Below are 113244 nucleotides of genomic sequence, written 5' to 3'. Positions count from 1 at the left end.
CTCCCAGAACGGCGCGAAGTCCTTGAACGCCGCACGTGAGGGGTCGTAGTGCTGCGCCGACGTGTAGTGCACGTCGGCGGTCAGCCACACCGTTCCGGTGACCTTGCGGTGCTTGATGTGCCGGAGGAGTTCGGCGATCTGCAGCTCACGGCCCAGCGGCGCGCCGGGGTCGCCCTGCGCGACCGCCTCGAAGTTCGCCGAACCGTCGGGCACGACAAGGCCCAGCGGCATGTCGGACGCGATGACCTTCCAGGTGGCGCGCGAACGCGACAGCTCACGCTTCAGCCACCGCAGTTGGCGGGCGCCCAGAATGCCGGTGGCGTCGTCGGGCTGCCGGCCCGGCGAGTTGGCGTTGCGGTAGGAGCGCATGTCGAGGACGAACACGTCCAGGAGCGGCCCGTGCCGCAGCACGCGGTACACCCGCCCGTCCTCGTCGCCCGGCGGCAGCGTCGACACGGGGTAGTACTCGCTGAAGGCCCGCAGGGAGCGTCCGGCGAGGACGTCCACGTTCTTCTCCGTGTAGCGGGGGTCGGTCAGGATCTGCCCCGGGTACCAGTTGTTGCGCACCTCGTGGTCGTCCCACTGCACGATGGAGGGCACCTGGGCGTTGAAGCGGCGCAGGTTCTCGTCGAGCAGGTTGTAGCGGAAGGCCCCACGGAACTCCGCGAGCGACTCGGCGACCTTCGACTTCTCCTCCGTGGTCACGTTCCGCCACACCGTGCCATCGGGCAGGGTGACGCTCGGCAGGATGGGCCCGTCGGCGTAGATGTTGTCGCCGCTGCACAGGAAGAAGTCAGGGTTCCTGCGGCGCATCTCGTCGAAGACGCGCCAGCCGCCCCGGTCCAGGTTGATGCCCCACCCCTGGCCCGCGATGTCCCCCGACCACAGGAAGCGCACCCCTTCCTTGCGCCCCTTCGGCGTCGTGCGGAACGTGCCGCTGACCGGCTCTCCCGTGCGTCTGGGGTCGTCGGGGTCGGCCAGGATCACGCGGTAGTGGATCTGCTCGCCCGCGGGCAGTCCGCGCAGCCGCGTCGTCCCGGTGAAATCGGTGTCGGGGCCGAGGAGCGGGCCCTTCCAGCGGGTGGGGTTGCGGAAGGACTCGGTTGCGGACGTCTCCACGATCATGCGGGCCGGACGGTCGGAACGTACCCACACCAGACCCGCGTGCGATGTCACGTCACCGGCCTGCACACCCCACTCGGCCCGCGGGCGCCCCGACCGGGCGAACGCCGGGGCCATCCCGGCGACGGACGGCACGGCCAGCGCCGCCGGCACGGCGAGCGAGCCGCGCAGCACACTGCGGCGGCGAGGGGACGGGCTCGGTTGAGGGTGTGACATGGATGCGCCTCCAGTGACAGGTCCGACCAGTGTGCAGGGCAACAACTAGTGGTGCGCGGCGGCGCACACACAAACCACAAGTGAACAACTGCCCATGGGTGCAAGGGAACCAGTGTGCGAAAAGCCATGCCGGTCGCAGTTCCCGGGGTCCAGGTCCCGGGTCGCTTTCCCGGGCCACAGGCCCCGGGTCGCAGGTCTCCGGTCGCAGGGCTCGGTCGTACGCCCGAGGCCGGACGGCCGATGCGGGAAGATCGTCCGCTGTCTACGCTCGGCGGCAGAGGCGCGCGGCCGAGCGCGCCGCACCGAGGGGGACCCATGCCTGTCAACGGTCAGAGCCACATACGCATCGCCCGCCCGTCCCGCGACCTCGCGGCGGCGGAGCGCTTCTGGGCCGAGGGCCTCGGCCTCGACGTCGTATGGCGTTCGCAGGGCGGCGGCGCTCCCGGTGAGCACGACCTGCTCATGGTGGGGTGGCCGGACGCCTCCTGGCATCTCGAACTCGTCCACGGGGCCGACGAGCCGGTCCTGCCCCGCCCCACGGAGGAGGACCTGCTCGTCGTCTACCTCGACGAGCAGGTCCCCGACAGCTTGGTGGCCCGCCTTGAGGCGCACGGCGGCACGCGCGTCCAGTCACCCAACCCGTACTGGAACGAGTGGGGCGTCACCGTCGAGGACCCCGACGGCTACCGCCTGGTGCTCTGCACGCGCGCGTGGGCCAACTCCTGACACGCCTGTCTCTACGCCGACATCACCTCGCGCTTCCGGCGTCCATGGCCCGGCCGTCCAACGACCCGCCGGCCTCCTGCGTCTCCTCGCCGGGGCGGGCCACCTCTCCGGCGTCGGCGAGCCTGACGAGTTCGGTGAGCCAGCCCGGGGCCTGACCGCCGTCCACGACGGGTCCGGCGTCGGCGGCGCCCGTGGCGTTCCGCGTCACGGAAAGCCGCTGCTCCGTGGCGGCGGCCGGAGCCGCGCCCGCGTCCTCCGCGATCGTGATGTGTACCTGCATGGCCGTCCCCCTCGCCTAGTTGAGAACCGCGTACCGGCCTTCGAAGTTCATCTGGGTGCTGCCGATGTTCTTCACCGTCAGCCAGTACGTGACCGTCGTGGCCGTGGCGCGCTCCACCTCGGTCTCCCATTCGATCTGCGGGCTGCCGGTCTGCGGTGTCGTCGGCATGAAGTACCAGATGACATGCCAGCCCTGCGGCCAGTTGAAGGTGAACCAGCGCCCGGTCTGCCCGGGGTTGAGTGTGCCGGTGAACTGTGTGCCTACGCGCATCGTCGTTTTCCTCTCAGCGTCCGAGAACGCGAATCACCATCCGAGAACCGCGAACCGGGCCTCGAAGTCGACCGGGTCGGCCACGAGGTTGGTCACGTCGATCCAGTACGTCGCGTACGTGTCGTTGGCCCGCTCGACCCGGACCTTCCAGCCGATCTGCGGGGCGCCGGTGCGCGGACTTGTCGGCACGACCGTCCACACCACGTGCCAGTGAGCGGGCCAGTTGAAGGTGAACCAGCGTCCGGTGCGGTGCCCGGCGAGGGTGCCCCGGAACTGGACGCCGACCCAGCTGCTCGTCTGGAGGGCCGCCGGAATGAGCTGCCGCAGGTCCGGCCGCCTGCCGATGCGCTGCGTCGCCGGGCGGCCGGGCGCGTCCTGCTGGGGCGAACCGGTGGCGCGCAGCAGTTCCCGGGCCCGCGCGGGCGACAGCGGGATCCGGCCCGCCGCACGCAGGACGCCCTGCGTGCACGCGACCGCCCCCACCACGATCGGCGAGGCGCTGGACGTACCGCTGAACCGGTCCGTGTACCAGAAGTCCCGATCGTCGCCCGCCTGAAGGTCGCCGTAACCGGTGGTGGTCACCTCGCGCCCCCAGCCCTGGGCGTCCACACAGGCGCCGTGGTTGGAGAAGTCGAGCCGGGACCGGTCAGGACCGTGGTCGCGGCCGTGGGTGCCGGGTGGCGGCGCCCCGGCACCGACGATCACGGCGCCCGCGTCCAGCGCGGTGCGCCGGAAGGGGTTGCGCCACCAGGAGGGGAAGCCCGCCCGCGGGGTGTCGTAGTCGGCGTGGTCCAGGTTCTCCGCGCCGTTGCCCGCGGCCTCGACGACGGTGATGCCCTTGTTGACGGCGTAACGGATGGCCAGATAGTCGTCCGGCCACCATTCGACGGCGATGTACCCCTGCTGGCCGACGCCGGTCGCGTGCGGCCCCGCTCGGTGGATCTCCAGGAGGATGATGTCGCCGGGGCCGAGGCGGTCGGCGGCGTTGCGGATCGCCGTGGCCGTGGGGATGGAGAACGCGGACGCGCTGGTGACGGCGTCGGGCGCGATCCCGGTGACCCCGAACGCGTTGACGTCGCCGCCGATCTCGCCGAGCACCGCGGTGCCGTGATCGGTGTCCGTACTCCCGGTGCCGGAGACGATGCCGCCCTGGTTCAGGCGCAGGTCCTCGTGGGTGAAGCGCCAGCCCCACTCGCAGTCGATCACCCGGACGCGGGCGCCCCGCCCGCCGGGCAACGTCCATGCGTAGCGGGCGTCGACGCCCCCAGGAGCCGCGTCGAGATAGCCCTGCCGGGCGGTGAAGTCCGGGGTCACGGGCGGCGCGTCGGTGCCCGTCGGCCCCATGTCGTTGAGCGGCGGGAGCTCGATCTCCTCGCCCTTCTTCTTCTGCACGGCCGCACGGACGGCGAGCGCGGCGGCGGGCTTGACGTAGGCGCCCTCCACGGCGTCCGAGGCCCGCAGCCGCTCGGCCAGCGCGTCCAACTGGTCCTCAGGCGCGTCGACATGGAAGAAGAGCGCCATCCGGTCGAGGATCTCCGGCATGGCGTCGTCGGACCCCGCGGCCTCCGGAAGAGGCCCCGCCTGAGCGCGCAGCCTCTCCTGGTCCGCGCCGAACAACGGCCTGATGGTGACGTCCTCCTGGGCCGCCACGGCATCGAGACCGCTGACGGAGATGTCCGCCGTGGCACTCGCGCCGGTCGGAGTGATGCGTACCCCGGCGTCGGCGCGCGTGACGCACACCAGCTCAGGACGTCCGAAGAGGGATCCGTTCTCTGGAGCCGGGGTGCTGTTCCCCCGGCTGTTGCCCGCACCTGATCGCTGTGGCACAGCTGACTCCTTCACCACGTCACGGAAGGTCCGCCGGTGGTTTCACATAGGCGGCCTCGACTGCCGGGTGGCCGCGCAGGGCCTTGGCGACGGCCTCGGCGTCCACACCGGCCGGGACGGCGACCCGTTGCCATCCGACGAGGGCCGGGTCGTCGGCGCCGGGGTGCAACGGCTCGGCCGTCACGCCGAACCACCGCTCCAGAAGGCTGCTGACGTCCAGCACACCCGTGGTGCCCGCCGGCGCGGGACGCTGCGGGGTGCGGAGCTGGACGATGACTTCGGCCTTGGCCACAGATCTGCCCCCCGGACTGCGCCGGCACCGCATCCGAACGGCTCGCTCGGGTCACCGGGCCCGTCGACCCTAATGACGTGCTGTCACCGGACCGTCCCCGGCGGCGTCACCATGCCGGTGATCCGCCTCGGCGAGCAGCCGCACCCCCTCGGCGATCCGGGCAGGAGTGAGGTGGGCATAACCGAGCACGAGGCGCACCCCAAGGCCGTCGGCCGTGCCGTAGTCGCTCAGCGAGCGGACCGCGACCCCGGCCGCCGCTGCCCGTCGCAGGAAGTCGGCCCGCGAGCCCCGTTGGCCGGGCAGCCGGGCGATGACGTGCAGTCCGGCGGCGATGCCGGACACCTCCGTACCGGGGAAGTGCTCGTCGAGGGCGGCGACGAGAGCGTCCCTGCGTTCCCGGTAGGCACGCTGGCAGCGGCGCAACTGCCGGTCGTAGTCGCCGCGTTCGACGAAGCGCGCGAGCAGGGCCTGGTCGAGCACCGGATTGCCCAGGTCCATCATGCGTTTGCGGGCGACGACCTCATCGGTCATCGACTCCGGTACGAGCAGCCAGCCGAGTCGAAGTCCTGGGGCGAGCGACTTGCTGACCGAGCCGGTGTAGGCGACGTGGCCGGGGTCGAGTCCTTGCAGCGCGCCCACCGGGGCGCGGTCGTAGCGGAAGTCCCCGTCGTAGTCGTCCTCGATGACCAGGCCGTCCACGGCCCTTGCCCAGTCCAGGAGTTCGGCGCGCCGCGCGGCCGAATAGCCGATGCCCAGCGGGAACTGATGCGCGGGCGTGGTGACGACCGCCCGCAGGCCACGCTCCCTCAGTACGCCGGTCACGACACCCTCGTCGTCGAGGGGCACCGGCACCGTGGCGACGTCCGCCGAGGCGAACAGCTCGCCGTGCTGCGGGCTCCCGGGGTCCTCGACGCCGACGGCACGCACCCCGCGCGCGTGCAGTACGAAGCCCACCAGGGCCATGGCCTGCGCCACGCCGGAACAGACCACGATCGCCTCGGGGTCCGCGACCACGCCCCGGCGGCGTACGAGCAGCTCCGCGAGGGCGGTACGCAGCCGGGGCAGGCCCCGTGGGTCCGGGTATCCGAGCACGTGGTGGGGGAGTTCGGCCAGGACGCCGCGGTGCGCGGCCGCCCACGCGGCGCGCGGGAACAGGGACAGATCGGGGGTGCCCGCGATGAAGTCCACGCGCGCGTGGACCTCACGTGGTGCCAGATCGCGCGCGCCCGGTGCGGCCTTCCGCGCCGCGCCGCCCACCCAGGTGCCCGAGCCGCGGTCGCTGCGCAGATAGCCCTCGGCCGTCAACTGCTCGTACGCCTCCGTGACAAGCCCCCTTGAGACGCCCAGGTCGGCGGCGAGCTCACGGCTTGAGGGCAGCCGCGTCCCCGACGCGAGGCGACCGGACCGCACCGCCTCGCGCAGCGCCGACTGCAGGCTGCGGCCACGGCTGCGGGCGGGTGCGGCCGCGGCGGGAAGCAGCAGCTCCCAGGCGGCGGTCCCGGGCGCCCGGCCCGAACTCGATGGCACCGGGATGCGCCTCCTTGGTGTGACGGCTGATGGCCGGGCCGCGCGAGGTGGTTCTTGAGTGCCCTGAAGTGGTCCCCGAAGTGGTCCCCGAAACGGCCCCGGAAGTGGACCTTAAACCGGTCCGCGCCCGTTCCTAACGTCGGGGACATGAACGCGAACCTGACACGCGGGTCCCTCCTTGCGGCCCTCGCCTGCCTCCTCGTGGGCGGCTCCTTCACCGCCAACAGCCTCCTGGGCGACTATCCGTACGCGGGCGGCCAGTTCCTGCGCTACGGCCTGGCCTGCCTGCTGCTCCTGCCGCTGCTCGGGCGGGGCGGCACCGCGCCGCTCCGCCGCCTCACACGCCGCCAGTGGGGGCGGCTCGCGGTGCTCGCCGCCGTCGGCATGGTCGGCTTCAACCTGGCGATCCTCGCCGCCGAACGCACGGCGGAACCTGCCGTACCGGGTGTCTTCGTAGGCTGCGCCCCGGTCGTCGTGGCGGTCATCGTGCCGCTCCTCGCGGGCCGGCAGCCACAACGCCTAGTCATGTACGGGGCGTTGATCGTGGCTGTCGGAGCCTTCACCGTGCAGGGGTGGGGCCGTACGGACGGGCTCGGCATCCTCTTCTCCGTGTGCGCGCTGGCGGGCGAGGTCGGCTTCGCGGTCCTGGCCGTACCCGTGCTGCGCCCGCTCGGCCCGAAGCTGCTCTCCGCGACGGTCTGCGGGATCGCCGCCGCCGAGTCCGCCGTCATCGGTCTCGTGCTGGACGGCGGGAACTGGCTGCGGATGCCCGGCACCACCGAGGCGGCGGCCCTGCTGTGGCAGGCGGCGGTCGTCACCGTCATCGGATTCGTCTGCTGGTACTCGGGCATCCAGCGCATCGGCGCCGAACGGGCCACCCTCTTCTCCGGTCTCATTCCGGTGGCGGCGGCCTTCACCGCGCCCTTGGTCGGCACCGGCACCTACGGAGTCCCGCAGGCCGTGGGCAGCGCGCTCGTCGGCGCCGGGGTGGCCCTGGGCTCCGGCGTGCTAAGCGGCCGGCGTACGGCGGCAGGTGTCGAGGACGACGCGCGAGACGAGAGCCGGGTCGTCGTTCATCGGGACGTGGCCGCAGCCGGGCAGCCGCACCAGACGCGCATCGGGGACGGCGTGCTTCGCGCGGACGCCCTGGCGGCGCAGCAGGATCCGGTCCCGCGAGCCCCACGCGACGGTGACCGCGATGCCGGGCACGTCGTCGCCGAACAGCACGTCACGCCCGGCGGCCAGGGTCTGCTCGAACCCCTTGGCGTCGCGCAGCGCGAGCGTCTCGGCGACGACGGCCTCGGGTGAACGGCGCCCGGGGTGGGCGTAGATGGTGCTGGTCAGCGCCGTGCGTCCGGCCACGCTCCGCGAGAGCCGTTCGATCAGCGGCAACGGAAGCAGCCGCGCGCCGTGCCGCATGGCGAGCAGGGTGTTGAACGCATACCGCCGCTCACCGGGCGTCCAGAAACCCGCCGGGGACAGCGCGGTGACCGAGCGCACGAGCTTCTCCCGGCCGAGTTCCAGGGCGAGCAGGCCGCCCAGCGAGTTGCCCGCCACGTGCGGACGCTCGATCCCCAGTGCCTCGCACAGCGCGCCGAGCACGGACACCACCGTGGTGATGTCGTAAGGCAGCCCGTCGGGCAGGGCGGGGGACTCCCCGAAGCCCGGCAGGTCCACGGCTATCACGTCGTACTCCGCGGCCAGAATGCCGAAGACCGGGCCCCACGCCTGGCGGTGGTGCCCGATGCCGTGCAGCAGGAGCAGCGGCTCGCCCTCGCCCGCGCGTTCGTAGGCCACGGACAGCGTCCGTGGACCGCCCGGCGTTTCGACGCTGAAGGACACCTCTGCGGCCATTGCTGCTCCAGTCCCCGTCGCCCGGCGACGGTCCTCAGACACCTTAGACACCTTGTCAGCAACAATTACCGCTCAGTAGCCTCCAGTTCAAGGGGGTGGGGGCAACGGCCGCGGGGCCGGTGTGGGGCGCGACGCACCGAATTCGCCTGGACACCGGGTGGCTCGTCGGCTGGGATGGAGACGTGGCGACCGACACCGAGACCGACGTCTTCGAAGAGCATCGGCCCGTCCTGATGGGCGTGGCCTACCGCATGCTCGGCCGGGTGGCCGACGCGGAGGACGTCGTACAGGACTCCTGGCTGCGCTGGGCGGCGGCCGACCGCTCGCAAGTGCGCGAGCCCCGTGGCTACTTGGTGCGGATCACCACCCGGCTCGCCATCGACCGCCTGCGCCACGTGCAGTCACGACGCGAGTCCTACGTGGGGCAATGGCTGCCCGAGCCCTTCGTCACGGACTTCGGGCCGACCGTGCCCGACACCGCCGAGCAGGCCGTGCTCGCCGATTCCGTGTCCATCGCCGTCCTGGTCGTCCTGGAGTCCCTCTCGCCCCTGGAGCGCGCGGTGTTCGTGCTGCGGGAGGCCTTCGGGTTCCCCTTCTCGGAGATCGCCCGCACGCTGGACCGCGGCGAGCCCGCCGTGCGCCAGCTCGCGGCGCGGGCCCGCAAGCACGTCGACGAGGGCCGGCCGCGCTATGCCGTGGATCCAGACGAGCGCAGGGACCTGACCGAGCGGTTCCTCGCCGCGGCGACCGGCGGCGATCTGGACGGTCTGATGTCCCTGCTGGCTCCCGGCGTACGTCTCGTCGGCGACAGCGGCGGCAAGGCCAAGGCCCCGCTGCGCGTCATCGAGACGGCCGACAAGGTGGGCCGTTTCCTCGACGGCGCGGCCCGCAAGGGCGTGCCGGCGGATGCGGAGCTGGAGGCCCGTTTCCTGGAGGTCAACGGCGCGGGCTCCGTCCTCTTCCTGGTCGACGGCAAGCCGCACTCCCTCTTCCAACTGGACGTCGTCGACGGACGGATCACCTGCGTCTACATCATCCGCAACCCGGACAAGCTGCTCGGGCTCGTCCCCTAGGCATCTTCGGGACCACCCCTGGGATACATCCGACGAACCCCCGCCTCTACAGGGCGGGGGTTTTTGTCTTGTTAGCCACGGGTGCATGACCCGACGCCAACAACACATGAATGCTCTGTGGCATCGTCCCTGTGCGCGCTGTAACGGATCGATGATTGGTCTTGACCAAGGGTGGGTGCCGCTCTATCGTCGCAGAGATAGTGCAGGAACCTTTAATAAACAAGGGCGCTAAAAAGCCGCCGGCACACGGCGATTGCGGAGGACAGGGTGGGGACCACGCAGCTGGAAACGGCACCGGAGCCGAAGTACTGGCACCTCAAGACCGTGCTCAGCGAGGCACTCGACTCCGAGTTCGCCGTCGGCGAGATCCTGCCCAACGAACGTGATCTCGCGGCCCGGTTCGGTGTCGCCCGCGCCACGCTCCGCCAGGCACTCGAACAGCTGGAGCTCGAAGGCAGGCTGCAGCGCCGTCGCGGGGTCGGCACGACCGTCGCCCCGCCGCGGGTGGGTGTGGCCGTCGGATCCGCACAAGGCACGTGGCCGGGCGAGGTCGGCGACGCCTGGCAGCCCGCCGACTGCGCACCGGCGGTCCCGCCCGCGGAGGTGGCCCGCATGCTCGCGGCCGACGCCGACGAGCAGGTTCACGTGGTGCGTCGTACGCGCGTCTCGCACGGCCAGCCCGTGGCCGCCGAGCTGCTCTACGTGCCGCTGTCATCCGTCGCGGAGCTCTCCGCCATCGACGCGCCGTCGGGCCCGGCACGCGCGCGTGGCGTGCTGCGCGAGCTGCACCGGCTCGGCCTCGAAGGGCAGGACCGCGCCGTCGAGCTCGGCTCGGCCCGCGCGGACGACGCCAAGGCGCTCGACCGACTCCCGGGAGCGCCGGTCCTCGTCGTGACGACCCGCTTCTTCGCCGAGGGACGCACCGCCGCGGTATCCGTGGCGACGTACCGCGCGGACACCTGCCGCCTCACCTTCGGCGACGCGGGCGGCGTCGAAATCCACCACGGCCCGGAGCGCCAGGCTTCCTGAGGCCCGCTTCGCCGCAGCGTCCTGACGCCTGCTCCGCCTCGGCGCCCCGGCCCTGCTTGGCCCCGGCGTCTCGGCGCGACGCATCCGTCGCTACGGCCGTCTCGCCGCGCGAGGTGGCGCCGGGAGTAACCAGAGTCCGAAGCGCAGGGCTTCATGAGGCTCGCTTCGACGCGGCGTCCTGGCCCCGCTTGGCCCCGGCGTCTCGGCGCGACGCATCCGTCGCTACGGCCGCCTTGTCGTGCGGCGAGGTAGCGCCGGGGTTCACGAGGGTCCGGATCGTCGGGCTTCCTGCGCCCGCTTGGCCCCGGCGTCCTGGCGCAACGCCTTCGTCGCTACGGCCGCCTTGCCGCGCGATGCGGCGGTGCGGCGGTGCCGGGATTCACCGCGGCCCGGAGCGCCGGGCTTCCTGAGCGCCGACTCGATGTGGTGCCGCGCGATTGGTGCGGTGTTTCAGCGGCGTGCTGTGACCGTTCCCTCGACCGCGAAGAGCTGCTCTTCGACGTGGTCGAGGGCGAGCCGCAGCGCGCCCGTCGCGACGGCCGCTTCGCCGAGCATCGACAGGGCGACCCGGGGCGGCCGCAGGCAGTAGCGTGCCAACTCGCGGCGCAGCGGCTCCAGTACGCCGTCCAGGCCGGCGGCCCAGCCGCCCACGACGACCAGCTCGGGATCCAGGGCGAGCACCAGCGCCGCCACGTCGTGCACCAGGCGCTGGATGAACCGTTCGACGGCCTGTTGCGCCCGTTCGTCGCCCTCGCGCGCGTGGGCGAAGACTTCTGCCACCGCCTGCTCGTCGAGCGGGTGCAGGGGCTCGTCCGTGGTCGAAAGGAGCGTCTCCGGGGTCACGTCACGCCCGAGAAGATGCAGCGCGCCGATCTCCCCGGCGGCGCCGCCGTAGCCGCGGTGCAGCCGTCCGCCGATCAGCGCACCGGCGCCCGGACTGAGCCCCGCCAGGACGAACACCACGTCGTCGGACTCGGTCGCCGCCCCCTTCCAGTGCTCGGCCACGGCCGCCGTGTTCGCGTCGTTCTCCACCAGGACCGGGCACTTGAAGGACCGGCGAAGGCGCTCTCCCAGCTGCAGCCCCGTCCATTCGGGCAGCGCGGTGCCCAGCCGGACCGTGCCGTCCGCCTCCACGATGCCAGGGCTGCCGACGCCCACCGCGCGCAGGGAGCTGCGGGCGATCCCGCCGCGGCGCAGCAGATCGGCGACCGCCATGCGCAGCCGCTCCAGGCGCTCGTCGGCCGGGGCCGTCTCGTCCACGGCCTTGGCGGCCGAGCCCATCACGCGGCCGTCCAGATCCGAGAGGACCGCGGCGACCCGGTGCGGGCCGATCTCCAGGCCGAGCAGATGCCCCGCCTCGGCCCGGAAGCGGAACCTCCGCGCGGGCCTTCCCTGGCGTCTGGCCGCGCCTTCCTCGGCAGCGGTCTCCACCACGAGCCCGGCCTCGATGAGCCCCTCGACGACGCCCTCGACGGTCGGCCTGGAAAGCCCCGTCACCCGGGTGATCTCGGTGAGTGTCGCGAAGTCCGCCGCACGCAGCGCGTGCAGCACCACCGCGGAGTTGATCCGCCGCAGCAGAGAGGGATCCCCGCCGGTCAGCCGCCCCAACGTCCGTCCTCCCAGCTCGTGCGCATGATGGGCGGATCGTACTCGCCGGGGCCGACCGCTGCGAGCGCCGGGCCCACCTGTGACACAGAGTGCCGGTCAGGCGCGGCTCATCTCGGGGCGTCTCCCGTGCCGCGTTGCCGGTCGTCCCGGGGGGGGCCATAGTGTCCGCCCCCCCCGCTCGCCCGGTGCAAGGAGCGTCGCGAAAACGGCACGCAGTTTGCCCGCGGTCTCCCGGGAGGACATGCCGACGAGCGCGCCCAGCTCGGGACCCCGTACATCGCACCCATCACCCGCCCGAGGTGAGCCGACCCCTCACCCGGGCGCCACGAATCCGGATTCGTACGCGGCGATGACCGCCTGCGTCCGGTCCCGGGCGCCCAGCTTCGCCAGCACGGAGCTCACATGTGACTTGACCGTCTCGGTGCCGACGATCAGCTCCGTGGCGATCTCCGCGTTCGACAGGCCGCGTGCCATGAGGCGCAGCACGGCCGATTCGCGCTCGGTGAGCGCGGCCCGGTCCAGGGCGTCCCTGGCCGCCGCGTTCCCGGGCCGCCGCCCGTACTCGCCGGCCAGCTGCCGTACCGCCGCGGGGAACAACAGTGACTCGCCCTCCGCGACCAGTCGGACGGCGTTCACGATCTCCGCGGGGCGGGCGCGCTTCAGGAGGAAGCCGTCGGCACCCGCGCGCAGCGCCTCGTACACGTACTCGTCGTTCTCGAAGGTCGTCACGACGAGGATCTTCGGGGGATCCTGCACGGTGCGCAGGACCGCGCGCGTGGCCTCGATGCCGTCCAGGAGCGGCATGCGGACGTCCATCGCGACCACGTCCGGACGCAGTTGGAGCACGAGCGGAATCACCGCGGCGCCGTCGGCCGCCTCACCGACCACCTCGATGTCGGGCTGCGCCTCCAGGACGGCGCGCAGTCCGGCCCGTACGAGGGGCTCGTCGTCGACGAGGAGGACGGTGACCGGCATCCGGTCAGCCTAGATCACCCGAGCGGCAACTCGACGTGCACCTGCCACTCGCCCTCGCGGGGGCCCGTGGTGGCCCGGCCGCCGAGCAGCGTGGCCCGTTCCCGGATGCCGCGCAGCCCGCTGCCGCCACGTCCGGTGGCCTCTCCTCCGGTGGGCAGCGGGTTGCATACGTAGATCTCCAGGGCCGCCGCGTCGACCGCGAGCCGCACCCGTACCGGAACAGGACCGCAGTGCCGCAGCACGTTCGTGAGGCCCTCCTGGAGCATGCGATATGCCTCGCGGGACACCGGGCCCGGCACCCGTTCCAGGGGACCCGTCACCTCGATGTCGACCTTCGCCCCCGAAGCGCGCGCGGAGTCCAGGAGTTGGCCGGCGTCGGCGAGCGTGGGACGGCGGCTCGCGGGCTGTCCGTCCTCCCGCAACACGCGCAGGACACGCTCCAGGTCCTCCAGGGCGGCACGGCCCGTCTCCTCGATCGCGCCCAGCGCGCGGTCGGTGAACTCCGGGTCCGCCGCGGCCCGCGCGGCCCCCGCCTGGACGACCGCGACGGTCAGCGCGTGCCCGATGGAATCGTGCAGCTCGCGGGCGATGCGGTTGCGTTCGAGCAGCTGCTCGGTGCGCTCCTCCAGGGCGGCAAGGCGCTCCTTGGGGGAGGGGCCGAGCAGCCGTCGCGCGGCCGCCGCCATCAGCCGGCCCGCCACCACGGCGAGCGCGAGGAGGATCAGCAGCGGAAGCGGGGCGAGCAACGCGTTCGTCCAACTCGGGGCGGGGAGGGGGAGAAGCACACCGGGGTCCTCGCCGGGGTCCGTCACCGACCCGAGCAGGGCCAGCATGGTCCCGAGCAACTGCACCGTGCAGAATGCGGCCGCGGCCCCGGCCTCGAGGCGCAGCACGAGCCACACGGCCGTCCTGCCCCGGTCCCGCCAGGACGCGGAGGGAGCGACGGACACGCCGGGATCCTCGTCGCCACCCGGCACGCGCGCGTGCTGACCCGGAAACAGCATCAGTCGGGCCTGCAGTCCCTCCGCCCGGCGTATGGACGGCAGGACGCCGAAGGCCGCCACCAGCGGGACGGGCTGGAGAGCGATCAGGATCCAGTCGGAGAACGAGGGGTCGCTGAGCCCGGGGTAGATGAACGAGATCATCAACGGGATGGCCGCGCCGATGAGCAGGTGCAGCCAGCGCGTGTAGGTCACCGCGCGGGTGAGCGGCCGGAGGAAGCGGGACATCGCGCCATCGTGCCAGCCACCTGCCACCGCCCGGCTCCCCCATGAGGGGGAGACGCGATCCCCTGGCGGGGGAAGCCCCACCGCGCTCCCGGCCGCCAGTCTGGGCCCATGACCAGCATCGATGTCCAAGACCTCAGCAAGGAGTACGGCACCACCCGTGCGGTGGACGGTCTGACCTTCACCGTCCGCCCGGGGAAGGTCACCGGATTCCTCGGCCCCAACGGCGCGGGCAAGTCCACCACCATGCGGCTCGTCCTCGGCCTTGACCGGCCCACTTCGGGTACGGCGACGGTGGGCGGCCGCTCCTACGCGGCCATCGACGAACCCCTGCGCCACGTGGGGGCCCTGCTCGACGCCCAGGCCGCGCACGGATCGCGTACCGCACGCAACCACCTCCTCGCCCTCGCCGCCGCCAACCGCATCCCCGCGCGGCGCGTGGACGAGGTCCTCGAAGAGGCCGGGCTCGCCACCGTCGCGGGGCGCCGGATCAAGACGTTCTCCCTGGGCATGCGCCAGCGCCTGGGGATCGCGGCCGCGCTGCTCGGCGACCCGCGCGTCATCATGCTGGACGAGCCGTCCAACGGCCTGGACCCCGAAGGCATCATCTGGATCCGCGAACTCCTCCGCCGCCTCGCCCGCGAGGGCCGGACGGTCCTCGTGTCGAGCCACCTCATGAACGAGACGGCCACGTTCGCCGACCACCTGGTGGTCCTCGGCCGCGGAAAGCTGCTCGCGGACACCTCGATGGCGGACTTCATCGCGGCACACAGCAGCCCCCGAGTGCGGCTGCGCACCCCGGAGAGCGACCGGCTGCGGGGCCTGCTGCGGGACAAGGGATACGCGATGACGCCGGGGGAGGGCGACCGCTGGACCGTGGACGGCGCGAAGGCCGACGAGATCGGGTCCATCGCGGCCGGACACGGTATCCCCCTCCTCGAACTCTCCGATCAGCATGCCTCCTTGGAGCAGGCCTACCTGGCCCTCACGGCCGACGACACCGAGTTCGCCGCCGCCCCTTCGACGCCCCGCCAGGAGGCCTGACCATGCAATCGACCGCCGTGCTCCGCTCGGAGTGGATCAAGATCAAGTCGGTTCGGGCGAGCCTCGGTTCGCTCATCGCCGTCTTCGCGGCCACCGTCGCCGTCACCGTGCTCGCGTTCGCCGCGGTCGGCACGGCGGAGGCGGACAACGCCGACTACGAACCGCTCTTCGGCGCCTTCTACGCACTCAACTTCGGCCAGATCGCCGCCATCAGCTTCGGCACGACGGCGATGTCCTCGGAGTACCTGAACGGCGCGCTGCGCATCTCGCTCTGCGCGGTGCCGCGCCGGGGGCTCCTCTACGGGGCGAAGGTCGCGGTGGTGGGCGCCCTGGCCCTCGGTGTCGGGGTACTCACCAGCTTCGTCGGCTTCCTGACCGGCCAGGCCTTCCTGGGGGAGTACGCCATCGGCCTCGGCCACGAGGGTGCCGTCCGGGCGTGCGTCGGCGGCGGCGTCTACCTCGCGCTCATGGCGCTGCTCGCCGCCGGTCTGACCGTGCTGCTGCGCAGCGGGGTCGCCGTACTGAGCGTCCTCATCCCGTTCACGCTCATCGTGTCCTTCGTGGTCGGGGACGTGGCGACCGGCGTCGCGGAGTTCCTGCCGGACCGGGCGGGACAGCAGGTGCTGCACGAGAACCCGGCGGGAACTCTCGGCCCCTGGGCGGGACTTGCCGTCACCGCGGCATGGGCGGCCGCCGCGCTGCTCGCGGGCTGGTGGGCGCTGCGGCGGCGCGACGCGTGAGGCGGGTGTCCGGATGGTGACTTCGGGGGCCTGACGGCGGGCCAGTTGTCAGTGGCGGCCGCTTTACTGGATGCCATGAGTACCGCAGAGCATCTCGCCGCGATCGACCTGCTGCGCTCACGGGAGTTTCCCGCGGAGCGCGGCAGGTCGCCGTCCGGCGTCGGCGGTCCGGGGTATCACATCGCCGAGTTACTGACGAGTGGCGACTTCTGGGATGACGACGGCACGGAGTGGGAGGCGACCTCGGATCAGTACGACGCCGAGCGCGACGCCCTGACGGTCCTGCTCGCCGAGCGCTGGGGAGCGCCGCAGATATTCAGCCTGGCGAGCGTCTTTGAGCGGGCGCAGGGCGATGCGTACGGGGGCGAGGACGACTGGGACGACTGGGGTGAAGACGGCGGGGGCGGGACGGGTGACAGCGGGACGGGTGATGGCGAAGCCGAAGGGGAGGGCGAGGGCGAGGACATACCGGAGCCGTGGGGCTCGCTGAGCTCCTCGGTGCCCGACCTCCACCTGTGGCGGGTCGACGGGCGGTGGATAGCCCTCGGCGTCTCGCAATGGGACAAGGAGCTGCCGTTCCAGCTCCTCGCCGTGGTCACGGAGATCGATCCGCCGTAGCGGGTGCGTGCGGGCATTGCGTGGATGCGGCGCTTCGACACCGCCATGAACGACCGCGTCCGCTCCTCTCGGTGGCCATGGGGGCGACGTCCGCCTCGTGTCGGCGCCGCGGCACGAGGCGGGGTGTCTGGATCAGGGGCGCCGCGGGCCCGAGTCGGTGGCGAGGCCGAGTTCGTCGCCGACGCGCGGCGCGAAGTGGCGGGCCACCTCCGCGTCGCTGACCTGCGTCAGCTCGGCGGGGGACCAGTGCGGGTCACGGTCCTTGTCGATGACCTGGGCGCGGATGCCCTCGACCATGTCCGGCGCGGTGATCGCGGTGGCCGACACGCGGTACTCCTGGTCGAGCACCTGCTCCAGGGAGGCGAGGGCGCGGGCTCGGCGCAGGGCGGCGAGAGTGACCTTCAGGGAGGTCGGCGACTTGGAGAGGATGGTCTCGGCCGTCTCCTTGGCCACGCGGTCACCGGAGTTGTGGAGCCGGTCGACGATCTCCTCGACGGAGTCGGCGGAGTAGCAGGCGTCGATCCACGCGCGGTGGTGCGCGAGTTCGCCGTCGGGCGCGGCGGTGGCGTACTCCGCGACCACCTCGCGCACGTCGGCGTCGCCCAGCGCGGCCGTGAACTCCGCCAGCCGATCCGACGGCACGTAGTGGTCGGCCAGACCACAAGCGATCGCGTCGCCCGCGCCCACCGCCGACCCGGTCAGCGCGAGATGGGTGCCGAGTTCGCCGGGCGCCCGCGACAGCAGGTACGTACCGCCGACGTCCGGCACGAAGCCGATCCCCGTCTCCGGCATGGCGACCCGGGAGCGTTCGCTGACGATCCGCACGCTGCCGTGCGCCGATACCCCGACCCCGCCGCCCATCACGATGCCGTCCATGACGGCCACGTACGGCTTCTGGAAGCGGGCGATACGGGCGTTGAGCCGGTACTCGTCACGCCAGAAGGCCACGGAAGCGGCACCGCCGCCCGCACGGATGTCGTCGTGGATCGACCGGATGTCACCCCCGGCACACAGCCCCCGCTCCCCGGCCCCGGTGAGGACGACGACGCCGACGGTGTCATCCCGCTCCCACCCGGCGAGGGCGTCGTCCATCAGCCGGACCATGGCGTGATTGAGGGCGTTGATGGCACGGGGACGGTTGAGAACGATGTGCCCCGCGCGGCCGTGGGTGCGCAGGAGGACGGGTGCTTCGTCGGAGTCAGCGGTGGACATGGGGCAGGTGGCTCCTTCGACGACGATTGCTTCGGCCGGCCGGCACATGACGGACTGCGCCCGCACAGATCGAATCTACGTCCTGCCTCCGCCGGTCAGCGGAGGGGGCCACGGCCGGGAGGGTGGGGGCCGTATCCTTCGGTCGGCGGCGGCACGCCGTCCATCGGCCCCGGCGCTCCGTACCTCGGGGCCGCCCCGACCGTAGCCCCCTCCGCAATCTGCCTGGCCCGCAAGCGTTCCGCCCAACCCGGAGAGCGTCGAGCGGGACGCCATGCCAGGCCCGCACCCGGGGTGTGGGCCGGGGCAGGATCAGACAACTCAGACATCCGGCAGGACAAGCCAGACCGCTTCAGGGCGAGTGGAAGGTGACCTCCGGGTTGGCCGCTGAGGGGCCGTTCAGCAGGGGGCGGTGCTGGTTCTTGAGGTGCTTGTCGAAGAACGCCGTCGCGTAGCCGGAGGTGATCTCGCCCGACCGCTTGCCGGAGATCGGGGCCGACGGGTCGGTCCTGTTGAGCTGGCTGCCAAGAATCGGCAGGTCGGTGAAGGTGAGGTGCCCGGAATCCGCGACCGTGAGCCAGCGCTTCCAGCCGTGCAGGCGGTTCCACTGGCGCGGCCAAGTGGCGTCCTCGGCCCGGGGGTTGTGGCCCGCGAGGGTGCCGAGCATGAGGACGGGGCGGCCGGTACCCGCGGACGGGACGGGGGCGAAGAACGTGCCGTCCAGGTTGGCGGCGGCGCGAACGCGGCGGTCCGTTCCGGCGGCCACGGCCGCGGCGTTGCCGCCCAGCGAGTGACCGGCCGCCCCGATCCGCCGGGTGTCGACGAGCGCCGCGTAGTCGGGGTGCCGGCGGTCGCCGGGCCGGGGGCGTTCGGTCAGCTCGTCGATGACGAAGGAGATGTCGGCCGCCCGGTTCCGCGCGGCTTTGCCAAGCATCTTCTTCTCTCCGGCGTCGCCGCCCGGCGCCTCCTCGACCTTCTCGCACGCGACACAGGTACGGATGCGCGACGAGCCGTCGCGGCCAGGGAACGCCGTCCCGAAGGATTCGTACGCGTGGTCGACGAGAGCGACGACGTAGCCGTGGGACGCCAGTGTCTCCGCGAGCGCGGTGAGGGTGGCGCGATGCAGCGTGAAGCCCGGCGAGAGGATGATCAGGGGGTGCTTGCCCCCGGCGGGGGTGGCGGCGGCGCGGGCGTTCGTGCGGACGGACGTCAGCTGACCGGCGTTGTACAGCTTGTCCAGCTTCTGCCCCTTCAGGAGCAGTTCGGCCTCTTCGGTCGCCAGGTACGGAGCGCGGTCACCCTCACCCGTGTCCTTCCGGGCCGGGTAGAAGGCGGACACCATCAGCTCCCGTGAGCCCGCCGAGGGCACCCACGGGTCGCGGCGCTCGGCGTCCACGAGGTGGAGGGTGTCCCTGCCGATCTCGTGGGGGCCGGAGGGGCGCGGCAGAGCGAGCTCGGATGCGGTGGGCGAAGGGGAAGCCTCACCTGCCGGTGACGAGCCGCCCTCCTCGGCGCAGGCCGCCACGGACGGGGTGGCAAGGGCGAGGGCCAGAAGAACGGTGACGGCGCTGCGCCGCGTGCGGATTCTGTTCATGCCCCGGAGAATATGGACCGCGCAGACCCCTCCGGCAGCGACGAAGGTGTGGAGTAACCCCCTACTTTCGTAAGGGGTTTCGGGCAGGGCCTCAGGCCGACTGGCCTCCGCCTCCCTGGAACGCCTCCAGAATCCGCTCGGCCGCCGTCGTGGCCGTCAACGTGCCCTCGCGCACCCGCTGTTCGAGGTCAGGGGCGAGGTCCCGAACCCGGGCATGCCCCCGCAGCCGGTCCAGGAGTTCGTCCCGCACCATCGTCCACGTCCAGTCCACCTGCTGATCGCGTCGCTTGGCGGCGAGGCGGCCCGTCGAGTCGAGGAGCGTACGGTGCTGCTCCAGGCGGTCCCAGACCTCGTCGAGGCCGCTCGACTCCCGGGCGCTGCAGCTGAGCACCGGGGGAGTCCAGGCCGCGTCGGCGGGGTGCATCAAGCGCAGAGCGCCCGCGAGTTCACGCGCCGCCGATCGCGCGTCGCGCTCGTGCGGGCCGTCCGCCTTGTTGATGGCGAGGACGTCCGCCAGTTCCAGGACACCCTTCTTGATGCCTTGGAGCTGGTCGCCGGTACGGGCCAGGCTGAGCAGCAGGAACGAGTCGACCATGTTCGCGACCGCCGTCTCCGACTGGCCCACGCCCACCGTCTCCACGAGCACCACGTCGTAGCCCGCCGCCTCCATCACCACGATCGACTCGCGCGTCGCCTTCGCGACCCCGCCGAGCGTCCCGGCCGTGGGGGAAGGGCGTACGAACGCCGCCGGGTCGACCGAGAGGCGTTCCATCCTCGTCTTGTCGCCGAGGATCGAGCCGCCCGTACGGGTCGATGACGGGTCCACGGCGAGCACCGCGACCCGGTGCCCGAGCCCGGTCAGCATCGTGCCGAGCGCGTCGATGAACGTCGACTTGCCCACACCGGGCACCCCGCTGATGCCGATCCGCCGCGCCCGCCCGCTGTGCGGGAGCAGCTGGGTCAGCAACTCCTGTGCCAGAGCCCGGTGCTGCGGCCGGGTCGACTCGACGAGGGTGATGGCGCGCGCGATCTGCGCGCGCTTCCCGTCGAGCACACCCTTGACGTACGCGTCGATGTCGATCCGCGGCGCCGCCATGCTCACAGCTCGTGGCCGAGGTCGGCCGCCAGCCGCTTCACCAGGTCGTACGCGGCGTCCGGGATCACCGTGCCGGGCGGGAAGACGGCCGCGGCGCCCATCTCCAGGAGTGTCGGCACGTCCTGCGGCGGGATCACGCCACCCACGACGATCATGATGTCCTCGCGGCCCTCGGCGGCCAGCTCCGCACGCAGCGCCGGTACGAGGGTCAGGTGCCCGGCGGCGAGCGACGAGACGCCGACGATGTGCACGTCCGCCTCGACCGCCTGGCGTGCGACCTCCGCCGGGGTCTGGAAGAGCGGGCCGACGTCCACGTCGAAGCCCAGGTCGGCGAAGGCGGTGGCGATGACCTTCTGGCCGCGGTCGTGGCCGTCCTGGCCCATCTTGGCGACCAGGATGCGCGGCCGGCGCCCCTCGGCCTCCTCGAAGGACCCGACGAGCGTGCGGGTGCGCTCCACGGACGGGGAGGAGCCTGCTTCGGTGCGGTACACACCGGAGATCGTACGGATCTGCCCCGCGTGCCGCCCGTACGAGGTCTCCAGGGCGTCGGAGATCTCGCCGACCGTGGCCTTCGCGCGGGCCGCGTCCACGGCGAGCGCGAGGAGGTTGCCTTCGAGGCCCGGACCCGGGTCACGCTCGGCCGCCGCCGTCAGCGCACGCAGCGCGTCCTGGCAGGCCGCCTCGTCGCGCTCCTCGCGCAGCCGCTTCAGCTTGGCGATCTGCTGGTTGCGTACCGAGGAGTTGTCGACCGCGCGGACGTCGATCTGCTCGTCGGTCTCCACGCGGTACTTGTTGACGCCGATGACCGGCTGGCGCCCCGAGTCGATGCGGGCCTGCGTACGCGCCGCGGCCTCCTCGACGCGCAGCTTGGGGATGCCCGCGTCGATGGCCTGCGCCATGCCGCCCGCCGCCTCGACCTCCTCGATGTGCTGCCAGGCGCGCCGCGCCAGGTCGTGCGTCAGCTTCTCGACGTACGCGCTGCCGCCCCACGGGTCGATCGTCCGCGTCGTGCCCGACTCCTGCTGGATGAGCAGCTGGGTGTTGCGGGCGATGCGGGCGGAGAAGTCGGTGGGCAGGGCGAGCGCCTCGTCGAGGGCGTTCGTGTGCAGCGACTGGGTGTGGCCCTGCGTCGCCGCCATCGCCTCGACGCACGTACGCGTGACGTTGTTGAACACGTCCTGCGCGGTGAGCGACCAGCCCGAGGTCTGCGAATGGGTGCGCAGGGAGAGGGACTTGGCGTTCTTCGGGTCGAACTGCTTGACCAGCTTCGCCCAGAGGAGGCGTGCCGCGCGGAGCTTGGCGACCTCCATGAAGAAGTTCATGCCGATCGCCCAGAAGAAGGAGAGCCGCGGCGCGAACGCGTCGACGTCCAGGCCCGCTTCCTGACCGGCCCGCAGATACTCCACGCCGTCGGCGAGGGTGTACGCCAGCTCCAAGTCGGCTGTCGCGCCCGCCTCTTGGATGTGATAGCCGGAGATGGAGATGGAGTTGTAGCGCGGCATCTTCTGCGAGGTGTACGCGAAGATGTCGGAGATGATCCGCATCGAGGGCTTGGGCGGATAGATGTAGGTGTTGCGGACCATGAACTCTTTGAGAATGTCGTTCTGGATGGTCCCGGCCAGCTTCTCGGGCGGTACGCCCTGTTCCTCGGCGGCCACGATGTACAGCGCGAGCACGGGGAGCACGGCACCGTTCATCGTCATCGACACCGTCATCTTGTCCAGCGGGATGCCGTCGAAGAGCTGACGCATGTCGTAGATCGAGTCGATCGCCACGCCCGCCATGCCGACGTCACCCGTCACCCGCGGGTGGTCGCTGTCGTAACCGCGGTGGGTCGGCAGGTCGAAGGCGACCGAGAGGCCCTTCTGCCCTGCCGCGAGGTTGCGGCGGTAGAAGGCGTTGGACTCCTCGGCGGTGGAGAATCCCGCGTACTGGCGGATGGTCCAGGGCTGGTTGACGTACATCGTCGGGTAGGGGCCGCGCAGGTACGGCGCGACACCGGGGTACGTCTCCAGGAAGTCGACGCCCTCAAGGTCGGCGCCCGTGTAGAGCGGCTTGACCGCGATGCCTTCGGGCGTCTCCCACAGGAGGTCGTCGTCGGCCTTGCCGGTGGTCTCCTTGACGGCGGTGCGCCACTGGTCCTTGGAGACCTCGGATTCCGGGGCCGCGGATGAGGCGTCCGGCATCAGGCCGATGCCGGAGAAGTCGGGGATCGCCATTACGCCACTCCCATGTGGTCGAGGGTGGAGGAGAGCACGGACACGGCGTCGCAGCCCGCGAAGACGTACGCGTCGACACCGGGGCGCTCGGCGGGCCGTCCCGCGAGGAACACCCGCCGCGCGCCCGCCGACTTGAGCGCGGCGGCGACCTCGTCGGCCTGCTCCTCGTACAGCGCGTCGCTGGAGCAGAGGCACGCGACCGTGGCGCCGCTGGCCCTGAACGCCTCGGCGGCCGTCGTCGCGTCCACCGTGACCGGGTCGTGCACGGCTTCGATGCCGCCCGCCTGGAAGAGGTTCGACGCGAAGGAGGCCCGCGCGGTGTGCGCGGCGGCCGGGCCGAGCCCGGCGATGAACACCCGGGGGCGGGCCCCCGTCGCGGCGAGGTGCGCGTCCGAGCGGGAGCGCAGGACCTCGTACGCCTCGTCGCGGCGCACCCGCGGCAGACCGCCGGACGCCTCGGCGGGCGGGGCATCGCGCTCGACCGGACGCTCCGACAGGTTCGGGAACTCGCTGACACCGGTGATCGGTTCACGCCGCTTGGCCAGCTTCTCGCTGCGCTTGGCCCAGGTGGCGGCGAGACGCTCACCGATCAGACCGGAGCGCAGCGCCGCGGCCTGGCCGCCCGCGCGCTCGATCTCCTGGAAGAACTCCCAGCCCGCGTGGGCCAGTTCATCCGTGAGCCGTTCCACGTACCAGGAGCCGCCCGCCGGGTCGATCACCTTGGCGAGGTGCGACTCCTCCAGGAGGATCGTCGAGGTGTTGCGGGCGATACGGCGCGCGAACGCGTCCGGCAGACCGAGCGAGTGGTCGAAGGGCAGGACGGTGACGGAGTCGGCGCCGCCGACGCCCGCGCCGAGGCAGGCCACGGTCGTCCGCAGCATGTTCACCCATGGGTCGCGGCGCGACATCATCACCGGCGAGGTCACCGCGTGCTGGCGCTGCGCCCCCGCGTCCGGCGCGCCGCAGACCTCGGCCACGCGGGCCCAGAGCCGCCGGGCCGCCCGCAGCTTCGCGATGGTCAGGAACTGATCGGCGGTGGCCGCGTACCGGAACTCCAGCTGGGCGCAGGCCGCCTCGACCGTCAGTCCTGCCTCGGTCAACACGCGCAGGTAGGCGACCGCCGTGGCGAGCGATGCGCCGAGCTCCTGCCCGGCCGAGCCGCCCGCCTCGTGGTAGGGCAGGGCGTCGACGGTCAGCGCTCGCAGGTTCGGGTACTCCTGGCCGCACAGCCGGGCCAGCTCGGTCGCGGCGGCCGGGTCCAGCCGCTCGCCGGTGCGGGCCTCATGGCCGAGGGGGTCCGCGCCGAGGGTGCCGCGCGCGGAGTCCTTGGGGATGCCCCGCTCCTCGTACAGGCGGAACAACTCGTGGGCCGCGGGCTCGAATTCGGCGCCCGCGTCCATCGCGACCGGCGCCAGGTCGAGGAAGACGCCCTCCAGGGCGCGCTCGATGCCGGAGACCGGGAGCGCGCCGGGGCCGACGCCGAGCCACAGTGAGGTGACGCCGTTCTCCAGGTCCGCGAGCACGGTCTCGTTCGAGGCCGCGGGGTCCGTGGCCGCGTGCCGCTGCCGTACGTCCCAGCCGGCCACGGCACTGCCCGCGGCGGTGCCGCCCCTGACAAAGGGGGCGAAACCCGGGTAACCGGCGTCAGGCGCGGCTTCTCGGGCGGTGTACAGGGGGCGGGTGCTGAGCCCGTCCTCGAGTGCGGTGGACAGCGCTTCTTCGGCGGCCGGCCCCGATACGTCCTTACCCGATTTGCGCAGTACGCCTTCCACCAGGCGCTGCCACTGCTCATGGGTCGCATCAGGGAACTCGGCGGCCAGGGAAAGCCCGTCGTCAGGCAGGACCGTCATGGGCATGATGCTAGGGCGGAAACCCTGGCACTCGGTGCCGTCCAGGGCTGTGACCTTGGCCTCTCCCGCAGTCTCTTGATCTCAAACGAGCGGGCGGCTACGGCGGGGCGCGACCCGGGCCCTTCCGTGTCCGCTCCGGAGTCGTTCCAGGCCAGAGGCCCTGCGGACTCCCCGGGCCGGCTCGTGGCCGATGCGCTGCGAGAGCCGCGGCAACGCGGTCGCCCGGCAGCGGAGCAAGCCGTCTGCGACAGATGTGCGGGCAATGCGGGCACCGGCGCCGCGGCGGGCGTCAAGCCCCCGTCAACGCGGGTCCCCCTTTCGTCAACGTCCCGTCATGAAGGCTCGGTCGGCACCTGGTGCCGGGCATAGCGTCACCACATGCCCCCGGGGCCTCGTCCGGCCCCGGCATCCTCAAGGAGGAACCCCATGACAGAGCCCCAGTGCGGCGAGGACCCCGAGCCCTCCGAACCCGGCCCGGCCGGACCGCTCTTCGTCCCCGTCCGGCCGGGACCCGCGGGCTGCGTCGCCCGCCTGTTCCGCACCCCCGTGGGCGGCCGCACCGCCGTCGCCTTCACCACGCCCCAGCGGCTCAGCGCCGCCCTCGGCGACCGCCAGGCCTGGATCAGGCTCTCGGAGCCCGCGCTGCGCACCCTCGCCGAGCCGCTCGGCGTCCGCGAGGTCACCGTCGACCCGCGGCTCGCCGCGCACCCCGTCGGGGCGCCCCGGCGGCGCACCCCCGACCGGCGCGAGTGGGACCCGCGGGCGGTCGGCGCGCTGCGCGTCACGGGAGCCGCCGCGCTGGTCGGCGCACTGACCGCCTGGATCGGCTGAGGACCGAGAAGGCGGGACGAGGACGAGGCGAAGAGAGAGACGGCCCATGACCACCCTGTACGACCCCCTGACCCCCGACGCCACCGCTGACGACGACCTGTCCGTCTGGCCCGCGTCCACCACACGGCTGCCCCGCGGCGACCTCGCCGTCGGCGGAGTACCGCTCACCGAGCTCGCCGGGCGTTTCGGCACCCCGGCGTACCTCATCGACGAAAACGACGTACGAACGCGTTGCCGTACGTACCTGCACGCCTTCCCCGATGCCGAAGTGCACTACGCGGCCAAGGCGTTCCTGTGCCGCGCGATGGCCCACTGGGTGGCGGAGGAAGGGCTCGGGCTCGACGTCTGTTCCGCCGGGGAACTGGAGCTCGCCGTCACCACGGGCTTCCCCGCCGAGCGCATCGTGCTGCACGGCAACGCCAAGAGCCCGCACGACCTGGAGGCCGCGCTGCGGCTCGGCGTCGGGCGCATCGTCATCGACAGCGCCTCCGAGATCGCGCGGCTCGCCGCCGCCGTACCGCCGGGCAGTCGCCAGAAAGTGCTGGTGCGGGTGGTGCCGGGCATCGCGGCGGGCGGCCACGCCAAGATCCGCACCGGGACCGACGACCAGAAGTTCGGCCTGTCGATCACGGATGGTTCCGCGCAGCACGCCATCGCCCGCATCCTCGGCCAGCACGGCCTTGAACTGACCGGCCTGCACTGCCACTTGGGCTCGCAGATCACCACCGAGAAGCCGTTCCTTGCCGCCGTACGCCGTCTGGTCGGCCTGATGGCCCGCGTCAAGGAGCAGCACGGCGTCACCCTCCCCGAACTGGACCTCGGCGGCGGCCACGGCATCGCCTACCGCCCCGGTGAGGCGGCACTCGACATCACCGCCCTCGCCCGCAAGGTGCGCGCCGAACTGACCGTGAGCTGCGCCGCTGCCGGGCTCACCGTGCCCAAGCTGCTCATCGAACCCGGGCGCGCCATCGCGGGCCCCGCCGGAGTGGCCCTCTACCGCGTGCTCGCCGTCAAGCGCACCGGCGGGCGCACCTTCGTCGCCGTGGACGGCGGGATGAGCGACAACCCGCGACCCGCGCTGTACGGCGTGCGGTACGCGCCGCGCCTGATCGGCCGGCACTCCACCGTGGCCTCCGCGCCGGTGACCGTCGTCGGGCGGCACTGCGAGGCGGGTGACGTACTCGCCTCCGACACCGAGCTGCCGGGCGACGTCAGGCCCGGAGACATCCTGGGGGTGCCGGTGGCCGGGGCCTACCACCTGTCCATGGCGTCCGGCTACAACCTCGTCGGGCGCCCGCCCGTGGTGGCCGTCGCCGACGGGCACGCGCGGCTCCTGGTACGGCGCGAGTCCCTGGAGGACTTCCGCAGCAGGGACGTCGGCCTGTAGCCCGATGCCCCCGTGACCGAGCCGCTCAGGACCCGAGATAACGCAGGACGGCCAGCACACGGCGGCTGTAACCGGTCGTCCCGGTCAGCTCCAGCTTGTCGAAGATCGCGTTGATGTACTTCTCGACGGCGCTCTGCGAGACATGGAGCTGGCCGGCGATCGCCGCGTTCGTGTGCCCCTGCGCCATCTTGCCGAGCACCTCGCGCTCGCGCGGGGTCAGACGCTGGAGCGGGTCGGTGTGACTGCTGAGGGTCAGCAACTGCCGTACGACCTCGGGGTCGAAGGCCGTCTGGCCCGACGCCACCCGCTCCAGGGCGTCCAGGAACTCGTCGACCTGGACGACCCGGTCCTTGAGCAGGTAGCCCACACCTTCGGTCGCGGTGGTCAACAGCTCGGTGGCGTAACGGCGTTCGACGTACTGCGACAGGACGAGGGTGCTCGTCCGCGGCCACTTCGCCCGGATCTCGAGTGCGGCCCGCAGCCCCTCGTCGGTGTGCGTGGGCGGCATCCGTACGTCGATCACGGCGGCGTCCGGCGGATCCTCGGCCACGGCGGCGAGCAGCGCCCGCGCGTCACCGACCGAGGCCGTGACCGTGTGACCCTCGTCCACGAGCAGCCGGGCCAGGCCCTCCCGCAGCAGCGTCGAGTCGTCGGCGAGCATTACGCGCATGGGAGCTCCGCGGTGATGAGGGTGGGCCCACCGGCGGGGCTCTCCACCGTGAGGGTTCCGTCCAGGGCGGCCACGCGCCGGGCGAGGCCGAGCAGACCGCTGCCGGACGGGTCGGCGCCGCCCCGCCCGTTGTCCTCGACGCGCAAATGCAGCACGGCATTTCGCCGTTCGCCGTGGACGGTGACGAGGGTGGCGCCCGAGTGCTTGACGGCGTTGGTGACGGCTTCGGCGGCCACGAAGTACGCCACGGCCTGCGCGGTCGGCGGCGGGGTCTCGTGCAGATCGCAGTGCAGGCGTACGGGGATCGCGGCCCGCTCGGCGACCGTCCCCAGGGCGGCGGCGAGCCCACCCTCGTCGAGCGTCGCGGGGTAGACGCGCCAGGCGACCTCGCGCAGTTCGACCAGGGCCTGCTGGGTCTCCTCGTGCGCCTGGGCGAGGAGCCGCGCGGACTTCTCCGGCTCGGAGGCACGGCGGGCCCTGCCGAGCAGCATGCCGAGGGCGACGATGCGCTGCTGGACCCCGTCGTGCAGATCACGTTCGATGCGGCGCCGCTCGTCGTGCACGGCCTCCACCACACCGGCGCGGCTCGCGACCAGTTCGCCGATCCTGCGTTCCATGAGCTGCCCGTCGTTCGGGCCGAGGTACCGCCGGGCGTGCCGCTCGTCCGCAAGCGCGACGCCGTACGTGCCCTGCACACACAGGTAGAACAGGAAGAGGCCGCCGATCGAGGAGAGGACCAGGGTGACGGGGGAGTCGATGTCGGCGACGAACCAGCCCCACACCGCCAGCGAGGCGTAACCCGCACCGAGGAGCGCGCAGCCGAGCACGACACCGCCGAGCAGTCCGACCGCCCAGCGCGACGCGATGTAGTTCACGGCGGGCAGGCCGGTCGGCGGCGTGGCGAGCTCCGTGCGGAAGAAGGCGGTCATGCGGCGCCGCTCCAGCTCGGCGAGCCGCCGGGCTCCGTCCACGATCCGGGCCTCGGCGCCGCGCCCGGTGCGCCGCCCGAGAGTGGCCAGCAGCCACAAGCCGGCCACCAGGGCGAAGGCCAGCTCGACGAGGCCGGTGAGGGCGCCGACGAGGACGCCGACGGTCACTCTGAGCCAGCGCTTGAGATGCGTACGCATGATCGGTGACGCTAGCCCAACGGCCGGGCCGCGGGGACTGCGGAAAACCACAAAGCTGCCCTGCGGTCCACCGCACACGACCTGTGTGGCCGCCCTCATACCGTCGCGCGCCACGGTTTACGTAGCGTCGAGTGCATGATCCTCACTGCCGCGTACGCATCCTCGGCTGCCGCGAACGAAGCCCCCGTCGGCGGTGTCGCGGGCTGGGCCGCCGATCTCATGGACTCGTTCGGCGCCGTCGGCGCCGGAGCGGCCATCGCCCTGGAGAACCTGTTCCCGCCACTGCCCAGCGAGGTGATCCTGCCCCTCGCCGGATTCGCCGCGAGCCAGGGCAAGTTCGGCTTGATCACGGTCCTGCTCTGGACCACGGCGGGCTCCGTGATCGGCGCACTCGCGCTCTACGCGATCGGCGCGCTGCTCGGCCGGGACCGCACCGTGGCCATCGCGGCCCGTCTTCCGCTCGTGAAGGCGTCCGACATCGAGCGCACGGAGAAGTGGTTCGCCCGGCACGGCACCAAGGCGGTCTTCTTCGGCCGGATGATCCCGATCTTCCGCAGCATGATCTCGGTCCCGGCGGGCGTGGAGCGGATGCGCCTGCCCGTCTTCCTCGCCCTGACGACCGCGGGCAGCTTGATCTGGAACGCGGTCTTCATCCTGATCGGCCACGCACTCGGCTCGCGCTGGCACCAGGTCAGCGAGCTGGTCGGCCTGTACTCCAAGGGCGTGCTCGCCGTGGTCGCGCTCGCGGTGCTCGCCTTTGTCGCGCTGCGGATCCGCAGGGCGGGCAAGGGCGAGCACCGCGCGACGCGCTAGGCGTGGCCCGGCCCGGCGCTCAGAGAATGGCGCCCGGAGCGTAGGCCGCGGCCTCGGGGTGCTCCTTGAGCAGGGCCTCGATCTGCGCGACGACGACGGCGACCTGGTCGCTCGCCGCGCCCGTGAACGACAGCTTGTCGGCCATGAGGGCGTCCAGCTCCGCGCGGTCCAGCGGGATGCGGGAGTCCGCGGCGAGCTTGTCGAGGAGTTCGTTGCGCTCGGCGCCCTGCTCGCGCATGGCGAGCGCGGAGGCGACGGCGTTCTCCTTGATGGCCTCGTGGGCCTCCTCGCGGCCGACGCCCGCCCGCACCGAGGCCATCAGGACCTTGGTCGTGGCGAGGAAGGGGAGGTAGCGGTCCAGCTCGCGGGCGACGACGGCCGGGAACGCGCCGAACTCGTCGAGGACGGTCAGGAAGGTCTCCAGGAGCCCGTCGAGCGCGAAGAACGCGTCCGGCAGGGCGACACGGCGTACGACCGAGCAGGAGACGTCGCCCTCGTTCCACTGGTCGCCCGCCAGCTCGCCGGTCATCGACGCATAGCCGCGCAGGATGACCGTGAGGCCGTTGACGCGCTCGCAGGAGCGGGTGTTCATCTTGTGCGGCATGGCGGACGAGCCGACCTGACCCGGCTTGAAGCCCTCGGTGACGAGCTCGTGCCCGGCCATCAGACGGATGGTCTTGGCCAGCGACGAGGGGCCGGAGGCGAGCTGCACCAGGGCGGTGACGACCTCGTAGTCCAGAGAGCGTGGGTAGACCTGGCCGACCGAGGTGAAGGCGCGGTCGAAGCCGAGGTGCCCGGCGATGCGCTGCTCGAGCTCGGTCAGCTTGTCGGCGTCGCCGCCGAGCAGGTCGAGCATGTCCTGGGCCGTGCCGACGGGGCCCTTGATGCCGCGCAGGGGGTAGCGGCGCAGCAGGTCGTCGATGCGGCGGAACGCGACGAGCAGCTCGTCGGCGGTCGTCGCGAAGCGCTTGCCCAAGGTCGTCGCCTGGGCGGCGACGTTGTGCGAGCGGCCGGCCATGACCAGCTCCGCGTACTCGCCCGACAGTTTCCCGAGGCGCGCGAGGACCGCGACGGTGCGGTCGCGCACCAGCTCCAGGGAGAGGCGGACCTGCAGCTGCTCCACGTTCTCGGTCAGGTCACGGGAGGTCATGCCCTTGTGGACCTGCTCGTGCCCCGCGAGCGCGTTGAACTCCTCGATGCGGGCCTTCACGTCGTGGCGCGTGACCTTCTCGCGCTCGGCGATCGAGGCGAGGTCGACGTCGTCGAGCACCCGCTCGTAGTCGGCGAGGGCGGCGTCCGGCACCTCGATCCCCAGGTCCTTCTGCGCCCGCAGGACGGCGAGCCAGAGCTGACGCTCCAGCTTGACCTTCTGCTCGGGCGACCAGAGGGTGGCGAGCTCGGCGGAGGCGTAACGCCCGGCGAGGACGTTCGGGATACGGGGCTTTGCAGGCGCGACAGTCACGTGTACGGAGTTTACCTGCCGTCCGACCTGCTCTTTGACCGTCCGTACAGTCCGGAAAGCGCAGGTCATTGGAGCATCATCCAGGTGTGGAGGGGCGGGGCGCGGGGCGAGGGGCACGGGGGGTGCCGACCCGCTGCCGCGACGGCGCCTACTCGGCGGACGGCCGCAGCACGCGCCGCAACGTCTCGACTCCCTTGCGCCACGGCTCCCCGTCGGACTCCTCCCACAGGTCGAGCTGCTCCGAGCCCTCGGCCAGTACACGCTCCAGGGCCTGGTGTGCGGGACCGCGCAGCGACAGGAGGTCGGGTATCGGCTGCTCCGGCCCGTACACGGGGTCGACGGGCTCGCCGCCCGGGCACTGTGCGGCCACCAGGGCCGCGGCGGCCACGGCCGTCTCCGCGACGTCGGCGTCCAGCTCCCCGTCGTCGGCGGCGTCGTCCAGAGCGGCCCGGACAAGACCGAGCCGGTCCTCGGCAGGGGCGTCGTCGAGGTCTCCGCAGAAATCGGCGGCGGTGTCGTTGTCGAAGGGCCCGACGTCCCAAGTTCCCATGGTCACTCCCGCTTTCGTCCGGTGCCGGGCGTCGTTCTGTTTCTGTCCGGCTCCGAGCATCGTGCCATCGAGCACTGACAACGGCCGGTGCCCGGCTGTGCCGCAACTCCCGTTGATCCACCTACGTCTAGGCTTCACCACATGGAGCAGCGCGAGATCATCCAAAGAGTCGTCGGCATCCTGACCGAGGCGATCGAGATGCGCCGACAGGTACGGGAGAACCCTGACGGCGAGGTCGAACCCAGCGGCGCGGTGGGCGCGATGCTGGAGGAGATGCTGCCGCGCATCGAGATCCCCGCCGATGCCACCGCCATAGAGGTCGCCGAGGTGGTGGGCCGGGAACTGAGCCCGGTCATCGAGCAGATCACATCGGCCTTCGCCTTCTCCTTCGCGCAGCTGGCGGAGGCACACGACGAAGGACGCACCGATGTGACGTCGGCGGACGTACTGCAGTCCATCGCCCTGCACTTCGAGGACGAGGTGGAGGAGTAGAAAGCGGAACCTGACGGCGCGGGTGAGTCATCCCTGGGGTGGTTTGCCCGCGCCGCTCTATGTCGTGACGCCTGATTCACGGGGGTGTGACGGGCCGGTACGGGGACTGGGCATGGATCAAGGACTGGAAGAAGGTCGGCCAGCGTCCCGAGTCGCGGATCGGCGCCCGCGGTCCCACCGCGGGTTATTCCTGGGGCTTCTCGAAAGGCAGTAGGTCCGGGCGTTTGGCCGGGAGGCCGTCGCCGGAGGAGCGGCCTGTGAGGCGGCGGGCTATCCAGGGGGCCAGGTGTTGTCTGGCGAAGCGGATGTCCGCCACGCGGCGCGCTGCCCAGGTCGGTGCGGCCGTGGCCGGGAGGAGGGTCTGCCAGTCGTCCTCGGGGGCGTAGCCGAGGGACTGCCACACCGCTTCGGCGACCCTGCGGTGGCCCTCGGCCGTCAGGTGCAGCCGGTCCACGTCCCACATGCGCTGATCGCCGAGCGCGACCGACCCGTACAGGTCCACGACCGTGGCGCCGTGCCGTGTCGCCAACTCGTCGATGTGGACGAAGAGTTCCTCCATGCGCGGGCGGAAACGCTGGAACACGGGGCCGTTCCTGCCCGGGCTGCGCATCAGGACCAGCTGCTTGCAGGCGGGGGCGAGGCGTTCGACCGCCTCTTCCAGGAGGTCGCGGACGCGGACCATGTCGCACTTGGGGCGCAGGGTGTCGTTGAGGCCGCCCACCAGGGTGATCACGTCGGGCTGCATGGCGGCCGCGACGTCCACCTGCTCGGCCACGATCTGCCCGATGAGCTTCCCTCGTACCGCGAGGTTGGCGTACCGGAATCCGGGGGAGGCGGCAGCCATCCGGGCGGCGAGCAGATCTGCCCAGCCGCGGTAGCTGCCGTCGGGCAGCAGGTCCGACATGCCCTCGGTGAAGGAGTCGCCGACCGCGACGAGACTGGTGTAGTTGGCATTCATCTGCATGGCGGGAGCGATCGTACATGGAGCTTCGACCCTTTGCCGTGGCGGACGCGGCCACGGTGGCGCGCTGGCCGGCCTCCGCCGCCGAGGTCGCCCTGTGGTGCGGGCTCCGCGACTTCCCCCTGGCGGCACGCGTGGTCGCCGGGTGGCAGCTGGACGGGGATGTGCGGGGGTGCGTGCTGGTCGAGGGGGAGGCGCTCCTCGGCTATGGGGAGGTGTGGTGCGACGAGGAGGAGGGCGAGGCGGAACTCGCCCGGGTCATCCTTGCCCCGGGCGCCCGCGGGCGGGGCTTCGGGCGGAGGCTGGTGCGGGGCCTGGCCGAGCAGGCACTGCGTATCGGCTACACGGAGATCTTCATGCGCGTCCACCCTGCGAACACCGCCGCCCTGCGTTGCTACCGCGGGGCCGGGTTCCTGCCGGTCGACCTCGCTCTGGCCGCGGAGTGGAACATTCCGCAACCCGTCAGTTACGTGTGGCTCCGGCATGCGGGCGTGGGTGTGGGTAAGGGGCCTGGGTGAGGGGCCGGGGTCGGAGGGCGGGGACGGTGACGGGGCGTGAGGGGTGGCAGCGCGGGCTGCGCGGCGTCGGTGGCAGGGCTCGGGGGCTCAGGGGGCCGGGGCTCACGGGTTCGAGGGCGTTGCGGCCGGGTCGGTGATCGCCGTGCGGCCGACCAGCCGTTCGTAGCGCTGCCTGGCCGCCTGCGGGGTGCCGAGGCCGAGGCCGAAGGCGATCTCCGGCCAGGTCATGCCGCGACCGCGCGCCATCTGCAGGAGCCCGGCCTCCACCTCGTCCATCTCGACGCGCGCCATCGGCATGAGCGTCAACGCCGCGGTGATGTCTGCCTGGTCCACCTCCGGCTCACCCTCTTCGCGATCCGCGATTCCGGTCAACAGGAACGTCACGAGCCGAGCCGCCTCGTACGGACCGACGATCGTGGCGTGCACCTGCCGGCGCCGCTGCTCGTCGGTGGCCGCGTGGCGCTCGGCGATGCGGAACAGGGCGGCGGGGGCGCGGCCCGCACGCACCTGGTCCGGGTGCGTCGGGCTGAAGGGGTCGGTCTCGGCGGGCTGCTGCTCGGGGGAGGAGGTCATGCCGTCCAGCATGGGTGGCACACGTCATGCTGTCAATGAAGCGTTGTGAACGATTTGTTTGCATGCGTGGCCGTGGCTCGTCCCAGTCGCCGGGCAGGGCCGCGTGTGGAACGGTGGAAAACACCTGAAATGCCACCCGCGGCATACCCGGCGAGAGGGGAAGCGCATGTCATCCAAGCGACGTCGCAAGAAGAAGGCACGCCGTAAGCACGCGGCCAACCACGGCAGCCGTCCCCAGTCCTGACCGTAGTCCTGGCCGTCGCCGACCAGCGCCCGTGCAAACGGTTTCTGTGTGATCTCGTCAACAGCCTTGCCACCTCGGTCAACGGGTGAACAATGGTGCAATGTTGGAGTTGTTGCGAGAAGTCGGCGTAGAACTGCCGGGCGGTTCCGGGCTGTTGAAGTTCGGGATGGCACCCGGCGAGGTCCTCGAACTGCTGCCGCCCGACAAGGTCACGCGGCACCGGCAGTGCATGGGGCTGACCCTGGATCAGTACGCGGAGCTCCGGCACGCGCACGACGCCTGGCTCGGCGGCCTCCTCTTCGAGCCCGAGTGGAACTTCGACGCCGAGTTCGACGGCGTCGTCCTGGCCTTCGGCGGCGGCGGGCCCGGCCTCACTGACCGGCTCGCCCGCGTGGAGATCCAGGCGCATCCGGACCGCCCGGAGGTGACTCCGGTGGCCTGGGAGGACATCGACCTCTTCGGTTATCCCGCCGCGGAGATCGTGGCCGTACTGCCCGGGGCCCCCACATCGCCCGGCGGACCGCCGCCCGCCGACGTGGCCGTGGGCAAGCTCGGCCTGCGCCTCTCGCGTGCCAGGCCGACGGCGGAACACTGGGAACGGGTGACCCTCTTCGGTCCCGAGTCCGGCAGCTGGGGCGCCTGCTGCGCGGGCGGCCTCGTCTGCGCCGAGCAGGGAGACGGCCTCGTCGGGATCATGTACTGACGGGGTCTGGGGCCGGGTATGTGGCGAGGTCTGTGGTCGGGCTTAGGGTCTGTGGCCGGACTTGTGACGGGGTCCTGTGGTCGGGTTTGTGACGGGGTCTGTGTCCGGGTTTGGGATTGGGCCTGTGGTCGGGCTTGCGGCCGGGCCTATGAGCGGGCCCGTGGCTGGGGCTCATGGCCGGGCCCCGTGACTGGTCCTGTGACCGGCCCTGTAGCTGGTCCTGTGGCGGCCCCGTGACCGTTCCCGTGACCCAGGCCCGTGACCGTTCCCGTGACCAGGCTCGTGACCAAGCCCGTGACCAAGCCCGTGACCGGGCCTGCGGCCACGGCCGTGACCAGGCTTCGGCCCTTGATCACGCCCGTCGCCGTGGCCCGCCCGCTGGTCAGCTCCCGTGGCCCGCCCCACTCATCACGCCCCTAACCCGCTCCCTGGTCAGCGCTCGTGGCCCGCTCCCTGGTCAGCGCCCGTGGCCCGCTCCCTGGTCAGCGCCCGTGGCCCGCCCCACTGAACACGCCCCTAACCCGCCCGCTGGTCAGCGCTCGTGGCCCGCCCCGCTGGTCAGCTCCCGTGGCCCGCCCCACTCATCACGCCCCTAACCCCCGGCCCCTGATCACGCCCGTGGCCCGCCCCCACTCATCGCGCCCCAACCCACCCCCTGATCAGGGCCGCAGCCCGCCCCCCTGATCACCCCGTAGCCCGCCCGCCCCCTCCAGCGCGGCAAGGATCCAGGTCCGCGACTCCGCCGGGTCGATGACCGCGTCGATCTCCAGCGCGGCCGCCGCGTTCACCGCCTTGCCGTGCTCGTACAGCTCGGCGACGTGGGCGTCGAACACCCGCTGCCGCTCCACGGGGTCGGCGATGGCGGCCAGCTCCTTGCGGTAGCCCAGGCGGACGGCGCCTTCGAGCCCCATCCCGCCGAACTCGCCGCTCGGCCACGCCGCCGTGGCCACGGGCGCGCGCGTGGAGCCGCCCATCATGGCCATCGCGCCGAGGCCGTACGCCTTGCGCAGCACCAGGCTGACCAGCGGGACGCGGAGCTGGGCGCCGGTCACGAAGAGCCGGGAGAAGTGTCGTACGGTCGCGGTCCGTTCGGCGTCCGGGCCGACCATGAAGCCCGGCGTGTCACACAGGGAGACGACGGGCAGCCCGAACGCGTCGCACAGCCGCAGGAAGCGCTCTGCCTTGTCGGCCGCGTCGCGGTCGATCGCCCCGCCCAGATGCCCGGGGTTGTTGGCGAGCAGCCCCATCGGCCGGCCCTCGACGCGTACGAGAGCCGTGAGGATGCCCACGCCGAAACCGCGCCGCAGTTCCAGGACCGAGTCCGTGTCGGTGATGCCCTCGATCGCGCCCCGCACGTCATAGGTGCGGCGTCGGTTCTCCGGCACCGCTTGCCGCAGGAGCCGCGGGTCCGGTGCCTTCCAACTACCCTCCCCAGGGGCGTGGTTCGCTGAGTCGGTGAAGTAGGACAGGTACTTCCGCGCTACCCGCACCGCCTCCGCCTCGTCGGCCACCGCGATGTCCACCACCCCGTTGGGCACCTGGACGGAGAGGGGCCCGACCTCTTCGGGGCGGTACACGCCGAGGCCGCCGCCCTCGATCATCGCCGGGCCTCCCATCCCGATGCTGGCCTCCGGCGTCGCGATCACCACGTCGCAGGTGCCGAGCAGAGCCGCGTTCCCCGCGAAGCACCGTCCCGACGCGACGCCCACCAGGGGGACTTGGCCGCTCAGCCGCCCCATCTGATGGAACGTCGTCACGTCGAGCCCGGCTACCGACGTCGAGTCGGTGTCGCCGGGGCGTCCGCCGCCGCCCTCCGCGAACAGCACGACGGGCAAGCGCCGTTCCCCGGCCAGTTGGAGCATCCGGTCCGTCTTGCGGTGGTTCTGCAGACCCTGGGTGCCGGCGAGGACGGTGTAGTCGTACGACATCGCCACGCACCGCACGCCGTCGATCCGCCCCGTGCCGGTGACCATGCCGTCGGCGGGCGTCGAGGCGATCAGGTCGTCGAGTGAGCGGCGTCGGCGCTGCGCGGCGATGGCGAGGGCGCCGTACTCAGTGAACGTGCCGTCGTCGCACAGGTCCCGGAGGTTCTCCCGGGCCGTGCGGCGGCCGATGCGGTGGCGCTTGGCGACGGCCTCGGGGCGCTGGGCGTCCAGGCCGATGGCGTGCCTGGCCAGGGTCTCGGCCAGATCGGGGCGGATCGCGTCCGGGTCCGTGACCTCCTCGGCGAGTGCCGCGGTCATCTCGCCCGCCGCCGACGCCTCGACCGTGACCAAAGGGTGCCCCTCCGCCACCGTGCCGCCTGCGTGCGCGTGCAGGGCGGTCACCGTTCCGGAGGTGGTCGCGCGCAGCACGTGCTCCATCTTCATCGCCTCGAGCACGAGCAACTGCTGCCCTGCGAGGACCTGTTCGCCCACCCTCACGTCGACGGTGACGACCGCTCCCGTCATGGGGGCGGTGATGGCCCCATCGTCGCCCGCGAGCACGTGCGATGCGCCGGACGGTGCCAGGTCCGGAACCGATGCCTCGACCCGTGCCTCGACCCGTGCCTCGACCCGTGCGTCATCGGGCAGCAGTTCCGCCATGTGCTCGGCCACGAAGCCGGTGTGCGCGCCACCCGCGGTGAAGCCCGGGTGGGCGAGCAGCGCGCGGAGGAGGGGTATCCCGGTGCGTACGCCTTCGACGGCGAAGTCCGCCAGGGCGCGGGACGCGCGTTCGCAGACCGCGGCGAAGTCCCCGTGGGGCGTGTGCGTGATGACCTTCGCGAGCAGCGAGTCGTAACGCGCCCCGATCTCCGCTCCGTTGCGCGCCGCCGTGTCCACGCGCACCCCCGGGCCCGTCGGCACGTCGAAGCGGGTGAGCGTGCCGGTGGAGGGGAGCGCGGTGCCGTCCGGGGCTGGGGACTCGGCGTTCACGCGCGCCTGGAGCGCGTACCCGCGGGGTTCGGGCGGCGGTCCCGCGAGGCCGAGCGCCGCGAGTGACTCGCCTGCGGCCAGGCGCAGTTGGGTCACCACCAGATCGACGCCCGTCACCTCCTCGGTGACCGTGTGCTCGACCTGGAGGCGGGGGTTGGCCTCGATGAAGTGGAACTCCTCGCCGATGAGCAGGAACTCGAAGGTGCCGAGGCCGGTGTACCCGCACTCGCGGGCCATCCGCAGGGCGGCGGACACGAGGTTTTCCCTGATCGCCGGGGTGAGTCCGGGCGCCGGAGCGACCTCGACGAGCTTTTGGTGGCGGCGCTGTGCGCTGCAGTCGCGCTCCCAGAGGTGGGTGACCTCACCGGTCACGTCGCCCAGGATCTGGACCTCGATGTGGCGGGCGCCGGTCAGCAGCTCCTCGACGTACAACTCCGCGCGCCCGAAGCCCTGCAAGGCCTCGGAGCGGCAGCGTTCCCAGGCGTCCGCCAGCTCGTCCGGGTGCCGGACGGCCCGCATGCCGCGCCCGCCGCCGCCACCGATGGCCTTCACCATCACCGCTCCCGAAGGGCCGAGTCCGGCGAGGAACGCGGTGGCATCGGCCAAGGTCGTCGGCCCCTGCGTGCCCGCCAGTACGGGAACGCCCAGCCGCACCGCCAGCGCACGCGCGCGTGCCTTGTCGCCGAACAGCCCGAGCACCTCGGGGGCCGGTCCCACGAACCGCAGCCCGGCTGCCGCGCAGCGCCCCGCGAACTCCGCGTCCTCGCTGAGGAATCCGTAGCCGGGGTGCAGCAGCTCGCAGCCGGAACGGTGGGCCGCGGCCAGCACCGCGTCCGCGTCCAGATACGCGGCCGGGCCCGTGCCTCCCAACGGCTGTGCCTCGTCCGCCAGTTGTACATGCCGAGCAGCGGCGTCGTCCTCCGCGTACACGGCGACCGTACGCAGTCCGGCCCCCGCGGCGGCCTGCAGGACGCGGACGGCGATCTCCCCGCGATTGGCGACGAGCACGGCGGCAGAACCCATGAAGCCCTCCTGAGGTATCCGGCGCCGCCATGCTCATTGACACTGGCGTCAACGTCAATATGCTCGCCGCGTGGCACGACACCAACAGCCCTGGGCGACCCGCACCGCCCGCGACCGCAGCGACGCACCGGCCCGAGGGCGGCTCCTGGACGCCGCCGAGTCCGTGTTCGCGCGGCGCGGGTACGGCGCGACGACCATTGCCGACATCACCACGGAGGCGGAGGTCTCGCGGGCGGGCTTCTATGTGTACTTCGCGTCCAAGGAGGAGATCTTCCGGGTCCTCGCGGTGCGCGTACGGGACGCGTTCCTGGCCGCGCAGGACGTGCCGGGCGTCGATCGGGACGATGCCCGCGAGGTCGTCGAGGCGTCGACCGCCGCCTTCATCGCCGCGTACGCCCAACACCTGCCGCTGCTGCGCCTGTTGGAGCAACAGGCGCAGGTCGACGAGGACGTACGCGGCCTGTGGGTGGAGACCCAGGAGCGCCCGGTCCACCGCTCCGCCCGCTACATCCGGCGGCTCGCGGCCGAGGGCACGGCCCGGCCGGTCGCCGATCCGCTGGCCGTGGCGCGCGCGGTCGGCGGCATGAGCATCCAGTTCGCGCGGCTCACGGCGTCCGCCCCGGAGACGTACGACGGGGCCGTCCGCGACGTGACCGCCATGTTCCTGCACCTGCTCGGAATCGATCACTCGGACCGGGCCTCGGACCGCACCCCAGGCCGGGCCCCACGCTGAGGAGCCGCCCCCTGCCCGGACACGGCGAAGCACCGCACGGCCGGGCACGCGGACCGTGCCCGGCCATGTGGGCGCACCGGGCACGGATCGGTCCGGGACGGCCTGCGCTCGTCTTGGACGACCGGGCCATCCCGAGGGCGGCGGCTACGCCCGGGTCAGCCCGGCAAGGTGGTCCCAGGCCGCCTGCGCCGTGAACTCGGCCTGCCCGCCCCGCAGCAGCAGCTCCGCCGACGCGAACGCCGGTTGGCCGGCGTGGGCGGCGACGTAGGGGATCGCGATGCAGCGCATGCCCGCCGCGTGCGCCGCTGCCGCGCCCGGAGCGGCGTCCTCCAGGACCACGCAGTCGGCCGGGTCCGCGCCTAGGAGCGCGGCGGCGGCCAGGAACACGTCGGGGGCGGGCTTGCCGTGCGCGACCTCGTCCGCCGAGACGACGGTGGTCAGGAGCGCGTCGAGGCCGGTGCCCGCGAGGATCGCCTCGATGGCGGGTCGGGACGACCCGGAGGCCACGGCCATCGGCACCCCGGCACCGTGCAGCCGCTCCACGAACTTCCGCATCTCGGGGAAAACGTGCGTCTCGGCGCGGGCGAGGGCGAGATAGCGCCGGTCGAGCTCCGAGAGCAGTTCGGCCACCGGTACGCCGATGCCGTACCGGTCCTTCCATGTGGCGAGGGTCTCCTGGGTGCCGATCCCCACGTAGCGCTCGTTGTCGGCCCAGGTGTAGGCGACGCCGTGCTCGGCCAGCAGTTCGCGCGACGCCTCGTAGTAGTTCGGCTCGCTGTCCACGAGAGTGCCGTCGAGATCGAAGATGACCGAGGTGTCGCCGAAGATGCTCATGTACTCCAGCATGCCAAAGCCGCAGTTCAACGCTGCTCGGCGGAGGTCCGGCCGATCGACTCCACGAGCGGCAGCAGGCGGTGCGGGACGCGTTCGCGCAGCGCCATCTCCGTACGGGTGCGGACGACGCCCGGCATCTGGATCAGCTGCTGGACCACGTCCTCCAGGTGGCCGTTGTCCCGGGCCACCACGCGGGTCAGGAGGTCACCGCCGCCGGTGATCGAGAACGCCTCGATGATCTCGGGCACGGCGGCGAGCGCGTCACCCACCTCGTCCAGGTGCCCCTGCGTGACCTCGATGTGCACGAAGGCGAGCACGGGATGCCCGAGCGCGGCAGGCGAGAGCGAAGGCCCCGTCCCGGTGATCACCCCGTCCCGCTCCAGCCGGTCGAGCCGCGCCTGCAGGGTGCCACGGGCCACCCCGAGCACACGCGCGTACTCACGGACACTGGTACGGGGCTGCTCCAGGAGGAGCCGCAGAATGCGGGTGTCGAGCTCGTCGACGGCCATGGCGCGGATCTCCCGGGTACGAGGGGCGAACCTCGCGACTGTACCAACGGAACCCGCCGTCCAGCCTCCGGGAGACCGGCCTGACCTGCGGATACCGGCCCGGCCAAACGCCTCAGCCGGCCGCGTCCCCGCGGTGGATCGCCCGTACCGCCTCCATCAGCGCAGCGACCCCCCGCTCGGCCTTCTCCCGTGGGCAGCCCACGTTCAGGCGTAGGTGGCCGGGGGCGCCGTAGGACGTGCCGGGCATGATTGCCACCTTCTGGGTGTCGATCAGTTCGCGTTGGAGTGCCTCGTCGTCCACCCCCAGCGGGCTTACGTCGATCCAGGCCAGGTATCCCGCCTGGGGTGGGGTCCACTTCAGGGGCGGGAACGCTGCGTTGAGGCGGTCGGCGACCAGGTGGAGGTTGCCGCGGAGGTACATGCCCAGGGCGTCCAGCCAGGGGGCGCCCTGGCGGTACGCCGCGATGTGGCCCACCAGGGAGAGCACCGCCGGGGAGGACAGGCCGTCGGCCTCCTTGAGGTTGCGAAGGTACGCGTCGCGTGTGGCCGGGTCGGCGATGATGCCGTAACTGCCCGTCAGGGCCGGGATGTTGAAGGATTTCGATGCCGATGTCACCACCGCCCAGCGCCCCTCGCGAGCGCCGTGCAGGGGCCACGGGCGGTGGACGTACGGCGGGTGCGCGAGGTCCGAGTGGATCTCGTCGCTGATCACCGCGACGCCGTACCGCGCGCAGAGAGCGGCGGTGCGGTCCAGCTCGGCCTCCGTCCACACGTGGCCGGTGGGGTTGTGAGGGGAGCAGAGGAGCAGAACGGCCGTGTCCGGCAGGGCAAGGAGCCGTTCCAGTTCGGCCCAGTCTCCGAGCGGGCAGCCGAGCAGCCGCCGCTCGTGCGCGGCGACGGTCTTGGGGAACGCGTCGTACGTCGGCGTGTGGACGACGACGCCGTCGCCGGGGCGGGACCACAGGCGCAGGAGCTGGGAGATCTGGTAGATCACGGAGGGGCCGTAGACGATCGACCCCGGGTCCAGCTCGGTGGCGTGGCGTTCGCCGTACCAGTCGACGATCGCGGAGAGGAAGTCCGTCTGGCGCCAGCGGGAGTAGCCGAGCACGCCGTGGTCGAGCCTGCCGCGCAGGGCCGACAGGACCGCGGGCGCCGTCTCGAAGTCCATGTCCGAGATGGTGAACGGCAGCAGGTCGGGGACGCCGAAGCGGTCCTCCACGTAATCCCACTGCGTACACCACGTGCCGTGCCGGTCGACGGGTCCGTCGAAGTCGAAGGAAGGGGCCACCGGTCAGCCCACCCGCACCATCGACGCGATCGCGTCCTTCACCGACTGCACCTGCGGACCGATGATCACCTGCACATTGTGCGCGTCGAGCTTGATGACCCCCACCGCGCCCAGCTTCTTCAGACGGGCCTCGTCGACCTGTCCGGCGTCCGCGACCGTCATGCGCAGGCGGGTGATGCAGTTGTCGAGGGTCTGGATGTTCTCGGCGCCGCCGATCGCCTCCAGGATCGCCACGGCGTCGTACTTCCCCGCGATCAGCTCACGCGGAGCCGCGGCCGCGGCCTCGTCCTCGGCGGACGTCCCCTCCTCGTCGGCCTCCGCCACCGGCTCCTCCCGACCCGGCGTCTTGAGGTCGAAGCGGGTGATGGCCCAGCGGAAGAGGAAGTAGTAGCCGGCGAACCACACCGCGGCGATGACGGGTATCAGGTACCACTTCGTGGTCGTGCCCTGCAGGACGCCGAAGACGAGCCAGTCGATGACGTTGCCGTCGGTGTTGCCGATGAACACCCCGAGGACGGCGGCGGTCAGGAAGCCGAGGCCGACCAGCACGGCGTGGATCAAGTACAGCCACGGCGCGATGAACAGGAACAGGAACTCCAGCGGTTCGGTGATGCCGCCGACGACGCACGCGACGACACCGGAGACAAGGAGCGCCTTGATCTCCGGGCGCATCTTCTTGTTCGCACAGTGGTACATCGCCAGGGCCGCGCCCGGCAGCCCGCCGAGGTAGACGGCCATCTTGCCCTGGGAGAGGAAGTGCGTGGCGTCGGTGACCGCGTCACCGGGCGGGGTCGCGCAGTTGAGCTGGGCGTAGAAGAGGTTCAGCGCGCCGGAGACCTGGTCGCCGCAGACCGCGCCGGAGCCGCCGACATCCGTGAAGCGGAACATGGCGACGAGGATGTGGTGCAGGCCGATCGGCCGCAGCAGCACCTCCCCCATGCCGAAGAAGAACGGGCCGAAGACGCCCGCGTGACCGATCGCGCGCCCGAGGTCAGTGATCCAGCCGTTGAACGTCGGCCACACCAGCGGGATCAGCAGACCGAGCAGGCTGAGGACCAGCGTCGAGATGATCGGCACGAAGCGCAGACCGCCGAAGAAGGCGAGCGCGTCGGGCATCCGCTGGGCACGAAAGCGCTGGTGGAGCACGCTGACAACGATGCCAACAGCTACGGCGCCGAGCAGTCCCGTATCGATGGACTGGATGCCGATGACGTCGGCGATGCCGTAGTGGGCGATTGCCTTCTCGTCCTCCAGGTCCACGCCCTTGGCGGTGAGGTAGAAGTTCACCGCCAGGTTCATCGCGGCGTAGCCGACGAAGCCCGAGAAGGCCGCGACGCCCTTGTCCTCGCGGGCCAGGCCCAGCGGGATGGCTATCGCGAACATCACGGGGAGGAACTTGAAGGCGACGAGACCGGTGCTCGCCATCCACGTGAAGACGAGGTGGAAGCCCTCGCCCTGGAGGAAGGTGAGGTTCTCGGTGACGGCCTCGCTGGAGAGCGACGAGCCGATGCCCAGCATGATGCCGCAGAACGCGAGCAGGGCCACCGGGAGCATGAACGTCTTGCCGAGGCCCTGGAGGAATTCCCAGAGCGCGGACTTGGTCTTCTGCATGTGTGGGGGTCTTTCGGGCCTGAGCGGAGGCGAACGCGATCGATCCGCCCGGACGGATGAGATCACAGCGGTTCGGGGGCTGTCCATGGCCGTTGCACATGGTGAATCCGGTGCCTCGAAGGGGGCCTGATCCCAGGCCCGAAGGGCCGGTCCGCCGTAGAATGGAAAGGCGGCAATGTGCACGACGGCGTGACTCGATCATGAACGCTCGCATCGAGGACTACGCCCTCATCAGTGACCTGGAAACCGCTGCCATGCTCGGCAGGGACGGGTCGATCGACTGGCTCTGCCTGCCGCGCTTCGACTCCCCGGCCTGTTTCGCCGCGCTGCTCGGCACGGCGGACAACGGCTTCTGGCGGGTTTCCCCCGTCGGCGCGGGGCCGTGCACACGGCGGGGCTACCGCCAGGACACCCTGGTCATGGACTCCCACTGGGAGTGCCCGAGCGGTGCCGTGCGCGTCACGGACTTCATGCCCCCGCGCGCGGAACTGCCCTGCATCGTGCGCGTCGTCGAGGGCCTGTCCGGAAGCGTGGCCATGCGCAGCGAACTGCGGCCGCGCTTCAACCAGGGCCGCGTCGTGCCGTGGGTGCGTCGACAGGAGCACTGCACGGTCGCCGTCGCCGGACCCGACTCCCTCTGGCTGAGCGCCGACGGCCCGATGGAGATACGCACCGGTCTGCACGACTCCAGGGCCCACGACCCCGGCGTCCGTGACTCCAGTGCCCTGGACTTCACCGTCTCGGCGGGCCAGCGCCTCACGCTGCAACTCGTGTGGGCGCCCTCGCACCTGCCGGAACCGCCCGAGCCGCTGAGAGTCCCCGCGGAGACGGCGCTGAAGGCGACCGGCGACTTCTGGCGGCGCTGGACGGCCAAGTGCCGCTACCAGGGCCCCTGGCGGGAAGCGGTCACCCGCTCGCTGATCACGCTGAAGGCCCTCACCTACGCGCCCACGGGCGGCATCGTCGCCGCACCGACCACCTCGCTCCCGGAGTGCGCGGGCGGCGAACGCAACTGGGACCACCGCTTCTGCTGGCTGCGCGACTCCACGCTCACCCTCTCCGCCCTGCTGCGCAGCGGCTACCGCGACGAGGCCACGGCCTGGCTCGACTGGCTGGTGCGTGCCGTGGCGGGTGATCCCGCCGATCTCCAGGCGGTGTACGGGGTGGAGGGGCAACGGCGGCTGCCGGAGGCCGAAGCACCCTGGCTGTCGGGGTACGAGGGCTCGCGGCCCGTACGGTTCGGGAACGCCGCGGCCCATCAGCTCCAGCTGGACGTCTACGGCGAGGTGCTCGACACGCTCTATCTGTCGCTGCGGGCGGGCATCCCGATGCAGCCCCACCTGTGGAGCCTGGTGGAATCCCTGATGAGCCATCTGCGGGACCACTGGCGCGAGCCGGACCAGGGATTGTGGGAAGTCCGATCCGCGGGGCGGCAGTTCGTCCACTCCAAGGTCATGTCCTGGGTCGCGGCCGACCGTGCCCTGCGCATGGGCGAGATGCTCGGCAGGAACGAGTCCGCGGGGGAGTGGCGCACCATGCGGGACGCGGTGCACCGGGAGGTGTGCCGCGAGGGATGGGACGACGAACGACGGACGTTCGTGCAGTCCTACGGATCGCCCGCCCTCGACGCGTCGGCCCTGCTGATCCCCAAGGTCGGCTTCCTGCCCGCCGACGACGCGCGGGTGCACGACACCGTACGGGCGATGGGTGCCCTGGACCACCACGGATTCGTGCGCAGGTACGGTCACGACGGCCCTGGGGCGACCGGTGTGGACGGCATGCGTGGCTCCGAGGGCACGTTCGTGGCGTGCTCCCTCTGGTACGCCGACGCGCTGGCGGCCACCGGCCGGCTCACGCAGGCGCGCGAGACCTTCGAGCACGTCCTGGACGTACGCAACGACGTGGGCCTGCTGGCGGAGCAGTGGGACCCGGACAGTCACCGCCAACTGGGGAACGCACCGCAGGCGTTCAGCCACATCGCGCTGGTGGAGACGGCGTTCGCGCTGCAGGAGGCGGGCGCCTGAGGGTGCCGGTCAGGACTGCCTCGTCGCCGTGAGCAGCACCATCCCGGAGTCCCCGTAGTCGGGCAGCGTCGGGTCGGCGTCGATCCGGGTGACCGCGAGGTGCTCGGTGAGCGGGGCGAACACCTCGGTGACGACGACCGGGTTCACCGGACAGCCGGGCCACCGCGACGCGGGCCCGATGCGGTACGTCGGCATGTTCTCCATGAACGCCGCGACGAGATGGCCCCCCGGGGCGACCGAGCGCACGAAGCACCGGCAGAAGTCCGTGAACTCCGCGAAGTCCTCGGTGACGCCCTCGGCGACGAAGTTCATCGACGCGATGGTGTACGTGCCGGACGGCAGCGCACGGATGTCGCCGTGCACGACGCGCACGCCCGCGAGCGCCTCCTGAAGCGTGGGCGGCAGCTCGGGGTTGAGGCGGCGGCACAGCGCGTGGAAGGGCAACCAGCTGTCGTCGGGGCCCTGTTCGAGCTGCCGGGTCAGATAGGCGACACCCGCGGCGCTCGCCTCGACGGCGTCGATGCGGCGGCTCGCGGCGGCGGCCATGATCAGCGGATACAGGTTGGGTCCCGCCCCGAACTCCAGGGAGCACGCGGCGCTTGCCCGGCCGAACCGCCGGTAGAAGGCGGAGTGGTGGGCGATGACCGCCGCGTCGGACGGATGCAGCTCCCGGTAGTTCTCGCCGAGGTAGTCCTGGACGGGCCAACTGTCCCAGTCGACGTCGTCGTTGCGGGTGGGGGCCATGGCGGGGGTCAGCTCCCCGGCCGCAGCGGGAAGCGTTCGGACAGGCGCGTCAGGGTGGTGTTGAGCCGGTCGATGTCGTCGTCGGAGTTCAGGGCCGTGAGCTGCACACGGAACCCGACACGGTCGCGCGGCACGAGCGGATAGGCCGCCAGGGTCACGTAGATGCCCTGCTCCCACAGGAATCCGGCGACCGCGTCCAGGTCCGACGCGTCGGCCAGCGGTATCTCCACGATCGGCAGCTGGTCGCGGTTGAGCGTCCCCACGCCGAGCCCGGCCACGTGGTCGAGCACCCGGACGGTCTTGCGGTGCAGATCGGCGCGGATGGCGTCGCCGCGCCGGTCGTTGACCTCCAGACCGGCGAGCGCGGTCGCCAGCGAGGCCGTGGGCGACGGCCCGGAGTACAGATAGGGGGCGGCGGCCACCTTCAGGTGGTCCTTGAGCCAGGGCGGCAGCGCGAGGAAGGCGAGGAGCGAGGAGTAGGCCTTGGAGAAGCCGCCGACCAGGACGATGTTGTCGTACGTCTCGCCGGTGTGCCGCACGACGCTGTTGCCGCGGGACCCGTAGGGGCACGGCTCGTCGGCGTGGCGCTCCCCGATGACGCCGAATCCGTGGGTGTCGTCGATGTAGAGCGTGGCGCCCGAGTCCCGGCAGATCCCGGCCAGTTCGGGCACGTCGGCGATGTTCCCGCTCATGCTGTTGACGCCGTCGAGGCAGACCAGGCGGGCCGAGCCGCTCGGCACCGCCCGCAACAGGGCGGCCAGTTCGTCGGGCCGGTCGGCGTGGAAGCGCCGCAGCGTGGCGCCCTGCCCACGGGCAAAGACGCAGCCGTCGTAGACCGTGCGGTGCGCCGCGGCCTCGACGAAGACATGCCCCTCGCCGGCCAGGGCGGGGATGACCGAGGCGTGGATCAGCGTGGCCGTCGGCAGCAGCAGGGTGTCCGGCGCCCCGAGCAGCGCGGTGAGCCGCTCCTCGATCTCGGTGTAGAGCCGGGGACTGCCCAGGAGCCGGGACCAGCTGGGGTGGGTTCCCCAGCGGCGTACGGCGGGTTCGATGGCGTCGATGATCTCGGGATCACAGTCGAGCCCCAGGTAGTTGCAGGAGGCGAAGTCGATGAGCCAGTGGTCCCCGCTGCGGATGTGCCGGCCGCGGACCTCGTCGAGGACGCAGTCGCTCATCGGGCTGGTGCGCCGCAGGTGGTCGAGTTCGCCCCAGCGCGGATCGCGCCGCACCCCCAGGAGTCCGGTGTCCGTTTCGCTCATGGTGCTCTCCCTCTCCGAGGGGGTCGGGGCAGGCTTCGCGGGCGGGTCGCTCCCAGCGGCAGGGGTGGCGCGGGCGATCCGGCGGCCACGCCCGGCGCCAGGGCCCGGGCTGACGCCGTCGAGCCCCCGGCGCCGGCGCAGGAGCCGTTCCCCCTGCTCGGCCGTCAGCGGCCGTGCGAAGAGATAGCCCTGCCCGAACCCGCAGCCCATCGCGGTCAGCAGATCGCGTTGCGCGGCCTGCTCGATGCCCTCGGCGATGACCTGGAGACCCATCGTGTCGGCGAGGTGCACGATGCCCTCCACGAGGGCGAGCTGCCGGGTGTCATCGGCGATGTCGTCGATGAACGACTTGTCGATCTTGAGTACGTCGACGGGGAACTCGCGGAGATAGCGCAGCGAGGAGAATCCCGTGCCGAAGTCGTCGACCGCGATCCGCACGCCGAGATCCTTCAACGCCCGCATGACCGCCTGTATCTGGCCGTCACGCCGCATCAGCACGGACTCGGTCAGCTCCAACTGCACGGAGCCCGGGGCGAGTCCGGGGGTGTCGAGGGCGTTGCGCACCTCGCCGAGGAAGCCCGGGTCGCGGAACTGCCGCGCGGACACGTTGACGCTGATGTACGGGCGCCGGTCGCAGCCGGCGCCCGCGCTCTGCAGACCCGCGATGTCCGCGGCGGCGCTGCCCAGGACCCAGGCGCCGAGCGGCGTGATGTGGCCGGTCTCCTCGGCGAGCGGGATGAACTGCTGCGGCGGCACCAGACCGCGCCGGGGGTGCGGCCAGCGGGCCAGCGCCTCGAAACCGACGATCTCGGCGGTGTGCTGGGCGCCGTCCGCCGGGGCGCCGTTCGCGCTGATGTCGACGACGGGCTGATAGCGCAGCGCGAACTCCTCGTCGGCGATCGCCCGGTCCAGACTCGCCTGCAGGTCGTGCCGCTCCCGCATGCGTACGTGCAGCCCCTGCTGGAAGCGGCGCCACTGACGCTTGCCCGCGGCCTTGGCCGCGTACAGCGCGAGGTCGGCGTGGGTGAGGAGTTCCTCGGCGCCCGCGCTGTCCACGGCCGTGGCCACGCCCACGCTCGCCGAGACGCTCACGCTGTCGCCGGACAGCTGGAACGGCCTGCTGAGCGCCTGCACCACCTGCGCGGCCAGGATCTCCGCGTCGACGGGCTCCTTGGCGTCCTCCATCAGGATGGCGAACTCGTCGCCGCCGAGGCGGGCCGCGGTGTCACTGCGCCGCAGCGAGCGCGAGACACGGGACCCGACGGCGGCAAGCAGCCGGTCCCCGACCGAGTGCCCCAAGGTGTCGTTGACGACCTTGAAGTCGTCCAGGTCGATGAAGAGCACGCACGTAAGCGTCGTCTCCCGGCGACCACGCAGCAGTGCCCGCTCGATGCGCTCCAGGAGCAGCGTCCGGTTGGGCAGGCCGGTCAGCGCGTCGTGGAAGGCCCGCTGGGTCAGCTCGTGCTCCAGCTGACGCTGCTCGGTCACGTCCCGCAGGGTGACGACGAGCCCCCGCACGGTGGGGTCCTGCCGCAGGTCGCTGCAGCGCACCTCCACCTCGATGCGTCCGCCGCCCCGCGGCATCCACCAGTAGTCATGGGGCTCCTGCTGCCCGCCGCCGCGCATGGCCGCGAGCACGCGCGCGGCGCGGTCCCTGTCCCGCGGGTCCACCAGTTCCGGCAGCCCCGCCCCGACCAGCCGGACGTCACCGAAGACGGCCTGCGCGGAGGGGCTCGCGTACCGGACGGTGTCGTCGTCGTCCACGATGAGAATGACGTCGGAGGCGTTGCGCACCAGCGTCCGGAAGTACGCCTCGCTCTCGCGCCGGATGATCTCCTGCCGGAGTGCGATGCGCTCCTTGGCCAGGCCCGCGTGCGAGGCGAGGATCTCCAGGGAGCCCCAGACCTCGGTGAGCTGCTTCTCGGAGCCGGAGGCGATCAGCACGCCCGGCGGATCGTCCCCGGCGGGACGGTCGCGCTGGATCATCGGGCAGACCAGGGCACTCTGCGAGGCGTCGAGGCGGGCGGCGATCTCCGGGCCCAGAGCGGCGGGCCGGACCAGCCGTGTGCGGCGCAGGTCCAGGGCGGCGTAGCGGAACGGCGGCGAGTCGCCCGCCTCCAGGAGCAGGGTCCCGGGCCGGGCCCCCGGCCCGGACAGCGCGGCGACCGTCGTCTCGCAGGTCTCGATGATCTGCTCCGTGGAGATCGCGGCGACCAGCGACGCGGCCGCACCGCGCAGCGCGAGTTCGCGGTCCACGGCCTTGCGGTGCGCCACGACCATGCCCGCGAGCCGCAGGATCACCAGGAGGAACAGGGTGCCGGAGAAGGCGGCGATGACGGCCGCGTCGTGGGCGCTGTCGAGAAGAGCCTCCACGAGCAGGATCGCCGGGGCGATGAGCGTGGCCGCGGCGAGCAGCACGAGTCTGCGCGGCGGCGGGAGCAGGGTCTGGCGCTGATGCGTGTACGCGGTCAGCTCCACCATCGAGGGGTGCAGCGCGGCGAGGCCCCACGCCGTGTAGAAGACGATCCAGCCCATGTCCAGGAGCGTGCCGGTCTGCCACAGCCCGTTGAGCTGCAGGATCCCGTACGCGATGTCGAAGGTGAGCAGGGTGAACGTGCCGAGCACGAGCAGGCGTACGGCGGGATTGTGGCCGGTCACGAAGCCCGGGGTGAGCAGCCGCGCGAGGAGGGCGAGGACCAGCACGTCGCCCAGCGGGTAGGCGATGCTGATGGCGCGCTGCGGCCAGGTCAGGCCCTCGACCTCGGTCAGCGGCTGGACGAGGTAGACCCACACCGGCAGCGCGAGCCCACCGGTGATGATGAGCGCGTCCAGCAGACTCGGCAGGTCAGGGCTCGCCCATCGGTAGCGCACGAGCCCGAAGAGGCCCGCGGCGAGCAGCGGATACACCGCGAGGTAGCAGGCGTCGGCCGGGGAGGGGAACGGATTCGACGCCTGGAAGTACTGCTCGACCACGTTGTAGTACGTGTCGCCCGCCGCGAACGCGAGCAGTCCCGTCGCGAGCACCCACCACGGCCAGCGGTGCGCGGGGCGGTGGACGCGCACACCGATGACGACGGCTGCGACGCCGCCGAGACCGATGAGCGCCCAGAGCGCGGCACGCAGGCCCGGGAGCGTCATGTACACGATGGTGAGAGCGGCGACCAGGGCGACGTAGGCGGCCATGAGCCGATGCGCCCGTGGTGGATCCAGGGGGTATGAGCGAAGCAATGGCAAAGCGCCTCCCTGCGTGGCAGGGACACCCGGCCGCGAGTCACGCGTCAACCTGGGGTCTCGCTGTATCGATCGTAGGCACGGGCCGTGTGCGCCTGCATCTTCGGCCCGCTCCGCCTCTTAGTCCGGCGCGGGCAGCGCGGCCCCGACCGGCGGGGGCGTGCCGACCGCCCGGCCGAAGTAGTCGACGGCACCGGGGTCGATGCCGAACAGCCCGCGCAGGTCGAGCCCCTTGTCCGCGAGGGCGTCGCAGTCGGGGAGGAACAGCCGCGCGTCGCCGGGGGACGTGGCGGTCGGCAGTTCCCCGCCGGCGAGACAGGGGTCGACGGTCAGGCCGGAGGGCCGTCCGTCGACGCGTTCCTGGCCGGTGGCCGCGCGCCAGGCAGCGAGGCCGGTGTAGGCGTGGTCACCCCACTGCACGGTCCATTGTCCTTGCGGGGCGCGGTAGTTGTTGCCCTGCACCCGGGCGTTCTTGGCGGTGAGGCCGCGGTCCACCAGGGCGAGCGGGGAACCGTCGGTGACGAAGGTGTTGTTGCGGACGGTCACCCCCGTCTCGCCGTCCATCAGCCGCAGGGCGGGGCCGCTCCCGCCGTTCTCCAGGGCCGTCATCACCACGGTGTTCTGGTAGATCCGCAGGTTGCGCACGTCGTGGCCGTAGACGGCGAGCCCGCCGAAGCGCGGCAGCTTGCGGCCGTCGTCGGAGGTGATGTTGTAGCGGATCGTGTTGTCCTTGTGCGCGCCGTTCGCCTTGCGGGTGTACGCGTAGAAGCCCGGTCCGTCGTTGTGGAACGCCAGGTTGTACTGCATCGTCGAGTCCGAGACGTTCTCGTCGAACCCGAACCCGGCGCCGTCGACCTTGGAGCCGGTGTGGTTGCGGTAGGCGGTGTTGTGCTCCAGGAGCACATCCCTGGCGTCGTACGCCCAGATGCCCACCGGGCCGGAAGGCGCGTCGCCGGACGACCTGGATCCGTTGTCGTGCGCGCTGGAGTAACGCACCGTGGCGTCCCGCACGGCGCCGAGGATGATGCCGTCGCCGGTGTGGCGGTCGTCCGCGTCGGAATCACCCGTGTTCCGGTACGCGTCGACGTCCGAGATGTCGAAGTCCTGGTGGGCGTATGCGGGTCGGGCGGGTTCGTACGCGGGACCGTACGTCAGCAGACCGGCGTCCTTGTTGCCGTGCAGCTTCGCCTGACGGATCGTCACGTCCTTGAAGCCGTTGCCCTTCTCCACACCGCCGACCGCGATGCCGACCTGGAAACCGGAGACGGTGACGTCGGAGACGAGGACGCCGGTGAGCTTGGTGCCGCCCGGGCGGTCGGCGTAGAGGTTGATGCCGCCGTCGCGGGCGTAGGCGGCGCGGTCCCCGGTGACGGTGAGGTCGCGGATCTGCACGCCCGCCGTGTTGTGCACGGAGACGCCGGGGGAGCCCTCGGCGTCGACCGTCGCCCGGCCGTCGCCGTACGACCCGACCACCACGGGCCGGTCCGCGCGGCCCGCCTCGGCGCTGCCCAGGGTGACGGTGCCGGTGAACCGCGCGCCGCCCTCGAGCAGCAGCCGGTCGCCCGGTTCGAGCGTCACACGCTCGGCGCGGGCGAGGGAACGCCAGGCCTGCTCCGGCGAGGAACCGTCGTTCTGGTCGTCGCCCCGCGGGCTGACGTAGTACGTATGGGCCGTTGGCGCGTAGTGCGGGGTGGCGGCGCAGCCGCTCGCGCCGAGCAGCACGATCGCTGCGGTAAGGACGCCAGGGGCGGTGCGGAGCCCGGCGGCGGACGGTGCGGCTTTCCCGGTCATCGCGGCTTTCCCGGTCATGGGGATCATGCCTCCACAGGCACCCGCGAGCGCCGCGGTACGGACCGCGCGGTGAACCACGCCACCGTGTGCCGAAGGCCCTCGTCGAGCGGGACGCGGGGCATCCAGCCGAGTTGCTCCACGGCCCGGTTGATCACCGGGCGGCGGCGCGTCGGATCGTCGACGGGCAGCGGGCGGCAGACGATCCGCGAGGTCGATCCGGCGACGCGCAGGACGAGTTCGGCCAGTTCGCGGACGGTGCGCTCGCTGGGGTTGCCCAGGTTCACCGGACCGCCGCGGTCACTGTCGAGCATCGCGACCAGGCCCCGGACGAGGTCGTCGACGTAGCAGAAACTGCGGGTCTGGCTGCCGTCGCCATAGAGCGTCAGCGGCCTGCCGGCCAGGGCCTGGCGGACGAAGGTGGAGACCACGCGTCCGTCGTGCGGCCGCATCCGCGGCCCGTACGTGTTGAAGATCCGTACGATGCCCACGTCCACGCCGTGGCTGCGCCGGTACGCCATGGCCAGCGCCTCCGCGAACCGCTTGGCCTCGTCGTAGACGCTGCGCGGGCCGACCGGATTGACGTGGCCCCAGTACTCCTCGGGCTGCGGGTGGACCTCCGGATCGCCGTAGACCTCGCTGGTGGAGGTGAGCAGGAAGCGGGCGCCGTGCCGCTGCGCCAGGCGCAGGGCGTTCTCGGTGCCCCGGCTGCCGACGGCCAGGGTCTCCAGGGCGAGCCGGTGGTAGTCCGGCGGCGAGGCGGGGCTCGCGAGATGGGCCACGGCGTCCACGGGGCCCGGCACGTCCAACGGCGTCGTCACGTCGGCCCGGATCAGCCGGAAGCCGGGGGCGTCGCGCAGGTGGGCGACGTTGAGCGGTTCACCGGTGCAGAAGTTGTCCAGGCAGTAGACCGTGTCGCCCCTGCGCAGCAGGGCTTCGCACAGGTGGGAGCCGACGAATCCGCCGCCGCCCGTCACCACGACCCTCATGACGCGCCTCCGGTGAACGCGGCAGCCTCGGACTGCGGGGAAGCATCCGTGGAGAGCCGTGGGCGGCCGGGAGCGTGCACGGCCCAGCCGGCCGCCGACCAGGACCGGGGGTCAAGGCTGTTGCGGGCGTCCAGGAGGACGGGGGAGTGCACGAGGCCGGCGAGCGCCGCGGGGTCGATGTCGCGGTACTCGGGCCAGTCGGTGAGATGCAGGACCAGGTCGGCGTCCTCGCACGCCTTGTCGACCTCCAGGGCGTAGGTCAGATCGGGGTGGGTCACGCGCGCGTTGTCGATGCCTTGCGGGTCGTGCACACGGACCGTGGCGCCCTGCTGTCGCAGGGCCGCCGCCACGGCCAGCGCCGGCGAGTCGCGGACGTCGTCGCTGCCCGGCTTGAACGCCGCGCCGAGCACCCCGATCCTGCGGCCGGTGACCGATCCGTCGAGCAGACGGCGTGCCCGGTCGACGGTGCGGGAGCGCTGCCGGGTGTTGATCCGGTCGACCTCGTGCAGGAACACCACCGCCTCGCCCGCGCCGATCTCCTCGGCGCGGGCGGCGAAGGCCCGGATGTCCTTGGGGAAGCAGCTGCCGCCGAAGCCGAGCCCCGGTGCGAGGAAGCGGGGGCCGATCCGCGAGTCCGCGCCGATGGCCTCGGCCAGGACCGACGCGTCGGCGCCCGCGGCGTCGCACACCTCGGCCATGGCGTTGATGAAGGAGATCTTGGTGGCGAGGAAGGAGTTCGCCGCCACCTTGACCAGCTCCGCGGTCGCCGGGTCGGTGCTGAAGAAGGGGACTCCGGCGCGGAGCATGGGCGTATAGATCGCCCGTAGCACCCCCTCGGCGTGCCGCGAGGTCACGCCGACGACGAGCCGCTCGGGCCGCATCGTGTCCTGGACCGCGGATCCCTCGCGCAGGAACTCGGGGTTCCAGGCGACCTCCGTACCCGGGGCCACCGGGGCGAGACGATCGGCGAGGCGGGCGGCGGTGCCCACCGGCACGGTCGACTTGCCCACGATCAGGCTGCCGTGCCGCAGATGCGGGGCCAGTCCGTCCACGACGGCGTCCACGTAACGGAGGTCGGCGGCGTGGCCGTCGGGGCGTTGCGGGGTGCCCACACACACGAAGTGTGTGCGGGCGAACGCGGCGCCCTCGGCGAGCGAGGTGGAGAAGCGCAGCCTGCCCGACGCGACGGTCCGTGCGATCAGTTCGTCCAGGCCGCTCTCGTGGATGGGCGCCCGGCCCGCCGAGAGGGATGCGATCCGCTCGGCGTCGATGTCGATGCCGAGGACCTGATGACCGATGTCGGCCATGCACGCGGCGTGCACCGTTCCCACGTATCCGGTGCCGATCACTGTCATCCGCATGACGTCGCTCCTAACGGGTCGTGCCTGTTTCACGGGGCGTGCTGTTTGCCGTTCGGGCGCCGGCCGGAACCGGCGTAGCCATGGGGGTTGAGCTGCTGGAAGCGCCATGCGTCCCGGCACATCTCGGGCAGCCCCCTGCTGGGGCGCCAGCCCCAGGCGCGCGCCACCGCGCGCGCGTCGGCGACGAGTTCGGTCACGTCGCCGGGGCGGCGCGGCATGATCTGGTACGGGATGGCCCTGCCGCAGGCCGCGCCGAACGCGGCGATGACGTCGAGGACCGAACGGCCGCTGCCGACACCGAGGTTGAACACCCGCAGGCCCGGTCCGTCGGCGAGGTGGTCCAGGGCGATGCGGTGGGCCTCGGCGGTGTCCATGACGTGGAGGTAGTCGCGGATCGCGGTGCCGTCGGGCGTGGCGTAGTCGTCGCCGAACACGGGGAGCCGCTCACGCCGCCCGACGGCGACCTGCGCCACGTACGGCATCAGATTGTCGGGGACGCCACCGGGGTCCTCGCCGAGCAGCCCGCTGGGGTGGGCGCCGACCGGGTTGAAGTAGCGCAGGGCGAGCACCGTGAACTGGGGGCAGCGGGCACACACATCGGCGAGCACCTGCTCGCAGATCCACTTGGACGCCGCGTACGGATTGGTGGGGCGGGCGGACGTGGACTCGTCCAGCGGGCCGCGCCCGGCGTCGCCGTAGACCGAGCAGGAGGAGGAGAACACCATCTGGTGCACGCCGTGTTCGAGCATGACCCGCAGCAGGGCGGTCGTGCCGCCGACGTTGTTGTCGTAGTACTGGACGGGCATCCGTGTCGACTCGCCCACGGCCTTGTGCGCGGCAAAGTGCACGACGGCGTCCACGGAGTGGCGGTCGAAGACGGCCGACAGGGCGCGCCGATCACGGATGTCCAGTTCATAGACGGCGCCGACGAAGCGGTCGGCGACCCGTTCCACCCGCGTGAAGACCTGCGGGGTGCTGTGGGAGTAGTCGTCGATCACGATCAACTCGTAGCCGTGGTCGAGGAGTTCGACGCAGGTGTGGCTCCCGATGAAGCCGGCGCCGCCGGTGACGAGAATGGTGGAGGGTGCGCTCATGGCCGTTCACCAGCCCAGGACGGCGGCGGCGTACGCCGGGTAGAAGACGGTGGCGGTGGCGACCGGCAGGGACACCAGGACGCCGAGGGCGAACGGGAGCCGTGCGGTCGACAGGGCGCGGGCGAAGGAGACGTCCGCGGCCCGCGCGGCCTCCCGCACATGGAGCAGCGGGACGAAGAGGGCGACGGCCGCGTAGGCCGTGGCGGCGAGGAGGCAGAGGAAGACATAGCCGGCCGAAGGGCTCGTCAGCTCGCCCACCAGGGCGACGCCGGACAAGGAGGCCGCCAGCACGACGAACGGCAGGGTGAGCCTGGCGGGCAGCGGCCGTGGTCCACCGGCCTCCTTGGGCGTGACCTTGAAGGTCACCGGCCGCGGTCGCAGCTTCTGCGCGACGGCGCCGAACAGACCCAGGATGACGAAGGGCCAGCGCGCGAGCGCGAACAGCCATGTCTCCCAGCTGATCACCGGCGCGGTGCGCGGGCGCAGCATCCCGCGGCGGCGCATCAGGTACAGGGTCAGGAGCAGCCACACGGGCATGGTCCAGAAGTGGGCCAGGAAGTCCAGGTAGTTGATGTTCATCCACGGCAGCCCGGTGAGGACGGCGATTGGCGGGAGCGTGAGGCCCGCGGTGATCATCAGGCCGAGCAGCGGGTAGTAGGCGAGGGCGTACGAGAAGCGCAGCCGCAGCACGAAAGGCAGCCGTCGCAGATGGCGCGGCAGCAGGCCGAGGAGCATCGTGGTCAGGCTCCGCGACCACTGGTACTCCTGCGTGATCATGTCGGCGAAGGTGAGCGGCCCGTCCCCGTGTGCCTCGGCGTCGATGGCGAACGCCCCGTGCCAGCCGGCGGAGTTGAGCAGATAGGTGGTGGAGAAGTCCTCGGCGAGCTCCGGACCGAGACCCCCGATGTCCCTCAGCGCGCGGGTGCGCACGGCGTAGTGGGAGCCGATGCACATCGGGGCGAGCCCGTCGCTGTGCCCCAGCTGCACCGCGCCGTGCCAGACGGCCTCGCGGTGCAGGCGCCCCCGCGCCGCCCATGACAGGGCGCCGTTGGCGTCACACATGCTGGGGGCGGCGACGTACCCGATGGCGGGGTCGTCGAAGGGGCGGACCATCTCGGCGAGGTAGGTCGCGGCGGGCACGTGGTCGCAGTCGAGCTGCGCGACCACGTCGTAGCGGCCGTAGCCCCAGTTGTCGTAGAAGTAGGCGAGATTGCCCTCCTTGCAGCGGGTGCGGCGCGGCCAGTCGCTGCGGTGGTACAGGAGCACACCGCGTCGGCAGGACATCCGCACCCGGTGCGCGCGGCACCAGGCGATGATCTCGTCGGTCGGCTCCTCGTCGCACAGCCACACGTCGTACGGGTGCGGGAAGTCCTGCGCCAGCATCGCCTCCAGCGTCTGCCGGGCGGTGGGCCACGGCTCCGATGGGGCGCGGGTCACGGCGAAGGCGACCGGGAGCGCGGGGACGGGCAGCTCCGGGTCGACGCGGCGCAGGCGGAGCGCGGTGACGAAGAAGTAGCAGGGCAGGGCGGTGAGGTACAGCAGCAGGGCACTGTTGACGATCAGGCCCGCCCAGCCGACGCGGTGCTCCGGCTGCAGCCACCAGGACCAGAACCACAGGAAGCTCAGCGCCCAGCACACGGCGATCACCATGAGGGCGGCCCGGTCGCGCCGGGGGAGCGCGGGCACGAAAGTCGTCGGCCGGACGCCGCGCACCGGGAACGGAAGCCCGAAGACGGGGCCGCCGGCGGTGACGCGGACGACGTTGCCGCCCGACATCCGCGCGAGGTCGCGCTCCACCTGGACCAGATCCGCGGACATCGGCTCGCTGTGCGTCATGGCGCGACGCTCCTGAGAGGTCGGACGCTGTACGCTGACCACGTACGTTTACGTCGTATATGTAAGACTTTGCACCCGATGCTCCCTGTGGTCAAGGGGGCCGAAGAGGCGGAGGTGGCGGACATGCCGCACGGCAAAGACGTGAACCCGGCCGAGGGGCGTCGCGCCAGTGACCGCGGCCGCTACGGACGGCTCAGCAGGGACCGCGTCCTGGCCGCGGCCCTGGAGATCGTCGACCGCGACGGACTCTCCGGCCTGAGCATGCGCAAGCTCGGCGCGGAACTGGGTGTGGAGGCGATGGCCCTCTACCGGTACGCGGCCGGCAAGGGCGCCCTCCTGGACGGCCTGGTCGAGGCGTTCTACCAAGAGCTGGAGACCGGCCTTGCCGGGCAGCCCCAAGTCGAGGACTGGAGAGGGGAGTTGCACCGCATCGCACTCACCGCCCACGGGGTCGCGCTGCGGCACCCGAACATGGTCCCGCTCCTCGCCACCCGCCTGCTGTCCACCCCACTGGCCCGCCGCCCGGCGGCCGTACTGCGCGGCGACGAGCGCGTCCTGGCCCTGCTCCACGGCGCGGGGCTCGGCGAGCGCCGTACGGTTCAGGTGCACCGAGCGTTCACGGCGTGGCTGCTCGGCTATCTCCTCGTGGAACTGCGGGCCATGGACGACGCGCCCGGCGAACCCGACCCCGCCTTCCGGCTCGGCCTGCACCGCATGCCCGCGCAGGAGTTCCCGCGCCTGCGGGCCACCGCCATCGCCCTCGACGGGCGGGGCGGCCCGGAGCAACTGACCGCGGGACTGGACGCGTTGCTCGGTCCGGCGGGCCCGCGGTCATGAGACCGCGGGCCCGCCGGGAGACCGGCCCGTCAGCCCAGCGGCACGTCGAGCCGGGCCTTGCGGTGGCTGAACGTGGCGATGGAGTGCGGCCCGTGGTAGTTGCCGACGCCGCTCTCGCCGACTCCGCCGAACGGCAGCTCGGGGACGCGCAGATGGGCCATCGGAAGACCGAAACCGAGACCGCCCGACGACGTCTCCGCGGCGAGACGCCGCCGGGTGGTCTCGCTCTGGGTGAAGCCGTAGAGGGCCAGCGGCTTGTCGCGGTCGTTGATGAACGCGATGGCCTCGTCGAGCCCGTCGACGTTCACGATCGGCAGTACGGGGCCGAAGATCTCCTCCCGCATCACCGGCTCGTCGGGCCGTACGTCGGTGAGCACGGTCGGCGCGATGTAGACGTCGTCGCGGTCGCTCTGCCCGCCGAACGCCGTCGTCCCGGAGCCGAGGAGCGCCGAGACCCGGTCGAAGTGCCGCTCGTTGACGATGCGTCCGTACGTGTCCGACGCCTTGGGGTCCGGGCCGAACACCCGCTCCACGGCCGTGCGCAGCTCCTCGGCCAGCGCGGGCGCGGTGTCCGGGTCGGTCAGGACGTAGTCGGGGGCCACGCAGGTCTGGCCCGCGTTGCGGAACTTGGACTCGGCCAGACGGGTGGCGACGGCGGCGAGATCGACGCCCCGGTCCACGAACACGGGTGACTTGCCGCCGAGTTCGAGGGTGACCGGGGTGAGGTGCTCGGCGGCCGCGCGCATCACGATGCGGCCGACGGCGCCGTTGCCGGTGTAGAAGATGTGGTCGTAGCGCTGGGCGAGCAGCGCGGTGGTCTCGGGCACGCCGCCCTCGACGACGGCGACCGCCTCCGGGTCCAGGTACCGCGGGATGAGACGGGCGATCAACCGCGAGGTGGCCGGGGTGACTTCGCTCGGCTTGAGGACGGCCGTGTTGCCCGCGGCCAGCGCGCCAACGAGGGGGACGAGCAGCAGCTGCACGGGGTAGTTCCACGGCGCGATGATCAGGACGGTGCCGAGCGGCTCGTACTGCGTACCGGCGGTGGAGCCCTCGGGCAGTCCCGCGAGGGCGCCGGGCGTGAGCGGCTGCGGGCTCAGCCACTCCTTCAGATGGGCCAGCGTGTGGTCGATCTCCCGTACGGGAAAGTCGACTTCGGCGGTGTACGCCTCGGTGCGGGGCTTGTGCAGGTCGGCGTGCAGGGCGTCCGCGATGTCCTCGCGGTGCTCCGTGAACAGGGAGCGCAGCTGGGTGAGCTGCTCCTCGCGCCAGGCCAGGGGCCGGGTGCGGCCGGTGGCGAAGGTGGCACGGAGCCCTGCGACGAGGGCTTCGGGGGCGAGTGCTTCGGGGCGGTGCATGAGGGGTCTCCTCGGGATGTCTCAGGTGCGGCTTCGCATGGGGGGGAGGGGCAGGGGGCAGATCAGCCGGGCGGCGGGGCGACCGGCGATCCGAGCAGCCCGGTCAGGAGCGCGTCCGTGGCGGGGCCGAAGAGGTCGCGGCCGTCGGGCACGGACTCCAGGCCCATGACCAGGGCGACGCAGATGTCGGCGGCTTCGGCGGGCTCCACCGCGGCCGTGGTCCCCGCCTCGGTGAACAGGTCGACGAGCAGGCGCCGCAGCGAGCCGGTGAACCCCTCGCAGATGTCGCCGAAGAGGCGGGCCTTCGCGTCGAGCAGTTCGGCGGAGTGCGGCGAGTCCCCGGCCAGACGCAGGACCAGGTCGAGCTTGGCGGCGAGTACCCCCCGGACGCGCGCGGCGGCGGAGGTTTCCTCCGCCGCCGCCTGCCGGGCCCGCCCGAGCGCCTCGGCGTGCAGACGCTCGGCGAGCTTGCGGAAGGCGTCGTCCTTGTTGCGTACGTACTGATAGACCGCTGACCGGGACACGCCCATCGTGGAGGCGATGTCGTCCATCGTGGTGCGCCGTACGCCGTACCGGGTGAGGGAGTCGTAGGTGGCGTCGAGGACCTCTTCGAGCCGGTCGTTGCCCATGAGGTCAGGCCAGCTTCTTGAGCAGCTCGTCCGCGAGGGGAGCCGAGGACGCCGGGTTCTGGCCGGTGACCAGGTTGCGGTCGACGACCACCTTGGGGGCCCACGCCTCGCCCTCCTGGAAGTCGGCGCCCGCCGCGACGAGCCGGTCCTGCAGGAGCCACTTGGCCTTGTCGGCGAAGCCGGACTGCGTCTCCTCGGCATTGGTGAAGCCGGTCAGCGCGTATCCCGCGAACGCGTTGGAGCCGTCCTCCTTGGTGGCCGCGAGCAGAGCGGCGGGCCCGTGGCAGACGACTCCGACGGGCATGCCGATCTCCAGCGCGGAGCTGAGCAGCCTGCCGGACTCGGCGTTGACGGCGAGGTCCTCCATGGGGCCGTGGCCACCGGGGTAGAAGACCGCGGCGTACTCGGCGAGGTCGACCTCCTCCAGCTTGACGGGCGCCAGGAACTCGGCGATCTCCGCGAGCGTGGCGGCGACCTTCTCGGCGCCTTCCTCGCCGCCGTTGAACTCGGGCGCGAGGCTCGCCTGGTCGACGGTCGGCACGACGCCGCCCGGTGTGGCGACGACGATCTCGTGCCCCGCGGCCTTGAACGCCTCGTACGGTGCGACGGCCTCCTCGGCCCAGAAGCCGGTCGGGTGCTGGGTGCCGTCAGCCAGCGTCCAGTGGTCGGCGCCGGTCACGACGAACAGAATCTTGGACATGGTGTCTCTCCGAGGCTGGAATCTCTGACGTTCTGTGCTCAGAGCGTCAGGCGGTGCTGTCCTCGAAGGTAGGCGCGTGCAGCCAACGAAATCCAATAGGCTGACCCATATGGGAGATAGGAATTCCGATGGTTCGGCGGGAATAGCCACGGGGAGCGCGGGGGCCGGTCCGCTGGACCTGAACCTGCTGCGGACCTTCCTCGCCGTGTACCGCTCGGGTTCCTTCACCGCCGCGGCCCGCGTGCTCGGCCTCTCGCAGCCCACCGTCACCACACAGATCAGGGCCTTGGAGCGGCAGGTCGGCCGGGAGCTCTTCGAGCGGCTGCCGCGGGGCGTGGCCCCCGCGCCGTACGCAGACGCGCTCGCCGCCCGGATCGTCGACCCCCTCGACGCGCTCGCCGCCGTCACCGGACACGGCGGCCCCTTCGACGGCGCCCCCGCCGAACCCGTCCATCTGGCGGGCCCGGCCGAGATGCTCTGCCACTGCGCGCTCCCCGCGTTGGCGCCGCTGGTCGAGCAGGGGGTCAGGCTGCGCGTGACGACGGGCCTGACCGACCGGCTCCTGGACGAGCTGCGGGCGGGACGGCACGACCTGGTGATCGCCACGGCCCGGCCCCGCGGTCGCTCCCTCAGCTCGGTGCCGCTTGCGGACGAGGAGTTCGTCCTGGTCGCGGCCCCCGCGTGGGCCGAGCGCATCGGCGGCGGCGCGCGGATCGCCGCGGACGGCCCCGGGGTACTGCTCGGCGTGCCGCTGGTGAGCTACGCCGATGATCTGCCGATCGCCCGCCGCTACTGGCGGCACGTCTTCGGCAAGCGGCTGAGTTGCGAGGCCTCCGTCACGGTCCCCGACCTGCGCGGCGTCCTCTCGGCGGTCACCGCGGGCGCGGGATTCGCCGTGCTGCCCCGCTACCTCTGCCGTGACGCCCTGGCCGCCGGCGCCCTGACCCTCCTCCACGACCCGGAGGACGCCCCGATCAACACGGGCTTCCTGGTGCGCCGACCGGGCTCCGCGGACAATCCGCACGTCGCCCTCGTGCACGACCACCTGATCAGGTCGGCACGCGCCTGGTAGGCGCGCGCCGCCCGTCTAGGCGCCGGCCGCCTCCTGGGTGATCCGGTCCCACTGGGCGCCCATGGCTTCCGCGAGTGCCTGTGCGGCCGACAGGGGGCGGACCATCACCATGAACTCGTCGATCAGGCCCTCCTCGTTCACGTGCAGGAAGTCGCAGCCGGTGATCTGCCGGTCGCCGACCCGCGCCTCGAAGACGAGCGCGGAGTCACGGCCCCCGGCGTCGTTGATCTCGCGTACGTACCGGAAATCCTCGAAGACCCGTGTCACGCCGCGCAGGATCGCGGCGGTCGTCGCCTTGCCCGGGTAGGGACGGAACACGACCGGACTGGAGAAGACCACGTCCTCGGCCAGGAGCGCCTCGACGGCCGCGTGATCGTTGGCCTCGACGGCCTTGCGGAAAGCCTGCATGCCCACACCTCGCAGGTAAGCGTTGATAGTCAACTTGTTGAGTAGGTGCAAAGGAGAGTATTCGCATCGGTGTACGGTGTCCAGATGTCTCTGAGGTACGCGGTGCTCGCGGCGCTCCTGGAGGGCGAGTCGTCCGGCTACGACCTGGCCAAGATCTTCGACGTCTCCGTGTCCAACTTCTGGTCCGCGACTCCCCAGCAGCTCTACCGCGAGCTGGAGCGACTGGCCGCCGACGGCCTGATCGACGCACGTGTGGTGCAGCAGGAACGCAGGCCGAACAAACGGATGTTCACGCTCACCGACACCGGCCTGCGGGATCTGCACGCCTTCGCCGCCGAGCCGCCCCGCCCCATCGCCATCCGGGACGAGCTCATGGTCAAGGTGCAGGCCATGGACGGCGGCGACCCGGCCACCACCCGCGCGCTGATCGAGGAGCGCATGGAGTGGTCGCGGGGCAAGCTGGCCCGGTACGAACGACTGCGCCTGCACCTCCTCGGCGACCGCGAGGAGGAGACGTACCTGCGAGAGGCCGAGCGTGTCGGCCCCTACCTCACGCTCATGGCCGGCAGATCCCTGGAGGAGGCGAACCTGCGCTGGGGCGAGCGGGTCCTTGAGATTCTCGACCGACGATTCGACTACGCCGCAAAGGGCGGGACTTGAGGAGGCAACAGTGGACGAGGTGCTCGAGGCGAGGGCGGAAGGCCCGCCGCGTGCGGTGCTCACCGACTTCGGCGGGGTGCTGACCACCAGCGTGCTCGACTCGTTCCGTGCCTGGTCCACGCGGGTGAGCGACGATCCGCTCCTGATCGAGCGGCTCTTCCGCGAGGACACGGAGTCCTCGGCGCTCCTGGTGGAGCACGAGTGCGGGCGCATGAGCGAGGCCGACTTCGAGCGGGGCATCGCGGGGCGGCTGCGCGAGAAGGGCGTGGACGTCGAACCCGCGGGCCTCGTCACCGCGATCGGGGCGGGGATGCGCCCGGACGAGACGATGCTCGCGGCGCTGAGCGGGCTGCGCGCCCAGGGCGTCCCGGTGGCGATCGTGTCGAACGCCCTCGGCGACGACTGCTATCAGGGCTACGACCTGGACGCGCTCGCGGACGTCGTGGTGATCTCCAGCCGGATCGGCTCCCGCAAGCCGGGCCGCCGCATCTACCGCACGGCCTGCGATCTCCTCGGCGTCGATCCGTCCGCCTGCGTCATGATCGACGACCTGGAGCACAACCTGACCGGCGCGGCCCGCCTGGGCATCAGAGGCCTGCACCACATACACAGCGACGAAACGGCCCACGCGTTGCGGGAGTTGTTCCCCGCGGGCCCGGCGTGAGCCGCCCGTCCCCGCGTCGCGTTCCTTACCCCGCCGCGTACACGTCCTCCACGTAACGTCCCTGCGCGGTCAGCCCGTCGAGCCAGCGGGCGGAGTCCTCGGGCGTGGCCCCTGGGGTGCGGTTTCGGTGGAGTGCGCGCAGGGCGTCCCGCACGCCCGGAGCCATGCGGGAGCCGTCGCCGCACACGTACACCCGGGCTCCGGCGGTCAACAGGGCCCACACCTCCTCGCCCTCCGCCGCGATGCGGTGCTGGACGAAGGCCACCCCGTCGACGGGGGCGGCGCTGAAGGCCGGCCGCAGCGAGACCGCTCCGGCGGCCTCCGCGGCGCGCAGTTCCGCCGCGTGCAGGAAGTCGGCGTCCGGGTGGTCGCAGCCGAAGTAGCAGAGGGCGGACGGCAGTTGGGCGCCGGACGCGATCAGGGCCGTACGGTCCGCGATGGTCCCGCGGAACGGCGCGAGGCCGGTGCCCGCGGCGACCATGATGACGGGCGCGGCGTCCGCGTGGTCGATGCGGAAGGCCTCGCGGCAGGGCTGGACCCTGGCCAGGACGGTGTCGCCCGGCCGCACCCGGTTGAGGTGACCAGATCCCGTCCCGCGGTACAGCCGCCCGCTGCCCGAGCGGGCCGGTGCCTCCAGGAGCGAGATCATCAGGTCGGCGTGGCCGGGCTGCGCGCCCGGCGACGAGGACACCGAGTAGTGGCGGGGCCGCAGCGGCGTGAGCACGTCGAGCAGCCGCCGCCACTCCAGAGCCCCGCGCAGGGCAGGGCAGGCCTCCACCAGTTCGAGCAGTGTGCGGCCGTCACCCGCGCGGGCCCCGTCGTCGGAGGCGAGGGCCGCGAGCTCGGCCCGCTCCGGCGGGCAGGGGTTGGCGGCGGCGAGTACGGCGAGCTGCTCCGCGGTGGGCCGGTCCTGCAACTCGACGTGGTGTGCCAGCAGTTGACGTACCGTCAAGGGCCGGTCCACGGCGAGGCCGTCGCGGCGCGGGCGGCTCGCGCGGATGTCGAGGACGGCGTCCAGGTCCACTCCGAGGGCGGCGGCGGCCCGCTCCACGAGCGCCGGGTCGTTGACGGGCAGCACGGTGAGGTGGTCACCGGTGCGATAGGTCGTGCCCTCGGGCAGGGCGAGCCGTACGAAACGCTTCGTGCGGGGGTGTCCGGGCGCGGTGAGGTCGTGGGCCTCGCTGACCGTCATCGGGACGAGACCGTGCCGCGCGGCGAGCGCGTCCAGCGGGCCGCCGGTCAGCTCGCGGACCTCGTACGCGTCCGACGAGACCGTGGAGTCCGGTGCCGCCGGCGCGTCCAGATCGCCGTACCGCTCAAGCAGGGCCCCGCGCAGCCGCGCGGTGAACTCGCGTACGGCGCCGCCCAGATCGCCCGAAGCGTCGGCCGCCGTACGCTCCAGGAGCCGGGTGCCGCCCAGCTCCGCGAGCCGCTCGTCGAAGCGCGTCGGGACGTGCTGGTACGTGGCGGCCCAATTGCGGTCGCCCACGCCGAGGACCGCGTAGGCGACGTCGTCGGCGGTGGTGTCGGCGGCGCCGTCCAGCCAGGAGGCGAACGCGGTGGCGTCGTCGGTGGGGCGGCCGTTGTAGGAGGCGGCGGTGATGATGACGGGGCGGTCGCGGGGAAGGGCTCCGGCGTACTCGTCCAGCGGCGCGACTTCCGTCTCGCAGCCCATCGACGCCGCCTCGTCCGCGAGTTGGGCCGCGAAGTCGCGGCAGGTCCCGTAGTTGCTGCCGTGCAGGAAGAGTGCGCGGGTGCCGGGCCTGACGCGCGCGGGCAGGGCGGCGGCGTCGGGATCCGCCACGGAGTGGGCGGCCGTCACGCCCGGCAGCGCGCCGTGCACGCGGTCGGCGGCGGTGCGCGGCGTCAGCGTGAGCGTGAAGCCGTCGGGCTTGAGGGTGAGCGTCTCCTTGACGGTGAGCCGGTAGCCGGCGTGGTCGTGCAGCCGGTAGCGATGCACCAGCATCCCGAGCAGCATCGTCGCCTCGTGTAGCGCGAACTGCCGCCCGATACAAGCCCGTTCACCGGTGCCGAACGGCTTGAACGCGTGCGGGGAGCGCGCGGCCTCCGCCTCGGCGGTGAAGCGCGCCGGGTCGAAGAGCTCCGGGTTGTCGCCCCACACGGGCTGCCGGTGCAGCATCGGCGCCAGGACGGTGACGCCCTGCCCTTTGCGCAGCGGGATGAGGCCGCCGAGGAGCGTGTCCTCGCGGGCGTGGCGGCCGAACGCGGCGGCCGTCGGCCACAGCCGCAGCGCCTCGTTGAGGACCTGACGGGTGTAGCTGAGCCGCCCGACGTCGTCGAAGGTCGGCTCCGGATCGGGGTTGTCGCCCCACAGGGCATCGACCTCGCGCCGCACGAGGTCGAGCACGGCGGGGTGCTTGGCCAGGTAGTACAGCGCGAACGACATCGCGCCGGACGTCGTCTCGTGCCCCGCGATCAGGAAGGTGATGACCTGGTTGCGGATGTTGGCGGTGTCCAGCGTCGTGCCGTCGCCCGGGTGCGCGGCGCTGAGCATGAGGCCGAGCAGGTCATCGGCGGGTCCCGCGCCGGGTGTGCCGCCCTGCCGCGCGGAGATCACCTCGTCCACCACCTGCGCCAGATATCCGGCGTCCGCCCGGAAGGCCGCGTCCGCCGCCGTGTGGTCGCTGCCCGGCGTACGGCTCAGCCGCCTCATGCTCCACTCCAGGCAGCGCACCATCGCGTCGACGAAGGGATGCGGCTCGGCCCGCTCGAACGAACCGAAGTCGTAGCCGAACCCGGCGAGCCCGATCGTGTCCAGGGTCATCCGGGTCATGTCGCCCGGCACGTCCACGGGACGCCCGTCACGCGCACCCCGGTCCCACGACTCGACGAGCCGACGGGCGACGCGCAGCATCACCGGGTGATACGTACGCATCGAACCCAGGGCGAACGCGGGCATCAGGATGTCGTGCGCACGGGCCCAGTTGGGCTCGTCGTTGTACGCGGTGAACAGTCCGTCGGCGGTGAACTCGCGCACGTTCTCCAGGGCGGGTCCGACGTGCTTGGCGAACCGGGTCTCGTCGGCGAGCTCGGTCACGAGATCGAGATCGCTCACGAACAGCGCGTCGCGGCCGTGCAGCCGCCGTCGCACCACGGGTCCGTGCCGGCGGACCAGCTCCATGACCTGCTGCAGCGGGGCGGGCCCCGGCCCGGTGGCGGAGATGTCGATCAGCGGCACGCCGTCGAGGCCGGAGCCGGCGTCCTGGGGGAGCGGTGCGGTGGTGGTGGGGGGCATGGCGTGACAACTGCCTTTCGCCGTACGGAAGTCACTTCTCACCAGCTTGATCGCCGGTCCCCGCGGGTCCGCGCCGTGCCACTACATGATTGTGTAGTGGGCAACGACGCCCAGCTCTTGACTGCCCGCCCGCGACTGTCCCGCCGGTGACTGCCCTGCCCGTGACTGCCGCGCCCTCGATCGCCCCTGCCGGAAGGAGACGCCCGGTGGACTCCACGGACTCCGTGCTGTGGCGCAACCGCGCCATGACCCTCTTTGACCGCATCCCGATGCCGATCGCGGTGTGCGACGCGAACGGGGGGATCATCCTCGCCAATCCGGCGATGACGGCGGAATGGGGCGAGACCTCCGGCTCCCTGCGCGGCCGCAACGTACTGGAGCTGTTCCGCCCGGAGGAGAAGACGCAGGTCCTGCGGATCGCGGAGGCCGTGCGCCTGGGGCGCCGCTCGCGCTACCCCGTCGCGGTGCGCTGGGACGCGGCCGACGGGGTGCGCCGCCACGGCGAGCTGACGGCGGAGCCGGTGAGCGACACAGCCGACGCGGTCCCCGGGCTCCTGGTGCTGCTGCGCGTCCTCGGCGAGCAACACGCCCCCGCTCCCGCACCACCCGCCGAGTCCGTCACCGCGGCCGAGGCCCGCATCCTGGCCCTGCTGGCCGGTGGCGCCACCACGGCTCAGGCGGCCCGCGGAACGGGCCTCACCACGGACGGCGTCACCTACCATCTGCGCCGCCTGACCGAGCGCTGGGGCGCGGCGAACCGTACGGAACTGGTGGCGCGGGCGTACGCCCTGGGGGTTCTCGCCCCGGGGGAGTGGCCGCCGGTCGCGTGAACCGGGCCTGCCGGGGGAGCGACCCCTGCCGGGAGGGGCGGGGCTCAGTTCGGGCTTTCGCCCGACTCCGCCGAGGCGCGGCGGTACTTGGCGTTGATGCGCTGTGCCTCCTCCAGCTGGTCCTCGAGGATGACGATGCGGCAGGCCGCCTCGACCGGGGTCCCCTGGTCCACCAGCTCGCGGGCGCGAGCGGCGATCCGCAGTTGGTAGCGGGAGTACCGCCGGTGCCCGCCTTCCGAGCGGAGCGGCGTGATCAGGCGGGCCTCACCGATGGCCCGCAGAAAGCCGGGAGTGGTGCCGAGCATCTCGGCGGCCCGCCCCATGGTGTAGGCGGGGTAGTCGTCGTCGTCCAGACGACCACTGAGCGGGGTATCTGCTGTCATGTCACCTCGTTATGCCAACGCGTCGAGGGGCCCTGGTGCCGTACGGCACCAGGGCCCCGAAGGAAATTCAACACCATCCGTCGGCCCTATTGCTGCGCCGACCTCCTGTTTCCGCTGTCCGGCCCTGCGAAAGGGCGGAAATGCGGGGATCGCAGATGCGTGACCGAGGACCACCTTCCGTTCCGGGGTCTTGCGGTACCCGGGCCGAAACGATCTCGGGCCGGGCGATCCTGATGGCGTCTGCTCCCTCCGTTCTCCCTCTGGGTTTCCAGGTACGAGAGAAACCTTAATCATGCGACAGCTCAATGTCTACCATGACGAGCATAGATTTTATGGTCTGCCCCACTGACGCATGCGAGCGGACAACGCGAAGAGGGCCCCGCCGGTACACCGGCGGGGCCCTCTTCGTGGATCTGGTGTTCGTGTCGTGCTTCGCCCGCTACACGGCAGCAGGGGCGCCGAGCAGCGCCGATGCCGTCTGGAGCGGGGTGAGGTCGCGCGGGGCGGCGTCCTCGGAAGGCGTGCGGCAGGTGAAGCCGAGCAGCCGCATGGCGCGGGTGACCTCCCCGGCGCTGAAGTCACGCCGGTCCTGCCGGGTGATCACCGCACCCACCTGCTTGATGGGGTAGTGGCGGCGGCCGATGATGACGGAGTCACCCGTGACGGGCTCGGGCTTGACCCCCTTCATCGTGTCGAGCACCCCGGCCTTGGTGAGGTCGAAGGGGAAACGGGCGATGACACAGCGCATGGTGCCTCACAGGTACGGAGATGGGGCGGCTGACAGGGGTGGGACGCTCAACGCGTGAGGGCGAGAACGTCCCGTAGGCGGACCTGGTCCGTGTAGGCGGGGCCTTCACGGACCTCGACGAGCCGGGCACGCGTGATCAGGCGTGTGCGCTGGTCGTCCTCGTCGCACAGGAACAGATGGACGGCATCCGCGCCGTCCATCACCGACAGGGCGAGCTCGACGGTCATGTCGTCACGGACCTGCGGTCCGCATGACGGTGCCTGAACCGGTGTCAAAGGTGCCTCCTGCAAAGGTGGGTGAGCCTGCTGGTCGTGAGAGCTCTAGGCCGCCGAGCTCGACGGACCCTGCGCCGGGCGGCGCGGGGCGCGGTCGGTGCGGCGGTCCTGGGCGCTGCGGCTGCGGCGGCCACGGAAGGACGCGGAACTGCCGCGCCGGGGGCGCTCCGTGACCGGCCTCGCGATGGTGACCGGGATGCCGGAAGGAGCCTGTGCGCCGGTGATGCGGGTCAACTCCTCCTCGCCGGAGCGCACTTGGGTCGTCTGCGGGGTGATGCCCGCGGCGGCCATCAGGCGGCTCATGTCGCGACGCTGGCCCGGTGTCACGAGGGTCACCACGCTGCCGGACTCACCGGCACGCGCCGTACGCCCACCACGGTGGAGGTAGTCCTTGTGGTCGGTGGGCGGGTCGACGTTCACGACCAGGTCGAGGTTATCGACGTGGATCCCGCGTGCGGCGACGTTGGTCGCCACGAGCACGGTCACGTGACCGGTCTTGAACTGGGTCAGGGTCCGCGTGCGCTGCGGCTGGGACTTCCCGCCGTGCAGGGCCGCGGCGCGCACACCGCTGTTCAGCAGGTGCTCGGTCAGCCGGTCGACGCCGTGCTTGGTGTCCAGGAACATGATCACCCGGCCGTCGCGGGCCGCGATCTCGGTGGTGGCCTGGTTCTTGTCCGCGCCGTGCACGTGCAGCACGTGGTGCTCCATCGTGGTGACCGCGCCCTGCGAGGGGTCGACGGAGTGGACCACCGGGTCGTTGAGGTAGCGGCGGACCAGCAGGTCGACGTTGCGGTCGAGCGTGGCCGAGAACAGCATCCGCTGGCCCTCGGGACGCACCTGGTCGAGCAGCGCGGTGACCTGGGGCATGAAGCCCATGTCGGCCATCTGGTCGGCCTCGTCCAGGACGGTGATGCCGACCTGGTTCAGCCGGCAGTCGCCGCGGTCGATGAGGTCCTTCAGACGGCCGGGCGTGGCGACGACGACCTCGGCGCCGCCGCGAAGGGCACCGGCCTGCCTGCCGATCGACATGCCGCCGACCACCGTGGCGAGCTTCAGACGCAGGGCGCGGGCGTACGGCGTGAGCGCGTCGGTGACCTGCTGGGCCAGTTCGCGGGTGGGCACGAGGACCAGGGCGAGCGGCTGGCGCGGCTCGGCGCGCATGCCTTCCGTACGGGCGAGCAGCGCGAGTCCGAAGGCGAGGGTCTTGCCCGAACCGGTGCGGCCACGGCCGAGTACGTCACGGCCGGCGAGGGAGTTGGGCAGCGTCGCCCCCTGGATCGGGAACGGCACGCTCATGCCTTCGCGGCCGAGCGCGGCGAGCAGCGGCGCCGGCATCGCGAGATCCGCGAACGCCTCGACGGCCGGGAGGGCGGGGGTGACGGTGACCGGCAGGGCGAACTCGCCCTGGGGTGCCGACGGGCGGCGGCCGTAGCCACCGGAACGGCGAGGTGCGCCGGAGCCGGAGCGCGATCCGGAGCCGGAGCCAGAGCCGGAGCGGGCACGGTAAGGGCGGTCGTTCGAGCGTGTGCGGTTCATGCGGAACCTTCCTCGATGCGGCACGTACCAAGGAATTTCCGCAGCGAGAACGCAGCGCGGATAATCGCGAGAACGGGCCGGATGGAATGCGTGAGGCGAATCCGGCCGGCTGCAATGTTCTGCGGGCGGATGCGCGGGAACGTCGGACGTTCCGGGCAGGGCACGTCATGCGCGATATCAGCGAAAAGATATGCGCGCAGGAATCAGTGACCCTGGATGATGCTAAAAATGCACGAGCTGGGGCCCGCACCCCAAGGTGCGGGCCCCAGCTGCAAAGTACGCGTGAGCGTCAGGCGGGAACGATGTTCTCGGCCGTCGGGCCCTTCTGGCCCTGGGCGATGTCGAAGCTCACCTTCTGGCCTTCCTGGAGCTCACGGAAACCCTGGGCGGCGATGTTCGAGTAGTGGGCGAAGACGTCGGGGCCGCCGCCGTCCTGCTCGATGAAGCCGAAGCCCTTTTCCGAGTTGAACCACTTCACGGTGCCGTTAGCCATAATAATCTCCTTCGGGGCAGTGCCCGGAGCCGCACTGTGCGGACTCCGTGTCGCCGCGATGATTGCCCCGCCGGAAATGACCGGAAATACAAAAGTGCTCCCACCGGCCGAAAAGGCGGTGAGGGCACTTGAAGTTTTTTGGGAACCACAACTGCAACTGAGATCGACAGTAGCACGGTGCGGCCGTCGCCGCGTGGTCAATAATTGCTGTCCGGGCGTCGCCCAAGAAATACTCAGAGCGCCTGCCGCTGATTTCTCTCACGGCCGGCACACATATTGCTTCGCTCGAAACGCAGCGTTTCTGCGGCTGGGGGCCGGGCCCGTGGATCACCCCGTCTTCTGGGGGGCGATGTGGCCGCGGATCTGGAACCTGCCCACCGCGTCACCACCGGCCGACCGCAGGCTGACGGCCACGGGCCCGGCGAACGTGTAGCCCTGCTCGGCGGCGTGCCGGTGCACCTGAGCGGCGAGGTAGCGGTTCAGCTCCGTGCCGGCGGTGGTCAGCTGTCGGTGGCTCTCCGGCGGCAGGTCGATGACGAACGAATTGGGCACGAGCACGCGTTCCCGCCCGAGGATCAACGCGCTGTCGTCGCACTGCCGACGCAGTATGGCGACCACTTCCCCGCGCTTCTGTTTCGGTGGAAGCAGCAGGGTCCACAGGGTGGTTGTCCAACGCTCCATGGCGTGTTCGATCAGGCTGATGACTCGCATGGCGTTTCGCCTGCCCGACGGCCGGGGGCGCAGTCTCACCCGATGGGGTGGCCGGCCCGGCGCGGGGTGGATCAGCCCGCGGGCACGGTCGGAATGCCCGCGCCGAGGACCACCGCAAAGGAGCCCAGGCCCACCAGGCGAGTGCCGGGAACCTGTTCGCGCCCGATGTAGAGATCGCCGATGCCGCCGGTGTCCGGGTCGAACGTGACTTCGGTGAGCGTGCCGATGTCCTCGCCGTACTCGGTGAGAACCCGCTTGCCCAGCAATTTCTTGTGCGCGCGCGAGTGTGAAGCGCCGCCTACCGCCTCGGTCGCGGCGGCGGTGGTGTCGATGATCACGGCGTCCGGGCCCATCCCGCGCACCTGCGCCCAGGGAATACTGTCGCCGCCGTTCCTGGCGCCCCGCAGATACAGCTCCGTGATCCGGCGGGTCCGTGGATCGATGCGGAGTCCGGCCACCTCACCGGCGGGCCGTGCGTCATCGGCGCCGATGACCGGATGTCCCAGGACCTGGCTGAGCAGCATCATCACGCTTCCCCCTTCCGGAGCCCCGTCCCGCCCGCGGCCCGGGACCGCTCCCATGCCGCGGCCAGCGCGTCGAGGTCGTCCACCGCCTGCTCCGCGAGCCCGGCCGGGATCACCAGGGTGTCCCCGGTCATGGCCAGTTGCCCGTGCGCCGGCAGGAACGCCTTGCGTTCGTGGCGGCCCATCGCCTCGGTGGTCGCGATCTCGAAGCCGGCCACCCGGCCGCTGGTGCCGCTCTCCACCACGGCGTCCAGTACGGTGCCCAACTCCAGCCCCCCATCGCTCAGTACGCGGGCGCCACGCACCTGACCGGTGTCGGCCTCACCCCTGTCCACCACCGCGTCCCTGGCCTGCAGGACATCGGCGGAAGGGATCATCACCGCGTCCGCTCCGAGGGCGTGGACGCCGGACCAGGGCAGGCTCTGCTTGAGCGGGCCGGACAACAGCCCGCGGCCCGCCAGCGTGAAGCCGGTGATCTGCCCGCCCGAAGCGTCGAAGACGGTGTCCTTGACCTGGGCCACCGCCTCCCCGCCGAGCGTGACCACAGGCCGCTTGGTGAGCTCCGCGACGAGCATCAGGGTGATCATCGAATCCCCCCGCGTCCCGCGCGGCGCCCCCGCCGGACCACGATCGCGCCACCGCCACGGCGTTTCGCTTGAACCCCGAGGACCGCACCGGCCAGCAGGAGCAGCGCGACAAGCACCGCGGCCAGCCACATCCACCAGATCACAGCCGTCCACCTCCCGTGTCATCCCACGGTTGAGCCGAGTTCCCCGGAAGACGCTTCCTATACGGAGAGTCAAGTCACGGGAATGTAACGGGAGATGGCGGGTAGGAGCCCGTGCACAGCGCGCTCTCGTACGGAGGGCGCCATCTGGACCGGGAGTGACGACGGTGGCCCCGACGACCAGCAGCACAGCCTCCACGATGTCGTACGCCGAACGACATACCGCCGGCCCCGACTTCACCGCCGCCGAGCCGACGGACACCGAGCACCCCCCGCCGTACACCGGGCCGAACAGCGGCAGCCGGCGCACCGCCGACATCCGGGCCCTCTCCAAGGCGCTGTTCGCCCGCATGGACGAGGTGGAGGAAGGGACACCCGAGCACGCGTACGTACGCAACTCCCTGGTGGAGCTGAACCTCAACCTCGTGCAGTACGCGGCGCATCGGATGCGCTCGCGCGATGAGTCGTTCGAGGACGTGGTGCAGGTCGGCACGATCGGTCTGATCAAGGCGATCAACCGCTTCGACCTCGAGCGTGGCGTGGAGTTCACCACCTTCGCGCTGCCGACGATCATGGGCGAGATCAAGCGTTTCTTCCGCGACACCACGTGGGCGGTCCGCGTCCCGCGGCGGCTGCAGGAACTGCGCCTCGACCTGGTCAAGGCCACCACCGACCTCGAACAGGCCAACGGCCACGCCCCGACCACGGCCGAACTCGCCGAGCACCTGGACCTGGACGAGGCCGAGATCAGCGAAGGTCTCACCGCGGCCAATGGCTACACCACGGCCTCCCTGGACTTCCCGGCCGACGGCGTCGACTCGGACGACACGCTGGCCGATCACGTCGGCTACAGCGACCCGGCACTGGACAAGGTCGAGGACCTGCACTCCCTGAAGCCGCTCATCGCCGCGCTGTCGGCCCGCGAACGCAAGATCCTCGCGATGCGCTTCGCCGCCGACATGACGCAGAGTGAGATCGGTGCGGAGCTGGGAATCTCCCAGATGCACGTCTCGCGCATCCTCAGCCGGATCCTCGGACGGCTGCGGGCCAAGCTCGTCGACAAGAGGTAGACGGCGCGGGCCAGAGCGGGCCGGGACGGGCCAGGAGACGGGGAACAGCGGGGCACGCGCCGCACGGAGCTGTTTCGGGAGAGGCCACTGGGCTGATCTCGGTACGATGGCTCATGGGGGTGTGATGTCCACTGAGACCCATCGCCTGACCATCACCGAGCTCGCGAGTTGCTCCGACTCCGCGGTGCTGCGGGTCAGCGGCGAGCTCGACCAGTCATGCGAGGAGTACTTTCTGCGTACCCTCGGCGCTTCCGTCGAGGCCGGGCACCGGCATCTGGTCCTTGACGTGACGGCGCTGATGTTCTGCGACTCGCGCGGACTGAACTGCCTGCTCGCCGTGCGCTGGCTGCTCGCCCGCCGCGAGGGCAGACTGCTGCTCGCGGGTGCGGGCCGACGGCTGTCGGAGATGCTGACGCTGACCGGCAGCACGGAACTGCTCCCCGGCCACCGCACGGTCGGCCACGCCCTGCAGGCACTCCCGGCCGACCAACGCCCCCAGTGGCCGCCGGCCGGGCCCTGAAACCCTCACTCGGTACGCAGCGCGGTGGCCGTACGGGTCCGTGCCGCCCAGGTCGCGGGGAGCAGTGCGCCCAGGAGTGCGATGACGACCCCCGCGAAGCACAGGAGGACCAGCCGCGGGGTCGCGTAGACGTCCAGGACCGAGGGCGGCAGACCGGTGCCCGCCGCGCGCCCCATCGCGGGCAGCACGAAGTCGTGCAGCGCGAACCCGGCGGGCACACCCACGAGACCGCCGGCCAGGCCGATCCCCGCGACCGAGGCCAGGACGAGCCCCACGGCCTGCCGCGGTGACATGCCGATCGCCTTGCAGACGCCGAGGTCGTGGACGCGTTCGCGGGTGTCGAGGACGACGGAAGGGCTGCTCGCGCCCACCATCACCCGCCGCCTCATCGAACGCTTCGCCACCCGTGAGGAGAACGAACCGGCGGCCCTGCACCGCGACCTGTCCGGCCTGACGCCCCGCGAACCGGAGGTGCTCCGGCTGCTCGCGACGGGCCTGAGCAACGCCGAACTCGCCGACCGCCTGTTCCTCAGCACGACCACCGTCAAGACGCACATCGGCCGCATCCTGTCGAAGCTGGACCTGCGCGACCGTGTCCAGGCCGTCGTGCTCGCCTACGAGACCGGACTGATCTCACCGGGAGGCCGTGATGCGGGCACCTGAGCGGATCGTCGCCGCGGGGTCGCCGCGGTGACGGAACGCGGCGTACGACGGCGGGACACTGCTGCTCGCGGTCGAGGGCTCGGCTCAGTGACGCCCTCGGAACTTGCCGAGCATCCGCCTGGCCTGGGCCCGCTTCCTGGGATCGGATGACGCCCGACGGGCCTGTTGGATCGTGCGCTGCCCTTGGGGGCTCCGGACGAACTGCTTGATGCGGTTGATGACTCCAGGCATGCCGACTCCTCGAACTCGAGACCTGTCAGTTTAGGACGGGGCTCTCGGCGAGTACCCCGGTCGGCGGGAGGTACGCCGTGGGCCGCCGTGCCCGCCCCCGAATGATCCGTTGGCCCTCCCGTGGTACGGCGTGCAGGCGGAGGAGTGGGCCAATGGTCCAGTGCAATCGCTGCCGGTTGAGCCAGTCGGGCTCCGGATGGTGAAATGTTTCTGTCGATGGCGCTGCGGATCCCCGCGGCGCCTTTTTCATGCGGGCAGGTCGAGCCGGACGCGGAAGGGGCGGGGTAGCCGTGCTGAAGAGGGTGTTCGTGGCGCCGGATCCGGGGCGGGCGCGGTTGCGGTTCGCGGTGCGGGCCGTCATCGGCATCGCCCTCGCGGTGACCGTGTGCGGTCTGGCCGGGCACTCGCTGGCCGCGGCGATCACCGGTGGGCTCGCGGCGCTGCTCGCCCTGTTCACCGTGAGCGACCCGACGGTGAAGGGGCAGGCCGTCACCACTCTGCTCCTGCCGGTGGCCGGGTTCCCCGTGCTGGCGCTCGCGGCCGGGCTGCACGACGTGCCCGTGGCGCGCGACGTCGCCTTCCTGGCCGTGATGGGCGCGGGCGTGTACGCGCGGCGGTGGGGGCCGCGCGGACACTCGCTCGGCGTGTTCGCGTTCATGATGTTCTTCGCCACGCAGTTCCTGCACACGGGGCCGGGGCAGCTGCCCGAGCTGTTCGCGGCCATCGTGCTGTCGCTGTGCGCCTCCTCGGCCGTGCGCTTCGGGGCATGGTGCTACGAGCGCCGCCTGCCGCCCGCTGTCGTCCCCGCGCCGCCGGGCGGCACGGGACTGGCGAGGACGACCACCCGCCAGGCTGTCCAGGCGACGCTCGGCGGCGCCTTCGCGCTCGCGGCCGGTCAGGTGCTGTCCCACGAGCGGTGGTACTGGGCCGTGGGCGCCACCTGGTGGGTCTTCGTGAACACCGCGTCGAGCGGGGAGACGCTGGTGCGCGGCTTCCGGCGGGTCCTCGGCACGGTCATCGGCATCGGCGCGGGCTTCGTCCTCGCGGTTCCGCTGCACGGCGCTCCGGTGCCCTCGGCGATCATCGTCGCCATCAGCGTCTTCGGGATCTTCTACACCGCGGCGGTCTCCTACACCTGGATGATGCTCGCGGTCACCGTGATGGCCGGGGTGCTCTACGGGCTGCTGGGAGTGCTGAACCCGGGGCTGCTCGCCCTGCGGGTCGCGGAGACCGGTGTGGGGGCGCTCGGCGCCGTCCTCGCCGTGCTCCTGGTCCTGCCCGTCACCACGCACGCCACGACCAACGCCTGGATCGAGCGCGCCCTGCGGTGCGTGCACGCCTGCACGGCGGAGGCCGCGGCCCGGCTCGCCGGCTCCGAAAGCGCCGACCCCGCGCCGCTCGTCGCCGAGCTGGAGCAGCTCCTGGGGAAGGTGCGGTTCTCGCTGGCTCCGCTGGTGCACCCGTTCAGCCCGCTGCGGGCCCGCAAGGAACGCGCCCGGCAGGTGCTCGCGCTGCTGGACGCCTGCGCCCGCGAGGTGCGCGGTCTTGCCTCGATCGCCGCCGACCCCGAGGCCTCGCACGACGACCGGCTCGCCGCCGCCTGCTGGCGCGTGGAGGCCGCGGTGGAGGCGCTCACCGCTCCGGAGTCCGCGCGAGGCCCGGCCGCCGACGCCTCCGCCCTGCCGCACCCCGCCACCGTGGAGCCCGTACTGGCCCATCTGCATGGCCTGGAGAAGGCGCTCGTCGAATTGGCCGTGCCGCTGCGCAGTTCGACCCGTACGCCCCTGATGGGGGCCTGAGCAGGCAGCTTTCCCTCAGTCGCGGAGGCCGGAGCGACCATGCCGGTCGACGGCTTCGACCGTCGACTCCGGCCGGCGAGACATGAGTCGGCCCATCGCGTGGTAGACGAACTTCCGCTCCTTCGGGCGCCGGGCCCAGCCGTGCGCCTCCGTCCCGGGGGTGCTGCCGGACCTTGAGGCGCGCGACTGAGAGGGATGCTGACCATGCCGGAGGAATCACCGTCGATCGTGCATGACGTGTCGGTCGCGGCAGCCGTCGGGCGACGCGCGCTGCCCAACCGGCTCTGTACCGCCTTCACGCAGTCGCTGGGCGCGCAACGCGCGGCCCTCTCCTGGCTGCCCCGGCTCGAACACTGGCAGCTCCTGCACGCCACCGACGAACCGGCCCTGCAGGCCGAGGCCGCACAGTTCACCCGCGCCGACGGCCCCTCGGTCAGTGCCGCGCTGGGGATGCAGCCCGTGTTCGTGCCGGACCTTCGCGACTACCCGTGCCGCACCGGACCGCCCCTTGCCGAGGAACTGCCGGGCACCCGGCGGGTGCTCGCGCTCCCGCTGCACGCCCGGCACACACCCGTCGGTGTGCTGTGCCTCTACTACACCGAGCGCACCGACGTGACCTCCGACCACATCACCCACGCGCAGCGCGCCGCCGCCCTGGCGCTCGAGGCGCTGCTGCGCTGGCGGCCCGTGCACGACGCCGGCTCCGGATGCCGGCGCCCGGTGTGGACCACCAGTACGCGCGCGGCCCGCTGGGAGCGCATCCACAAGGCCGCGGACTACGTGGCCGCCCGTCAGGAGTGCGCCGTGGCCGAGGGGCTGGCGTGGCTGCAGAAGGTGAGCGCGCGCGACGGCCTCTCGCTGCTCGACGTGGCCGACACCGTCCTGCAGCCGTCCCGCGCCCACCACGACGGCGTGCCGGGGGAGGGGAACGGCCATGAACGAGCCCGTGGAAGTGCTGCTTGACCGAGTCCGGGAACGCGGGGGTTACGCGGAGCGGCAGCAGGCCGCCGGAGCGGTGCAGAGCGTCCTGGAGGTCCTGGGCGAGCACCTGGTGGGGGACGACCGCACCGACCTCGCACGCCTGCTGCCCCGGCAGTGCGCAGCGCTGCTCACCGAGGGCTCACCGGCCGACGAGCCCCTGACGCCCGCGGCCTTCGTCGCGGCGGTGGGCGCACGCATCGACGTCGACGCGCGGCAGGCACGCCGTGCCGTCACCGCGGTGCTCGCCACCGTCGCGGAAGTCGTCGACGATGCCTTGCTGCGCCGCGTCATCACGCAGCTTCCGCCGGGGCACGCGGGTCTGTTCGGCCGTACGGACCCCGTGTGATCCGCGTGCGGAAAACCGACCGGCAGCGGATCCACCGCACGCGCGAGGGAAGACGCAGACACAACACCCCCTGAATGGAGGCTCGTGATGGCACGGACAGTTCCGCAGGGCAAGGCCACCAAGGAAGCAGGAGGCCGGAGCGCTCCTGGTACGGCGCCCCCGCTCTCCGGGTGGGCGCGCGCGATGGCCATGCTGCTGGCCTTCGCGGGAACGGTGGTCTTCGCCGTGCTGCTGGCCCGGCTGACACTGGAACCCTCGGTCGCCTCCGAGTCATTGACGCACAGCAATCTGCGCCCCGGTGACTCGATCCGCGACTACCTCGACCAGCCCGCGTTCCGGGACACCGTCAAACAGCTCGGCGGCAACATCGTCCTCGGCCTGCCGTTCGGCATGCTGCTGCCGGTGCTCGTGCCGCGCGCCCGGGGACTCATACGCGTCATAGCCGTCACGGCACTGGTAATGTTCCTCGTCGAGCTCGCCCAGGGCTTTTTGGTCACCGGGCGAGCCTTCGACGTCGACGACGTGCTGCTCAACACCACGGGCGCCGTGCTCGGTTACCTGCTGATCGGCCGCAGGCTCGGCCGCGCCGTGCACCCTCGGCGCCGGCATTGGTGGCACCGCTTCACGAAGCGGACCACCGACGCCGGCTGACCACACCGATCGCCGGTCGCCGGGCGAGGACGACTGAACAGTCGAGTCAGGCGGTCAGGCGGCCGATGTCCTGCGGGTCGAGGCCGGTGAGCCGGGCGATTCGGGGCGCGGGGATGCCCGCGGCCAGCGCCCGGTGCACCAGGGCCTCCCAGTCCTGCGTCGTCTCCCGGTACTCCAGGAGTTCGCCCTCCATGTCCGTGACGGACTGCGGCGCACACTCCTGCTGGACCCGCAGCGCCTCCTCCTCGCTCAACGGCACGAGCAGGCGTTCGGCGTCCTCGGGGATCAACGCCTCCGATTCGGCGGGCAGGATGCGGACCAGCTCGGACGAGGCCGCCGCGTCGTGAGCCTGGAGCCAGCCGTGTACGGCGGGGGTCTCCGCGCACTCGAGGGCGCCGACGGCGGCGAGCGCCGTCCCCAGCCGGGGGTGCCGCTCGGGGAGGAGGAAGAGGTATGCGTCGTCGGCCATCGTGGGGGAGTCGCCTTCTCGATCGGACATCAGCGGTGCACTGAATCAAACATCAGCGGTGCACTGATGCTAGCGCCCGCAGGCGGCCCGAATCCCGCCCTCGTCCCGCCCTCTTCACGCCCTTTGGCCACGAGGGCGTCAGTGTGTGGTGAGCATGCCCTCGCGCAGGCGGGACAGGGTGCGGGAGAGCAGCCGCGAGACGTGCATCTGGGAGACGCCGAGGCGTTCGCCGATCTGCGACTGGGTGAGCTCGTCCACGAATCGCAGGCGCAGGATCTGCCGGTCGCGCTCGCTGAGCCGGGCGAGCAGCGGGGACAGGGCGTGGAAGTCCTCCACGAGCTCCATGGCGGGGTCCTCCGCGCCGATGAAATCGGCGAGGGGCGCCTCGCTGCCGTCGCGGTCGCCGTGCAGCGTCGCGTCCAGGGAGGTGGAGTTGTAGCCGTTGGCCGCCGTGCGGGCCTCGATGACCTCGTCCTCGGTGAGGTCCATCAGCTCGGCCAGCTCGCTGACCTTGGGGGCGCGGCCGAGGCGGGTGCTGAGCTCGTCGGTGGCCTTGGCGAGTTCGACGCGGGCCTCCTGGAGGCGGCGCGGAACGTGGACGGCCCAGGAGGTGTCGCGGAAGAACCGCTTGATCTCCCCGACGATGTACGGCACGGCGAACGTGGCGAACTGGACCTCGCGGGAGAGCTCGAAGCGGTCGATGGCCTTGATCAGGCCGATCGTGCCGACCTGGACGATGTCCTCCATGTCGTCGCCGCGGTGACGAAACCTTCCTGCGGCGTACCGGACGAGCGACATGTTCATCTCGATGAGGGTGTTGCGGGCGTACTGGTGCTCGTGCGTGCCCTCTTCGAGCGTGGCGAGACGGGTGAAGAACAGCTTCGACAGGTCGCGCGCGTCCTTGGGCCCGATCTCCTGAGGAGAGACGATCTCCGGCAGTTCCGCGATGTCCGTGCCCGTGGATGTACCGGTGGCCGTTGTCATGATGTCCCTCCCCTGTCCGCCGGCCCTCCGTCGTCCCCCGACCGGCCGGTGAAGCGCACGTACCCGCACGTCGGCGCTTCATGCGCGTCACTTTGCAACAAGATCAGTTTTCTGCCGGAGCGTTACAGACCCCGTATACCGGGCAAGTGTGCATCTCGGACAGCGGCCATCCCACATTCGGACTGAGGTCAACCCCGTACGAGGAGGGCTCATGAGGACGCACGGGACGCGACTGGACACAGGTCCGTCGCATCTGGACACCGGACCGTCGGACGGCGCGGTTTTCGACAAGCGGCCGGAATCTGTCGCCCACGCCCGGGACTTCGCACGCGCTTTCGTGGACGGGCTCCGCCCGGCCATGCAACCCCAGGACGTCGTGAGCATCGAGCTCGCGGTCTCCGAACTCGTCACCAACGTCGTACGGCACGCGCGCGGGACATCGTGTTCCCTGCGCCTGCAGGCGGAGCAGGACGGGGTGGCCGTGACGGTCGGCGACGCCGATCCACGACCGCCGCAGGAGCGGGCGCCCGACCTGGCGGGCGGCACCGGCGGATTCGGCTGGCCCATGGTCCAGCACATGGCCAGGACGGTCACCGTGACCAGGGGGCCGAACGGCAAGACCATCCGGGCCCTGCTGCCCCGCTAGCGGCCGCCCGCGCCGCCGCGCGGCGCACGCCGTGTGCGCGGGCATACGGAATGAGAGCGCGCGGGCGGGGCAGGAGAGGTCAATGGACGACCTGTCTCAGCTACTCCAACAGACCATGCGCCGCCGTCATCTGACGCCGCAGGCGATCGCGGACAAGACGGGGATCCGCACCCCACGCATCCGGGCCTTCGCGGAGGACGGCGCCGAAGGGCCCGTCCGCCCGACCGACGAGGAACTGGCCGAACTGGCCGGCGCCCTCGCACTGCCCGCCATCAGAGACGCCGCGCGGCACACGGCCGCGGCAACCTCCACCTGAGCACGAAGCCCGCGCCGACCTGCCGTTCGCGGTCGCGGAGTGGACACTTCGCCCACGTCTGAGGCATGTTCACCGGGCACATACAGGGTGGATCACCCCGTCGATGGGGTAGTCCCGCGGCTAACAGACGCGCGGGCCGCGCGGGAGCGGTCCGCGCCCCGGCGCCGCCCCTGGGGGTGCACCATGCGGAACTTCCTGCGCAGGCCCGGATACGGGACTTCTGCGGACCGCGATTCGCGGGGTGCCGACATCCCCGCCGACCCCCATCAGCGTGCCGCCGACACGGGCTGCCCGGAGCGCGCCGCGGGTCACGAGGAAGCGGGCCACGAGGATGCGGATCACGAAGCCGCAGGCCAGGACGAGGCCGCCCTGCGCCGGGCCGCCGCCGAGTTCATCCGGCTGCACCACACCGAGGCCGGTCACGGTGATCCAGGGCCACGGATCGCCCAGGTATTCGCCGAGATCGCGGAGACGGGGACGTACCGCCACACCCACGAGGAACTCGTGTTCGGCGCCCGGCTCGCCTGGCGCAACGCCGCCCGCTGCATCGGACGCCTCTACTGGCGTTCCCTGCGCGTCCTGGACCGCAGGGAGCTGACCCGAGCCGAGGACATCGCCGCCGCGTCCGCGGACCACCTGCGGGAGGCCGTCGGCGAAGGGCGGCGGATCAGGCCCCTCATCACCGTCTTCGCGCCCGACGCGCCCGGCCGCCCCGGCCCCCGCATCTGGAACGAGCAGCTCATCAGGTACGCCGGATACTCGCGCCCCGGCGGGACGTTCGTAGGGGACCCGCGCAACGCCGGGATCACCGCCTTCGCGCGGGGCCTCGGCTGGCCGGGCGGTCCCGGCACCCCCTTCGACGTACTTCCCCTGGTCGTCCAGGGCGCCGACGGCGCGCCCCGCTGGTTCCGGCTGCCGCCCGACGCCGTGCTCGAAGTGCCCCTCGTGCATCCGGAGTACGCCTGGTGGGCGGGTCTGGAGCTGCGCTGGCACGCCGTGCCCGCGCTGGCCTGCATGTGCCTGGAGATCGGGGGAGTCTGCTATCCGGCGGCGCCCTTCAACGGCTGGTACATGGGCACCGAGATCGGCGCCCGCAACCTCGCCGACAGCGACCGCTACGACCTGCTGCCGCGTGTCGCCGAACGGCTGGGGCTCGACACCGCCAGCGACCGCTCGCTCTGGAAGGACCGCGCCCTCGTCGAACTCAACCGTGCGGTCCTCCACTCCTTCGATCGGGCCGGTGTGACCATCGCCGACCACCACACCGAGTCCCGGCGCTTCCTGACCCACCTCGGCCGCGAGGAGAGCAAGGGCCGCACCGTCGGCGCCGACTGGTCCTGGATCGTGCCGCCCCTGTCCGGCAGCGCGACTCCCGTCTTCCATCGCACGTACGACCTGGTCGAGCGGCACCCCGCCTACGTCCACCACCCGGCGGCGCTCGCGAGGACGCGCGGCGAAAGCCACGGCGCCCTGGTCTAGACCGCCTGCTAGCGTCTGCCGCACGAGCGCCCCTGAACTCGGTGCTCGGTCCGCAGTCGAGAGGGGAACGCAGTGGTCGGCAGGCACGGCGACAGCCAACGTGCGTACATCGGGTCCTTCACCGCGGCGGGCGGCGCCGGGATCCTCACCGCGGCCGTCGACCCGGACAGCGGGGCGCTGACCGTTCTCGGCGCCACCGAAACCGTCGCCGACCCCTCCTACCTCGCGCTGTCGGCGGCGGGCGACACCCTCTACGCCGTCAGCGAGACCACCGACGGGGCCGTCGTCGCATACCGCCTCGACGGCGACAAGCCCGCGCAGACCGGGCCGCCCGTCGCGGTCGGCGGGGACGCGCCCACCCATCTGGCCCTGCACGCCGGACACGTTCTGACCGCCAACTACGGCTCGGGCAGCGTCAGCGCCGTGCCGGTGCGCTCGGACGGCAGCCTCGCGTCAGCCCCCTCCGGCGTCCTTGCGCACACCGGATCGGGGCCCCACCCGCAGCGTCAGCAGCGGCCGCACGCCCATCAGGTCCTGCCCGATCCGAGCGGCCGGTGGCTGGTGAGCGTCGACCTCGGCACCGACTCCGTACGCGTCTGTGAGCTCTCGGCGGCGGGTGAGCCGACCCTGCGCCGCGAGATCGCGCTACGGCCCGGCTCGGGACCGCGGCACCTCGTGTTCCATCCGCGCGGCGACCGCGCCTACGTCCTGAACGAACTCGCCCCCACCCTCACGATCTGCGCCTGGGACGCCGCCGAGGGGACGCTCAAGCCGCTCGGCGAGGCGGCCGTCCTGCCGGGCCCCACGGACGGCGACGGCGAGGCCTTCCCCTCCGAGGCCGTCATCGCCCCCGACGGCCGCTTCCTGTGGACCGCGACCCGCGGCCAGGACGTCATCTCGGTGCTGGCGCTCGACGAGGCGGGGACGCGGCCGCGGCTCGCCGCCACCGTGCCGTGCGGCGGCCACTGGCCGCGTGACCTGGCCATCGATCCGTCGGGGCGGTTCCTGTACGCGGCCAACGAGCGCTCCGGCGACGTGACATGGTTCGCCGTGGACCCGGAGACGGGCATCCCGCGGCGCGCGGGCTCGATCGAGGCGCCGGCCGCCTCCTGCGTGATCTTCAACTGAGCCACCGCGCCCGCACACGCCGATGGGCCCGCCCCCTGCATCAGGGGGCGGGCCCATCGGCGTGACGGCATCAGGTCTGCCGGCGCGGTGCGGTCAGTGGACCGGCGCGCCCGACGGCTGCTGCGGGGCGATCCCGAGCGCCGACGTGTACTTGGAGAGGGCGAGCTTGCCGATGGCCGGGTAGGCGCCGAGCGACTCGGCGACCGAGCAGCCGGCCTCCTTGGCGGCGGCGTCGAGCAGGCTGCCGTCGATCTCGGGACCGATCAGGTACGGGGCGAGCGCCAGCTGCGTGGAGCCGGAGCCGCGCAGCTCCTCTGCGGTGTTCGCGATGGCGCCCTCCTGGTCGAGCGCGGCGGCCATCACCGGCACCGCGAGGCGGGCCGCGAGCAGCATGCCGGTGATCCCGGCGGCCTGCACGGCCTCCTCGCCGCCGACCGTGGCGAGGACGATGCCGTCCGCCGCGGTGGCCACCGTGAACAGGCGGGCGCGGTCGGCGCGGGCCAGGCCGGCCTCCGACAGGCGCACGTGCAGTCCCTCGGCGAGCAGCGGGTGCGGGCCGAGGACGTCGGTCAGCTCGGCGGGGGCACGGCTGTCCATCACGGCCTGGCGCACGCGCCGCATCAGCGCGTTGTCGGGGCCCGCGAGGAGGGGGACCACGACGGCGACCGGACCGTCGGGCTCGGCGACGTCCGCCCCCGCGGCGCGCGCCTGCTCGAAGCGCGCGGTGCGCTCGGCGGCGGCGTGCGCGAGCACGGAGTGCAGCGAGGGGAACTCCGGGAACGAGGTGACCGTGGCGTCCTCGGCCCCGTCGAGGTACCCGATGCGGGCGTCGAGGCCGGGCAGCTCGGAGCGGGCGATGCTCACGACTTCCTCGGCGAGGCTGCGCGTGGCGCTGCTGGGTACGCCCGGTACGGCGAGAACGAGCGCGGGCGCGTTCTCGGGAGCCGCCACGGGCTCCGGGCGGCGGTGCCGCCCGGGCTGGCGGGGTCGCGGCATTCGTACGGGCAGGCCTGATGCGGGCCCAGTGGAGGAGCTCATGGCGCCGCATGCTACTGGTTTCGAGGGCTTCGCTGTTCGGGGAGGGTACAGGTGGGCGGTATAAGTCCGCTTTTGTCTTATGAGTTACGTAAAGCTCGACTGTCATATTCCGGAGTGGTCAATTCCGGAGTGGTCGACTGCCCTCCGGCAGGCGCGTCACCTGCCCTCCAGCAGGTGCACGGTCAGCATGCGCGGGTCGATGGGCAGCCGCAGCCGGTCCGCGGCGAGATCGGAGGCGATGCGCACCGCGCCGTCCAGCGGGTCACCGGCGGCAGGCACGAGCCGCACGTGCCGCAGCAGGTCCCGCAACTCCGCGCGCACCGGGCCGAGCAGCGCCCCGCCCATCTTGAACAGGCCACCGGTCAGGGCGACTTCGGGCACCTCGCCCTGGTCCACCGGGTCGCACGCCGGGCAGACGGCGGCGGCTGCCTCGGCGATGTGCCGGGCGGCGTCCCGCAGGATCGCGCCGGCCACGGGGTCGTCGGGGGCGCAGCGCGCCACCTCGGGTGCGAACGAAGCGAGCATCGCGGGCCGGTCCGTGCGGGGATAGAGCCGGCCGGGCAGTCCCGGCGCCGGGCCGAAGAGCTCCTCGGCGCGGGCGAGCAGCGCCTTCGAGCCGTTGCGCCTGCCGTCGAAGGCCCGCATCGCCGCTTCGAGCCCCGCCCGGCCGATCCAGGCGCCACCGCCGCAGTCGCCGAGCAGATGACCCCAGCCGTCGGCGCGGTGCCAGGCGGTCAGGTCCGTGCCGATCGCGATCATGCCGGTGCCCGCGGCGACGACCGCGCCGGGACGGTCGCCGAGCGCGCCCACGTACGCGGTGACGCCGTCCGCGGCCAGGGCCAGGCGCCGTACCCCCAGGGCTCGGTGGAGCGCCCCCGGCAGCCGCGCGCGCAGGTCGTCACCGAGGCTCGCCATGCCCGCCGCGCCGATGGCCACGGCGGTGACGCGCCCGCCGCCCGCCCGTGCCAGCAACTCCTCGGCCATGGGCAGCAGTTGCCCGGTGAAGTGCTCGGCGTCGATGCCGCGCGCGCCCGTGCGCACCGGCTCCTTCGAGCTCGCCGGGGCCGGGAGGGACGCACCGTCAAGGCCACCGAGGGCGACCCGCATCCCGGAGCCGCCCGAGTCCACCCCGAGGACACACGAGGTGTCCGTCACGGAAGCCGCCAGTCCACCGGCTGCCCGCCCTGCTGGACCAGGAGGTCGTTGGCCCGGCTGAAGGGGCGCGAGCCGAAGAAGCCGCGGTCCGCCGACATCGGCGAGGGGTGCGACGACTCGACCGACGGCAACGGGCCGAGCAGCGGCCGCAGATTGCGCGCGTCGCGCCCCCACAGGATGGAGACGAGGGGACGGCCGCGGGCGGCGAGCGCCTTGATGGCCTGCTCGGTGACCTCTTCCCAGCCCTTGCCCCGGTGCGCGGCAGGGCGTCCCGGGGCGGTGGTGAGCGCCTTGTTGAGCAGCAGGACACCCTGTTGCGTCCAGGGCGTCAGGTCGCCGTTCGACGGCTGCGGGAGATTCAGGTCGGAGCCGAGCTCGCGGTAGATGTTGATGAGACTGCCGGGCAGCGGGCGCACCTCGGGCGCGACCGAGAACGACAGACCCACCGCGTGCCCGGGGGTCGGATAGGGATCCTGGCCGACGATCAGCACCCGCACCTCGTCGAAGGGCTGTTGGAACGCGCGCAGCACGTTCGGCCCGGACGGGAGGTAGGTGCGTCCCGCGGCGATCTCCGCGCGCAGGAAGTCTCCCATCTCGGTGATCTTCCCGGCGACGGGTTCGAGGGCCTTCGCCCAGCCCGCCTCGACGATTTCATGCAAGGGTCGTGGTGCCACGGCGTCACCCTACTGCCGTGACGGGGGCGTCGATCAACCGATGGCCGCCGCCCTCACGCACAGTACGTCGGGCAGATGGGACGCCAAATCCCGCCAGCTGTCCCCGTCGTCCGCCGACGCGTACACCTCGCCGTTGCGATTGCCGAAGTAGATGCCCGCGGGATCCTGGCCGTCGCTGCACATCGCGTCGCGCAGCACCGTGCCGTAGTGGTCGCCCGCCGGGAGGCCCGCGCTGAGCGGCTCCCAGCTCTTGCCCGCGTCGGACGTGCGGTAGACGCGACAGCGGTGGTCGGCGGGGACGCGGTCCATGTCGGCGTTGATGGGAAAGACATAGGCGGTGTCCGCGCGGTGCGGGTGGGCGACGGCGGCGAAACCGAAGTCGGACGGCAGGCCCTCGCCGATGTCCGTCCAGTGCCCGCCCGCGTCGTCGCTGCGGAACACGCCCCAGTGGTTCTGCAGATACAGGCGGTCCGGGTCCACCGCGTCGCGCGCGACCTTGTGCACGCACTGGCCGAACTCCGGGTTCGGGTCCGGCAGGAAGACCGCGGAGACGCCGTTGTTCGACGGGGCCCAGCTCTTGCCGCCGTCCTGGGTGCGGAAGACGCCGGCCGTGGAGACGGCGACCGTCACCGCGTCCGGGTCGCGGGGGTCGGTCAGGATGGTGTGCAGGCCTTCGCCACCGCCTCCCGGCACCCACTGGTCGCGTGTGGGGTGCTCCCAGAGCGGGCGCACGAGCTCGAAGGTCTCGCCTCGGTCCTGCGATTTGTACAGGGCGGCCGGTTCCGTGCCCGCGTACACGACGTCCGGTTCGGCGGCGGCCGGGTGCAGTTGCCATACCCGCTCCAGGGAGGCCTCGGTGTCCTTGGGGAACTTGACGGCTGCCTTGGACGGCTCCGTCCAGGTCCTGCCGAGGTCGTCGGAGTGGAAGACGGACGGACCGAAATGGGAACTGTCGCCGCCCACCAGAAGACGCGGGGCGCTGCCACGGGTGTCGATGGCCACCGAGTAGATGGCCTGGGCGTTGAAGTACGGGCTGTCGTCGAACTGCCAGGCGTCCGTGCCGGCGCGCTTGCGGCCGATGAAGAGGCCTTTGCGGGTGCCTACGGTCAGGATGATCTCGGCCATGGTGAGCCACCTCCGGGACGTCGTTGTCTCAGGTACGGCTCAGTCTGCACCCCGGCACTGACAGTCACCCCTGAGCGAGGCATCTTCGCAGGTCGTGACGTGTGTGGCGGAGGTGTCGCGGACCTTTGCGCACCCCCTTGGACCTCACTTGGACCGGCCGGTCCCGGACAGTTCCGCGGCCACTCGCGCGATCATTTCCGGCCCCACCCGGCAACACCCTCCGATCAGGCGCGCCCCCGCGTCCCGCAGGCCCGTGACCCGGCCCGCCGCGAAACGCGTCGGACCCCGCCAGGCCCTGGCGGTCGCGTCCCACGTCTCGCCGCTGTTCGGGTACGCCACCACCGGTTTCCCGGTGATCCGCGCGGCGAGGCGCACCGCCGCTCCCGCGTCCTGGGGGTCGCAGCAGTTGACGCCGACCGCGAGGATCTCCTCGGCGTCGGCGGCCAGCGCGAAGGCCTCCGTCAGGGGCTGGCCCGCCCGCGTGTAGCCCCCGGCGACGGTGTACGACAGCCAGGCGGGCACCCCCAGGCCCCGTACCGCCCGCAGCAGGGCCCGCGCCTCGTCGGTGTCCGGCACCGTCTCCAGGGCGATGACATCCGGTGCCGCGTCGGCGAGGACCTCCAGGCGCGGGCGGTGGAAGCGTTCGAGCTCGGCCACCGTCAGGCCGTAGCGGCCGCGGTACTCGGAGCCGTCCGCGAGCATCGCGCCGTACGGTCCCGCTGACGCGGCCACCCACACCTCGCGGCCCGCGTCCGCACCCGCGGTCCGGGCCAACTCCACGCTCAGGCGCATCAGTTCGGCCGTGCTCACGGCGTCGATGCCGTGTTTCGCGAAGCCCTCGAACGTCGCCTGATAGCTCGCCGTGGTGGCGATGTCCGCGCCCGCCTCGTAGTACGCCCGGTGTGCGGCCTCGATGGCCTCCGGCCGGTCGGCGAGCAGCCTCGCCGACCACAGGGCGTCGCTCAGGTCGTGCCCGGCGGCCTCCAGCTGGTTGGAGAGGCCGCCGTCGAGCACGAGCGGGCGTCGGGTCAGGGCATCCGCGAGTTTCACACCGCCGACGCTAGCCGAGGCGCGGACAGGGGGAAGTGACACGCGACCTGGTGTCCCGGACCGTTCGGCGTGCTCGCGGGCGGCTCCGTGGTGGCGCAGATGTCCTGGGCCGCGGGACAGCGGGTACGGAAGCGGCAGCCCGACGGCGGTTTCGCCGCCGACGGTGTCTCGCCCTCCAGGGGTGTGCGGTCGGCACCGTGCGCGGCGTCCGGGTCCGGCAGGTTGACCGTGTCCAGCAGGCCCCGCGTGTAGGGGTGCAGGGGATGGGCGTACACCTGCTCGGCGGGGCCCGACTCGACGAGCTTGCCCAGGTACATCACGCCGACGGTGTCCGCGAGGTGGCGCACCACCGCCAGGTCGTGCGAGATGAACAGATACGTCAGGCCGCGCTCCCGCTGCAGCTCCCGCATCAGGTTCAGGATCTGGGCCTGCACGGAGACGTCGAGCGCGGACACCGGCTCGTCCGCGACCACCAGGTCGGGGGAGAGCGTCAACGCCCGTGCCAGGCCGAGGCGTTGACGCTGGCCACCGGAGAACTCGTGCGGGTAGCGCCGCACGGCGCCGCGCGGCAGACCGACGGCGTCCAGGAGTTCGCCGATCAGTTTCTCCTGCTCGGCGCGGGTGCCGACGCCCTGGATGACCAGGGGCTCCCGCAGGATCTCGCCCACCCGCATCCGGGGGTCCATGGCGGCCGTGGAGTCCTGGAACATCAGCTGCACGCGCCGCCGGTGCGCCCGCCGCTCGGCCCGCGACATCCGCGCAGGGTCCCGGCCGTCGAAGCGCACGTGTCCGGCCGTCGGCTCATCGAGGCCCGCGACGATCCGGCCGAGCGTGGTCTTGCCGCACCCGGACTCGCCGACCATGCCGAACGTCTCGCCCTTGCGGACCTCAAGTGTCACCCCGCCGACCGCGCTCACCGTGCCCCGGGTGCGCGAGAAGGCGCCGCCCTTGAGCGGGAACTCCTTGACGAGGGAGTCGAGTTCGAGCAGTACGTCGCCGGGCTCGCGCGGTGCGGGCACGGTCGGCGGGGTCACGACGTCCGCCTCCGACGCGTTGTCCGGCACCGGGTGGAAGCAGGCGAACCGGTGCTCGGCTCCCCGCAGTTGGTCGTCCGTGAGCTGCGGCTCCCGTTCCCGGCACTCGTCCGTGGCGAAGGCGCAGCGCGGCGCGAAGCGGCACCCGCTGGGGCGCGCCGCCAGGTTCGGCGGAAGACCCGGGATCGTGTGGAGCGCGGTGCCGCTGTCCGCGGCCCGCTCCGGGAGCGAGGCGAAGAGGGCCTCGGTGTAGCGGTGCCGGGGTCTCGCGAACAGGCGGCGTACATCCGCTTGTTCGGCGACCTTGCCCGCGTACATCACCGCGACCCGGTCGACCCGGTTGGCGATGACGCCCAGGTCGTGCGTGACCAGGATCATCGCCATTCCCAGGCGTTCGCGCAGGCCGTCGATCAGTTCCAGGATCTGGTGCTGTGTCGTCACGTCGAGGGCGGTGGTCGGCTCGTCCGCGATGAGCAGTTTCGGCTCGCAGACCAGGGCCATGGCGATCGCCACGCGCTGGCGCATGCCGCCGGACAGCTGGTGCGGATACGCCTTCATCCGCTCGGCGGGCTGCGGCATGCCGACCAGGCGCAGCATCTCCTCGGCCCGCGCCCACGCCTCTTTCCTGCTCAGCTCGGGACGGTGCAGGACCAGCGGCTCGGCCACCTGCGCGCCGATCGTCATCGTCGGGTTGAGCGAGGTGAGCGGGTCCTGGAAGACCATGCCGATGGTGTTGCCCCGTACGCCTTGAAGGACCGGCGCGGGGGCGGCGGCCAGGTCCTGCCCGTCGAACAGGACGCGTCCGCCGGTGATGTCACCGCCGGGCGGGAGCAGGCCGAGGACGCTGAGCGCGGTCATCGTCTTGCCGCAGCCCGACTCACCGACGATGCCCAGGGCCTCACCCGGGGCGAGTTCGAGGGAGATGCCGTCGAGGGCGTGGACGGTGCGCTCGCGCGAGGTGATGTCGACGCGCAGGTCGTCGATCGTGAGCAGAGGCCCGGTGTCGGGCAGAGGCTCGGTCATGGTGTCGGTTCTCCCTTACTTCCGCAGCCGTACTTCGAACGCGTCCCGCAGCCCGTCACCGATGAAGTTGAACGCGGCGACGACCAGGACGATCGCGATGCCCGGCGGGAAGATCAGCCACCAGTAGCCGTTCTGGGTGTAGGTGATGCCGGCCGACAGCATGGAGCCCCAGTCGGCCGAGGGGGGCGGGATGCTCAGGCCGAGGAAGGCGAGATAGCTGACGTAGAGGATGGCGTCGGCGATCTGGAAGGTGCAGTTGACGATGACCGTGCCGATCGCGTTCGGCACGATGTGCTTGAACACCGCCCGCGCGCCCCCGCCGCCCATCATCCGCATCGCCTGTACGTACTCGCGGTCGCGCAGCGAGAGCGCCTCGCCGCGTACCAGGCGGGCGGGGGAGAGCCACGCGACGGACGCGATGATGACGATGAGGACGCCCTTGCTGGGCGTGATGATCGCGGCGACCACGACGAGCAGGAACATCGCCGGGATGGCGAGCGCCGCGTCCGTGATCCGCATCATGGCCGCGTCCACCCAGCCGCCGAAGTATCCCGCGACGGCGCCGTACACGGTCCCGAAGAGCGTCGCCAACAGGCCTGCCGCCAGGCCGATCTCCAGCGACGTCTGCCCGGCGACCATCAGCCGTCCGACCATGTCGTAGCCGAGGTCGGTGGTGCCCAGGAGATGGCCGGGGCTGCCCGGCGCGAAGTTGGCCTGGGACAGGTCGGTGTGCGTCTGCTCGGTGGAGTACAGGAGCGGCCCGAGGTAGCTGAAGGCGAGCAGCAGCACCAGGACCACCACGCCCGTCAGGGCGAGCTTGTTGCCGGTGAAGACCTGGAGCGTGCGCCGGGCGAGCGAGGGCGTGGCCTGCGCCGCCGCCTCGTTGCCCGGAGCCGGGGCTGCCCCGGGGCTGACAGGTGCGGTCGCGGTACTCATGCCACGCTCCGGATCCGGGGGTCGAGGACGGCGTACAGGATGTCGGTGAGCAGCGAGCCGACGACGGTGGCGACGCCGACGACGAGCGTCACGCCGAGGAGGACCGGGAAGTCGGAGCCCTGCGCCGCGTTCCAGAACAGCAGCCCCATGCCGGGGTAGTTGAACATCGACTCGACGACGAGCGCGCCGCTGAAGAGCGTCGGCAGGTACAGGCCGAGGAGTGTCGCCAGGGGGATCAGCGCGTTGCGCAGGACGTGCCTGACCATGATCCGGCGGCTCGACTGGCCCTTGGCCATCGCCGTACGGACGTATTCCTCGGTGAGGTTGTCCAGGACCGCCGAGCGCATGTAGCGGCTGAACATCGCCACGATGCCGAACGCCATGGTGACGACCGGGAGCACCAACCCCGTGAAGTCGCCGAGCAGTTCACCGACGCTCTCGCCCTGTGGCGCCTCCGCCGGGAGGATCGGCATCACCTGCGCGAACAGGATGATCATGATGAGGCCCAGGAAGAACACCGGCGTCGCGTAGAGGAGGAAGGCGAGGCCCGTCAGCGCGTAGTCCGACGCCTTGCCGCGCCGCACGGCCTGGAGCAGGCCGAGCGGGACGGCGATGATCACGGCGAGCGCGGTGGAGAGCACCGTCAGGAGCAGCGTCTTCGGCAGGCGCTGCTTGAGCAGGTCGAAGACCGGCGAGTTGAGCTTGAACGACTCGCCGAGGTCGCCGGTGAACAGCCGCTTCAGGTACATCACGTACTGCGCGGGCAGCGAACGGTCGTACCCCTGCTGGTGGTTGAAGGTCTCGATCTGCTGCGGCGTGCCCTTGGGTCCGAGGATGGCGCGTGCGGGGCCGCCGGGCAGCATGTGGAGCAGCGTGAAGACGATGATCGAGACCAGGAACAGCACGACCAGCGCCTGAAGGAAGCGCTTGACCAGAAAGCCGGTCACTTGTCGGCTCCCTTCTTCTTGACGTAGTACCAGTCCTGCGGCGCGAAGGTGACCGTCGGGTTCTGGCTGACGCCCCGCAAGTCGTTGCGGATCACGGAGACCTGGTAGGCGGGGTTGGGCATCCACATCACCGGCAGCTGTTCGGCGAGGTACTCGCCGTACTCGTGGACGGCCTTCATGTCGGGCGAGTACTGCACGCCCCGGATGATCCGGTCGGCCTTCTTGTCGCTGTAGTTGCCGAAGTTGGCCGAGGCGCCGGTGGAGAAGAGCTGCTCGCCGCTCGGGTTGAGCGGGTAGTACCAGCTGCCGGCGGTGCCGAAGAACGACATGTCCCAGTCGCAGCCGGGGTCCTTCGCCTCGCAGGGGACGGAGTTGCCGAGCACCGAGTTCAGCGGCTGCTGGCGCACGGTCAGGTCGATCCCGCCCTTGGAGAGCGAGGACTTGAGCTCCTGCATCATGTTCGTGGTCTCGGTGGAGCCGGACTGGGAGAGCAGGGTGAGTTCGAGCGGGGCGTTCCTCGCGATGCCCTTGCCGCACTCGTCGGCGCCTGTTCCGGGGCGCACGCAGCGGGCGGTGCCGTCCTGCGTCTGCCAGCCGTGCTCGGTGAGGAGCCGCTGCGCCTTCCGTACGTCGAAGGGGTACCGGTTCTTCTCCATCGCCTCGGACAGGTACTGGCTCTTGGGCGTCACCGGCACCGGACCGAGGGTCGGTGTCGCGCTGCCCTGCCAGATGACGTCGCTCATCGCCTGCTGGTCGACGAGGTGCTGCATCGCCTGCCGGATGTAGAGCTGGTCCATCATCGGGCCCGCGTGCGTGGAGTTGAAGTTGTAGACGATGTACGTCGCCGCCCAGCCCTCCCAGGGGTCCGTGCGGTAGCCCTTCTCCTCGAACTTCTCCTTCTGCGCCATCACCGACGGAGGGATGTAGCCGTAGTCGACGCCGCCCGAACGCAGGACGTTGTACTCGGAGTCGGCGGTGGTGAAGGGCTTGAAGACGACCTTGTCGAGGTGCGGTCGCTGCGACTTCGGGCCGGTGTACTTCTCGTTCGGGACGATGGTGACCTGGCCGCTGTCGCGCCATCCCGCCAGCTTCCAGGGGCCGTTGACCGTCTTCCACAGCGGGTCCGAACCATACGAACCGAGGCTCTTGGCATGCTGGGTGAGCCGCGCGAAGACGGCCTTGGCGCCGGACTTGGTGCGGTCCCAGTCACCGACCTCGCCGGCGTCGGTCTTGGCGTCCCAGGCGTGCTGGGGCAGGGCGCGCATCAGGGTGAGCTGGTTGGCGGTGAACCAGTCCGGGTTGTACGCGCGGCTCAGGTGCAGGCGCACCGTGTGGTCGTCGACCGTCTCGAAGCGCTTGACGTTGTCGGGCATCGTGCCGACCGAGTAGTTGCCCCAGCTCGTCTTGTTGGCCTTGACGAGGTTGAACCAGAACTCGATGTCCCGCGAGGTGACCGGCTTTCCGTCGGACCATGTCACGCCCTCGCGCAGCGGCACGGTCACCGTCTTGTTGCCGTCGCTGAACTTGGGCTCCTGGCCGAGCGTGCTCGGGCCGTGCGTGGTCAGCTCGTTCTCGTCCTTGTCCTGCACGGCGTCGTACACCGGCATGTAGAGCAGCGACTGGATGCCGTAGTTGTACGAGGCCCCGTAGCCGGGGGCGCCGATCGGGAAGATCCAGTTCGGCGTCGCGGCGGGCGGCAGGGCCATCGTGGCGGTGCCGCCCTCGACCGGAGTGCCGCCGGTGGGGCCCATGTCGATACGGCCGCCCTCCTGCGTGCAGCCGGTGACCGCCGTGAGGGCGAGCGCGGCGGCGGTGGCCGCCGCGGCTATGAGCGCCCGGCGCCGGGCGCGGGGACGTGATCGCCGTGAGCGCATGGCGAAGGGCCTCCAAGGATGCGAGAGCCGGACCGTGCCGGAGATCGACGGGCGGCGCCTGAACGCTAGGTCTGGCGACAAAATCAAGTCAAGAGCTTCGTTCGGCAAGAAGTCCTAAAGTCGGGAGGGTCTGGCCAACTTGCTTCGAAGAGACCTAGTGTTCATCCCGATGTCGAACGAACTGATCGAAGCAACTGGGGGCGGCATGGCCGGAACACCGCACGGCGAACCGGGGTCGGCGCAGCACATCCTGCAGCTGGTCTCCTCGGGCGCCGCCTCCTCCCGGGCCGATCTCGTACGGGAGCTGGGGCTCGCCCCCTCCACCGTGTCGCTGCGCGTGCAGGAACTCGTCACCGCCGGCGTGCTCACCGAATCCGGCGAGGGAGCCTCACGCGGCGGCCGCCGTCCCCGGCTCCTGAGCGTCCGCGCGCAGGGAGGCGTCGCCCTCGCCGCCGACCTCGGCAGCCACCACGCGCGCATCGGTGTCGTCGACCTCGGCGGCACCGTCCTGGACGCCGTCGACCTGCCGCACGACATCACCGCGGGCCCCGAGTCCGCCGTCGACTGGCTCTGCGGCCAGGTCGCGGAGCTCGGCGCACGGCAGCGCGAGGCGGGCCGCACCGTCCGCGCCCTGGGCGTCGCCTTCCCCGGGCCCGTGCAGCCCGCAGAAGGCCGCGTCCTGAGCCCCTCCCGCATGCCCGGCTGGCACCGCTACCCGCTGCGCGACGTCCTCGCCGAACGCCTCGGCATCCCCGTCACCGTCGACAACGACGCCACGATGATGGCCGTCGGCGAGCACCGCACCGCGCGCCCCGGACTCGACCACCTGGTCGTCGTCAAGGCGGGCCGCGGCATCGGCAGCGGCATCATCGTGGCGGGCCGCCCGCACGACGGCGCGGGCGGCTCCGCGGGCGACATCAGTCACGTACGCATCGAGGCGGCGGGCGACCGCCCGTGCAGCTGCGGCAACATCGGCTGCCTGGAGACCGTGGCCAGCGGCGCGGCGCTCATCCGTGAACTCGCCCTGCAGGGCGTCGAGGTGGCGGACACCACCGAGCTCCTGCGGCTCGTCGCCGACGGCGACCCGCAGGCCACCACGCTCGTGCGCACCGCCGGACGGCACATCGGCACGGTCCTGTCCGTCGTCGTGAACTTCTTCAACCCCCAGGCCGTCGCCCTCGGCGGCGTCCTCGCCACCGCCGAACCGCTCGTCGCCGCCGTACGCGGTGTCCTCTACGAGCGCTGCCTGCCCCTGGCCACCGCGGACCTGGAGATCACCACCACCGTGACGGGCCGCGACGCGGGCCTCCTCGGTGCCGGGCTCACCGCCCTGCGCCAGAACCTCCCGACGACCCCGGCACCCCAGGAAGAGAGCGCCCCCGCATGACCACCCCCGCCACCCGTCAGCGCCGCCTCCGCATCGGCATCGGCGGCATCGGCATCGAGTCCTCCACCTTCTGCCCGCACCGCTCCGCCACGGACGACTTCCGCCGGACCCGCGGCCAGGACCTCCTGGACCGCTACACCTGGACCCGCCCGGAATCGGACCTCGCGTACACGGTCGAATGGGTGCCGCTCCTGCACGCGACCTCGCTGCCCGGCGGTCCCGTGGAGGCCGAGTCGTACCTGATCCTCAAGGACGAACTGGTCACGCGCATACGGGAGGCGGGCCCCCTGGACGGCCTTGTCTACGACATCCACGGCGCGATGAGCGTCATCGGCCTGACCGACGCCGAGGCCGACCTGACCGAAGCGGTCCGTGCCGCGCTCGACGCCGTCGGCACCCCCGACGGCGGCCGCCCGATGATCTCGACCGCGATGGACCTGCACGGCAACGTCTCACGCCGGTTCGCCGAACCCCTCGACCTGCTCACCGCGCACCGCCTCGCCCCGCACGAGGACGCCTGGGAGACCCGCGAGCGCGCCGCGCGCAATCTCGTGCGCTGTCTGCGCGAGGGGGTGCGGCCGCACCGCGCCTGGGTGCAGGTACCGGTGCTGCTGCCCGGCGAGAAGACCAGCACCCGCCTGGAGCCCGCCAAATCCCTCTACGCCTCGCTCGCCGGCATCGAGAAGCTGGACGGCATCCTCGACGCCGCGATGTGGGTCGGCTACGCCTGGGCGGACGAGCCGCGCTGCAAGGCCGCGATCGTCGTCACCGGCGACGACGCCGAACTGGCCGCCGCCGAGGCCGAGAAGCTGGCACGCCGCTACTGGGACGCACGCCGTGACTTCGTCTTCGTCGGGCCGACCGGCGGCGCCGAGGAATGCATCGACAAGGCGGTGGCCTCGGACAAACGGCCCTTCCTGATCAGCGACTCCGGCGACAACCCGACGGCGGGCGGCGCGGGCGACCTCGCGTACATGCTGGGCAAGCTCCTGGAGAACGAGGACATCCGCTCCGGCAAGGTCACCGCCGTCCACCCCGGCATCACCGACCCGGTCGCCGTCGCCCGCTGCTTCGAGGCCGGAGTGGGCGCCGAGGTCACCCTGAGCGTGGGCGGCAAGGTCGACGCCAACCACGGCGGACCGTACGAACTCACCGGCACCGTCGTGGCGTTGCAGCGCGCCATCGACCAGCAGGACCGGGCGGAGGGCGGCGCCTACGACCGGGGCGTCGACATGGCGGCGGTGCGCACCGGCGGCGTGACCGTGATCCTGGTCGAGCGCCGCAAGCCCTTCCACACCCTCGCGGACTTCATGGGCCCGGCCGACGGCGGCCTCGGCATCGACCCGCGCACCTTCGACCTGGTGGTCGTCAAGATCGGCTATCTGGAGCCCGAGCTGCACGACATGGCCGCCGACTGGCTCCTCGCCCTCACCCCGGGCGGCGTCGACCAGGACCTGCTGCGGCTCGGCCACCACCGCGTTGAGCGCCCGCTCTACCCGTTCGACGAGGACGCGTACGACACCGGGGCGGGCCCGGACCTGACGGCGGCCCAGCTGAGGCCGCTCGCCTGAAGGGCCCGGTGATCGCCTGATGAGAAGGGGCTTCACCGGCCAGATCGCTTCTGCGAAGGTGATCCCTTCGAGCCGCGAACCCGTACGGAGGAGCCCCCGTGAAGCGTGCCGCCACCCTGTCCGCCCTGGTCTGTCTGCTCGCCGTCACGGCCGCCGCGCCCGCGTCGCCCGACGCCGGGCGCGGCAAGGACCGCCACCACCGCAGCCTTCTGGACTCCGTGCCGAAGTCGGGCGTCCTGAAGGTCTGCACGACCGGCGACTACCGCCCGTTCACGCACCTCGACCCCGCCGACAAGACGTACAGCGGGGTGGACATCAAGATGGCCGAGGACCTGGCAAAAAGCCTGGACGCCAAGCCCGAGTACGTGCACACCACCTGGGCGAACCTCACCAAGGACGTCGCGGCGGGACGCTGTGACATCGCGGTCGGCGGTGTCTCCATCACCCTGCCGCGCGCCCGCCAGGTCTACTTCAGCGAGCCGACCCGTGAGGACGGCAAGACGCCGATCGTGCGCTGCGCGGACAAGGAGAAGTTCGGCGAGGGCACGCTCAAGGACATCGACAAGCCGGGCACCACCGTCATCGTCAACCCCGGCGGCACGAACGAACAGTTCGCGCGCGAGAACATCAAGCAGGCGACCATCAAGCAGCACCCGGAGAACACCACGATCTTCCAGGAGATCATCGAGGGCCGCGCGGACGTGATGATGACCGACGCGAGCGAGACCCGCTACCAGTCCAAGATCCACCCCGAGCTCTGCTCCCTGCACCCCGACAAGCCCTTCACCTTCTCCGAGAAGGCCTACGCACTGCCCCGCGGGGACGACGAGTTCAAGGCGTACGTCGACCAGTTCACGCACCTGGCCACGCACGACGGGACGTACGCGGGCTACGAGGCGGAATGGATGGGTCCTGCCTCGGGGTCCTAGTCGTCGCGGCCGTCCACGGTCGTTCGCGGTCCGGGGTTATCCCTGAGTCCGTCCCCGATGTCGTGGTGGTGGCGCCGCCCTACCTTCCTGGGCATGGCTTCCTACCGTGAGCGGTGCATCCACAGCAGGCAGGGCGGTCGACTCGCCTCGACCACCACCGCCGACATCGACGGGCTCGTGGCCGGGCTCAAGGACCGGCGGCGTGTGGTGCTCCACTTCCACGGCGGACTCATCGACGACACGCTGGGGTTCGCCACCGCCGCGCGGCTCGCGCCCGTGTACGAGGCGGCGGGCGCGGAGCCCGTCTTCTTCGTGTGGAGCAGCGGCCTCCTGGAGACCTTGCGGGGCAACCTGCCGCAGATCCTGAACGAGAGCGTCTTCCGTACGCTGCTCAACCGCGTCACCCGCTATGCCACCGGCACCGTGTTCCGGGAGCCGGGACAGCGGGCCTTCGGGGTGGTGACCGCCCCCACCCCGAGGGCCGTGGCAGCCGAACTCGCCCAGGTAAGGGCGGGACAGGAGCCCTACGCGCGGCTGACCGCCCCGCGCGAGGTGCCGCCCCTGAACGAGGACGAGCAGCGGCAGATCGCCGCCGAACTCTCGGCGGACACCGAACTGGCCGAGCGCACCCGGGAGATCGTGAAGTCGGTGACGCCACAGGCCGGGCCCACCCCCACAGAGCCGGCCGCCGCGGCGCGAGATGTCTTCGGGGGGCGTGCCGCGGCGGCCACACTGATGTCACCGGACGTCGTGGCCGACCTCGCGGAGCGGGCGGCCACCGGGGAACGGGCCCTGGTCAGCACCGCGTTGATGGTGCGCAAGGCGGTGCGCGTCGTGGCGGCCGTCGTCAACCGCTTCAGGCAGCGCAACGACCACGGGCTCTATACGACGGTCGTCGAGGAGATCCTCCGCGAGTTCTACCTGGCCAACGTGGGCGCCGCGATCTGGGACGCGATGAAGCGGCAGACCGCGGACACCTTCGCCGCCGCGGACGACGAGGTCCGCGCCGGACGGTACTTCCTGGACCGGTTCGCCGAGCTGCTCGCCACCGGCACCCGCCCCGAGGTGACCGTGGTCGGCCACAGCGCGGGCGCCGTGTTCATCGGCAACCTCCTCGACGACCTCGTGCGCAGGCGCGCCGCGGTCGACGATCCGCTCCCCGCCGACTTCAGGCTGCGGGACGTGGTGCTCCTCGCGCCGGCCTGCACGGTGGGGCAGCTCGCGCCCGTGGTGCGCCGGCAGGCCGAACTCTTCGACCGGCTGCGGATGTTCACCATGACCGACAGGGCGGAGCAGGCCGACCACCTCGTGCCGTTCCTGTACCCGAGGTCGCTGCTGTACTTCATCTCCGGTGTCCTGGAGCGCGGCCCGTCCCGGCAGTCCGCCGTCATGCCCGTCGCGGGCATGCAGCACTGGTACCACGACCCAGCCGCCCTCGGCCCCGACTCCGACGACCTGCGCGGCTTCCTGCGGGCGGACCCCGCGCGCACGGTGTGGTCACCGGGCGACGGCGGGCCGGGCCTGAGCGCGGGGGCGCTCAGTCACACCGCGTTCGACGACGACCCGCAGGTCCTCGCGAGCGTGGCGGCGATGCTCGCGGACTGACGGCGCGAGGACAGAACGTAGGGGGAGAGTCCGATGAACGACCTGCACTACGCCGTGGTCGTCGGCATCAACCGTTATCCGGCCATCAGCGACCTGCAGGCCGCACGGGGTGACGCGGTCCGGTTCCGTGACTGGCTCCTCGACCCCGAAGGAGGCGATGTGCCCGAGGACAACGTCACCCTGGTGACCGCGACCGAGGAGCAGGAACGCACCGCGGACTTCATGACCGCCGTACCGACGAGAGAGAACGTGGACCTGGCGCTCTACCGTGCCAACAAGGCTGTCCAGCAAGCGATCGAGGACCGGCCCGAGGAGGAGTGGGAGGCCGCAAGGCAGCGCACCCGGCTCTACTTCTTCCTCGCGGGACACGGCTTCATGACACCTCCCAACAGCACCGCGCTGCTGATGGCCAACGCCGCGTTCGACCTGCTCGGCAATCACCTGGCCGTGGGCCAGTACCTGGACTGGTACGAGTCGTCGTCGCCGTTCCGCGAGATCGTCTGCTTCGCGGACTGCTGTCGTACGAGCAGCGGAAACGGCTCCATGTTCCCTTTCGGCCCGCCCTTCACCACCACGGCGGCCGCGCTGGAGAAGGTCGACTGTTTCGTGGGGTACGCCACCTCGCAGGGAGACCCGGCCTACGAGCAACAGAACGCCGATCCCGACCTCGCGCGCGGCCATTTCACGACCGCGCTCCTGGACGGCCTGGCCGGCCGCAGCGCCAACCGCAAGGGGGTCATCACCTCCGACAGCCTCGCGGACTATGTCGTACGGCATGTGGAGGACCGCACGAAGCACCTGCTGGTCCCGCAGCAGCCCAGGTTCGTCAAGGGAAGCGCTCCGATGGTCTTCGCCCGTGACGTGGAGAACGGGATGCCCTCCGTCACGCTGCGCTTCCCGGACGGGTTCCGGGGCTGGGTGCAGCTGCGCGGCGGCGACCCCGACGAGCCGCCGCTGAGACTGCTCGTCGACGGCACGGAATGCGTCGAGAAGCTCGCGCCGGGGCTGTACCGCGCGACGCCGGAGAGCTGGGCGGCGGACGACTTCCACAACGGTGGATTCTTCGAGGTGATGACGGGCGGTGGCAATGGTGTCCAGCTCTGAAGAGCGATGGCGCGCACGGGGCACGAGGGCGAAGCAGGTGCCGTTCGTCGTCATACCGGACACCCCGTCGGTCCTCGTCACGGTCACGGACTCCGCTTTCCGCGAAGTGGCGCACGCGATGGGCACGATCGACACGACGCTGCCGCCCGGCATCTACCGCATCGAGCAGCGCTTCGGCGGAGAGGTCGAGAGCCGTTTCGTCGAGGTGGGCACCGAGCCGTTCACCGAGCGCCTCGCGCTGCCCCGCATGCCCACGGCCACCCCGGTCGAGGGCACACCCACGACCCGGCAGGACCACCGCGCGGCCGCGATGCGCTGGAGCACCGAGGCAACGCACGGCACAGGACCGCCGACCCTGATGGTCCTCGTCCGCAACCTGCGCCGGGGCTGGCAGCTCGACCCGTTCGCCCTGGAGATCGCCGACGAACGCGGTGCGCCCGTGGACGGCGGCGCCGGGGGCTGGGAGCCGTCCGGCGGTCAGGAATGGGCGGCCTGGAGCGGTGAACTACCGCCCGGCGGCTACCGGTTGAGGACGCGCAGGCAGCCCGCGGACGGGCTGTCCCTCGCGCAGGCGCTGCACGTCCTCGACGGGTGGACGACCCTGGTGTTCGTGAGCAACGGCCCGCAGGGCCCGCAACCGCAGTTCGCCTCGATCCAGCTGGTGCCCCACGGAGTGGGCTGGCAGCCGGCCGACCGCACCCTGGACCTCGCCATGGAGGCCGCGCTTTCGGGGCTGCGGCAGGGGATCGACCTCGTGTCGACGCGGCAACTGCACGGCCTGCTCGACGCGCGCGACGTCAACCCCTTCCTCGGCATCATCGGGGCCCATGCCCTGCTGCTGCACCCGAGCCCCGACCTGGGGCGGATCCGCGGCATCCTGGACCGGCTCGTCACGTACGCCGCCGACCAGCCGGACATCGCCGCGCTGCGCACCCTGCTCGACGAGCCGGTGCCGCCGGTCGCCTCGCCGCCCATGTTCGCGGCCTCCTGCCGCCTGCTGGTCCGGGCGGACTCGGCGGACCCGGGAATCCTGCGGGACGGTTCGCCGGCCGAGAGCGCGGCGGGACACCTGGTCGGGCGCGGCGTCTGGACGACCTGGCTGGAGCAGGAGCCCCGGCCGGACGTCGCGGCGCGCGGCGGTCTCGTCCCGCCGGTGGCGGCGGACGCCCGCGCGGCGAGGCGCTCCCGGGCCGTCGATCCGGTCGACCGGGTCCAGCGCTATGTGTGCGAGATCGCGAGCGTCGAGGACAGAAGCGTCGAGGACGTCCTGAGCAGCATGGAGCCGAAGGACCTGTCCCGCAGGACCGGGCTGCCGCACAGGGCGGTCGACCAGGCCATCGAGAGGCTCAGGCGTCCGCGAGGGGAGTGAAGGGGGAACGGTGACGGCCCCGGGAGGCATCGCCTGCCGGGGCCGCCACCGTCACCGGCGTCCCATGCCCGCGCTCGGCACCCCCGTGACCGTGCGTGGCGGAACACCGGTGGCCTGCCGGCCGCGTCCCCCAACGCGGCCGGCAGGGGCGGGTTGGCCGGCCCGCGGCCCGTGCACCCCCGAACGCGCACGGACAGACAGGCCGGCGGTGACGTGGTGGCACGTCACCCGTTCTGGTGGAACCCTCGCCGCGGTCCCGTTCCCCATGGCCGGCTCGCCCTTCCCGTCGTGTCCGTCAGGTCAGCGCGTGGCGCACCATCGTGCGGAACTGCTCCGAGGGTTCGATGCCGAGCTCCGCGCGGAGCAGCCCGCGGAACGCCTTGAAGTGGCGTACCGCCTCCACGAGGTTGTTCTCGGCGAGGTGCACCGTCACGACCGCACGGTGCGCGCTCTCGCGCAGCGGATCGATCCGGGTGCTCTCCAGTGCGGCCTCCAGGGCGGGGGCGTACTGCTCGTGCACGACGAGCCGCGCGGAAAGGGCTTCGAGCGCGTGCAGCCGCAGCTGATGCAGCCGCTCGCGCTCGAACACCACCCAGTCCTGGTGCCAGCCGGGCAGCAGTTCGCCCATGCCCATCAGCGCGGACCACGCGACCCCGGTTCCCTCGGCCGGGGCCGCGAGTATGTGGTGTGCCGTGGCGGTGAAGTCCTGGATGTCCATCCGGACCCGCCGGCCGAGCGCGAGCACCCCGGGCCGGGGGCCGCCGACAGCCGAACTCGCCGCGTTCAGACGCCAGATGGCGGTACGCAGGCACGCCCGCGCCCGCTCCTCGGTGACGTCGGGCCACAGGGTGCCCGCGAGCACCGAACGTGTCGCGGGGCCCCGCAGCCCGAGGAGGGCCAGCAGCTGCTGTCCGCTGGCGGGCACGTCGACCTGTCCGCCGCCGTCGCCCTCGCCGCGGCTGAGATGAAATCCCCCCAGCAGCCGCAGACGCAGGGCCGGTGGTGCGTCGCCGCGTACCGCCGGACATTCCGTGCCAGCCATCTGTGCACCCCCCAGTCGTGCATCCCATCCCCTGACCAGCCAAAAACTACGCCGGGCAGGGGCAGGGGTGCCTCAGGGAACCGCCCAGGGATAACCCCGGTGTGCCGGGGCTCCGGCCAGGGGAAGGTGCCAGGCCCGCCGGGCTAGGACGACGTGCGCCGGTCCTGGGGGGCGAAGTGGTGCACGAGCCCGATGCGCGAGGTGATGCCGAGCTTCGTATAGGTGTGGCCCAGGTGGTACTCGATGGTCTTGACGCTCAGTGCGAGCGCGGTGGCGATCTGCCGGTTGGTGAAGCCCTGCGACGCGAGGCGCGCGACGGCCAGTTCCTGCGGGGTGAGGCCTTCGGCGGCGGAGTCGATGTCCGCCGGTTCGTGTGCGGGCCGCGGGGGAGCCGCCCGCCCGCAGGCGTCCAACTCCCTCTCGCAGCGCGCCAGATAGGGCCCAGCCTCCAGTTCGTTCATCGTCGTGTACGCCGCCTGGAGCTGGGCCACGGCGACCGAGCGGCGGCCGATCCTGCGCAGGAACGCCCCGTGGTCGAGCTGGACGCGGGCGCGGCCGAACGGCGACGGGAGCTGCGCCGCCTGGTCGTGCGCGCGCAGGAACGCCGCCTGGGCGCGGTCCGTCTCCCGGCGCGCCGCGTGCAGGTTGCCGCGCACCCGGGCCGCGGTGGACAGTGCGCCGTGCTGCCCGCGTGCCTGCGCCCGCTCCTCGTAGGGCAGCAGGACCGCCTGTGCCTCGTCGAGGTCTCCGAGCTGGATCAGGGCGTCGATGAGCAGCTCACGCCAGGACACCACGCCCGGTTCGTTCACCCCGTCGTGCGAGGCGAAGTCCAGGAGCGGCCGCAGCGCCTCGACGACACGCTCCGGTTCCGCGCGGGCCTCGGCGAAGGCCCCGTGCGCCGACGCCGCGTACGCGTAGGCGAGGGCGCTCTCGTCGCAGCCCGGCGCGTCCAGGGCGAGCCGCAGGTGCGCCGAGGCGCGGTCCCACGAGCCGCGTGCCGAGAGGATCCAGCTGGCGATGGCGTGGGTGACGGGCTTCAGCCACGACTGCTCGCTGTCGTCGGCGATCGAGGCGGACGCCTCGGCGTGGATCAGCGCCTCGTCCCAGTCGCCGAGCCGGTGCAGGGTCTGCGCGAGCGCGGAGGCCGAGAGGAGACGCAACGGCACCGTGCCCCTACGGCAGTTGGCGACGGCGCCGAGCAAGTCGGCCCGTGCGCCGAGCAAATCGTCCGACCAGAGCCTCAACTGGCCGCGTGCCAGCAGCAGATCGATGTCCGCGGGCGGGACGAGCAGCGGATCAGGGAGGTCTCAGGCGAGTTCGATGCCCTTCTTGGCGGACCCGCTGAGGCCCAGCGCGAGGAGATGGTTGAAGCGCAGCATCCGGCTCGGCCCCTGGAGCGTGGAGAGCCGCTGGGCACGCTCCGCCCACCGGGCGGCGTCGGAGGAGCGCCCGCGCATCACGGCGGCGTAGCTCAACTGCTCCGCCGCGCGCGCCGCCAAAGAGGGGTCGCTCTCGTGGTCGCACTGGTTCCAGGCGTCCACGAGCAGCGTCTGGGCCTGCTCCATGCGGCCCTGGACACGTGCCACATATCCGCGTACGTAGCCGCGCAACGCCGGGTCCGCGCCGGGCGGCAGTCCCGCCGCGAGCTCGGCGGACTCGTGCACCCGGCCGTCGAGCAGCAGCGCCTCGACCGCCTCGACGGCGAGCCGGTCGCGTTCCAGGTCGGTCGTCGCCACCCGTGAGGCGTGCCGCAGGTGCGTGCCGGCCACCGCCCACTGGCCGGTGGCCGCCTCGCGCCGCGCGCAGGCGGCGAGGGCGGCGGCCAGGTGCTCGTCCGGGCCCGTGGCGGCGAGCACCCGGTGGCGCAGGCTCGCGTAGTCGTCGTCGACCAGGGCGGCGGCCCGCGTGTGCAGATCGGCGCGGTGGGCGGGTCCGATGTCCTGGTAGACCGCGGCATGGACCAGGGGGTGCGGGAAGGCGATCTCGGGTGCGGCGCCCGGGTTTGTCTCCTTCAACAACCCTGCCTTGACGGCTCGTTCGAGTGCGGGCAGCGGTGCGGTGACGCGGGCGAGGGCGGCGGCCACGCTCAGCGGGCAGGAGAGCCCGAGCACGCTGACGGCCTGGACGAGCCGCAGCGCCTGGGAACCGCACTCCGCGAGGTTGGCGAGCACCAGCATGGCGTACGAACGTGGCGCGGGCAGCGGTGTGGTCACGTCCCGCAGGACGTGCGCGGGCACCTGGTCCAGAAGGGCGCGGGCGTGCAGCGGATTGCCGTGCGTGTGGTCCCGCAGGCGTACGGACGCGGAGTGCGGCAGCCGGTTGCTGCCCATTTGTGCGCTGAGGGAACCCAGTTCGTCCGGGCTGAGTCCGTGCAGCGGGATGCGCCTGGTGCGGACGTCGGCCAGCAACCGGCGGATTCCTTCGGGGAGTTGAGGGGCCTGCGGGTCCCGTGCCGCCACGATCGCGAGGACCTTGTCGACGCGCAGCCGCCGCAGCGCGAACGTCAGCGCGTTCAGCGACGCCGAGTCGGCCCAGTGGGCGTCGTCGAGCACCAGGATGACAGGGCCCTTGTCCTGCAGCTCGCTCAGCAGGTCGAGCAGTCCGAAGCCGGCCGCGAGCGGCGGCAGGGTGCCGGGTGCCGAGCGGGGCGTGCGGACCAGTGAACCCAGGGAGTCCGGCAGCGGGAGCGGGCTCTGCCCGACGAACTGGGCGAGCACCCCGCAGGGCAGCGCGCTCTCGTTCTCCTCGCCGCTGGCCTGGAGCACGCAGGCGTCGCCCGCCGTGTCCAGGAACCTGCGCACCAGCGCGGACTTGCCGATGCCGCCGGGTCCGTCGATCAGGACGAGACGCGGCGCACCCTCGCGCGCCTGGCGGAACTCCTCCTGGAGCGCCGCGAGTTCGCTCGTACGGCCGGAGAACGCCTCATGGGGCGCCGGTGCGTTGACATGGCCGTTCAGTGTGTCGCCGGACGTCATCACCGCCCCCACATGTCGGCACCCGGTACGGACGCCCGGACTGTGCCGGCGAACCGTGCCGGGCGCATGGCCCTGAACGTCCACGATGGCGCCGGAACCGCTCTCGGTACAAGCCGATTCGCCACTCCCGAAGGGCCGGCTCACGCGATCCGGTATCAGGCGTCACAGGAGTCGTCCCCCGCCGCGCCGGCGCGTTCTCCTGACTCCCCGCACGCGGCGTCCGGGGGTGGTTCGAGCAGCGAGAGCAGTTCGAGCCAGCCGTGGAACTGCGTGCGGTGGCCCGTGTCGCCCTCCTCGCAGCTCGCGCCCACCACATTGCCGTGCACGCCCCCGGGGGAGCGGAACACCTCGATGACGTAGCGCACAACGTCCTCCCGAGGGCCGGAACAGGCCCCGAACCGTGACACATCGCGACAGCGCCACGGTACGGACCCCGGACCGGCCGCCGCTTCGGGGTGTCACCTAGGGATGACCCCAGTCCCGACCCTTGGCCAAGGCTGCCGGGGCGGTGAAGCGGCGCGCGGCGGGGCTCACACCATGCGGTGGTACTGCTGGGGTGTGGCGACATCGCCGCCCAGGTCGTGCGCCGCGTGGCGGGCCCAGGAGGGGTTGCGCAGGAGCTCGCGGCCCAGGAGCACGGCGTCCGCCTCACCGTTGGCGAGGATCTTCTCGGCCTGCTCGGGGTCGGTGATCAGGCCGACGGCCGCCACGGGGAGCGGGGTCTCCGCCTTCACCCGCGCCGCGAACGGGACCTGGTAACCCGGGCCGGCCTGGATGCGCGCCCTGGGGGCGTTGCCGCCGGTGGAGACGTCCAGGAGGTCCACGCCGTGGGCGTGCAGTTCCTTGGCGAGCCGGACCGTGTCGTCGGCCGTCCAGCCCTCCCGCTCGTCCTCGGGGTTCTCCGTCAGCCAGTCGGTCGCGGAGATCCGGAAGAAGAGCGGCAGCTCCTCGGGCCATACGGCGCGCACGGCGTCGACGACCTCCAGGGCGAGCCGGGAACGGTTCTCGAAGGAGCCGCCGTACTCGTCCGTGCGGTGGTTGCTGAACGGCGAGAGGAACTCACCGATGAGGTAGCCGTGGGCGCCGTGGATCTCGACGACCTGGAAGCCGGCGTCCAGCGCGCGCCGGGCCGCGTCGGCGAACTGGCCGACGACGCCGCGGATCTCCTCCGTGCTGAGTTCGTGCGGCAGGTGGTGGCCCTCGTCGAAGGGGAGCGGGCTGGGCGCCACCGGCTGCCAGCCGTGCTCGTCCTGGCCGACGGGTCCGCCGCCCTTCCAGGGGCGGTCGGTGGAGGCCTTGCGGCCCGCGTGGGCGAGCTGGATGCCCGGGACGGTGCCCTGGGTCTTCAGGAAGCCGGTGATGCGGCGCAGCGCCTCGACCTGCGTGTCGTTCCATATGCCGAGGTCCGCGGGGCTGATGCGGCCCTCGGGGCTCACAGCGGTCGCCTCGACGAGGATCAGGCCGGTGCCGCCGGTGGCGCGCGCCCCGTAGTGGGCGAAGTGCCAGTCGTTGGCCACTCCCGCGTTCGGCCCGAACACCTCGGCCGAGTACTGGCACATCGGCGCCATCCACACACGGTTGGGGACGGTCAGCGATCGCAGGGTGTAGGGCTCGAACAGCGCGCTCACGGCGGACTCCATTCGTCATAAACTTCGGTACAGCTCGTACGATAGACCTCGTAGTACGGCAGATGTCAAACTACGATGACTCTCGTACTATGGAGGCCTTCGAGAAGACCTGAAGTCCAGAGCTGAAGCCCGGCCTGAAGCCAGACGTGAAGCCAGACGTGAAGCCCCGACGAAGTGGAGCCGTCATGACGACCGCCGCACCCATCAGCAGCCGTGCGCTCGACCACCCCTCGCGCGCGGAGATCCGGCTCGAGGGTGTGCTCCACGCGCTGTCGGACCCGATGCGCCTGCGGGTCGTGCGGCAGCTCGCCGGGTGCGAGCCGGGCCTCGACGGGCTCTCGTGCTCACAGATCGACCTGCCCGTCACCAAGTCCACGAGCACGCACCATTTCCGGGTGCTGCGCGAGAGCGGCGTGATCCAGCAGATCTACCGCGGCACGGCCAAGCTGAACGGATTGCGCCGCGAGGACTTGGACGCGCTGTTCCCGGGCCTGCTGGGCAGCGTCCTTGCGGCGGCAACGGCTCAGGCGGAGCGCGTGGGCGCCCCGTAAGCAGGCGAAACGTAGGCCGGCCCCGTAAGGGGCGCGGGGAACCGCGCGATCAGCCCCCACCGGCCCGCGGTCAAAAACCCGACCGGCTCACAGCTGGCCGCCGCGCGCAGCGCCCAGCAGCCCCGCCCAGTCCGCGATCTTCACCGACCCGCGGCCAAGCGCAGCGCCCCGCGCCGCCTCCGCCCGCTCGATCGCCTGCCAGCCCTGCCACTCGACGGGGTCCAGCCCCGCCTCGCGCAGCGCGGGCAGCGGATCCTCGGGCACTCCCTTCCGTACGAGGGCAGGGGCATCCTCCAGGAGGGACAGCACCGTCTCCTTGGCGCACGGGCGGTTGGTCCCGATCACGCCCGTCGGCCCCCGCTTGATCCAGCCCGCCACATACTCGCCGGGGGACGCGGCCCCCTCCCGCTGCACCCGCCCCGCCGCATGCGGCACCGTGCCGGGCCCGGGGTCGAACGGCAGCCCGTCGATGGGCACCCCGCGATAGCCGACCGAGCGCAGGACCAGCTGCCCCGCGATGTCCTCGTACTCCCCGCAGCCCGTCACCCCGCCGCGGCCGTCCGGCAGCGTCCGCTCGAACCGCACCCCGCCGACGCGCCCCGCGGCCTCCGTCACGGCCACCGGCCGCAGGAAGAAGCGGAGCCGGATGGTGCGCGGCAGGTTTCGCGCCGGGCGCTCGGCCCAGCCGCGCATCACCTCGACGTTGCGGCGGCCCACCGCGGGCAGACCGGACGGGTCGGCGTAGGCGGGGTCGAGTGCCAGCTCCGCGGGATCCACGATGACCTCGGTGTCCGGGAGCGAGCCGAGCTCACGCAGTTCCTTGGTGGTGAAGCGTGCCTGCGAAGGGCCGCGCCGCCCCACCATGTGGACCTCGCGCACCCGGCTCCCGGCCAGCACGCCGAGCGCCGCCTGGGGCATGTCGGTGGGCCGCAGCTCGGGCACGCCGCGCGCCAGCATCCGGGCGACGTCCACCGCGACGTTCCCGACGCCGATGACCACGGCGGACTCGACGCCCGCGATGAAACCGTCGGTCGCCGCGTCCGGGTGCGCGCTGTACCAGGACACGAACTCCGTGGCCGAGTGGCTGCCCGGCAGGTCCTCGCCCGGCACGCCCAGCCTGCGGTCCGCCGCGGCGCCCACGCAGTAGACCACCGCGTGGTACAGGTCGAGCAGCCGCTCCGTGGGGAAGCCGCCCGGGCCGATCTCGATGCCGCCGAGAAAGCGGACGCGGTCGTGTTCGAGCACCGTACGCAGGTTGTTCTGCAGGGACTTGATCTTCTCGTGGTCGGGCGCGACACCGTAGCGGACGAGGCCGTACGGGCAGGGCAGCCGGTCGATCACGTCGACGCGCACCCCCGGCACGAGATCCTGCTGGACGAGGGACTGCGCGGTGTAGACCCCGCTCGGGCCCGATCCGACGACGGCGACCTGCAGCACGGCGGTGCTCCTTCCGCGAGGCGGCCTCGGGGGATGAACTCAGCATCGCACCCCCGTGCGTGAAGGGGGAGACGCCGTGAGGGGCGCGTTGATCCGGGCATCCCGCTCGGAAGCCGGTCGCCGCGCGGGCCCTGCGTGCCGTTCGTGACCTAATGCGATCGCACGGCTACCTTTTGATTGTGCTTGAGAGCTCCCTTCTTGGCGTTTCTGATCACTATCGACCGAATGGGGCAGGCTCCCCCTCATCCCCCTCAGGCCCCTCATCACCCTCGTTCCACGTGCGGCTGACCTTCGGTGACGGAGCCGCCATCGACGCGCGGGCCGTGGTGTCGGAAGGGCGGATCACCCTGGAAGGTCTGCACGCCCGGCAGGGATGTTCGGGTGACGACTTCACCGCCGCGCCCTCTCCTGCTCCTGAGGCGACACCGCTCCTCGATCCGCACCCGCGGGACCCGCGACCCGTACCGCGCGCCCGCCCGTCCTGGCCGCGCGGACGGCAGGGGCGGCTGATGGCGGCTCAGGAGTACCGCACGGCGCAGGCCGAGGGGCGTGATCCCGTCCTCGCGGTGATGCGGGCGACCGGCCGCAGCCGCCGCAGGTCCCTCAAGCTCATCGCGTCCGCCCGGGACGCGGGCGCGCTGCCCGCACGCCACAACCGCCGCTGAACCGCCCCCGAGCCGCCGCGCCGCTCACCACGCCCAGGCGGGCGTCCACGTCTCGCCGTCGCGGGGTGCCGGCCGTGCTGCCGTGTGGCGACCGGACCCGAGTTCCGCACCGAGCCCCTCTCGGCAAGGAGATCCACGCCCGCCATCCTGGAAGACAACCATTGGTTGTGGCTGATCGCGCTCGGCGGTTGTTTGACCTGCGGGCCTGTCGCCGGATTGGATGCCGCAGGTCAAAGTGGGCGGGTTCGAGCGCGAGGCGAGGGGTGGCACCGGGCATGGAGGCCAGGCGATCCCTTGGGCGGCAGTTCGGATGGCTGTGGGCGGCCTACACGGTCAGCGCGTTCGGTACCCGGCTCGCGTTCGACGCGTTCCCCTTGATCGCGATCCTGGCCCTGGACGCGGGCCCGACGGAGGTGTCGGTCCTCGCGGCGGCGGGGTTCGCGGTGGGCGCGGTGGTGGCGGTGCCGCTCGGGCCCTGGGTGGAGTTCCGCCGCAAGCGGGCGGTGATGATCGCCATGGACCTGGTCCGGTGCGCCGCGCTGCTGAGCATCCCCGCCGCGTACGCGCTCGGCCTGCTCGGCTTCGGCCAGCTCCTGCTGGTGGCGGTCGTCGTGGGCGCGGCCGACATCGCCTTCGGCGCGGCGAGCGGCGCCTGCCTGAAGGCGCTCGTCCGGCCGGAACAACTGCTCGTCGCGAACGGCCGTCTGGAGTCGACGAGTTGGACCGCCCTGATGCTCGGGCCGCCCCTCGGCGGAGCCGCGATCGGTCTCTTCGGCCCGGTGATGACGGTGGTGGCGGACGCGGTCAGCTATCTGCTCTCGGCCCTCGGCGTCCGCGCGATCGGCGGCAAGGAGCCGCACCCCGTGCGCACCGGGCGTGCGACGGGCTTCAAGGCGGGCGACCTGCTCGACGGGTGGCGGCACATCCTGGCGGGTCCCGTGCTGCGCCCGCTGTTCTTCAACACGGTGCTGAACAACGGCCTGATCATGGCGACATCGCCCCTCCTGATCGTCCTGATGGTCGGCGAGCTCGGCTTCGCGCCCTGGCAGTACGGCCTGGCCTTCGC

The 113244-nt window shown here is 71.9% G+C and carries 101 protein-coding genes and 3 pseudogenes (2 of these 104 cut by a window edge); 40 read left to right on the top strand and 64 right to left on the bottom strand.

Annotated elements, in window-relative coordinates; translation table 11 throughout:
- Positions 1-1338: the 5' portion of an alkaline phosphatase D family protein gene (locus tag ACWD02_RS36045; RefSeq protein ID WP_451218931.1), read on the bottom strand. It extends 246 nt beyond the left edge of the window; the window shows 1338 of its 1584 coding nt (coding positions 1-1338); its start codon is at positions 1336-1338; the stop codon falls past the left edge of the window.
- Positions 1339-1653: 315 nt separating this feature from the next.
- Here ACWD02_RS36045 and ACWD02_RS36040 point away from each other — a divergent pair, with 315 nt between their 5' ends.
- Positions 1654-2064, top strand: coding sequence for a VOC family protein (locus tag ACWD02_RS36040; protein WP_451218928.1), 411 nt, complete (start codon positions 1654-1656; stop codon positions 2062-2064).
- Between the two features lie 22 nt (positions 2065-2086).
- On the opposite strand, the gene ACWD02_RS36035 is transcribed toward ACWD02_RS36040, so the two are convergent.
- The 5 genes from ACWD02_RS36035 to pdxR form a co-directional block, all read right to left on the bottom strand.
- On the bottom strand, positions 2087-2344 hold the full coding sequence (locus ACWD02_RS36035) for a hypothetical protein (RefSeq protein ID WP_451218926.1): 258 nt from the start codon (positions 2342-2344) through the stop codon (positions 2087-2089).
- Between the two features lie 15 nt (positions 2345-2359).
- Complete coding sequence (locus ACWD02_RS36030) at positions 2360-2614, bottom strand: hypothetical protein (RefSeq protein WP_249591515.1); 255 nt, start codon at positions 2612-2614, stop codon at positions 2360-2362.
- A 33-nt stretch (positions 2615-2647) separates the two neighbouring features.
- Positions 2648-4441, bottom strand: coding sequence for a S8 family peptidase (locus tag ACWD02_RS36025; RefSeq protein WP_451218922.1), 1794 nt, complete (start codon positions 4439-4441; stop codon positions 2648-2650).
- 19 nt (positions 4442-4460) lie between these two features.
- Positions 4461-4733 (bottom strand): hypothetical protein, encoded by a 273-nt coding sequence (locus ACWD02_RS36020; RefSeq protein ID WP_451218920.1) that lies wholly within the window; start codon positions 4731-4733, stop codon positions 4461-4463.
- A 69-nt stretch (positions 4734-4802) separates the two neighbouring features.
- On the bottom strand, positions 4803-6260 hold the full coding sequence (pdxR, locus tag ACWD02_RS36015; protein WP_451218918.1) for a MocR-like pyridoxine biosynthesis transcription factor PdxR: 1458 nt from the start codon (positions 6258-6260) through the stop codon (positions 4803-4805).
- A gap of 147 nt (positions 6261-6407) precedes the next feature.
- Between pdxR and ACWD02_RS36010 the strand changes: the two are divergent.
- Positions 6408-7244 (top strand): annotated as a pseudogene (locus ACWD02_RS36010) (DMT family transporter); the annotation flags it as partial.
- Positions 7245-7268: 24 nt separating this feature from the next.
- Here the strand turns inward: ACWD02_RS36010 and ACWD02_RS36005 are convergent.
- Entirely contained in the window at positions 7269-8114 is an 846-nt protein-coding gene (locus ACWD02_RS36005) for an alpha/beta fold hydrolase (protein ID WP_451218915.1), read from the bottom strand.
- 182 nt (positions 8115-8296) lie between these two features.
- On the opposite strand from ACWD02_RS36005, the gene sigJ reads away from it, so the two are divergent.
- Positions 8297-9187 carry an RNA polymerase sigma factor SigJ gene (gene sigJ, locus ACWD02_RS36000; RefSeq protein WP_451218912.1) on the top strand — a complete coding sequence of 297 codons (891 nt, stop codon included), beginning with the start codon at positions 8297-8299 and terminating at the stop codon, positions 9185-9187.
- 267 nt (positions 9188-9454) lie between these two features.
- On the top strand, positions 9455-10216 hold the full coding sequence (locus ACWD02_RS35995) for a GntR family transcriptional regulator (protein WP_451218909.1): 762 nt from the start codon (positions 9455-9457) through the stop codon (positions 10214-10216).
- Between the two features lie 450 nt (positions 10217-10666).
- Here the strand turns inward: ACWD02_RS35995 and ACWD02_RS35990 are convergent, their stop codons facing one another.
- The 3 genes from ACWD02_RS35990 to ACWD02_RS35980 all read right to left on the bottom strand — a co-directional run bounded on the left by ACWD02_RS35990 (position 10667) and on the right by ACWD02_RS35980 (position 14028).
- Positions 10667-11824: an ROK family transcriptional regulator gene (locus tag ACWD02_RS35990; protein WP_451218906.1), complete on the bottom strand. Its 1158-nt coding sequence runs from the start codon at positions 11822-11824 to the stop codon at positions 10667-10669.
- Positions 11825-12136: 312 nt separating this feature from the next.
- Complete coding sequence (locus tag ACWD02_RS35985) at positions 12137-12799, bottom strand: response regulator transcription factor (RefSeq protein ID WP_451218903.1); 663 nt, start codon at positions 12797-12799, stop codon at positions 12137-12139.
- Between the two features lie 14 nt (positions 12800-12813).
- Complete coding sequence (locus tag ACWD02_RS35980) at positions 12814-14028, bottom strand: sensor histidine kinase (RefSeq protein WP_451218901.1); 1215 nt, start codon at positions 14026-14028, stop codon at positions 12814-12816.
- 108 nt (positions 14029-14136) lie between these two features.
- On the opposite strand from ACWD02_RS35980, the gene ACWD02_RS35975 reads away from it, so the two are divergent.
- The 3 genes from ACWD02_RS35975 to ACWD02_RS35965 all read left to right on the top strand — a co-directional run bounded on the left by ACWD02_RS35975 (position 14137) and on the right by ACWD02_RS35965 (position 16427).
- Positions 14137-15069, top strand: a complete 933-nt coding sequence (locus ACWD02_RS35975; RefSeq protein ID WP_451218898.1) for an ABC transporter ATP-binding protein — start codon at positions 14137-14139, stop codon at positions 15067-15069.
- 2 nt (positions 15070-15071) lie between these two features.
- Complete coding sequence (locus ACWD02_RS35970) at positions 15072-15809, top strand: ABC transporter permease (protein WP_451218895.1); 738 nt, start codon at positions 15072-15074, stop codon at positions 15807-15809.
- A gap of 75 nt (positions 15810-15884) precedes the next feature.
- A complete protein-coding gene (locus ACWD02_RS35965; protein WP_451218892.1) occupies positions 15885-16427 on the top strand; it encodes a hypothetical protein in 543 nt (180 codons plus the stop codon).
- 132 nt (positions 16428-16559) lie between these two features.
- On the opposite strand, the gene ACWD02_RS35960 is transcribed toward ACWD02_RS35965, so the two are convergent.
- The 5 genes from ACWD02_RS35960 to mutA all read right to left on the bottom strand — a co-directional run bounded on the left by ACWD02_RS35960 (position 16560) and on the right by mutA (position 24395).
- Positions 16560-17639 (bottom strand): enoyl-CoA hydratase/isomerase family protein, encoded by a 1080-nt coding sequence (locus ACWD02_RS35960; RefSeq protein ID WP_451218889.1) that lies wholly within the window; start codon positions 17637-17639, stop codon positions 16560-16562.
- A 349-nt stretch (positions 17640-17988) separates the two neighbouring features.
- Positions 17989-19230 carry an alpha/beta hydrolase family protein gene (locus tag ACWD02_RS35955; RefSeq protein ID WP_451218886.1) on the bottom strand — a complete coding sequence of 414 codons (1242 nt, stop codon included), beginning with the start codon at positions 19228-19230 and terminating at the stop codon, positions 17989-17991.
- A 91-nt stretch (positions 19231-19321) separates the two neighbouring features.
- Positions 19322-20326 carry a methylmalonyl Co-A mutase-associated GTPase MeaB gene (gene meaB, locus ACWD02_RS35950; RefSeq protein ID WP_451218883.1) on the bottom strand — a complete coding sequence of 335 codons (1005 nt, stop codon included), beginning with the start codon at positions 20324-20326 and terminating at the stop codon, positions 19322-19324.
- A gap of 2 nt (positions 20327-20328) precedes the next feature.
- The gene (scpA, locus tag ACWD02_RS35945) at positions 20329-22545 is read right to left on the bottom strand and encodes a methylmalonyl-CoA mutase (protein WP_451218880.1); all 2217 of its coding nucleotides are present in this window, start codon (positions 22543-22545) and stop codon (positions 20329-20331) included.
- Positions 22545-24395, bottom strand: coding sequence for a methylmalonyl-CoA mutase small subunit (mutA, locus tag ACWD02_RS35940; protein WP_451218877.1), 1851 nt, complete (start codon positions 24393-24395; stop codon positions 22545-22547). The genes scpA and mutA overlap by 1 nt, the downstream gene beginning before the upstream one ends.
- A 426-nt stretch (positions 24396-24821) precedes the next feature.
- On the opposite strand from mutA, the gene ACWD02_RS35935 reads away from it, so the two are divergent.
- Both ACWD02_RS35935 and lysA read left to right on the top strand, forming a co-directional pair.
- A complete protein-coding gene (locus ACWD02_RS35935) occupies positions 24822-25226 on the top strand; it encodes an SAV_915 family protein (RefSeq protein WP_451218874.1) in 405 nt (134 codons plus the stop codon).
- 46 nt (positions 25227-25272) lie between these two features.
- A complete protein-coding gene (gene lysA, locus ACWD02_RS35930) occupies positions 25273-26613 on the top strand; it encodes a diaminopimelate decarboxylase (RefSeq protein ID WP_451218871.1) in 1341 nt (446 codons plus the stop codon).
- A gap of 25 nt (positions 26614-26638) precedes the next feature.
- Here the strand turns inward: lysA and ACWD02_RS35925 are convergent, their stop codons facing one another.
- The gene (locus ACWD02_RS35925) at positions 26639-27274 is read right to left on the bottom strand and encodes a response regulator transcription factor (protein WP_451219168.1); all 636 of its coding nucleotides are present in this window, start codon (positions 27272-27274) and stop codon (positions 26639-26641) included.
- Positions 27274-28410 carry a sensor histidine kinase gene (locus ACWD02_RS35920; protein ID WP_451218868.1) on the bottom strand — a complete coding sequence of 379 codons (1137 nt, stop codon included), beginning with the start codon at positions 28408-28410 and terminating at the stop codon, positions 27274-27276. Before ACWD02_RS35920 ends, ACWD02_RS35925 begins: the two co-directional genes overlap by 1 nt.
- A 135-nt stretch (positions 28411-28545) precedes the next feature.
- On the opposite strand from ACWD02_RS35920, the gene ACWD02_RS35915 reads away from it, so the two are divergent.
- On the top strand, positions 28546-29223 hold the full coding sequence (locus ACWD02_RS35915) for a DedA family protein (RefSeq protein WP_451218865.1): 678 nt from the start codon (positions 28546-28548) through the stop codon (positions 29221-29223).
- A 19-nt stretch (positions 29224-29242) separates the two neighbouring features.
- Here ACWD02_RS35915 and purB read toward each other — a convergent pair whose 3' ends face one another.
- Together purB and ACWD02_RS35905 are read right to left on the bottom strand one after the other, a co-directional pair.
- Positions 29243-30685 carry an adenylosuccinate lyase gene (gene purB, locus ACWD02_RS35910; protein WP_451218863.1) on the bottom strand — a complete coding sequence of 481 codons (1443 nt, stop codon included), beginning with the start codon at positions 30683-30685 and terminating at the stop codon, positions 29243-29245.
- A 148-nt stretch (positions 30686-30833) separates the two neighbouring features.
- Positions 30834-31235, bottom strand: a complete 402-nt coding sequence (locus ACWD02_RS35905) for a DUF4259 domain-containing protein (protein WP_451218860.1) — start codon at positions 31233-31235, stop codon at positions 30834-30836.
- Between the two features lie 141 nt (positions 31236-31376).
- Between ACWD02_RS35905 and ACWD02_RS35900 the strand changes: the two genes are divergently transcribed.
- A complete protein-coding gene (locus ACWD02_RS35900) occupies positions 31377-31727 on the top strand; it encodes a hypothetical protein (RefSeq protein ID WP_363206557.1) in 351 nt (116 codons plus the stop codon).
- A 184-nt stretch (positions 31728-31911) separates the two neighbouring features.
- On the opposite strand, the gene ACWD02_RS35895 is transcribed toward ACWD02_RS35900, so the two are convergent.
- The gene (locus ACWD02_RS35895; RefSeq protein WP_451218857.1) at positions 31912-32691 is read right to left on the bottom strand and encodes an SGNH/GDSL hydrolase family protein; all 780 of its coding nucleotides are present in this window, start codon (positions 32689-32691) and stop codon (positions 31912-31914) included.
- 17 nt (positions 32692-32708) lie between these two features.
- Here ACWD02_RS35895 and ACWD02_RS35890 point away from each other — a divergent pair, with 17 nt between their 5' ends.
- Entirely contained in the window at positions 32709-33206 is a 498-nt protein-coding gene (locus tag ACWD02_RS35890) for a GNAT family N-acetyltransferase (protein WP_451218854.1), read from the top strand.
- A 102-nt stretch (positions 33207-33308) separates the two neighbouring features.
- Here the strand turns inward: ACWD02_RS35890 and ACWD02_RS35885 are convergent, their stop codons facing one another.
- Positions 33309-33779 carry a DNA-binding protein gene (locus tag ACWD02_RS35885; RefSeq protein WP_451218851.1) on the bottom strand — a complete coding sequence of 157 codons (471 nt, stop codon included), beginning with the start codon at positions 33777-33779 and terminating at the stop codon, positions 33309-33311.
- A 344-nt stretch (positions 33780-34123) separates the two neighbouring features.
- Here ACWD02_RS35885 and ACWD02_RS35880 point away from each other — a divergent pair, with 344 nt between their 5' ends.
- Entirely contained in the window at positions 34124-34726 is a 603-nt protein-coding gene (locus ACWD02_RS35880) for a hypothetical protein (protein ID WP_451218848.1), read from the top strand.
- 659 nt (positions 34727-35385) lie between these two features.
- On the opposite strand, the gene ACWD02_RS35875 is transcribed toward ACWD02_RS35880, so the two are convergent.
- Positions 35386-38664: a carboxyl transferase domain-containing protein gene (locus ACWD02_RS35875; protein WP_451218845.1), complete on the bottom strand. Its 3279-nt coding sequence runs from the start codon at positions 38662-38664 to the stop codon at positions 35386-35388.
- Positions 38665-38734: 70 nt separating this feature from the next.
- Here ACWD02_RS35875 and ACWD02_RS35870 point away from each other — a divergent pair, with 70 nt between their 5' ends.
- Positions 38735-39397, top strand: a complete 663-nt coding sequence (locus ACWD02_RS35870; protein ID WP_451218842.1) for a TetR/AcrR family transcriptional regulator — start codon at positions 38735-38737, stop codon at positions 39395-39397.
- Between the two features lie 144 nt (positions 39398-39541).
- On the opposite strand, the gene ACWD02_RS35865 is transcribed toward ACWD02_RS35870, so the two are convergent.
- The 4 genes from ACWD02_RS35865 to malX all read right to left on the bottom strand — a co-directional run bounded on the left by ACWD02_RS35865 (position 39542) and on the right by malX (position 43639).
- Positions 39542-40231: an HAD family hydrolase gene (locus ACWD02_RS35865; RefSeq protein ID WP_451218839.1), complete on the bottom strand. Its 690-nt coding sequence runs from the start codon at positions 40229-40231 to the stop codon at positions 39542-39544.
- 26 nt (positions 40232-40257) lie between these two features.
- Positions 40258-40740, bottom strand: a complete 483-nt coding sequence (locus ACWD02_RS35860; protein WP_451218836.1) for an Lrp/AsnC family transcriptional regulator — start codon at positions 40738-40740, stop codon at positions 40258-40260.
- A 112-nt stretch (positions 40741-40852) separates the two neighbouring features.
- Positions 40853-42028 (bottom strand): MalY/PatB family protein, encoded by a 1176-nt coding sequence (locus ACWD02_RS35855; RefSeq protein WP_451218833.1) that lies wholly within the window; start codon positions 42026-42028, stop codon positions 40853-40855.
- A gap of 3 nt (positions 42029-42031) precedes the next feature.
- A complete protein-coding gene (gene malX, locus ACWD02_RS35850; protein WP_451218830.1) occupies positions 42032-43639 on the bottom strand; it encodes a maltose/glucose-specific PTS transporter subunit IIBC in 1608 nt (535 codons plus the stop codon).
- 200 nt (positions 43640-43839) lie between these two features.
- Here malX and ACWD02_RS35845 point away from each other — a divergent pair, with 200 nt between their 5' ends.
- Positions 43840-45663 (top strand): glycoside hydrolase family 15 protein, encoded by a 1824-nt coding sequence (locus ACWD02_RS35845; protein ID WP_451218827.1) that lies wholly within the window; start codon positions 43840-43842, stop codon positions 45661-45663.
- A 9-nt stretch (positions 45664-45672) separates the two neighbouring features.
- Here the strand turns inward: ACWD02_RS35845 and ACWD02_RS35840 are convergent, their stop codons facing one another.
- The 7 genes from ACWD02_RS35840 to ACWD02_RS35810 all read right to left on the bottom strand — a co-directional run bounded on the left by ACWD02_RS35840 (position 45673) and on the right by ACWD02_RS35810 (position 57965).
- On the bottom strand, positions 45673-46407 hold the full coding sequence (locus ACWD02_RS35840; RefSeq protein WP_451218824.1) for a class I SAM-dependent methyltransferase: 735 nt from the start codon (positions 46405-46407) through the stop codon (positions 45673-45675).
- Positions 46408-46415: 8 nt separating this feature from the next.
- Positions 46416-50849 carry an aminotransferase class I/II-fold pyridoxal phosphate-dependent enzyme gene (locus tag ACWD02_RS35835; protein ID WP_451218821.1) on the bottom strand — a complete coding sequence of 1478 codons (4434 nt, stop codon included), beginning with the start codon at positions 50847-50849 and terminating at the stop codon, positions 46416-46418.
- A 168-nt stretch (positions 50850-51017) separates the two neighbouring features.
- Complete coding sequence (locus ACWD02_RS35830; protein WP_451218818.1) at positions 51018-52706, bottom strand: right-handed parallel beta-helix repeat-containing protein; 1689 nt, start codon at positions 52704-52706, stop codon at positions 51018-51020.
- Between the two features lie 5 nt (positions 52707-52711).
- A complete protein-coding gene (locus ACWD02_RS35825; RefSeq protein WP_451218815.1) occupies positions 52712-53674 on the bottom strand; it encodes a UDP-glucuronic acid decarboxylase family protein in 963 nt (320 codons plus the stop codon).
- Positions 53671-55035, bottom strand: coding sequence for a UDP-glucose dehydrogenase family protein (locus ACWD02_RS35820; protein ID WP_451218812.1), 1365 nt, complete (start codon positions 55033-55035; stop codon positions 53671-53673). The genes ACWD02_RS35825 and ACWD02_RS35820 overlap by 4 nt, the downstream gene beginning before the upstream one ends.
- 29 nt (positions 55036-55064) lie before the next feature.
- Positions 55065-56129: a UDP-glucose 4-epimerase GalE gene (gene galE / locus ACWD02_RS35815; protein ID WP_451218809.1), complete on the bottom strand. Its 1065-nt coding sequence runs from the start codon at positions 56127-56129 to the stop codon at positions 55065-55067.
- Between the two features lie 6 nt (positions 56130-56135).
- Positions 56136-57965, bottom strand: coding sequence for a glycosyltransferase family 2 protein (locus ACWD02_RS35810; RefSeq protein ID WP_451218807.1), 1830 nt, complete (start codon positions 57963-57965; stop codon positions 56136-56138).
- 123 nt (positions 57966-58088) lie between these two features.
- Between ACWD02_RS35810 and ACWD02_RS35805 the strand changes: the two genes are divergently transcribed.
- Positions 58089-58802, top strand: coding sequence for a TetR/AcrR family transcriptional regulator (locus ACWD02_RS35805; protein WP_451218804.1), 714 nt, complete (start codon positions 58089-58091; stop codon positions 58800-58802).
- 29 nt (positions 58803-58831) lie between these two features.
- Here ACWD02_RS35805 and ACWD02_RS35800 read toward each other — a convergent pair whose 3' ends face one another.
- The 3 genes from ACWD02_RS35800 to ACWD02_RS35790 form a co-directional block, all read right to left on the bottom strand.
- Positions 58832-60160 (bottom strand): aldehyde dehydrogenase family protein, encoded by a 1329-nt coding sequence (locus tag ACWD02_RS35800; RefSeq protein ID WP_451218802.1) that lies wholly within the window; start codon positions 60158-60160, stop codon positions 58832-58834.
- Between the two features lie 62 nt (positions 60161-60222).
- Positions 60223-60789, bottom strand: coding sequence for a TetR/AcrR family transcriptional regulator (locus tag ACWD02_RS35795; RefSeq protein ID WP_451218799.1), 567 nt, complete (start codon positions 60787-60789; stop codon positions 60223-60225).
- A 4-nt stretch (positions 60790-60793) separates the two neighbouring features.
- Positions 60794-61489, bottom strand: a complete 696-nt coding sequence (locus tag ACWD02_RS35790) for a type 1 glutamine amidotransferase domain-containing protein (RefSeq protein WP_451218796.1) — start codon at positions 61487-61489, stop codon at positions 60794-60796.
- Between the two features lie 109 nt (positions 61490-61598).
- Between ACWD02_RS35790 and ACWD02_RS35785 the strand changes: the two genes are divergently transcribed.
- Entirely contained in the window at positions 61599-62561 is a 963-nt protein-coding gene (locus ACWD02_RS35785; protein WP_451218793.1) for a LysR family transcriptional regulator, read from the top strand.
- A gap of 15 nt (positions 62562-62576) precedes the next feature.
- Here the strand turns inward: ACWD02_RS35785 and ACWD02_RS35780 are convergent, their stop codons facing one another.
- Positions 62577-62969, bottom strand: a complete 393-nt coding sequence (locus ACWD02_RS35780) for a nuclear transport factor 2 family protein (protein WP_451218790.1) — start codon at positions 62967-62969, stop codon at positions 62577-62579.
- Between the two features lie 84 nt (positions 62970-63053).
- Here ACWD02_RS35780 and ACWD02_RS35775 point away from each other — a divergent pair, with 84 nt between their 5' ends.
- Both ACWD02_RS35775 and ACWD02_RS35770 read left to right on the top strand, forming a co-directional pair.
- The gene (locus tag ACWD02_RS35775; protein WP_451218787.1) at positions 63054-63629 is read left to right on the top strand and encodes a PadR family transcriptional regulator; all 576 of its coding nucleotides are present in this window, start codon (positions 63054-63056) and stop codon (positions 63627-63629) included.
- A 10-nt stretch (positions 63630-63639) separates the two neighbouring features.
- A complete protein-coding gene (locus ACWD02_RS35770) occupies positions 63640-64293 on the top strand; it encodes an HAD family hydrolase (RefSeq protein ID WP_451218784.1) in 654 nt (217 codons plus the stop codon).
- 25 nt (positions 64294-64318) lie between these two features.
- Here ACWD02_RS35770 and ACWD02_RS35765 read toward each other — a convergent pair whose 3' ends face one another.
- Positions 64319-67549: a bifunctional cytochrome P450/NADPH--P450 reductase gene (locus ACWD02_RS35765; RefSeq protein ID WP_451218781.1), complete on the bottom strand. Its 3231-nt coding sequence runs from the start codon at positions 67547-67549 to the stop codon at positions 64319-64321.
- A gap of 245 nt (positions 67550-67794) precedes the next feature.
- Between ACWD02_RS35765 and ACWD02_RS35760 the strand changes: the two genes are divergently transcribed.
- Positions 67795-68379, top strand: coding sequence for a PAS domain-containing protein (locus ACWD02_RS35760; RefSeq protein ID WP_451219165.1), 585 nt, complete (start codon positions 67795-67797; stop codon positions 68377-68379).
- Between the two features lie 44 nt (positions 68380-68423).
- Here ACWD02_RS35760 and ACWD02_RS35755 read toward each other — a convergent pair whose 3' ends face one another.
- From ACWD02_RS35755 to ACWD02_RS35720, 8 genes are all read right to left on the bottom strand, one after another.
- On the bottom strand, positions 68424-68762 hold the full coding sequence (locus tag ACWD02_RS35755) for a helix-turn-helix domain-containing protein (RefSeq protein WP_451218778.1): 339 nt from the start codon (positions 68760-68762) through the stop codon (positions 68424-68426).
- Positions 68763-69201: 439 nt separating this feature from the next.
- Positions 69202-69510, bottom strand: coding sequence for an SCO5918 family protein (locus ACWD02_RS35750; protein WP_451218775.1), 309 nt, complete (start codon positions 69508-69510; stop codon positions 69202-69204).
- Positions 69511-69557: 47 nt separating this feature from the next.
- The gene (locus ACWD02_RS35745; protein ID WP_451218772.1) at positions 69558-69737 is read right to left on the bottom strand and encodes a hypothetical protein; all 180 of its coding nucleotides are present in this window, start codon (positions 69735-69737) and stop codon (positions 69558-69560) included.
- Between the two features lie 93 nt (positions 69738-69830).
- The gene (locus tag ACWD02_RS35740) at positions 69831-71321 is read right to left on the bottom strand and encodes a DEAD/DEAH box helicase (RefSeq protein ID WP_451218769.1); all 1491 of its coding nucleotides are present in this window, start codon (positions 71319-71321) and stop codon (positions 69831-69833) included.
- A gap of 289 nt (positions 71322-71610) precedes the next feature.
- Positions 71611-71814 carry a cold-shock protein gene (locus ACWD02_RS35735; RefSeq protein ID WP_363206525.1) on the bottom strand — a complete coding sequence of 68 codons (204 nt, stop codon included), beginning with the start codon at positions 71812-71814 and terminating at the stop codon, positions 71611-71613.
- A gap of 327 nt (positions 71815-72141) precedes the next feature.
- A complete protein-coding gene (locus ACWD02_RS35730) occupies positions 72142-72525 on the bottom strand; it encodes an FhaA domain-containing protein (protein ID WP_451218766.1) in 384 nt (127 codons plus the stop codon).
- A 71-nt stretch (positions 72526-72596) separates the two neighbouring features.
- Positions 72597-73052: a PRC-barrel domain-containing protein gene (locus tag ACWD02_RS35725; RefSeq protein WP_451218763.1), complete on the bottom strand. Its 456-nt coding sequence runs from the start codon at positions 73050-73052 to the stop codon at positions 72597-72599.
- A complete protein-coding gene (locus tag ACWD02_RS35720; RefSeq protein ID WP_451218760.1) occupies positions 73052-73636 on the bottom strand; it encodes a PRC-barrel domain-containing protein in 585 nt (194 codons plus the stop codon). The genes ACWD02_RS35725 and ACWD02_RS35720 overlap by 1 nt, the downstream gene beginning before the upstream one ends.
- Positions 73637-73943: 307 nt before the next feature.
- On the opposite strand from ACWD02_RS35720, the gene ACWD02_RS35715 reads away from it, so the two are divergent.
- Positions 73944-74846 carry an RNA polymerase sigma factor SigF gene (locus tag ACWD02_RS35715; protein ID WP_451218757.1) on the top strand — a complete coding sequence of 301 codons (903 nt, stop codon included), beginning with the start codon at positions 73944-73946 and terminating at the stop codon, positions 74844-74846.
- 124 nt (positions 74847-74970) lie between these two features.
- On the top strand, positions 74971-75366 hold the full coding sequence (locus ACWD02_RS35710) for an STAS domain-containing protein (protein ID WP_451218754.1): 396 nt from the start codon (positions 74971-74973) through the stop codon (positions 75364-75366).
- Between the two features lie 5 nt (positions 75367-75371).
- Here the strand turns inward: ACWD02_RS35710 and ACWD02_RS35705 are convergent.
- A pseudogene (locus tag ACWD02_RS35705) lies at positions 75372-75719 on the bottom strand (FtsX-like permease family protein); the annotation flags it as partial.
- Here ACWD02_RS35705 and ACWD02_RS35700 point away from each other — a divergent pair.
- The 5 genes and pseudogenes from ACWD02_RS35700 to ACWD02_RS35680 form a co-directional block, all read left to right on the top strand.
- Positions 75718-76029: pseudogene (locus ACWD02_RS35700) on the top strand (response regulator transcription factor); the annotation flags it as partial. The pseudogenes ACWD02_RS35705 and ACWD02_RS35700 overlap by 2 nt on opposite strands.
- A 521-nt stretch (positions 76030-76550) precedes the next feature.
- Positions 76551-78059 (top strand): FUSC family protein, encoded by a 1509-nt coding sequence (locus ACWD02_RS35695; protein WP_451218751.1) that lies wholly within the window; start codon positions 76551-76553, stop codon positions 78057-78059.
- Positions 78060-78263: 204 nt separating this feature from the next.
- Entirely contained in the window at positions 78264-79022 is a 759-nt protein-coding gene (locus ACWD02_RS35690; RefSeq protein ID WP_451218748.1) for a GAF domain-containing protein, read from the top strand.
- Positions 78994-79386: a DUF2267 domain-containing protein gene (locus ACWD02_RS35685; protein WP_451218745.1), complete on the top strand. Its 393-nt coding sequence runs from the start codon at positions 78994-78996 to the stop codon at positions 79384-79386. Before ACWD02_RS35690 ends, ACWD02_RS35685 begins: the two co-directional genes overlap by 29 nt.
- Positions 79387-79473: 87 nt before the next feature.
- Entirely contained in the window at positions 79474-80037 is a 564-nt protein-coding gene (locus ACWD02_RS35680; protein WP_451218742.1) for a VanZ family protein, read from the top strand.
- Between the two features lie 46 nt (positions 80038-80083).
- Here the strand turns inward: ACWD02_RS35680 and ACWD02_RS35675 are convergent, their stop codons facing one another.
- Together ACWD02_RS35675 and ACWD02_RS35670 are read right to left on the bottom strand one after the other, a co-directional pair.
- The gene (locus ACWD02_RS35675; RefSeq protein WP_451218739.1) at positions 80084-80536 is read right to left on the bottom strand and encodes a DUF6003 family protein; all 453 of its coding nucleotides are present in this window, start codon (positions 80534-80536) and stop codon (positions 80084-80086) included.
- Between the two features lie 108 nt (positions 80537-80644).
- Positions 80645-81490 carry an RNA polymerase sigma factor SigF gene (locus tag ACWD02_RS35670; RefSeq protein WP_451218736.1) on the bottom strand — a complete coding sequence of 282 codons (846 nt, stop codon included), beginning with the start codon at positions 81488-81490 and terminating at the stop codon, positions 80645-80647.
- Between the two features lie 211 nt (positions 81491-81701).
- On the opposite strand from ACWD02_RS35670, the gene ACWD02_RS35665 reads away from it, so the two are divergent.
- The 4 genes from ACWD02_RS35665 to ACWD02_RS35650 all read left to right on the top strand — a co-directional run bounded on the left by ACWD02_RS35665 (position 81702) and on the right by ACWD02_RS35650 (position 85059).
- On the top strand, positions 81702-82136 hold the full coding sequence (locus ACWD02_RS35665; RefSeq protein ID WP_451218733.1) for an ATP-binding protein: 435 nt from the start codon (positions 81702-81704) through the stop codon (positions 82134-82136).
- A gap of 82 nt (positions 82137-82218) precedes the next feature.
- Positions 82219-82452 (top strand): XRE family transcriptional regulator, encoded by a 234-nt coding sequence (locus ACWD02_RS35660; RefSeq protein ID WP_451218730.1) that lies wholly within the window; start codon positions 82219-82221, stop codon positions 82450-82452.
- Positions 82453-82635: 183 nt separating this feature from the next.
- Positions 82636-83931 (top strand): nitric oxide synthase oxygenase, encoded by a 1296-nt coding sequence (locus tag ACWD02_RS35655; protein ID WP_451218727.1) that lies wholly within the window; start codon positions 82636-82638, stop codon positions 83929-83931.
- 72 nt (positions 83932-84003) lie between these two features.
- A complete protein-coding gene (locus ACWD02_RS35650) occupies positions 84004-85059 on the top strand; it encodes a lactonase family protein (protein WP_451218724.1) in 1056 nt (351 codons plus the stop codon).
- A gap of 93 nt (positions 85060-85152) precedes the next feature.
- On the opposite strand, the gene ACWD02_RS35645 is transcribed toward ACWD02_RS35650, so the two are convergent.
- From ACWD02_RS35645 to ACWD02_RS35605, 9 genes are all read right to left on the bottom strand, one after another.
- Positions 85153-86097: a sirohydrochlorin chelatase gene (locus ACWD02_RS35645; RefSeq protein ID WP_451218721.1), complete on the bottom strand. Its 945-nt coding sequence runs from the start codon at positions 86095-86097 to the stop codon at positions 85153-85155.
- Between the two features lie 156 nt (positions 86098-86253).
- Positions 86254-87252 carry an N-acetylglucosamine kinase gene (locus ACWD02_RS35640; protein WP_451218719.1) on the bottom strand — a complete coding sequence of 333 codons (999 nt, stop codon included), beginning with the start codon at positions 87250-87252 and terminating at the stop codon, positions 86254-86256.
- Positions 87249-87926: a uracil-DNA glycosylase gene (locus ACWD02_RS35635; RefSeq protein ID WP_363206507.1), complete on the bottom strand. Its 678-nt coding sequence runs from the start codon at positions 87924-87926 to the stop codon at positions 87249-87251. The genes ACWD02_RS35640 and ACWD02_RS35635 overlap by 4 nt, the downstream gene beginning before the upstream one ends.
- Before the next feature lie 33 nt (positions 87927-87959).
- Positions 87960-89051 carry a WD40/YVTN/BNR-like repeat-containing protein gene (locus tag ACWD02_RS35630; RefSeq protein ID WP_451218714.1) on the bottom strand — a complete coding sequence of 364 codons (1092 nt, stop codon included), beginning with the start codon at positions 89049-89051 and terminating at the stop codon, positions 87960-87962.
- 144 nt (positions 89052-89195) lie between these two features.
- Positions 89196-90101, bottom strand: a complete 906-nt coding sequence (gene mmuM / locus ACWD02_RS35625) for a homocysteine S-methyltransferase (protein ID WP_451218711.1) — start codon at positions 90099-90101, stop codon at positions 89196-89198.
- Positions 90098-92158, bottom strand: coding sequence for an ABC transporter ATP-binding protein (locus tag ACWD02_RS35620; RefSeq protein WP_451218708.1), 2061 nt, complete (start codon positions 92156-92158; stop codon positions 90098-90100). The genes mmuM and ACWD02_RS35620 overlap by 4 nt, the downstream gene beginning before the upstream one ends.
- 15 nt (positions 92159-92173) lie before the next feature.
- Complete coding sequence (locus tag ACWD02_RS35615) at positions 92174-93094, bottom strand: ABC transporter permease (protein ID WP_451218705.1); 921 nt, start codon at positions 93092-93094, stop codon at positions 92174-92176.
- Positions 93091-94041, bottom strand: coding sequence for an ABC transporter permease (locus ACWD02_RS35610; protein ID WP_451218703.1), 951 nt, complete (start codon positions 94039-94041; stop codon positions 93091-93093). Before ACWD02_RS35610 ends, ACWD02_RS35615 begins: the two co-directional genes overlap by 4 nt.
- Complete coding sequence (locus ACWD02_RS35605; RefSeq protein ID WP_451218700.1) at positions 94038-95915, bottom strand: peptide ABC transporter substrate-binding protein; 1878 nt, start codon at positions 95913-95915, stop codon at positions 94038-94040. The genes ACWD02_RS35610 and ACWD02_RS35605 overlap by 4 nt, the downstream gene beginning before the upstream one ends.
- A gap of 169 nt (positions 95916-96084) precedes the next feature.
- On the opposite strand from ACWD02_RS35605, the gene ACWD02_RS35600 reads away from it, so the two are divergent.
- The 6 genes from ACWD02_RS35600 (at position 96085) to ACWD02_RS35575 (ending at position 103880) form a co-directional block, all read left to right on the top strand.
- On the top strand, positions 96085-97302 hold the full coding sequence (locus ACWD02_RS35600; protein WP_451218697.1) for an ROK family protein: 1218 nt from the start codon (positions 96085-96087) through the stop codon (positions 97300-97302).
- Complete coding sequence (locus ACWD02_RS35595; protein WP_451218694.1) at positions 97299-98873, top strand: M81 family metallopeptidase; 1575 nt, start codon at positions 97299-97301, stop codon at positions 98871-98873. Before ACWD02_RS35600 ends, ACWD02_RS35595 begins: the two co-directional genes overlap by 4 nt.
- A 98-nt stretch (positions 98874-98971) precedes the next feature.
- Complete coding sequence (locus ACWD02_RS35590; protein WP_451218691.1) at positions 98972-99802, top strand: transporter substrate-binding domain-containing protein; 831 nt, start codon at positions 98972-98974, stop codon at positions 99800-99802.
- Between the two features lie 93 nt (positions 99803-99895).
- The gene (locus ACWD02_RS35585) at positions 99896-101407 is read left to right on the top strand and encodes a hypothetical protein (RefSeq protein ID WP_451218688.1); all 1512 of its coding nucleotides are present in this window, start codon (positions 99896-99898) and stop codon (positions 101405-101407) included.
- Between the two features lie 33 nt (positions 101408-101440).
- Complete coding sequence (locus ACWD02_RS35580) at positions 101441-102511, top strand: caspase family protein (RefSeq protein ID WP_451218685.1); 1071 nt, start codon at positions 101441-101443, stop codon at positions 102509-102511.
- Between the two features lie 37 nt (positions 102512-102548).
- Positions 102549-103880 (top strand): hypothetical protein, encoded by a 1332-nt coding sequence (locus ACWD02_RS35575; protein ID WP_451218682.1) that lies wholly within the window; start codon positions 102549-102551, stop codon positions 103878-103880.
- A gap of 295 nt (positions 103881-104175) precedes the next feature.
- Here ACWD02_RS35575 and ACWD02_RS35570 read toward each other — a convergent pair whose 3' ends face one another.
- The 5 genes from ACWD02_RS35570 to ACWD02_RS35550 form a co-directional block, all read right to left on the bottom strand.
- Positions 104176-104922, bottom strand: a complete 747-nt coding sequence (locus tag ACWD02_RS35570) for an AfsR/SARP family transcriptional regulator (protein WP_451218679.1) — start codon at positions 104920-104922, stop codon at positions 104176-104178.
- A gap of 143 nt (positions 104923-105065) precedes the next feature.
- A complete protein-coding gene (locus ACWD02_RS35565; RefSeq protein ID WP_451218676.1) occupies positions 105066-106088 on the bottom strand; it encodes a helix-turn-helix transcriptional regulator in 1023 nt (340 codons plus the stop codon).
- Positions 106089-106229: 141 nt separating this feature from the next.
- Positions 106230-107897, bottom strand: a complete 1668-nt coding sequence (locus ACWD02_RS35560) for an AAA family ATPase (protein ID WP_451218673.1) — start codon at positions 107895-107897, stop codon at positions 106230-106232.
- 155 nt (positions 107898-108052) lie between these two features.
- Positions 108053-108262 carry a hypothetical protein gene (locus ACWD02_RS35555; protein ID WP_451218670.1) on the bottom strand — a complete coding sequence of 70 codons (210 nt, stop codon included), beginning with the start codon at positions 108260-108262 and terminating at the stop codon, positions 108053-108055.
- Positions 108263-108427: 165 nt separating this feature from the next.
- Positions 108428-109525 carry an NADH:flavin oxidoreductase/NADH oxidase gene (locus ACWD02_RS35550; RefSeq protein ID WP_451218667.1) on the bottom strand — a complete coding sequence of 366 codons (1098 nt, stop codon included), beginning with the start codon at positions 109523-109525 and terminating at the stop codon, positions 108428-108430.
- A 185-nt stretch (positions 109526-109710) separates the two neighbouring features.
- Between ACWD02_RS35550 and ACWD02_RS35545 the strand changes: the two genes are divergently transcribed.
- Positions 109711-110076, top strand: a complete 366-nt coding sequence (locus ACWD02_RS35545) for an ArsR/SmtB family transcription factor (protein ID WP_451218664.1) — start codon at positions 109711-109713, stop codon at positions 110074-110076.
- An 87-nt stretch (positions 110077-110163) separates the two neighbouring features.
- Here the strand turns inward: ACWD02_RS35545 and ACWD02_RS35540 are convergent, their stop codons facing one another.
- On the bottom strand, positions 110164-111513 hold the full coding sequence (locus ACWD02_RS35540) for an FAD-dependent oxidoreductase (protein WP_451218661.1): 1350 nt from the start codon (positions 111511-111513) through the stop codon (positions 110164-110166).
- Positions 111514-111791: 278 nt separating this feature from the next.
- Here ACWD02_RS35540 and ACWD02_RS35535 point away from each other — a divergent pair, with 278 nt between their 5' ends.
- Positions 111792-112178, top strand: coding sequence for a DUF6214 family protein (locus tag ACWD02_RS35535; protein ID WP_451218658.1), 387 nt, complete (start codon positions 111792-111794; stop codon positions 112176-112178).
- A 275-nt stretch (positions 112179-112453) separates the two neighbouring features.
- On the top strand, positions 112454-113244 hold the 5' portion of the coding sequence (locus ACWD02_RS35530; protein ID WP_451218655.1) for an MFS transporter. 466 nt of this gene lie beyond the right edge of the window; only the first 791 of its 1257 coding nucleotides appear in the window; the start codon lies at positions 112454-112456; its stop codon lies off the right edge, out of view.

Source organism: Streptomyces sp. NPDC002853 (genome assembly GCF_053591915.1).
Note: the sequence above shows the minus strand (reverse complement) of the source record. Positions and strands in the feature narration are given on the sequence as shown.

Bases quoted from the DNA above. Each gene is read 5' to 3' on its own strand.
- ACWD02_RS36040 (WP_451218928.1), top strand. From the start codon at position 1,654: ATGCCTGTCAACGGTCAGAGCCACATACGCATCGCCCGCCCGTCCCGC.
- ACWD02_RS36035 (WP_451218926.1), bottom strand. From the start codon at position 2,344: ATGCAGGTACACATCACGATCGCGGAGGACGCGGGCGCGGCTCCGGCC.
- ACWD02_RS36030 (WP_249591515.1), bottom strand. From the start codon at position 2,614: ATGCGCGTAGGCACACAGTTCACCGGCACACTCAACCCCGGGCAGACC.
- ACWD02_RS36005 (WP_451218915.1), bottom strand. From the start codon at position 8,114: ATGGCCGCAGAGGTGTCCTTCAGCGTCGAAACGCCGGGCGGTCCACGG.
- ACWD02_RS35985 (WP_451218903.1), bottom strand. From the start codon at position 12,799: ATGCCGGTCACCGTCCTCCTCGTCGACGACGAGCCCCTCGTACGGGCC.
- ACWD02_RS35980 (WP_451218901.1), bottom strand. From the start codon at position 14,028: ATGTCCCGCTTCCTCCGGCCGCTCACCCGCGCGGTGACCTACACGCGC.
- ACWD02_RS35975 (WP_451218898.1), top strand. From the start codon at position 14,137: ATGACCAGCATCGATGTCCAAGACCTCAGCAAGGAGTACGGCACCACC.
- ACWD02_RS35970 (WP_451218895.1), top strand. From the start codon at position 15,072: ATGCAATCGACCGCCGTGCTCCGCTCGGAGTGGATCAAGATCAAGTCG.
- ACWD02_RS35965 (WP_451218892.1), top strand. From the start codon at position 15,885: ATGAGTACCGCAGAGCATCTCGCCGCGATCGACCTGCTGCGCTCACGG.
- ACWD02_RS35960 (WP_451218889.1), bottom strand. From the start codon at position 17,639: ATGTCCACCGCTGACTCCGACGAAGCACCCGTCCTCCTGCGCACCCAC.
- ACWD02_RS35955 (WP_451218886.1), bottom strand. From the start codon at position 19,230: ATGAACAGAATCCGCACGCGGCGCAGCGCCGTCACCGTTCTTCTGGCC.
- meaB (WP_451218883.1), bottom strand. From the start codon at position 20,326: ATGGCGGCGCCGCGGATCGACATCGACGCGTACGTCAAGGGTGTGCTC.
- scpA (WP_451218880.1), bottom strand. From the start codon at position 22,545: ATGGCGATCCCCGACTTCTCCGGCATCGGCCTGATGCCGGACGCCTCA.
- mutA (WP_451218877.1), bottom strand. From the start codon at position 24,395: ATGACGGTCCTGCCTGACGACGGGCTTTCCCTGGCCGCCGAGTTCCCT.
- ACWD02_RS35935 (WP_451218874.1), top strand. From the start codon at position 24,822: ATGACAGAGCCCCAGTGCGGCGAGGACCCCGAGCCCTCCGAACCCGGC.
- lysA (WP_451218871.1), top strand. From the start codon at position 25,273: ATGACCACCCTGTACGACCCCCTGACCCCCGACGCCACCGCTGACGAC.
- ACWD02_RS35925 (WP_451219168.1), bottom strand. From the start codon at position 27,274: ATGCTCGCCGACGACTCGACGCTGCTGCGGGAGGGCCTGGCCCGGCTG.
- ACWD02_RS35920 (WP_451218868.1), bottom strand. From the start codon at position 28,410: ATGCGTACGCATCTCAAGCGCTGGCTCAGAGTGACCGTCGGCGTCCTC.
- ACWD02_RS35915 (WP_451218865.1), top strand. From the start codon at position 28,546: ATGATCCTCACTGCCGCGTACGCATCCTCGGCTGCCGCGAACGAAGCC.
- ACWD02_RS35905 (WP_451218860.1), bottom strand. From the start codon at position 31,235: ATGGGAACTTGGGACGTCGGGCCCTTCGACAACGACACCGCCGCCGAT.
- ACWD02_RS35900 (WP_363206557.1), top strand. From the start codon at position 31,377: ATGGAGCAGCGCGAGATCATCCAAAGAGTCGTCGGCATCCTGACCGAG.
- ACWD02_RS35895 (WP_451218857.1), bottom strand. From the start codon at position 32,691: ATGCAGATGAATGCCAACTACACCAGTCTCGTCGCGGTCGGCGACTCC.
- ACWD02_RS35890 (WP_451218854.1), top strand. From the start codon at position 32,709: ATGGAGCTTCGACCCTTTGCCGTGGCGGACGCGGCCACGGTGGCGCGC.
- ACWD02_RS35885 (WP_451218851.1), bottom strand. From the start codon at position 33,779: ATGACCTCCTCCCCCGAGCAGCAGCCCGCCGAGACCGACCCCTTCAGC.
- ACWD02_RS35880 (WP_451218848.1), top strand. From the start codon at position 34,124: ATGTTGGAGTTGTTGCGAGAAGTCGGCGTAGAACTGCCGGGCGGTTCC.
- ACWD02_RS35875 (WP_451218845.1), bottom strand. From the start codon at position 38,664: ATGGGTTCTGCCGCCGTGCTCGTCGCCAATCGCGGGGAGATCGCCGTC.
- ACWD02_RS35865 (WP_451218839.1), bottom strand. From the start codon at position 40,231: ATGAGCATCTTCGGCGACACCTCGGTCATCTTCGATCTCGACGGCACT.
- ACWD02_RS35860 (WP_451218836.1), bottom strand. From the start codon at position 40,740: ATGGCCGTCGACGAGCTCGACACCCGCATTCTGCGGCTCCTCCTGGAG.
- malX (WP_451218830.1), bottom strand. From the start codon at position 43,639: ATGCAGAAGACCAAGTCCGCGCTCTGGGAATTCCTCCAGGGCCTCGGC.
- ACWD02_RS35845 (WP_451218827.1), top strand. From the start codon at position 43,840: ATGAACGCTCGCATCGAGGACTACGCCCTCATCAGTGACCTGGAAACC.
- ACWD02_RS35840 (WP_451218824.1), bottom strand. From the start codon at position 46,407: ATGGCCCCCACCCGCAACGACGACGTCGACTGGGACAGTTGGCCCGTC.
- ACWD02_RS35835 (WP_451218821.1), bottom strand. From the start codon at position 50,849: ATGGCCGCCTACGTCGCCCTGGTCGCCGCTCTCACCATCGTGTACATG.
- ACWD02_RS35830 (WP_451218818.1), bottom strand. From the start codon at position 52,706: ATGACCGGGAAAGCCGCGATGACCGGGAAAGCCGCACCGTCCGCCGCC.
- ACWD02_RS35825 (WP_451218815.1), bottom strand. From the start codon at position 53,674: ATGAGGGTCGTGGTGACGGGCGGCGGCGGATTCGTCGGCTCCCACCTG.
- ACWD02_RS35820 (WP_451218812.1), bottom strand. From the start codon at position 55,035: ATGCGGATGACAGTGATCGGCACCGGATACGTGGGAACGGTGCACGCC.
- galE (WP_451218809.1), bottom strand. From the start codon at position 56,129: ATGAGCGCACCCTCCACCATTCTCGTCACCGGCGGCGCCGGCTTCATC.
- ACWD02_RS35810 (WP_451218807.1), bottom strand. From the start codon at position 57,965: ATGACGCACAGCGAGCCGATGTCCGCGGATCTGGTCCAGGTGGAGCGC.
- ACWD02_RS35805 (WP_451218804.1), top strand. From the start codon at position 58,089: ATGCCGCACGGCAAAGACGTGAACCCGGCCGAGGGGCGTCGCGCCAGT.
- ACWD02_RS35800 (WP_451218802.1), bottom strand. From the start codon at position 60,160: ATGCACCGCCCCGAAGCACTCGCCCCCGAAGCCCTCGTCGCAGGGCTC.
- ACWD02_RS35795 (WP_451218799.1), bottom strand. From the start codon at position 60,789: ATGGGCAACGACCGGCTCGAAGAGGTCCTCGACGCCACCTACGACTCC.
- ACWD02_RS35790 (WP_451218796.1), bottom strand. From the start codon at position 61,489: ATGTCCAAGATTCTGTTCGTCGTGACCGGCGCCGACCACTGGACGCTG.
- ACWD02_RS35785 (WP_451218793.1), top strand. From the start codon at position 61,599: ATGGGAGATAGGAATTCCGATGGTTCGGCGGGAATAGCCACGGGGAGC.
- ACWD02_RS35780 (WP_451218790.1), bottom strand. From the start codon at position 62,969: ATGCAGGCTTTCCGCAAGGCCGTCGAGGCCAACGATCACGCGGCCGTC.
- ACWD02_RS35775 (WP_451218787.1), top strand. From the start codon at position 63,054: ATGTCTCTGAGGTACGCGGTGCTCGCGGCGCTCCTGGAGGGCGAGTCG.
- ACWD02_RS35765 (WP_451218781.1), bottom strand. From the start codon at position 67,549: ATGCCCCCCACCACCACCGCACCGCTCCCCCAGGACGCCGGCTCCGGC.
- ACWD02_RS35760 (WP_451219165.1), top strand. From the start codon at position 67,795: ATGACCCTCTTTGACCGCATCCCGATGCCGATCGCGGTGTGCGACGCG.
- ACWD02_RS35755 (WP_451218778.1), bottom strand. From the start codon at position 68,762: ATGACAGCAGATACCCCGCTCAGTGGTCGTCTGGACGACGACGACTAC.
- ACWD02_RS35750 (WP_451218775.1), bottom strand. From the start codon at position 69,510: ATGCGCTGTGTCATCGCCCGTTTCCCCTTCGACCTCACCAAGGCCGGG.
- ACWD02_RS35745 (WP_451218772.1), bottom strand. From the start codon at position 69,737: ATGACCGTCGAGCTCGCCCTGTCGGTGATGGACGGCGCGGATGCCGTC.
- ACWD02_RS35740 (WP_451218769.1), bottom strand. From the start codon at position 71,321: ATGAACCGCACACGCTCGAACGACCGCCCTTACCGTGCCCGCTCCGGC.
- ACWD02_RS35735 (WP_363206525.1), bottom strand. From the start codon at position 71,814: ATGGCTAACGGCACCGTGAAGTGGTTCAACTCGGAAAAGGGCTTCGGC.
- ACWD02_RS35730 (WP_451218766.1), bottom strand. From the start codon at position 72,525: ATGCGAGTCATCAGCCTGATCGAACACGCCATGGAGCGTTGGACAACC.
- ACWD02_RS35725 (WP_451218763.1), bottom strand. From the start codon at position 73,052: ATGATGCTGCTCAGCCAGGTCCTGGGACATCCGGTCATCGGCGCCGAT.
- ACWD02_RS35720 (WP_451218760.1), bottom strand. From the start codon at position 73,636: ATGATCACCCTGATGCTCGTCGCGGAGCTCACCAAGCGGCCTGTGGTC.
- ACWD02_RS35710 (WP_451218754.1), top strand. From the start codon at position 74,971: ATGTCCACTGAGACCCATCGCCTGACCATCACCGAGCTCGCGAGTTGC.
- ACWD02_RS35690 (WP_451218748.1), top strand. From the start codon at position 78,264: ATGCCGGAGGAATCACCGTCGATCGTGCATGACGTGTCGGTCGCGGCA.
- ACWD02_RS35685 (WP_451218745.1), top strand. From the start codon at position 78,994: ATGAACGAGCCCGTGGAAGTGCTGCTTGACCGAGTCCGGGAACGCGGG.
- ACWD02_RS35680 (WP_451218742.1), top strand. From the start codon at position 79,474: ATGGCACGGACAGTTCCGCAGGGCAAGGCCACCAAGGAAGCAGGAGGC.
- ACWD02_RS35675 (WP_451218739.1), bottom strand. From the start codon at position 80,536: ATGTCCGATCGAGAAGGCGACTCCCCCACGATGGCCGACGACGCATAC.
- ACWD02_RS35670 (WP_451218736.1), bottom strand. From the start codon at position 81,490: ATGACAACGGCCACCGGTACATCCACGGGCACGGACATCGCGGAACTG.
- ACWD02_RS35665 (WP_451218733.1), top strand. From the start codon at position 81,702: ATGAGGACGCACGGGACGCGACTGGACACAGGTCCGTCGCATCTGGAC.
- ACWD02_RS35660 (WP_451218730.1), top strand. From the start codon at position 82,219: ATGGACGACCTGTCTCAGCTACTCCAACAGACCATGCGCCGCCGTCAT.
- ACWD02_RS35655 (WP_451218727.1), top strand. From the start codon at position 82,636: ATGCGGAACTTCCTGCGCAGGCCCGGATACGGGACTTCTGCGGACCGC.
- ACWD02_RS35645 (WP_451218721.1), bottom strand. From the start codon at position 86,097: ATGAGCTCCTCCACTGGGCCCGCATCAGGCCTGCCCGTACGAATGCCG.
- ACWD02_RS35630 (WP_451218714.1), bottom strand. From the start codon at position 89,051: ATGGCCGAGATCATCCTGACCGTAGGCACCCGCAAAGGCCTCTTCATC.
- ACWD02_RS35620 (WP_451218708.1), bottom strand. From the start codon at position 92,158: ATGACCGAGCCTCTGCCCGACACCGGGCCTCTGCTCACGATCGACGAC.
- ACWD02_RS35615 (WP_451218705.1), bottom strand. From the start codon at position 93,094: ATGAGTACCGCGACCGCACCTGTCAGCCCCGGGGCAGCCCCGGCTCCG.
- ACWD02_RS35605 (WP_451218700.1), bottom strand. From the start codon at position 95,915: ATGCGCTCACGGCGATCACGTCCCCGCGCCCGGCGCCGGGCGCTCATA.
- ACWD02_RS35600 (WP_451218697.1), top strand. From the start codon at position 96,085: ATGTCGAACGAACTGATCGAAGCAACTGGGGGCGGCATGGCCGGAACA.
- ACWD02_RS35595 (WP_451218694.1), top strand. From the start codon at position 97,299: ATGACCACCCCCGCCACCCGTCAGCGCCGCCTCCGCATCGGCATCGGC.
- ACWD02_RS35585 (WP_451218688.1), top strand. From the start codon at position 99,896: ATGGCTTCCTACCGTGAGCGGTGCATCCACAGCAGGCAGGGCGGTCGA.
- ACWD02_RS35580 (WP_451218685.1), top strand. From the start codon at position 101,441: ATGAACGACCTGCACTACGCCGTGGTCGTCGGCATCAACCGTTATCCG.
- ACWD02_RS35570 (WP_451218679.1), bottom strand. From the start codon at position 104,922: ATGGCTGGCACGGAATGTCCGGCGGTACGCGGCGACGCACCACCGGCC.
- ACWD02_RS35560 (WP_451218673.1), bottom strand. From the start codon at position 107,897: ATGACGTCCGGCGACACACTGAACGGCCATGTCAACGCACCGGCGCCC.
- ACWD02_RS35545 (WP_451218664.1), top strand. From the start codon at position 109,711: ATGACGACCGCCGCACCCATCAGCAGCCGTGCGCTCGACCACCCCTCG.